At 39.0% G+C, this 115,343-nt stretch carries 92 protein-coding genes and 6 tRNA genes; 54 read left to right on the forward strand and 44 right to left on the reverse strand.

What is annotated here, in order from left to right; all coding sequences use genetic code 11:
- Positions 1-181 precede the first annotated feature (181 nt).
- Positions 182-583: a lactoylglutathione lyase gene (gene gloA, locus I6E82_RS07165; protein ID WP_197117337.1), complete on the reverse strand. Its 402-nt coding sequence runs from the start codon at positions 581-583 to the stop codon at positions 182-184.
- 647 nt (positions 584-1,230) lie between these two features.
- On the opposite strand from gloA, the gene I6E82_RS07170 reads away from it, so the two are divergent.
- The 12 genes from I6E82_RS07170 (at position 1,231) to I6E82_RS07225 (ending at position 22,351) form a co-directional block, all read left to right on the forward strand.
- Entirely contained in the window at positions 1,231-2,109 is an 879-nt protein-coding gene (locus I6E82_RS07170) for an NAD(P)-dependent oxidoreductase (RefSeq protein ID WP_007585320.1), read from the forward strand.
- A gap of 148 nt (positions 2,110-2,257) precedes the next feature.
- Entirely contained in the window at positions 2,258-4,516 is a 2,259-nt protein-coding gene (locus I6E82_RS07175) for a polysaccharide lyase 6 family protein (protein WP_101217453.1), read from the forward strand.
- A gap of 5 nt (positions 4,517-4,521) precedes the next feature.
- Entirely contained in the window at positions 4,522-6,738 is a 2,217-nt protein-coding gene (locus tag I6E82_RS07180; RefSeq protein WP_197117339.1) for a heparinase II/III domain-containing protein, read from the forward strand.
- Positions 6,739-6,743: 5 nt separating this feature from the next.
- Positions 6,744-7,088, forward strand: coding sequence for a cupin domain-containing protein (locus I6E82_RS07185; RefSeq protein ID WP_002962963.1), 345 nt, complete (start codon positions 6,744-6,746; stop codon positions 7,086-7,088).
- 2 nt (positions 7,089-7,090) lie between these two features.
- On the forward strand, positions 7,091-8,398 hold the full coding sequence (locus I6E82_RS07190; protein ID WP_007585328.1) for an MFS transporter: 1,308 nt from the start codon (positions 7,091-7,093) through the stop codon (positions 8,396-8,398).
- Positions 8,399-8,472: 74 nt separating this feature from the next.
- Entirely contained in the window at positions 8,473-9,405 is a 933-nt protein-coding gene (locus tag I6E82_RS07195) for a sugar kinase (RefSeq protein ID WP_101163380.1), read from the forward strand.
- Positions 9,406-9,634: 229 nt separating this feature from the next.
- Positions 9,635-10,252 carry a bifunctional 4-hydroxy-2-oxoglutarate aldolase/2-dehydro-3-deoxy-phosphogluconate aldolase gene (gene eda / locus I6E82_RS07200; protein WP_007585331.1) on the forward strand — a complete coding sequence of 206 codons (618 nt, stop codon included), beginning with the start codon at positions 9,635-9,637 and terminating at the stop codon, positions 10,250-10,252.
- Between the two features lie 14 nt (positions 10,253-10,266).
- Positions 10,267-11,349 carry a class II fructose-bisphosphate aldolase gene (fbaA, locus tag I6E82_RS07205; RefSeq protein ID WP_007585332.1) on the forward strand — a complete coding sequence of 361 codons (1,083 nt, stop codon included), beginning with the start codon at positions 10,267-10,269 and terminating at the stop codon, positions 11,347-11,349.
- Positions 11,346-12,308, forward strand: coding sequence for a class 1 fructose-bisphosphatase (locus I6E82_RS07210; RefSeq protein ID WP_010555334.1), 963 nt, complete (start codon positions 11,346-11,348; stop codon positions 12,306-12,308). Before fbaA ends, I6E82_RS07210 begins: the two co-directional genes overlap by 4 nt.
- Before the next feature lie 462 nt (positions 12,309-12,770).
- Positions 12,771-15,503: a poly(beta-D-mannuronate) lyase gene (locus I6E82_RS07215; RefSeq protein ID WP_197117341.1), complete on the forward strand. Its 2,733-nt coding sequence runs from the start codon at positions 12,771-12,773 to the stop codon at positions 15,501-15,503.
- Between the two features lie 325 nt (positions 15,504-15,828).
- Positions 15,829-18,861 (forward strand): TonB-dependent receptor, encoded by a 3,033-nt coding sequence (locus I6E82_RS07220; RefSeq protein WP_101217448.1) that lies wholly within the window; start codon positions 15,829-15,831, stop codon positions 18,859-18,861.
- A gap of 526 nt (positions 18,862-19,387) precedes the next feature.
- Positions 19,388-22,351, forward strand: a complete 2,964-nt coding sequence (locus I6E82_RS07225) for a TonB-dependent receptor (RefSeq protein WP_076924853.1) — start codon at positions 19,388-19,390, stop codon at positions 22,349-22,351.
- A 196-nt stretch (positions 22,352-22,547) separates the two neighbouring features.
- Here the strand turns inward: I6E82_RS07225 and I6E82_RS07230 are convergent, their stop codons facing one another.
- From I6E82_RS07230 to I6E82_RS07295, 14 genes are all read right to left on the reverse strand, one after another.
- Positions 22,548-24,458, reverse strand: coding sequence for an aminotransferase class I/II-fold pyridoxal phosphate-dependent enzyme (locus tag I6E82_RS07230; protein ID WP_197117343.1), 1,911 nt, complete (start codon positions 24,456-24,458; stop codon positions 22,548-22,550).
- Positions 24,459-25,068: 610 nt separating this feature from the next.
- Positions 25,069-25,701 (reverse strand): endonuclease III, encoded by a 633-nt coding sequence (gene nth / locus I6E82_RS07235; RefSeq protein WP_024591503.1) that lies wholly within the window; start codon positions 25,699-25,701, stop codon positions 25,069-25,071.
- 49 nt (positions 25,702-25,750) lie between these two features.
- Positions 25,751-26,449, reverse strand: coding sequence for an electron transport complex subunit E (locus I6E82_RS07240; RefSeq protein WP_002962263.1), 699 nt, complete (start codon positions 26,447-26,449; stop codon positions 25,751-25,753).
- Positions 26,446-27,087 carry an electron transport complex subunit RsxG gene (rsxG, locus tag I6E82_RS07245; RefSeq protein WP_002962266.1) on the reverse strand — a complete coding sequence of 214 codons (642 nt, stop codon included), beginning with the start codon at positions 27,085-27,087 and terminating at the stop codon, positions 26,446-26,448. Before rsxG ends, I6E82_RS07240 begins: the two co-directional genes overlap by 4 nt.
- Positions 27,084-28,142, reverse strand: a complete 1,059-nt coding sequence (gene rsxD / locus I6E82_RS07250) for an electron transport complex subunit RsxD (protein ID WP_197117345.1) — start codon at positions 28,140-28,142, stop codon at positions 27,084-27,086. Before rsxD ends, rsxG begins: the two co-directional genes overlap by 4 nt.
- The gene (gene rsxC, locus I6E82_RS07255; RefSeq protein WP_197117347.1) at positions 28,139-30,721 is read right to left on the reverse strand and encodes an electron transport complex subunit RsxC; all 2,583 of its coding nucleotides are present in this window, start codon (positions 30,719-30,721) and stop codon (positions 28,139-28,141) included. The genes rsxD and rsxC overlap by 4 nt, the downstream gene beginning before the upstream one ends.
- A gap of 8 nt (positions 30,722-30,729) precedes the next feature.
- Positions 30,730-31,284 (reverse strand): electron transport complex subunit RsxB, encoded by a 555-nt coding sequence (rsxB, locus tag I6E82_RS07260; protein ID WP_007585357.1) that lies wholly within the window; start codon positions 31,282-31,284, stop codon positions 30,730-30,732.
- 1 nt (position 31,285) lies between these two features.
- Positions 31,286-31,867 carry an electron transport complex subunit RsxA gene (rsxA, locus tag I6E82_RS07265; RefSeq protein ID WP_008172491.1) on the reverse strand — a complete coding sequence of 194 codons (582 nt, stop codon included), beginning with the start codon at positions 31,865-31,867 and terminating at the stop codon, positions 31,286-31,288.
- An 81-nt stretch (positions 31,868-31,948) separates the two neighbouring features.
- Complete coding sequence (locus I6E82_RS07270) at positions 31,949-32,767, reverse strand: substrate-binding periplasmic protein (RefSeq protein WP_165721426.1); 819 nt, start codon at positions 32,765-32,767, stop codon at positions 31,949-31,951.
- A gap of 15 nt (positions 32,768-32,782) precedes the next feature.
- The gene (locus tag I6E82_RS07275; protein WP_007585367.1) at positions 32,783-34,726 is read right to left on the reverse strand and encodes an EAL domain-containing protein; all 1,944 of its coding nucleotides are present in this window, start codon (positions 34,724-34,726) and stop codon (positions 32,783-32,785) included.
- Between the two features lie 148 nt (positions 34,727-34,874).
- Positions 34,875-34,951: transfer RNA gene (locus I6E82_RS07280), tRNA-Asn, on the reverse strand.
- Positions 34,952-34,980: 29 nt separating this feature from the next.
- Positions 34,981-35,057, reverse strand: a tRNA-Asn gene (locus tag I6E82_RS07285).
- A gap of 21 nt (positions 35,058-35,078) precedes the next feature.
- A tRNA-Asn gene (locus I6E82_RS07290) sits at positions 35,079-35,155 on the reverse strand.
- A gap of 21 nt (positions 35,156-35,176) precedes the next feature.
- Positions 35,177-35,253, reverse strand: a tRNA-Asn gene (locus I6E82_RS07295).
- A gap of 1,052 nt (positions 35,254-36,305) precedes the next feature.
- Here I6E82_RS07295 and I6E82_RS07300 point away from each other — a divergent pair.
- From I6E82_RS07300 to I6E82_RS07320, 5 genes are all read left to right on the forward strand, one after another.
- The gene (locus I6E82_RS07300; protein ID WP_169045010.1) at positions 36,306-37,685 is read left to right on the forward strand and encodes an MATE family efflux transporter; all 1,380 of its coding nucleotides are present in this window, start codon (positions 36,306-36,308) and stop codon (positions 37,683-37,685) included.
- Complete coding sequence (gene uvrB, locus I6E82_RS07305) at positions 37,682-39,676, forward strand: excinuclease ABC subunit UvrB (protein ID WP_007583893.1); 1,995 nt, start codon at positions 37,682-37,684, stop codon at positions 39,674-39,676. Before I6E82_RS07300 ends, uvrB begins: the two co-directional genes overlap by 4 nt.
- Before the next feature lie 2 nt (positions 39,677-39,678).
- Entirely contained in the window at positions 39,679-40,617 is a 939-nt protein-coding gene (locus I6E82_RS07310; RefSeq protein WP_197117349.1) for a class I SAM-dependent methyltransferase, read from the forward strand.
- Entirely contained in the window at positions 40,618-41,298 is a 681-nt protein-coding gene (locus tag I6E82_RS07315) for a tRNA (adenine(22)-N(1))-methyltransferase (RefSeq protein ID WP_197117351.1), read from the forward strand.
- A gap of 101 nt (positions 41,299-41,399) precedes the next feature.
- A complete protein-coding gene (locus I6E82_RS07320) occupies positions 41,400-42,422 on the forward strand; it encodes a hypothetical protein (RefSeq protein ID WP_197117353.1) in 1,023 nt (340 codons plus the stop codon).
- A 4-nt stretch (positions 42,423-42,426) separates the two neighbouring features.
- Here I6E82_RS07320 and I6E82_RS07325 read toward each other — a convergent pair whose 3' ends face one another.
- The gene (locus I6E82_RS07325) at positions 42,427-42,669 is read right to left on the reverse strand and encodes a hypothetical protein (protein ID WP_007583900.1); all 243 of its coding nucleotides are present in this window, start codon (positions 42,667-42,669) and stop codon (positions 42,427-42,429) included.
- Between the two features lie 208 nt (positions 42,670-42,877).
- Between I6E82_RS07325 and I6E82_RS07330 the strand changes: the two genes are divergently transcribed.
- Entirely contained in the window at positions 42,878-43,327 is a 450-nt protein-coding gene (locus I6E82_RS07330; protein WP_024592359.1) for a methyltransferase family protein, read from the forward strand.
- Positions 43,328-43,415: 88 nt separating this feature from the next.
- On the opposite strand, the gene queC is transcribed toward I6E82_RS07330, so the two are convergent.
- Positions 43,416-44,072, reverse strand: a complete 657-nt coding sequence (gene queC / locus I6E82_RS07335; protein WP_007583902.1) for a 7-cyano-7-deazaguanine synthase QueC — start codon at positions 44,070-44,072, stop codon at positions 43,416-43,418.
- A 145-nt stretch (positions 44,073-44,217) separates the two neighbouring features.
- Between queC and queE the strand changes: the two genes are divergently transcribed.
- The 5 genes from queE (at position 44,218) to I6E82_RS07360 (ending at position 50,416) form a co-directional block, all read left to right on the forward strand.
- On the forward strand, positions 44,218-44,883 hold the full coding sequence (queE, locus tag I6E82_RS07340) for a 7-carboxy-7-deazaguanine synthase QueE (RefSeq protein ID WP_002960417.1): 666 nt from the start codon (positions 44,218-44,220) through the stop codon (positions 44,881-44,883).
- A gap of 285 nt (positions 44,884-45,168) precedes the next feature.
- The gene (locus I6E82_RS07345) at positions 45,169-45,912 is read left to right on the forward strand and encodes a class I SAM-dependent DNA methyltransferase (RefSeq protein WP_197117355.1); all 744 of its coding nucleotides are present in this window, start codon (positions 45,169-45,171) and stop codon (positions 45,910-45,912) included.
- Between the two features lie 445 nt (positions 45,913-46,357).
- Positions 46,358-46,594 (forward strand): hypothetical protein, encoded by a 237-nt coding sequence (locus tag I6E82_RS07350; RefSeq protein WP_197117357.1) that lies wholly within the window; start codon positions 46,358-46,360, stop codon positions 46,592-46,594.
- A 26-nt stretch (positions 46,595-46,620) separates the two neighbouring features.
- The gene (locus I6E82_RS07355; RefSeq protein WP_197117359.1) at positions 46,621-47,430 is read left to right on the forward strand and encodes a glycosyltransferase family A protein; all 810 of its coding nucleotides are present in this window, start codon (positions 46,621-46,623) and stop codon (positions 47,428-47,430) included.
- A complete protein-coding gene (locus I6E82_RS07360; protein ID WP_197117361.1) occupies positions 47,408-50,416 on the forward strand; it encodes a glycosyltransferase family 2 protein in 3,009 nt (1,002 codons plus the stop codon). Before I6E82_RS07355 ends, I6E82_RS07360 begins: the two co-directional genes overlap by 23 nt.
- Here I6E82_RS07360 and I6E82_RS07365 read toward each other — a convergent pair.
- The 4 genes from I6E82_RS07365 to I6E82_RS07380 all read right to left on the reverse strand — a co-directional run bounded on the left by I6E82_RS07365 (position 50,369) and on the right by I6E82_RS07380 (position 53,461).
- Positions 50,369-51,148, reverse strand: a complete 780-nt coding sequence (locus I6E82_RS07365; RefSeq protein WP_197117363.1) for a hypothetical protein — start codon at positions 51,146-51,148, stop codon at positions 50,369-50,371. The genes I6E82_RS07360 and I6E82_RS07365 overlap by 48 nt on opposite strands.
- Complete coding sequence (locus I6E82_RS07370; protein ID WP_197117365.1) at positions 51,145-51,876, reverse strand: class I SAM-dependent methyltransferase; 732 nt, start codon at positions 51,874-51,876, stop codon at positions 51,145-51,147. The genes I6E82_RS07365 and I6E82_RS07370 overlap by 4 nt, the downstream gene beginning before the upstream one ends.
- Positions 51,877-52,436: 560 nt before the next feature.
- Positions 52,437-52,916, reverse strand: coding sequence for a thioredoxin-dependent thiol peroxidase (gene bcp / locus I6E82_RS07375; RefSeq protein WP_197117367.1), 480 nt, complete (start codon positions 52,914-52,916; stop codon positions 52,437-52,439).
- 11 nt (positions 52,917-52,927) lie between these two features.
- On the reverse strand, positions 52,928-53,461 hold the full coding sequence (locus I6E82_RS07380; protein WP_170072963.1) for a glycine cleavage system protein R: 534 nt from the start codon (positions 53,459-53,461) through the stop codon (positions 52,928-52,930).
- Between the two features lie 359 nt (positions 53,462-53,820).
- Between I6E82_RS07380 and bamC the strand changes: the two genes are divergently transcribed.
- Positions 53,821-54,882 carry an outer membrane protein assembly factor BamC gene (gene bamC / locus I6E82_RS07385; RefSeq protein WP_197117369.1) on the forward strand — a complete coding sequence of 354 codons (1,062 nt, stop codon included), beginning with the start codon at positions 53,821-53,823 and terminating at the stop codon, positions 54,880-54,882.
- A 66-nt stretch (positions 54,883-54,948) separates the two neighbouring features.
- Positions 54,949-56,319, forward strand: a complete 1,371-nt coding sequence (locus I6E82_RS07390) for a YjiH family protein (protein WP_007583911.1) — start codon at positions 54,949-54,951, stop codon at positions 56,317-56,319.
- 53 nt (positions 56,320-56,372) lie between these two features.
- On the opposite strand, the gene I6E82_RS07395 is transcribed toward I6E82_RS07390, so the two are convergent.
- Positions 56,373-56,519 carry a DUF2897 family protein gene (locus I6E82_RS07395; RefSeq protein ID WP_007583912.1) on the reverse strand — a complete coding sequence of 49 codons (147 nt, stop codon included), beginning with the start codon at positions 56,517-56,519 and terminating at the stop codon, positions 56,373-56,375.
- A gap of 126 nt (positions 56,520-56,645) precedes the next feature.
- Positions 56,646-57,182, reverse strand: a complete 537-nt coding sequence (locus I6E82_RS07400) for an acyloxyacyl hydrolase (RefSeq protein WP_002963116.1) — start codon at positions 57,180-57,182, stop codon at positions 56,646-56,648.
- A 245-nt stretch (positions 57,183-57,427) separates the two neighbouring features.
- On the opposite strand from I6E82_RS07400, the gene I6E82_RS07405 reads away from it, so the two are divergent.
- Positions 57,428-58,021 (forward strand): MlaC/ttg2D family ABC transporter substrate-binding protein, encoded by a 594-nt coding sequence (locus I6E82_RS07405; RefSeq protein WP_101163304.1) that lies wholly within the window; start codon positions 57,428-57,430, stop codon positions 58,019-58,021.
- 230 nt (positions 58,022-58,251) lie between these two features.
- Positions 58,252-59,589 (forward strand): ankyrin repeat domain-containing protein, encoded by a 1,338-nt coding sequence (locus I6E82_RS07410; protein ID WP_010555074.1) that lies wholly within the window; start codon positions 58,252-58,254, stop codon positions 59,587-59,589.
- A gap of 82 nt (positions 59,590-59,671) precedes the next feature.
- Here I6E82_RS07410 and I6E82_RS07415 read toward each other — a convergent pair whose 3' ends face one another.
- The 5 genes from I6E82_RS07415 to I6E82_RS07435 are packed head-to-tail and all read right to left on the reverse strand — an operon-like array spanning position 59,672 to position 63,191.
- The gene (locus I6E82_RS07415; protein WP_197103090.1) at positions 59,672-60,115 is read right to left on the reverse strand and encodes a DUF2069 domain-containing protein; all 444 of its coding nucleotides are present in this window, start codon (positions 60,113-60,115) and stop codon (positions 59,672-59,674) included.
- Positions 60,112-60,666, reverse strand: coding sequence for an NAD(P)H:quinone oxidoreductase (gene wrbA / locus I6E82_RS07420; RefSeq protein WP_010555076.1), 555 nt, complete (start codon positions 60,664-60,666; stop codon positions 60,112-60,114). Before wrbA ends, I6E82_RS07415 begins: the two co-directional genes overlap by 4 nt.
- A complete protein-coding gene (gene arsC, locus I6E82_RS07425; protein ID WP_165726302.1) occupies positions 60,666-61,013 on the reverse strand; it encodes an arsenate reductase (glutaredoxin) in 348 nt (115 codons plus the stop codon). Before arsC ends, wrbA begins: the two co-directional genes overlap by 1 nt.
- A 53-nt stretch (positions 61,014-61,066) precedes the next feature.
- Entirely contained in the window at positions 61,067-62,524 is a 1,458-nt protein-coding gene (locus I6E82_RS07430) for a M48 family metalloprotease (RefSeq protein WP_007581042.1), read from the reverse strand.
- Position 62,525: 1 nt separating this feature from the next.
- The gene (locus I6E82_RS07435; protein WP_197117371.1) at positions 62,526-63,191 is read right to left on the reverse strand and encodes a hypothetical protein; all 666 of its coding nucleotides are present in this window, start codon (positions 63,189-63,191) and stop codon (positions 62,526-62,528) included.
- Positions 63,192-63,336: 145 nt separating this feature from the next.
- On the opposite strand from I6E82_RS07435, the gene I6E82_RS07440 reads away from it, so the two are divergent.
- The 11 genes from I6E82_RS07440 to I6E82_RS07490 all read left to right on the forward strand — a co-directional run bounded on the left by I6E82_RS07440 (position 63,337) and on the right by I6E82_RS07490 (position 79,068).
- Positions 63,337-63,555, forward strand: coding sequence for a hypothetical protein (locus I6E82_RS07440; RefSeq protein WP_197117373.1), 219 nt, complete (start codon positions 63,337-63,339; stop codon positions 63,553-63,555).
- A complete protein-coding gene (locus I6E82_RS07445; protein WP_197117375.1) occupies positions 63,548-64,624 on the forward strand; it encodes an AI-2E family transporter in 1,077 nt (358 codons plus the stop codon). The genes I6E82_RS07440 and I6E82_RS07445 overlap by 8 nt, the downstream gene beginning before the upstream one ends.
- 135 nt (positions 64,625-64,759) lie before the next feature.
- Positions 64,760-67,015, forward strand: a complete 2,256-nt coding sequence (locus I6E82_RS07450) for an aminotransferase class V-fold PLP-dependent enzyme (protein WP_197117377.1) — start codon at positions 64,760-64,762, stop codon at positions 67,013-67,015.
- A gap of 667 nt (positions 67,016-67,682) precedes the next feature.
- Positions 67,683-69,329, forward strand: a complete 1,647-nt coding sequence (pgi, locus tag I6E82_RS07455) for a glucose-6-phosphate isomerase (protein ID WP_121954330.1) — start codon at positions 67,683-67,685, stop codon at positions 69,327-69,329.
- Between the two features lie 268 nt (positions 69,330-69,597).
- Entirely contained in the window at positions 69,598-71,070 is a 1,473-nt protein-coding gene (gene zwf / locus I6E82_RS07460; RefSeq protein ID WP_101163306.1) for a glucose-6-phosphate dehydrogenase, read from the forward strand.
- Positions 71,071-71,072: 2 nt separating this feature from the next.
- A complete protein-coding gene (pgl, locus tag I6E82_RS07465) occupies positions 71,073-71,783 on the forward strand; it encodes a 6-phosphogluconolactonase (RefSeq protein WP_007581060.1) in 711 nt (236 codons plus the stop codon).
- A 336-nt stretch (positions 71,784-72,119) separates the two neighbouring features.
- The gene (locus I6E82_RS07470) at positions 72,120-72,824 is read left to right on the forward strand and encodes a SapC family protein (RefSeq protein ID WP_002961447.1); all 705 of its coding nucleotides are present in this window, start codon (positions 72,120-72,122) and stop codon (positions 72,822-72,824) included.
- 290 nt (positions 72,825-73,114) lie between these two features.
- The gene (locus I6E82_RS07475) at positions 73,115-74,146 is read left to right on the forward strand and encodes an isoaspartyl peptidase/L-asparaginase family protein (protein WP_197117379.1); all 1,032 of its coding nucleotides are present in this window, start codon (positions 73,115-73,117) and stop codon (positions 74,144-74,146) included.
- 272 nt (positions 74,147-74,418) lie between these two features.
- On the forward strand, positions 74,419-78,306 hold the full coding sequence (hrpA, locus tag I6E82_RS07480) for an ATP-dependent RNA helicase HrpA (RefSeq protein WP_197117381.1): 3,888 nt from the start codon (positions 74,419-74,421) through the stop codon (positions 78,304-78,306).
- A 75-nt stretch (positions 78,307-78,381) separates the two neighbouring features.
- Positions 78,382-78,762, forward strand: a complete 381-nt coding sequence (locus tag I6E82_RS07485; protein ID WP_007581064.1) for a response regulator — start codon at positions 78,382-78,384, stop codon at positions 78,760-78,762.
- Between the two features lie 9 nt (positions 78,763-78,771).
- Positions 78,772-79,068 carry a PilZ domain-containing protein gene (locus I6E82_RS07490; RefSeq protein ID WP_007581065.1) on the forward strand — a complete coding sequence of 99 codons (297 nt, stop codon included), beginning with the start codon at positions 78,772-78,774 and terminating at the stop codon, positions 79,066-79,068.
- A 30-nt stretch (positions 79,069-79,098) separates the two neighbouring features.
- Here the strand turns inward: I6E82_RS07490 and I6E82_RS07495 are convergent, their stop codons facing one another.
- On the reverse strand, positions 79,099-80,289 hold the full coding sequence (locus I6E82_RS07495; protein ID WP_121954326.1) for a class I SAM-dependent methyltransferase: 1,191 nt from the start codon (positions 80,287-80,289) through the stop codon (positions 79,099-79,101).
- A 64-nt stretch (positions 80,290-80,353) separates the two neighbouring features.
- On the opposite strand from I6E82_RS07495, the gene I6E82_RS07500 reads away from it, so the two are divergent.
- Together I6E82_RS07500 and I6E82_RS07505 are read left to right on the forward strand one after the other, a co-directional pair.
- A complete protein-coding gene (locus tag I6E82_RS07500; protein ID WP_231616902.1) occupies positions 80,354-81,085 on the forward strand; it encodes an HD domain-containing protein in 732 nt (243 codons plus the stop codon).
- 1 nt (position 81,086) lies between these two features.
- Positions 81,087-81,527: a VOC family protein gene (locus I6E82_RS07505; protein WP_197117385.1), complete on the forward strand. Its 441-nt coding sequence runs from the start codon at positions 81,087-81,089 to the stop codon at positions 81,525-81,527.
- On the opposite strand, the gene I6E82_RS07510 is transcribed toward I6E82_RS07505, so the two are convergent.
- Together I6E82_RS07510 and I6E82_RS07515 are read right to left on the reverse strand one after the other, a co-directional pair.
- Entirely contained in the window at positions 81,524-82,516 is a 993-nt protein-coding gene (locus I6E82_RS07510; RefSeq protein ID WP_101163310.1) for a response regulator, read from the reverse strand. The two genes, I6E82_RS07505 and I6E82_RS07510, sit on opposite strands and share 4 nt — an antisense overlap.
- Before the next feature lie 3 nt (positions 82,517-82,519).
- Positions 82,520-85,852 carry an MHYT domain-containing protein gene (locus I6E82_RS07515; protein WP_197117388.1) on the reverse strand — a complete coding sequence of 1,111 codons (3,333 nt, stop codon included), beginning with the start codon at positions 85,850-85,852 and terminating at the stop codon, positions 82,520-82,522.
- Positions 85,853-86,195: 343 nt separating this feature from the next.
- On the opposite strand from I6E82_RS07515, the gene I6E82_RS07520 reads away from it, so the two are divergent.
- A complete protein-coding gene (locus tag I6E82_RS07520) occupies positions 86,196-86,828 on the forward strand; it encodes a M48 family metallopeptidase (RefSeq protein ID WP_442960252.1) in 633 nt (210 codons plus the stop codon).
- A gap of 125 nt (positions 86,829-86,953) precedes the next feature.
- Here I6E82_RS07520 and I6E82_RS07525 read toward each other — a convergent pair.
- Together I6E82_RS07525 and I6E82_RS07530 are read right to left on the reverse strand one after the other, a co-directional pair.
- A tRNA-Tyr gene (locus tag I6E82_RS07525) sits at positions 86,954-87,038 on the reverse strand.
- 49 nt (positions 87,039-87,087) lie between these two features.
- A tRNA-Tyr gene (locus I6E82_RS07530) sits at positions 87,088-87,172 on the reverse strand.
- A gap of 112 nt (positions 87,173-87,284) precedes the next feature.
- On the opposite strand from I6E82_RS07530, the gene I6E82_RS07535 reads away from it, so the two are divergent.
- The 3 genes from I6E82_RS07535 to I6E82_RS07545 all read left to right on the forward strand — a co-directional run bounded on the left by I6E82_RS07535 (position 87,285) and on the right by I6E82_RS07545 (position 89,405).
- A complete protein-coding gene (locus tag I6E82_RS07535) occupies positions 87,285-87,812 on the forward strand; it encodes a VC2046/SO_2500 family protein (protein ID WP_007583698.1) in 528 nt (175 codons plus the stop codon).
- A 179-nt stretch (positions 87,813-87,991) separates the two neighbouring features.
- Complete coding sequence (locus tag I6E82_RS07540) at positions 87,992-88,294, forward strand: DUF6172 family protein (RefSeq protein ID WP_002961433.1); 303 nt, start codon at positions 87,992-87,994, stop codon at positions 88,292-88,294.
- A 193-nt stretch (positions 88,295-88,487) separates the two neighbouring features.
- Positions 88,488-89,405, forward strand: coding sequence for a GGDEF domain-containing response regulator (locus I6E82_RS07545; RefSeq protein WP_024598317.1), 918 nt, complete (start codon positions 88,488-88,490; stop codon positions 89,403-89,405).
- 74 nt (positions 89,406-89,479) lie between these two features.
- Here I6E82_RS07545 and I6E82_RS07550 read toward each other — a convergent pair whose 3' ends face one another.
- The 3 genes from I6E82_RS07550 to I6E82_RS07560 form a co-directional block, all read right to left on the reverse strand.
- Complete coding sequence (locus I6E82_RS07550) at positions 89,480-89,959, reverse strand: YchJ family protein (protein WP_010555087.1); 480 nt, start codon at positions 89,957-89,959, stop codon at positions 89,480-89,482.
- A gap of 38 nt (positions 89,960-89,997) precedes the next feature.
- Positions 89,998-90,432 carry a SulA-like leucine-rich domain-containing protein gene (locus tag I6E82_RS07555; protein ID WP_007583705.1) on the reverse strand — a complete coding sequence of 145 codons (435 nt, stop codon included), beginning with the start codon at positions 90,430-90,432 and terminating at the stop codon, positions 89,998-90,000.
- 298 nt (positions 90,433-90,730) lie between these two features.
- Positions 90,731-91,195 (reverse strand): tetratricopeptide repeat protein, encoded by a 465-nt coding sequence (locus tag I6E82_RS07560; RefSeq protein WP_007583707.1) that lies wholly within the window; start codon positions 91,193-91,195, stop codon positions 90,731-90,733.
- 118 nt (positions 91,196-91,313) lie between these two features.
- Between I6E82_RS07560 and I6E82_RS07565 the strand changes: the two genes are divergently transcribed.
- Positions 91,314-92,606, forward strand: a complete 1,293-nt coding sequence (locus tag I6E82_RS07565) for an NCS2 family permease (protein ID WP_197117390.1) — start codon at positions 91,314-91,316, stop codon at positions 92,604-92,606.
- 75 nt (positions 92,607-92,681) lie between these two features.
- On the opposite strand, the gene I6E82_RS07570 is transcribed toward I6E82_RS07565, so the two are convergent.
- On the reverse strand, positions 92,682-93,440 hold the full coding sequence (locus I6E82_RS07570) for a hypothetical protein (protein WP_007583833.1): 759 nt from the start codon (positions 93,438-93,440) through the stop codon (positions 92,682-92,684).
- 324 nt (positions 93,441-93,764) lie between these two features.
- Between I6E82_RS07570 and cysB the strand changes: the two genes are divergently transcribed.
- Positions 93,765-94,742: an HTH-type transcriptional regulator CysB gene (gene cysB, locus I6E82_RS07575; protein ID WP_002961670.1), complete on the forward strand. Its 978-nt coding sequence runs from the start codon at positions 93,765-93,767 to the stop codon at positions 94,740-94,742.
- 77 nt (positions 94,743-94,819) lie between these two features.
- On the opposite strand, the gene I6E82_RS07580 is transcribed toward cysB, so the two are convergent.
- The 3 genes from I6E82_RS07580 to pabB form a co-directional block, all read right to left on the reverse strand.
- Positions 94,820-96,196 (reverse strand): L-serine ammonia-lyase, encoded by a 1,377-nt coding sequence (locus I6E82_RS07580; protein WP_010555091.1) that lies wholly within the window; start codon positions 96,194-96,196, stop codon positions 94,820-94,822.
- A 103-nt stretch (positions 96,197-96,299) separates the two neighbouring features.
- On the reverse strand, positions 96,300-96,875 hold the full coding sequence (locus I6E82_RS07585) for an NUDIX hydrolase (RefSeq protein WP_033026841.1): 576 nt from the start codon (positions 96,873-96,875) through the stop codon (positions 96,300-96,302).
- 6 nt (positions 96,876-96,881) lie between these two features.
- Positions 96,882-98,240, reverse strand: a complete 1,359-nt coding sequence (pabB, locus tag I6E82_RS07590; RefSeq protein ID WP_197117392.1) for an aminodeoxychorismate synthase component I — start codon at positions 98,238-98,240, stop codon at positions 96,882-96,884.
- A gap of 155 nt (positions 98,241-98,395) precedes the next feature.
- On the opposite strand from pabB, the gene I6E82_RS07595 reads away from it, so the two are divergent.
- The 5 genes from I6E82_RS07595 (at position 98,396) to I6E82_RS07615 (ending at position 106,443) form a co-directional block, all read left to right on the forward strand.
- The gene (locus I6E82_RS07595; protein ID WP_007583843.1) at positions 98,396-99,922 is read left to right on the forward strand and encodes a fumarate hydratase; all 1,527 of its coding nucleotides are present in this window, start codon (positions 98,396-98,398) and stop codon (positions 99,920-99,922) included.
- 427 nt (positions 99,923-100,349) lie between these two features.
- Positions 100,350-101,390: a Leu/Phe/Val dehydrogenase gene (locus tag I6E82_RS07600; protein ID WP_197117394.1), complete on the forward strand. Its 1,041-nt coding sequence runs from the start codon at positions 100,350-100,352 to the stop codon at positions 101,388-101,390.
- A gap of 129 nt (positions 101,391-101,519) precedes the next feature.
- The gene (locus tag I6E82_RS07605) at positions 101,520-102,158 is read left to right on the forward strand and encodes a chloramphenicol acetyltransferase (RefSeq protein WP_197117724.1); all 639 of its coding nucleotides are present in this window, start codon (positions 101,520-101,522) and stop codon (positions 102,156-102,158) included.
- A 175-nt stretch (positions 102,159-102,333) separates the two neighbouring features.
- Positions 102,334-103,158: a M90 family metallopeptidase gene (locus I6E82_RS07610; protein WP_197117396.1), complete on the forward strand. Its 825-nt coding sequence runs from the start codon at positions 102,334-102,336 to the stop codon at positions 103,156-103,158.
- A gap of 105 nt (positions 103,159-103,263) precedes the next feature.
- On the forward strand, positions 103,264-106,443 hold the full coding sequence (locus I6E82_RS07615; protein WP_197117398.1) for an amidohydrolase family protein: 3,180 nt from the start codon (positions 103,264-103,266) through the stop codon (positions 106,441-106,443).
- Between the two features lie 199 nt (positions 106,444-106,642).
- Here I6E82_RS07615 and I6E82_RS07620 read toward each other — a convergent pair whose 3' ends face one another.
- On the reverse strand, positions 106,643-106,984 hold the full coding sequence (locus tag I6E82_RS07620) for a hypothetical protein (RefSeq protein WP_002961684.1): 342 nt from the start codon (positions 106,982-106,984) through the stop codon (positions 106,643-106,645).
- 150 nt (positions 106,985-107,134) lie between these two features.
- Between I6E82_RS07620 and I6E82_RS07625 the strand changes: the two genes are divergently transcribed.
- Positions 107,135-107,887, forward strand: coding sequence for a Nif3-like dinuclear metal center hexameric protein (locus tag I6E82_RS07625; RefSeq protein WP_010555099.1), 753 nt, complete (start codon positions 107,135-107,137; stop codon positions 107,885-107,887).
- 81 nt (positions 107,888-107,968) lie between these two features.
- On the opposite strand, the gene I6E82_RS07630 is transcribed toward I6E82_RS07625, so the two are convergent.
- The 3 genes from I6E82_RS07630 to I6E82_RS07640 form a co-directional block, all read right to left on the reverse strand.
- Positions 107,969-108,733, reverse strand: a complete 765-nt coding sequence (locus tag I6E82_RS07630) for a YdcF family protein (RefSeq protein WP_197111518.1) — start codon at positions 108,731-108,733, stop codon at positions 107,969-107,971.
- A gap of 54 nt (positions 108,734-108,787) precedes the next feature.
- A complete protein-coding gene (locus I6E82_RS07635; RefSeq protein WP_002961689.1) occupies positions 108,788-109,675 on the reverse strand; it encodes a LysR family transcriptional regulator in 888 nt (295 codons plus the stop codon).
- Between the two features lie 411 nt (positions 109,676-110,086).
- Entirely contained in the window at positions 110,087-112,456 is a 2,370-nt protein-coding gene (locus I6E82_RS07640; RefSeq protein ID WP_024598327.1) for a GGDEF domain-containing protein, read from the reverse strand.
- Between the two features lie 290 nt (positions 112,457-112,746).
- Here I6E82_RS07640 and pyrC point away from each other — a divergent pair, with 290 nt between their 5' ends.
- Together pyrC and I6E82_RS07650 are read left to right on the forward strand one after the other, a co-directional pair.
- Entirely contained in the window at positions 112,747-113,799 is a 1,053-nt protein-coding gene (gene pyrC, locus I6E82_RS07645) for a dihydroorotase (RefSeq protein ID WP_197117401.1), read from the forward strand.
- Between the two features lie 440 nt (positions 113,800-114,239).
- Positions 114,240-114,443 (forward strand): cold-shock protein, encoded by a 204-nt coding sequence (locus I6E82_RS07650; RefSeq protein WP_002961702.1) that lies wholly within the window; start codon positions 114,240-114,242, stop codon positions 114,441-114,443.
- The last annotated feature ends 900 nt before the right edge of the window (positions 114,444-115,343 follow it).

The following is a 115,343-nucleotide window of genomic DNA, read 5'->3' on the forward strand; positions in this document are numbered from 1 at the left end:
TTTGATCAATTTAACGAATTAAATTGCACTATAACGTCGTTAAAAATTTTTTATTTAGAACAACTAGATACAAAAATTTTTGCCTAGTTCTAGCGTAATTTTCTTAACGTTAAATAGACCCCATATATAAGCAGATTGGCATTAAGCAAATTGTTATAACTTGAATTAGTTGGTAGGTAATTTAAAATTTACTCATGTCATCTTTTTTCTGAATTAGCTCAATTGCATAGCCATCAGGGTCTTTTACAAAAGCAATTTCAGTAGTACCACCTTTTACAGGCCCAGGTTCACGGCTTACATTGCCACCGGCAGCTTTAATATCAGCACATGTTTTGTAAATATCATCAAATTCAATGGCTATATGGCCATAAGCATTACCCAGGTCGTAGCTATCCTCGTCCCAGTTATAAGTTAACTCTAATACTGTATTATCTGCTTCCTCGCCATATCCAATAAAGGCAAGAGTGTATCTGTATTCACTGTTATCAGCTCTGCGTAATTCTTTCATACCTAATACTTCAGTATAAAAAGCAATTGATTTGTCTAAATCCGCAACACGCAGCATAGTATGTAATAAACGCATTATTCAGTTCCTTTAGTGATTTTTCAAAGTTCAGTATATTTTTAACTAAGCGCTATTATTAAGCGCACTTTGTGGTTTTTATATGTATTAGCCATATATGTAGGCGTTACGTACAAATCACAACCTCAATACCATTTAGAGTTGGAAGCTGTTGACGTATGATCCTTATAATTTTACCAATAACATCAATTGTAAATTACCAATTAATGAACCATTTTATTGAATTTTGCATATTTAAATAAAGAACACTCAATTATTGGTCAACCTATTAGTATAAAAAAAGTTACTGATTGTTCAACAAAAGTTAACCTATACCCTATTGGGTTTGTTGTGTCTAACTGTTTGTTTTTAATTTATATTAAATTTATTTATATGTAATTTGTAAAAATATGGGATTTACTTGGTTAACTTATTGGTTGACAAAAAAGGCGTATGGTAATACAGTTTTTGCATACCAATTGGTAAGTTGCTTGGTTTGAGTGAATACAATGTATTGGTAATTAATCAGAGTTACGTTTTGCACAGGTTAATTTATAAATAACTCAAGCTTAAAGTTACTCTACAAATTGAAACAAAGACACAGCGTATTTTAAAGTAGATTTTACTTGTTCTTATAAAAGTATGCGCCACATATTTAGGAGTTATTCATGTCAAAACCAGTCATCGGTTTCATCGGCTTAGGCTTAATGGGCGGCAACATGGCCGAAAATTTACAAAACAAAGGCTATGAGCTAATTGTTATGGACCTTAGCAAAGATGCGGTTGCAGCATGTGTCGCTAGAGGCGCAAAAACAGCAAGCACTGCTAAAGAGCTAGCTGAAGGTTCAGATATTGTTATGTTTTGTCTTACAACTTCTGCCGTTGTAGAAAAAATCATTTATGCAGAAGACGGTATCCTAGCGGGTATTAAAGAAGGTGCAGTACTAGTTGATTTTGGTACTTCTATTCCATCATCTACTAAAAAAATTGGTGCTGATTTAGCAGCTAAAGGCGCAGGCATGATTGATGCTCCTCTTGGTCGTACACCAGCACATGCTAAAGACGGCCTTTTAAACATCATGGCTGCAGGCGATATTGATACATTCAATAAAGTTAAACCAGTACTAGAAGATCAAGGTGAAAACGTTTTCCATCTTGGCGAGCTAGGTGCAGGTCATACAACTAAGCTTATCAACAACTTCATGGGCATGACTACAGTATGTGCTATGTCACAAGCATTTGCAGTTGCAGAGCTTGCTGGTGTTGACCGTCAACAACTTTTTGACATCATGTCGACTGGTCCATCTAACTCACCGTTTATGCAATTTTGTAAAAACTATGCAGTTGATAATGTTAGCGACCTTGGTTTCTCGATTGCTAATGCAAACAAAGATTTAGGCTACTTCCTACAAATGGTAGAAGACCTAGGTACTGAATCAAAAATCGCTGAAGGTTCATCAGCTAACCTACAAGCAGCGTTTGACGCTGGTATGGGTCAAGGTAATGTTCCTGAAATTTTTGATTACTTCAAAAAGCTAGAAAAGTAATACTTCTCGACCTTATTGAGCGCTTTAAGCTTTTGGCTTAAGGCGCTTTAACACACATGACACCAATTGACTAAAGTCTTTGTGCAATGTCAGCTTTTTTAAATTCTGATGAAGCACTACTTTCAGTCACAACGAAAAAGAGTTAACTATGCGTTTGATTAACACAATAAAGCTTAGTCTAGTTCTCATCGGTTGCATATCCACACAAATAGCGGCCAAAGATTATTTTGTAGAAAGTAAACAAGCTTTTAATGATATCGCAGCTAATCTAGTTGCTGGCGACAAAGTAGTACTTAAAAATGGTACTTGGTCTGACTTCGAAATCCTACTTGAAGGCCAAGGTACAAAAAACTCTCCTATTTTATTGACCGCTGAAACTAACGGTAAAGTAATTTTATCGGGTCAATCGAACCTAAGACTTGCAGGTAAATACCTTGAAGCCTCAGGTTTAGTATTTAAAGACGGCTACACACCGAGCTCAGCTGTAATAGAGTTTCGTAAAAATAAAAATGAATTAGCCTACAATTCACGAGTTACTCAAACAGTAATCGATAATTACAGTAATCCAGACAAACGAGAGTCTGATTATTGGGTTGCATTATATGGACAACATAACCGCTTTGATCATAGTCATTTAGTTGGCAAACGAAATAAAGGTGTGACAGTTGCTGTTCGTTTAAACACTCAAGCAAGTCAGGAAAACTATCACCGCATAGACAACAACTATTTTGGCTACCGTCCAACTTTTGGTTCGAACGGTGGTGAAACCCTACGTATTGGCACCAGCCATTACTCATTAACTGATTCGCATACATTGGTAGAAAATAACTATTTTGAACGCACCAATGGTGAAGTAGAAATTGTGTCGGTTAAGTCAGGTAAAAACATCCTTCGTAATAACGTATTTTATGAAGCGCGCGGTACATTAACGCTGCGCCATGGTAACGGTAACCTTATAGAAGAAAATATTTTTATTGGTAATGGTGTTGACCACACAGGTGGTATTCGCGTTATCAATAAAGACCAAATTGTAAGAAATAACTACCTACAAGGTCTAACAGGGTATCGTTTTGGCAGTGGTTTTACTGTGATGAACGGCGTACCAAATTCATCTATAAATCGTTATCACCAAGTTGAAAATGCGACAATTGAAAACAACACATTTATAAATGTGCGTCATATTCAACTTGCCGCTGGTAGCGATGCTGAGCGTAGCGCTGCACCTAAAGATAGCGTAATGAAAAACAACTTAATTATAAATCAAGATGGTGAACAGCCATTTACAACATTTGATGATGTAAGCGGGCTGGTACTAAGTAACAACATTGCTGATACAAAAGTACTTTCTGAGCTAACGTACGGTGTAAAAAAAGAAAAAATCACGCTTAAAAAAGCAAGTAATGGTCTACTTTACCCAACATCTAAAAGTTTAAATGTAGGTGCAAAGCGCGATTTAAAAGTACTTAAAAAAGAAGATACCGGTGTTAGCTGGTATGCAAAAGTACCTGCTTTAGTTGATTTTGATTCTGGTAAGACACATTCTGTTAAAGCTGATGTAAGTGCATTACTAGACGCTATTGATAATGCAGAGTCGGGTGATGTTCTAGAACTAGCGCCTGGCCAGTATGATGTTTCTAAACTGGTTAAAATTGATAAAACGTTGACAATTAAAGCAAAGCAGAACACAAAGTCTAAACTTACTTTTCAACGCTCTACCTTGTTTGAAATACATGATGGCGGCAGCTTAAAACTAGATGGTTTATCTATTTCAGGTGAAAACGCGCCAGATGCAATAGGTAACAGCATTGTTCGTACGCAAAAATGGGGTATGGTTGATAATTACCGCTTTGTAATGACCAACTCAGAGTTAAATGCTTTAGATATTAATCATTCATTCCATTTCTTTATCACTGGTAAAGGTGCAATGGCTGACGAAATTATTGTTACAGGTAATACCTTTAATACAGTAACAGGTGACATTTTACGTCTAAATACTGAAATTGAAGACTTAGGTGTTTATAACGCGGAATACGTTATTGTAAATAATAATACATTTAATGATGTGCAAGGTGGTGTACTTAAGCTTTACCGTGGTGGTACTGATGAAAGTACATTTGGCCCTCATTTTGAAATGACAAATAACACGCTTAATAACGTCGGCCTTGGTAAGCGTAACAAAGAGCAAGCGAGCATTTATGTTCACGGTGTTCAGGTTACTAATATCAAAGATAATAAATTTGTTAAATCTGCTCCTATTGTTGTAGAGCACACAGTAGGCGAGCCTAAAACTGAAATCTCAGATAATACATTTGATGTAACTAAAGCACCAAGTGTTAAAGAACTAAGAGTTAAAGGCCCACATACAGCAGTATTAAAAAATAACAACATTTTAAATAAGGCAGGGTAAATACTATGTACTTATTAAAATGCCAAACAGGTTTTAAAATAGCGGCTGTAGCAGCACTTACATTACTTACATCATTGGGTGCGCATGCAGCGCACCCAAACTTAGTAATTACTACTGATGATGTTAAGCAAATGCGCCAAGCAATTAGTAGCAACGGCAGCACAAAGTTTGCTACTGCGTTTGAATCGCTAAAAGCACAAGTTGATGAGCAAATTGCACAGCCTATAACTGTACCCGTTCCAAAAGACGGTGGTGGTGGTTATACACATGAGCGTCATAAGAAAAATTACCAACTTATGTACAACGCGGGCATTATTTATCAATTAAGCCAAGATGATAAATATGCAAATTACGTGCGTGATATGTTGCTTGAGTATGCAAAATTATATCCAACGCTTGGTCTGCATCCAAAACGTAAAATGGACTCGCAAAATCCAGGTAAGTTTTTTTGGCAAAGCCTGAATGAAGCAATGTGGCTTGTGTACACAATACAAGCTTATGATCTAATTCATGATTCGTTAAATGCCGATAACATTAAAAAAATTGAAAATGACTTACTACGTCCTGTTTCGTTGTTCACATCAGTAGGCCAACCCTCTACATTTAATAAAGTACATAATCATGGAACATGGGCAACAGCGGGTGTTGGCATGGCAGGGTATGTATTAGGTGAACCTGAGTGGGTAGAAAAATCATTATACGATTTAGAAAAGTCGGGTAAAGGTGGCTTTATTAAGCAGCTAGAAATGCTGTTTTCACCACAAGGTTACTATAACGAAGGTCCTTACTATCAACGCTTTGCACTATTACCCTTTGTAACGTTTGCTAAAGCGATTGAAAACAACGAACCACAACGAAAAATCTTTGAATATCGCGATGGCATATTATTAAAAGCGATTGATACGACGATTCAACTTAGCTACAACGGGTTGTTTTTCCCAATTAACGATGCAATAAAAAGTAAAGGTATCGATACCATTGAGTTAGTTAATGGTGTAACGGCAGCATATGGCTTAACCAACGATGCGGGTTATTTAGATATTGCTAAGCAACAAGACCAAATAGTTCTCTCTGGTGATGGACTAAAAGTAGCTCAAGCACTTGATAACAACATGGCAAAACCTTATTCGTTTAAATCTGTTGCCTTCGGCGATGGTAATGACGGTAAACAAGGTGCTCTAGTTGTAATGAGAACGCAGGTAGGTGGCGATCAAGCTCTACTATTTAAACCTGCTGCACAAGGCTTAGGTCACGGTCATTTTGATAAACTAACATGGCAGTTTTACGACCACGGTAATGAAATTGTATCTGATTATGGCGCAGCACGTTTTTTAAATGTAGAAGCTAAATACGGCGGTCGTTATTTACCTGAAAACGAAACTTACGCTAAACACACTGTTGCGCACAATACGGTAGTGGTTGACGAAACAACGCATTTTAATGCAAATGTTGAAGTAGGAAATAGTAATTACCCTACACTTAACTTTTTCGAAACGAATGAATACGGCACAGTTTCAAGCGGCGAAATAAGCACAGCTTATAAAGGCGTTGATCTTGAGCGTACGCTTGCACTTATTAACTTACCTGAACTACAAAGCACAGTTGCACTTGATATATTTGATGTTGCAGCAAATAAAGCACATCAGCTTGATTTGCCTTTGCATTATAAAGGTCAGCTTATAGATACCAGCTTTGAGCTAAAAGCGAATGCAACACAACTGTCTGCATTAGGTACTAAAAATGGCTACCAGCATCTATGGCTTAAAGCTCAAGCGCAACCTCAAAGTGGTTTAGCTAAAGTAACGTGGTTAAACGAAAATGGTCGCTTTTATACGCAAACGAGTTTGGTTAAAGGTGATGAGTCTTTCTTGTTTACTCAAATAGGCGCAAACGACCCTGATTTTAACTTACGCAACGAAAACGGTTTTATTCGTCGTGTTGAGGGTCAAAAGCAACATAAATTTATATCTGTATTAGAGCCTCACGGTGAATACAATCCAAGTAAAGAATATACGTTAGAAGCTGTTAGTAGAGTTACAAAGCTTGAATATAGTCAGCAGGGCGATTTAACACTTGTTGAACTTGATATTAAAGGCAAGTCATATTTAGTGGCTATTAATAAAGCACCAACCTCAGCTAAAAATACATTCAATTATCAAAATAAAGAGTTCACTTTAAATGGCCGATTAGGCGTTTATATGATGAACAATAATCAGGAGTAAATAGGATGCAAAAGCAAAGCGCAAACTTTTCATTTGGCAACGAGACCGAAATTGAAGATTTAGGAAATGGTCTAAAACGTCAAATGCTAGGTTATAACGAAGAGCTAATGGCTGTTAAAATTTGGTTTGAGAAAGGGGCTATTGGTTATAACCATGCTCACAGACATTCTCAAGTAACGTATGTTGTTGAAGGTGAGTTCCACTTTAACATTGATGGCGTCACTAAAATCTTAAAACCGGGTGATAGCTGCTTAATCCCACCATTTGCTGATCATGGAGCTACCTGCCCAACAGGCGGAATCCTGATTGATACTTTTAGCCCAGCGCGTGAAGACTTTCTTGAGGATTAATTATGCAACTTAAAGGCTTACGTTGGTGGGTTATAGCGCTAATTGCGCTAGCTACCATTATTAACTATATCGACCGTCAAGCACTTAGTGTGCTTTGGCCGGACATTGTTGAAGATTTATTTCCTGATGAATCAGCGCTAGAACGCAAACAAATATACGCTAATATTTCAATTGTGTTTGTATTTGCTTATGCATTTGGTCAAGCCATATTTGGTAAAATATTTGACTGGGTAGGCACACGCTTCGGTTTTGTTTTATCGATAGGTGTTTGGTCTATTGCAACCGTTGCACATGCATTTGCACAAGGTGTACTTAGCCTTAGTATTTTTCGCGCAATCTTAGGTGTAGCAGAAGCCGGTAACTGGCCGGGCGCAGCTAAAGGTAATGCTGAATGGTTTCCTACTAAAGAGCGCGCCTTAGCACAGGGTATTTTTAACTCTGGCGCTGCTATTGGCGGTATTATTGCTATTCCTTTAATTGCTTATTTAACTATCTACTTTAGCTGGCAAATGGTGTTTGTTTTTGTGGGCGTATTAGGTTTTCTTTGGTTAGTGCCTTGGTTAATTTTAGTTAAAGCGCCGCCTAGCTCTCATCCTTGGCTTACTGCCGAAGAGCGTGAATATATCTTAACAGGTCAAAGACGTGTTGATGATAATGGCGATGTAACAGGTGAAGACGAAGAAGAATATAACCCTTCAACTGCTGAGTTACTTTCTCGTAAGCAAAGCTGGGGTGTAATTATTGCCTCTGCTGCGATTGACCCTATTTGGTGGTTATTTGTTTTTTGGATACCTATTTACCTAAACGAAGTATACGGCATGGATGTTAAGTCTATTGGTATATATGGTTGGGTACCTTATGTTGGCGCTATGTTTGGTGCTTGGTTTGGTGGCTTATTAGCTCAAAACCGACTCAAAGCCGGTTGGAATACAGATAAAACACGTAAGCTAACTATAACGCTGGGCTGTTTAATTATGTTACCTGCGTTACTTGCAATGGCAAATCCAGGCGGACCAACGACAGCGGTACTAATTATGGCTGTTATATTATTTGGTTTTCAAACTGCAATTGGTAACGTGCAAACACTACCAAGTGATTTGTTAGGCAAAAAAGCTGTAGGTACATTATCAGGTTTCTCTGGTATGGCGGCAAAACTTGGTGCTGTAGGCCTTACATCGCTTGTGCCTATTCTTACTGCTGATGGTAATTATACGCCAGCATTTGTTATTGGTGCTTCTTTAGCCATTATAGCAATGGCAGCTGTTTGGATTTTAATTCCAAAAATAGAACCTCTTAAAAAGCCTCAATAATCTAGATAATAACTGCTATGCCAACATGTTTTGTATAAGCGCATAGCAGTTAACTACATAGGGTAACTTCCAAGATGAAAAATATTTACTTTATCGGTGAATGCATGGTCGAGCTTAGAGCTATGAGCGCAGCCACACTACACCAATCATTTGCAGGCGATGTTTATAATTCTGCAGTGTATTTAAAACGTTGCTTCCCGCAGGTTACTACTTCGGTTGTTACGGCTTTAGGTCAAGATAATTTAAGTAAAAAAATGCTAGAACGCTTTGAAAGTGAACAAATAAATACACAACTCGTATTTGCTCACGATACCAAAGTACCTGGCATGTATTACATAGAAACCGATGAGCATGGTGAGCGTAGCTTTATTTATTGGCGTAATGATTCTGCAGCTAAAAAGGTTGTTGATTTTTTAGATGCTGATGCACTCGAGCAGCTTAGCCAAGGTGATATGTTTTTCTTTTCAGGAATTTCATTAGCAATAATTGAAGAAAGTGCACGTGAGCATTTTTGGAAAGTTGTAGAGCAGCTCAAAGATGCTGGGGTTAAAATAGTTTTTGATCCTAACTACAGAGCGCGTTTGTGGAATAGTGTAGAGGAAACTAAAGAGCAATATCATTTAGCCTTTACGCTTGCAGATATTACCCTACCTGGCGTTGAAGATTTAACAACACTTTATGACGTTCATAGCGTAGAAGCGGTTGTTGAATATTTAAAACCTTACCAAATTGAAGAAATTGTTGTTAAAAATGGCCCTGAATCGGTAGTGACAAAAGAGGGCAATATTCTTCAAAGCCACACTATAATACCGGTAACAAATGTTGTAGATACGACATCCGCAGGCGATGCTTTTAACGGTGTTTACTTAGGTGCTCGTTTATCTGATAAACCAATTTCGAGTGCTGTACAACTTGCTGCAAAAGCCGCCGGTGCGGTTATACAACAGCCAGGCGCTATTGCTCCAAAAGATATATTTCAGCTAGCAATGGTTGAAGCTGGTACCTGATACCAATTTTATTAAAAACATGATCACCTTAGCGTATTAAATAACTCACTAACTACGTTAAAAATTATTTATATAGAACAACTATGTATCATAATTTTAGCCTTGTTATTGAGCTATTTTCTTGTCGCTATAATAGCTCATTAATTTAATGCAATTGGTATAACAAAATAATTAAACATTAAAGGCCGCCATACCTCGGCCGCATTACTTTTTATAAAGGAACAACGTTATGACTCGCTTTTCTGAACTTATGTCAGGACAAACACTGCTACCTATAATTCAAGCTGATACGCCAGAGCAAGGTGTTCAAATAGCGAAAGCTATGGCTAACGCTGGCCTTACTTTAGTTGAAGTAGTACTAAGAACAGAGGCTTCTTTAGAAGCATTAAAAGCTATTAAGGCACAAGTGCCAGAGCTAAAAGTCGGTGCGGGTACAGTCATAAATACTGACATTTTAGAGCAAGCACTTGAAGCGGGTTCTGACTTTATTGTAACGCCAGCGGTTTCTCCTGCGCTACTTACTGCTCTTGCTAAATGTAATGTGCCGGTACTTCCTGGTGTATCAAACACAGGTGATATTTTAATGGCACTTGAATATGGCTTTGAAGAGCAAAAATTATTCCCGGCTTCGCTTGCCGGAGGAGCACCTTTTGTATCAGCTGTGTCGTCAGTATTTAGAGCAGTCAGCTTTTGCCCTACAGGCGGCGTTAGCGAAAGTAACAAAATGGACTATCTTTCTTTAAATAATGTATTCGCCGTTGGCGGTACTTGGATAGCGAAAAAAGAGTGGGTTGAACAAGAAAATTGGCAAGCAATTACTGATTCTTGTATCCAGGCTTTAAAATAGAAAGGATTTCATAAATGAATTATTTAGCCCCAACAATACTGCCAGGCGTAATCGTTGGCGATGAAGTAAGTGCTGTGTATGAACATGCGCGTACTAATCAATATGCGTTGCCAGCGGTAAATGTTGTTAGTACAACATCTATAAATGCGACGCTAGAAGCTGCTAAAAAGAAAAACTCGCCCGTTATTATTCAGCTTTCTAATGGTGGAGCTCAATTTTTTTGTGGTAAAAGCTTATCTTTACCGGAGCAACAATCAGCAGTGCTTGGGGCGGTAAGTGCTGCAAGATATGTACATTCAGTGGCAGCACATTATGAAGTAGCAGTGATGCTTCATACTGATCACGCAGCTAAAAAGCTACTACCTTGGATTGATGGTTTGCTTGATGAAGGTGAAAGACACTTTGAACTGACTGGCAAACCACTGTTTAGCTCGCATATGATTGATTTGTCAGAAGAGCCTTTAGAAGAAAATATCGAAATTTGTGAACGTTACTTAACGCGTATGGCAAAAATAGGTATGACGCTTGAAATTGAGCTTGGCTGCACGGGCGGCGAAGAAGACGGTGTTGATAACTCACACCTAGACAGCTCTTCTTTATACACTCAGCCTGAAGATGTTGCATTTGCTTACGAACGTTTAAGTCGTATTAGCCCTAACTTTATAATTGCAGCGTCTTTTGGCAATGTTCACGGTGTATATAAGCCAGGAAACGTTGTTCTTACACCAACTATTTTAAAAGATTCACAAGCTTACGTATCAGAAAAATTTAATCTACCAAGCAACTCAATTAACTTTGTATTTCATGGTGGTAGTGGTTCTGAGTACGATAAAATTGCAGAGTCTTTAACCTATGGTGTAGTTAAAATGAATATTGATACCGATACGCAATGGGCGTGTTGGACAGGTATTTTAGACTACTACAAAGATAACCAAGCATACCTACAAGAGCAAATTGGTAACCCTGATGGGGATGATAAGCCAAACAAAAAATACTATGACCCTCGCGTATGGTTGCGTCATTCAGAGCAAAGTATGGTTGCAAGACTAGAGCAATGCTTTGACGATCTAAATTGTGTAAATAGGTATAGCGCATGAAAAGACTAAATACAGTATTAAAAGAAGACGGTGTAGATACCGATCTTATTTTACTTATTCGCACAATTTTAGCGACCAGTAAAGAAATTGCTTTTCGAGTAAGCCAAGGTGAATTAGCCGGTGTTTTAGGTTCAACATTGAATGAAAACATCCAAGGTGAAGTTCAAAAAAAGCTAGATGTAATTGCAAACCAACTACTTAAAGACATACTACTTGACGACAGCAGCGTTCGATCAGTTGCATCAGAGGAAGAAGATCATGCGGTAGGTGGCCATCCTGAAGGTAAGTTTATTGTTGCTTTTGACCCACTAGATGGCTCTTCTAATATTGATGTTAATGGGCAAATAGGCACTATATTTACTATTTACTTAGCCCGTGATGATGTTGCCTTCGACAGCGACGAGCAATTTAGTCAGCCTGGTGTAAATCAAGTATGTGCAGGCTATGTGTTATACGGCCCTTCATCATTACTTGTAATGAGTACTGGCGGTCCAACGCGTTGTTATACATTAGACTCAACGCATGGCGGTTATCTACTGACAAATAAGCAGTTAAGTGTGCCAGAGCAGAGTCGTGAATTTGCCGTTAATATGGCTAACTACCGTTATTGGGACGAACCGACACAAGTGTATTTTGATAAATTGCTTTACACCTGTGAAAGCTTTGAAAAAAGCTCAATGCGTTGGAATGCAGCGATGGTAGGCGACGTTCATCGTATATTATGCCGAGGCGGGTTATTTTTGTATCCGCAAGATAAACGCAGTGGTAACGATAACGGAAAAATAAGACTGCTTTATGAAGCAAACCCGTTAGCGCTTTTAGTTGAAAACGCAGGTGGTAAAGCAACCTCTAGAGGAACGCGTATTTTAGATATTGCGCCAACGAGCTTGCATCAACGTGTGCCTGTTGCTTTGGGCTCAAATGAGCCTGTAGAGTTTTATAATAACGCTATTTTATAAACCAGTACTTAATAAAAAAGGGGCAAGAAAATAGCCCCTTTTTTACCCTTATTTTTCATTCTCTCTGTAAATAATCCTTTTTATACAAACTCACTTCATTTCTTAATTTTCTTATAGTCTTCAAATAAGAATACTTCATATATATTAAATAAATCTGATTTACTTAACCCCATGTAAAACCAATTTTTTACTCTAAGGTTATGTATTTTCGCAGTAATTGTGCATGATTGAATTCAATTTTTGACCTGCGATAACAGTGCAGGGTTAACTTTATGTTTATTTGTTGTTATTTAATTGGGTGGATATAGTGGAAAAAGTTATTTTATTATGGTTATATTACCAAGTTGGTTAACAATTTATTTGCAATTTAAATGAATTTGGTAATAAACGCATGATTTATTTGGTAACACACACAATAGATAACCAAATAGTAAAACCATAAATTTGGAGAATAGAGCCACCATGAAATTAAAACATTTTGCGCTATGCGCTATTGCAGCTGCAATAGTTGGTTGTGACACAAACTCAAACAACAATGACAACAACTTGGGCTCTATTGCTCTTAGTGGAACTGTTACAAGCGGACAAACATTAACAGCTGAAGTTAGTGACCCTGATGGTATCTCAGGTGACGTGACTTACTATTGGTATGCAGATGGTGAGGCAATTACAGGTGCAAATAGCGCTTCGTTTACACTGACTGACGATCAGATAGGGTTACCAATTACAGTTCAAGGGCTTTATACCGATGATGGCGGTATCAATGAATCGCATATTACAGATCCAACCGCAGATGTTGCCGCAATCGCATTCCCTGCAAGTTTAACTATTACGGGCGACGCTCTAGTTGGTTCGCAACTAACAGCCAATGTAGCTGACGAAAATGGCTTTGATGGCGATACAGTAACTTATAAATGGTTTGCTGATGACATAGAGATTGCAGATGAAGCACTTTCAACGCTCACGTTAACAGACGCACAGTTTGGTACAGTTATAACAGTTAGTGCATCTTTTGAAGATAGCCGTGGGTTTAACGAGTCTGTGACTTCAACGGGTACAGAGGTTGTAGCACGAACAAACTCAGAAGGCGAAGTTACAATTAGTGGCACGCCAACCGTTGGTAATATATTAACAGCAGAAGTTGCTGATACCGACGGGGCAACAGGAGATATTACTTACCAATGGCTTGCTGACGCACAAGAGATAGATGGCGCAACACAAAGCACCTTTACAGTTGATGCATCACTTTTAGGTCAAAAGATAAGTGTTCAAGTTGCTTACACAGATGATAATGGATTTATCGAGGATAATACATCAGAGGAAACAATTGCTGTTTCTGCTGTTGCGGTTGACGAAGCCGGTAGCGTCGCCATTATGGGCGTAGCGCCTTATTTGACAAGTGGCGAGTTAACCGCTGAGATAACTGATAACAACGGTGTTGAAGAGGCAAACGTTACTTATACTTGGTCTGCTGATGGCGTTGAAGTAGCCGACAGTAATAGTAAAACATTTACACCTTCTGCTTACGCTGGCTCAATAATGTCGGTAAAAGCTACGTATACAGATAACGATGGTTTTGCGAGTGAGGTTACAAACTCACTTGATACATTGGTTTACACACAATTAGTTAGTAACCCTGAAGCACTCCTTGGTGCTATAAGTGGTGGTTTAGCTGATGGTGATGTTATTGGCTTAAACACCGGTGTTTATGCTGATATGGACGCAATTTTATTAACCAGTGCAGTAACGCTTCGCGCTGTAGAAGGTCAAACTCCTGTACTTAGCGGTGAAGTATGTGTGCATGTAGCTGCTGGAGTAGATGGCGCTGGATTAACAGGGCTTACCTTTAAGAATATAGATACTAAAACGGGTGCATTTTGTGAAGCCGAAGAAGGTGCTGTTATTTACTCAGAAGGCGATAACTTTACTTTTTCGCAAAACACGATGGATGGAGAAGAAGCTACACTCAATAACTCTGAATACCATTGGCTGATGATAAAAGGTCAAAGCGCGTTGGTTGAGCGAAATACATTCTCTAATCGAAATGTAGCAGAAAAAGGGTCTGTGATAAAAATATCATCATCAAGCTCTGATCACGTTATTCAATATAATTTATTTAGTGACAGTGATAATCCAAACTTTGATCAATCAAGTTTATACTTAATCAATGCAGGTAGTACAACGGGTAGCGGTGCAGCTGATAACGCAAACTTTACTATTCAGTATAACCGCGTAGAAAACTTTGTAACGGGTCGTCGTTTAATGCGTGTACAAACTTCTGGTGCAACCATCAAAGGCAATACAATCGTAAATCCTAATGGTGGTATTTCATTAGAAGATGGTGGATTTAATAGTGTTACAGACAACATTATTATTCGTACTACAGATATTGCAAGCTCAAGCGATAGACCTGCTGGCGTGATGATTACACCACTTGGTCACACCGTGAGTAACAACTATATTGCAGGTATTCGTTCTGGTAATAAAGAAGCAGGCGGTATTGTATTCACAGCTAACCCATTTTCGCAAGCTGACGGCGGTGTGCCAAATTCTGGTAACCAAGCTGTGCTTGATAGCGCTGGCGACTTTACACTAAATGTAACAAACAATACGGTTTTGAACTCACAGCAACCTATTGTATTTAGTACGGAAATTGGTTCTCGCGCTCCTGTTGGTGACTGTGATGAGTTAACCGCAGCGAATGCACCGGTACTATACGGCCTAACCAAAAATGCGTTTGTTATCAACTTTAATGGAAATTTAATTGCAAACGGTTTAGGCGATCAAACAGACGCAGATACAATAAACAGCAGTGCTACAACTCAAGGCCTATTTTACCCAAATACACTTGATAGTGACCATGCTTTTGAATATGACTGTGACTTAATTAATCATGATAGTTCGGTGCTAAGTAACAACTTTGGTTATATGGATAGTCGAGTATCAGGCGATGCAAGCGGTGACTGGGTTGAAATTAGAAAACTAAATGGTAATGGCGCATTCGATACTGATGGTGCAATTGACCAAGACCCAGCAACTAATGGCAAAGAAGTACTTGAGTATGTTACAGCAGCAAGTACGTTATTAGAAACTGATCCTGCAGGCCTTCAGGCAGAGGCGGGTGCTAAAGGTCTTCATTATATTCAATCATCTGAAGTCGGTGTTGGATCTATATGGAAAATACAAAACGATTAAATAACCAATTAATCAGTTAACTTTTAAAAGCCCCAAATTTGGGGCTTTTTTATTATTTATTAATAATCACCACACTTTTCTCAACCTACATTACCCATTTATAAACTAGTTTAGAGCGGTTTATATTCTAGTAAAGAACCTGCCTGACCTACTGGTAATGCCGCTAAGTTAAAATTGGTATACCTTATGGTAATATTAAAACGTCAAATTGGTTGATCATCGTGCTGCGTTTAAGTATATTAACGTCAAAGGTCACATAAAATATACATAAGCATAACAAGCTAACACACTAAAATCACACAACAACAACCAGCGGAGAATTCAAATGTCGTTGAAGTCACGAGATAACAATAATTCTACAACAGGGCAGTTTGCAATGCGCCCAGTTGCAAAATGGGTAAGAACAGCGGTCATCGCAGGTATGGCAAGTTCTTGCGTATTTACAGCAAGCGCACAGGAAGATCAGGGAAAAGCGACAGAAGTTGAAGAAGACGTTGAAATAATTAGTGTTACAGGTACACGTAGAACGATTCAAGACCAAATAGCAATTAAACGTGAAGCAACAACGGTAGTTGATGGCCTGTCATCTGAAGATATTGGTGATTTACCAGCACTGTCTATCGGTGAAGCACTGGAATCAATTACAGGTGCTGCATCTCACCGTGAAAACGGTGGTGCAACAGAAATCACTATTCGTGGTCTTGGTCCATTTTTAAGTGCAACGCATATCAATGGTCGTGAAGCGACTAATGGTAGTGGTGACCGCTCAGTTAACTTTTCGCAGTTTCCGTCTGAACTTGTAAAAAAAGTAGCAATTTATAAAACGCAAGATGCGTCAATGATTGAAGGTGGTGTTGCAGGTGTTATTGCACTTGAAACTATAACTCCACTTGATTTTGGCAAGCAACGTGTATCAGCTGAAGTTAAATTAAACTACAACCCTGATGAAGGTAATGTAGATAACTCACTTCAAAGTGACGCGGGTTACCGTGGCACGTTTAGTTATGTAGACCAGTTTGAATTTGATAACGGCCAAGCCGTTGGTGTGTCTTTTGGTGTACAGCGCCAAGATATCAGCCAACCAGAAGCTGAATACAGAAGCTCTAGCCCATCAGGTTCTTCATTATGGGCGTGTTTAAACGATCCTAATAATACCAATGAAGGTTTTTATCGTAGCAGCGCAGGCGACTGTGAAGACCAAGTTAGTGGCAGTAGCAACCAAGGTTACGATACAGAAATTGATCCTGAAACAGGTAAAGCAGTAAGTGATGGTACTCCTTACGCTTGGACTGGCAGCAGCCGAAGCTACCGTCAAAACGAGACATCAGATGAACGTGATGCAATGTTTTTTGCACTGCAATACCAACCGTCAGCTGATTGGGATGTTAACTTTGATGCACAGATTTCAGATAGAACACAAAAAGAAGCACGCCACGATTTAATCTTTTTACAAAAACGTGCAACACCTGGCGTAACAGGTCCAACACTTGTTACTAATGATGTAGGCGGTATTTTACATTGGGAAGGTGAAGAGCGTATTGAATCAGCGGGTGAGCAATTTTCTCGTGAAGAAAACTACCAAGGTTACGGTATAAATATAGAACATACAGTTACTGATAGACTAACTGTTGACTTAGATTTAGCGTATTCAAAAACTGAACGTGAAGAACTTCAAATATCTAACCGTGGTAGAACATCAGGTCGTAATTTCTTTTCTTGGGATATGGGCGATGAGATCCCTCATTTCACACTGACAGATTTTGACGTAACAGATATTTCAAACTTTACAGATAGCCTAAGAACACGACTTGACCGTGAAAATGTTCGTGAAAACGAAGTTATCTCAGCGCGACTAGATTTTGACTATACCTTAGATGGCAATGTTTTCACCAGTATTCAAGGTGGTATTAGAACATCTGAAATGACCTTCCTACAGTATGGTGGTAGCCAAGGTAACGGTTCAAGAAATGAATTTACACTAGACTCTGGTACTGAAGCGCTTGACGTATTACAAGGTTGTCAAATCGATTTCCCTGAATCAGGCTTTTTATCAAGTGTATCTGATGGCGATATCGTAACAAATGTTGATAGTGACGGTAACGTTGTAGATAGCGGTACAGGTTCATCATGGGCTACATACGACAACGTATGTTTCTCACAAGCTGTAGCTGGTTCTAACGCTGATGGTGTGTTTGCTTACCCAGAAGTTGAATATGAAAATGCAGGTACAATTGATGTAACAGAAAAAACAACATCAGTGTACTTAATGGCTAACTACGATACTGAAATGTTTGGTAAATTCATTCGCGGTAACTTTGGTCTTCGTATTGTAGACACAGAAGTAACTTCGATTGGTTTTAGAAATAGCTTTGACGTAGTAACAAGCGACACTGGTGTACTTTCTCTGGTTGAATCTGATAATGGTTCATTGGATAAAATAAAAAGCGGTGGTGATTACACTAAGTATTTACCAAGTTTTAACCTAGTTATTGACTACAGTGAAGATATTTTATTCCGTGCAGGTATATACCGTGGTATGTCACGCGCAGATCCATCTGATTTAGGTTACAGCCGTACATTCCAAGAAGATACAGAAGGTACAGCAACATCAATTAGCGATTTATTAGTGGGTGTAAATGGCTCTGGTAACCCGGACACTCAACCGCTTATGTCGTGGAACTACGATGCTGCGTTTGAATGGTACCCTAACGAAGATTCAATCTTAGCGTTAAGCTTATACTACAAACAGTTCAACGGTGGTTTTCAACAACAAACAGTAATTGAAGATTTTACTGTTGCCGGTGAAACTGTTTCATTACCAATTACTAACTCTGTTACATCAGATGAAGACAGTGAAATATTAGGTCTTGAAGCTTCATTTTCTTACCGCTGGGATAATGGCATCGGTATGAAATTTGGTTACAACTATGCAGACACTGATTTTGAGTTCCAAGATAGCTTATACGGCGATACGTTTGAGACTGACGTAGATGGTAATACTACACAATTAACTGACGGTATTATTGAGTCGGCTTCAGTACCTGGTTTCTCAAAGCATGTATTTAGCAGCCAGCTGTACTACCAAATTGGTGGATTTGATACTGCTGTTATTTACAAATATCGTAGTGAGTATTTCCAACCATATACTACAAATGGTACTCGACTTCGTTATGTTGATGGCGTAGGTGTATGGGAAATGCGCGCATCATACAAAATTGATGAGCACTTTAGAGTTAAAGCAGAAGCAATTAACTTGTTCAGTGCACCTAAATCACAAGACTTCTTTGTTGAAGGTAACTTAGGTGAAGTGAATGACTACGGCCCACGTTTATTCTTAGGTTTAAGTTACAAGCTGTAATAATAGTTAAACATTAGATCACATTAAAAAGGCGGTTTTACCGCCTTTTTTGATCCTCAAATTCTTCAATTTTATATTTTCGATAACATCAACAAACAGTACTTAAAAAAACTCACTCCTAAATTACGCTACTTAACTAAAAAACAATTAAATTGGTTAACCAATAATGCTGTTTATTAAGCACGCCCAACATCATCGGTTTCTCCTGCCTAAATTATTTCATTTTTAAAACGATAACTATTCTAACCTTTGTTATTGACAGCCCTATTTCTAATAGAATTTAAAAACCATAAATAACATCAACTTAAAATGTAAGTTTTGCTTTTAACTTGAAGTTTAGTTAGGTTTTTCTATTTTGGTAATAACATATTGCATAATATTTGATCTAAATTCATTACCAAAAGGTTGACCTTTGTAGGTGTGGGTGTAAATATAAAGTTAAGACTTTGTAATAAGAAAGGGCTTTTAATAAAAACAATAAAGTAGCTGGTTAAACATAGCATTTCACACACACAGGAAAAAAACTATGAGTCACAAGTTATCTAAAATTACACTGGCAGTTATATCGGCAACCGCACTTGGTATGTCTTTGTCTACACAGGCGCAAGAAGCTCCAAAAAAAGCTGCGGACGATCTTGAGGTTATCGAGGTTTCAGGTATTAGACAATCGCTTACAAATGCGCTTGCACAAAAGCGTTCAGCAGATAGCCTTGTTGAGATTATTGAGGCTGTCGATATTGGTAAGCTACCAGATCAAAACCTCGCAGAAGTACTTGAAAATGTAACGGGGATTCAAATTACTCGTGAAGCAGGGGTAGGTACGGGCGTTCAAATTCGTGGTACCAATGCTAATCGTACAGAAGTGAACGGCGTATCAACAGTTGGCTCAGGGTCTGGACGAAGTGGCATTAGTTTTGAAGATGTATCAGCTGCAATCATCTCTGGTGTAGAAGTAATTAAGTCACCAGAAGCAAAAACAATCGAAGGCTCTGTGGGCGCAACAATAAACCTTAAAACAATTCGCCCGTTACAGTTAAATGAAACTCTAGGCTCAATTAGAGTCCAAGGTGAAGATAGTAGCTTATCAACAGATGGCGTGACTCCTAGGGTATCGGGTGCTTGGGGTGATAACTGGGAGCTTGATTCGGGCGGTAAGTTTGGTGTTGTATTTAGTGGTAGTTACAGTGAGCAAGACGTAACCGCATTTCGTCCTCGCGCAGATAGAGATAATTCGGTAGCCGCTGATAGTGGTGCTGCAAGTGCACAATCGTTTGATTTTCTACCAGTACAATTTTTAATTCAAGATTACGATAATTACGAATACGAGACAAAAAACTTCGCAGGTACATTTGAATATGCGCCAAACGATAATATGAAATTCTTTTTTGATGCAGTTGTTAATGATCAAGAGCGCCGCCAAGAAAGCTCAAGAGTACAAGCATCTGGCCTAAGTGATCTTAGAAATGTATCAATACCGAGTGAGTTTGAAACAGTTAATTTTGGTTCACTGGACGGACAAAACCTAGGCAGCATACAAGCGGCTGTAAGAGGCGTTATTCCGGTTGAAGATGGTGGTGGCGATCCTAACTTGCGTTTTTCTAGCGATACTAATTCACGCATCACAAAGAGCAAAATATTCAGAATAGGGGGCGAATGGCAAGGCGATAGATTATTTGCAAGTGTTGAAGCCTCAACCTCTCGTTCTGATTCAACTACACCAAGCTTTAATACAACGCTTAATTTTATAAATCCAAATGTTGCTACTAATTCGTCAAATGAAAACGGGACTCCTTTTGAGTATGATCTTACAGGTGATGCACTTACGTTTGGGATTGCAACGGGGGAGGCAAACGCGCCAACAATGGCTCAATTACTCGACCCTGCAAATGTTGTTCTACGTGACGTAAACCAAGGGCAAGATGAGTCAGAAAATACAGAAGATGCGTTTCGTACAGATTTTACATATTACTTAGATGATGTAATAACGTCAGTCGATTTTGGTTACCGCTACAGTAAAACGAGTAGTGTGTCGGATCAAGTTCGCTCTAACGTTGGTTTAAGAAATATGGCTGATAGCCCAACGGGTGATTTATTTGCACAATTATTAACTGCGGGCCCAGATAACTTTAACGATGGTGATGGGCGAGCACTCTATATTCGTGATTTCTTACTTATAAACCCAGAGCTTGCATCCTCTGATCCACAAGCCGTATTAGCAGCGCTTAACCAAGCGATTGAAGCTAATAATGCAATAACGGGTTCTGATCGTGGTCCAATAAGCTCACCAACGTCTCAAGTAAATGCATTTTTTGATATTGAAGAAGAAACACATGCCTTATATGCACAAGCAAATTTTGAGTATGGCATGTTTCGCGGTAACTTTGGCCTACGTTATTTAGAGACTGAAGTTACATCGCTAGGTAACTCTGTTACTCAAGATGGAAGTGGCAACGAACTGGTTACTCAGCTAACGTCAAAAGGTGATTACGATTTCTTTTTACCACGATTCAATTTAGCCGCGAATGTAAGTGAAGATGTGATTGTTCGTCTAGGTTGGTCAAAAGATATCAGACGCCCAGATTTTGATGACCTATCTACATCTGTTACGTTTGGCACCAGCCCTAATAGTGCCGTTTCAATTGGTAATTCAGGCTTAGCACCAGAAGAAGTTACCTCTTTCGATATATCCACAGATTGGTATTTTGCACCCGCTGCTTTGTTAAGTGTGGGGTACTTTCATAAAACACGTAGCGATTTGCACGTTACACAGCAAGTTGACCCATTTGAAGACCCAAGCACAGGCTTTCGCGATACAAATGGTCCAGAGTGTGAAGGCGGCGGCATATTTAATCCAATTGCAGACATAAACGTATTTGGCCCAGATGCTGGCGTAGGGTTATGTGTACCAACACAAACTACTATTAATGATTCTGGTGAAACAACACAGCAAGGTATTGAGCTTGCAGCTCAATACGACTTATCAAATTTTGAAAAAGAGCTAGGCTGGGCATCAGGTTTTGGTGTGGTTGCTAACTACACCTATCAAGAATTTTCTGGTGGTGAATCATTTGACACCGCAACGAGTCGTGCAAATGCTGTTTTTGCATTAACAACCGGTAACCCGGATGCAGACATAAGTGCTAAGCAATCACTCATTGATCTGTCAGAAAACGCATATAACATCACATTCTACTATGAGAAATACGGTCTATCTGCTCGAGCGCGTTACACGTGGCGCGAAGGGTACCGTTCAACTGACTTTGGTAGCACTTCAAGCTTCCCATGGGGTTTCCCTGTTGTACAAGAAGACAGAGGGCAGCTTAATGCCAGCATAAGTTATGATGTGAACGATCAGCTAAATATCGGTATTGAAGCCGTTAACTTAACTGAGTCAGAAGTTAGCCAGTCTTGTGTGAACGAAGGTGCTTTACTTTGTTTCCAAGGTATTACAGACCGCCGTATTACATTTGGCGCAAGCTATAGATTTTAAAAGTTATAGTTAAATCGAGTCTATAAGTGTGTGTATTAAAAGACGCTAAAAGCAAGCCACCTGGCTTGCTTTTTTTTAACTAAAATTAGTTAACATTTACAAAATGATTTATTCCACTTTGTATTTTACTTCTCAATACTGTTACTGCGACACTGCCACCAGCAATTATTATCGAGATAGTATTAAACCAATACCTTTATTTTTTAACCTTACCCTTAAGAACATAAATTTCACCATCGAAACTGCCTTGAATAGTCAGTCCTTGGCTTGCCAACTCTTGCAAATATTCAACATGATCATCAGTAATATGCTGGCCTGGGACTAAAAGCGGAATGCCCGGTGGGTATGGAGTAACTAAACCTGCACAAATGCGGTTGTTACTTTTGCTAATAGGCACAGATTCGCGGTCGCCATAAAAAGCATCGCTTGGAATACACGCCAAGTCTATGGCTGGTAAATTTTCAGGTAAGCGAGCTCTACGCGTCGATTTCGATAGTTTTACTTTACCGCTGTCTAGCTTTTTCAATGCATTGTACAAACGAATTATTTTTGAGCGTGTGCCGCCAAGCGTCAGTAAAACCAAAATGGTGCTGTGTGTGTATTTTTCTATCTCTAGCCCAACTTCATCCAGTAGATATTTATGAATATCTTTTAATGAGTAAGGTAGCTCACTAATATCAATAAGGATTTTTAATGGGTCGTGGCCCATGTTATCACCACTAAAATGCGGGAATATTTCCATAAAGTCTTGCTTAGCTAATACTTTAATTTGCTTAAGCGAGGCCATCTGTTGTTTAAACTCTTCAACATGATTTAGCAGCGCATTGAGCAGCTTATAGCCTTCCATCTCTAATTGCTTCTGGCACACGTCAAGCGATGCAATAAGCTGGTATTTTGGCGATGTGCTGGCGTAGATGCTATAAATCTCTCGAAAGAAATCGGCATCAAAATCGGGGTCGTTAATATGAATATAAGACGCCTGAGAAAACGCCGATACTACTTTATGCGCCGAATGCGTAATGTAGTCAGCCCCAGCATGTATTGCAGAATAATGACGAAAGCTAGGATGAAACAAAGAGTATGCAAACCAGGCTTCATCTATAAACACCTTAATACCATATTGATGAGCATAATCGACGACTTGTTTCAGGTCGCTAAGTAGGCCGTCGTAAGTACAACCGGTAAGCACTAATAATTTAGCATCAGTATTGTTTTCAATTGCCAACTTGATGTCGGCCAACGACGGTGGCGCGAAAATGCCATATTTTGGATTTAAGATACTCGCCAAATAAATAGGGTAACTGGCTGATTGCAAGATGCCATAGTGTACTGACTTATGGCAATTACGGTCGACAATTACTTTATCGCCCTTGCGCAGGAGTGTCTGCAATATGATTTTATTTGAGGTAGATGAACCATTTGTAACAAAGTAGGTGTGCTTAACTTCAAACGTCGCCGCTGCTGATTCTTGAGCGCGACCAATAGTATTGGTGCTGTCTGACAATGAACCTAGCGAGTCTACCGAAACCGACAGGTCGCCAACAAATACATTGCGGCCGTAAAACTGATAAAAATCTTTAATGTAAGGTGAGTTTCTAAAGCTAGAACCCCCACTATGACCCGGTGTATGCCAAGAGTCGTTTGCTTCACCAACGTAACGACGATACGCCGTCCAAAATGGCGTTTCAGAGCGGTCGTCAAAATCGTTGATCATATAACCTAAAATCGCTTCTGGGTCAGAAATTACTTCATCTTTAAAAAAGAAGGATTCGATTTCTTCTGATTCGTTTACGATCTCCAGCCCTTTAGTGTCGTCGCCAATAACATAAACCGGTAACTCAAGACGAATTGCCTTTAAATCCTCGATAAAGCGACTATACATTCGCTCACCCACTTTATTGTGCATATCCCAGCTTAGAACTACGGCTTGAATATCACCATCTTCCTCTACATGTTCCAACGCGCGTTTAAGCTCGAGGCATTCAATAATATCGATATGAATATCGTCTCGCTCAAAGTTAGGAATGGTCTTTGACAGATTCGTTGAAAGCCCTTGTAAAGTGGCTGGGTCTTGCTCAATTATCAAGATACGAAGTAGAGGTAGCATAGAGGGTTTCACAATAAAATTTTATAATACTCACTAGCATAACCAAAGGAGTGAGACTTGTGAAATTAATACTTTGATAATATTCTAATAATTGTACAATTTCACTAACATGCCCTCACGTATAAAAATGTTTTATCTAGATGGATTGATAGGTGCGGTTTTATGTCGCACTTTTGGGGTTTTGGGGTTTGTGCTTTATTGCGCGAGGTAAACTCGCGACTACAGGGTTGGCGTTGTATTTGTAGGCGTGGCTTTCTACCGCGCTTTTTGGATTTTGGGGCTTGTGCTTTATTGCGCGAGGTAAACTCGCGACTACAGGGTTGGCGTTGTATTTGTAGGCGTGGCTTTCTACCGCGCTTTTGGGATTTTGGGATTTTGGGCTTGTGCTTTATTGCGCGAGGTAAACTCGCGACTACAGGGTTGGCGTTGTATTTGTAGGCGCGGCTTTATGCCGCGCTTTTGTGGTTTATGCTTTATTGCGCGAGGTAAACTCGCATCTACAGGGGGGTATTATATTTGTAGGCGTGGCTTTCTGCCGCGCTTTTGGGATTTTGAGGCTTGTGCTTCATTGCGCGAGGTAAACTCGCGACTACTTACCGCGCTTTTGGGGCTATTCCGTTTTTTCTTTAAACTCACACAGGTCTTCAATAATACAGCTGCCACATTTAGGTTTACGTGCTACGCAGGTGTAACGTCCGTGAAGAATCAACCAGTGATGCACGTCTACTTTAAATTCTTTTGGTACAACCTTTTCAAGCTTTTGTTCTACAGCGACAACATCTTTACCCATAGCGAGCTTGGTACGATTAGAAACACGAAATATGTGTGTATCTACGGCTATTACAGGCCAGCCAAAGGCTGTATTGAGTACAACATTAGCTGTTTTACGGCCAACGCCTGGTAGGGCTTCTAATGCTTCACGATTTTCTGGCACGATGCTGTTATGCTCATCCACCAAAATTTGGCACATTTTGTACACGTTGGCAGCTTTAGAATTAAATAAGCCGATGGTTTTTATATAATCACGCAGTGTATCGTGACCTATATCTAAAATGGCTTGTGGCGTATTAGCAACAGGGAACAACTTTCGAGTGGCTTTGTTAACGCCTACATCGGTTGCTTGCGCTGAGAGTGTTACTGCTACTAGTAACTCAAACGGGCTTGAATATTCAAGCTCAGTAACTGGGTGCGGATTATCGTCGCGCAGGCGCGACAGTATTTGGTGACGTTTTTCTTTATTCATGCAACTTAAAACGTATTAGTGCTAATTGTTGCTCTAATACGTTTTCCCCTTAAGTTAAGCTAGTAACACGTGCTCGAGGGCCTTTTTCAGCCTCTGGCGGTGCAACTTGTTTTGATTTTATTTGTGCGTCGATTACGTTTTTAGCGGCAATAAGTAGCCCAAGTCCTAAAAAGGCACCCGGTGGTAAAATTGCGAGTAAAAATTGGTTATCAAAGTTAAATACTTCTATGCGCAAGCTCTGTGCCCATGGGCCAAGTAATAAGTCGGCACCGTCAAACAGCGTACCTTGGCCGATTAGTTCGCGCATAGTACCTAATACTAACAGTACAGCCATAAAGCCTAAGCCCATCATTAAGCCGTCAAATGCTGATAAATGAACAGGGTTTTTAGAGGCGTATGCTTCAGCGCGGCCAATAATGGCGCAGTTAGTTACAATCAACGGAATAAAAATTCCTAATGATTGATATAAACCAAAGGTGTAAGCGTTCATAAGTAATTGAACTATTGTTACAAAGCCCGCGATGATCATTACAAATACAGGTATACGAATATCTTTTGGCACCCAGTTACGCACAATTGATACGGTAACATTGGAGCCTATTAGTACGAGTAAAGTTGCTAAGCCTAAACCTAAGGCATTTGTTACAGTTGAGGTAACGGCAAGCAGTGGACATAAACCTAAAAGCTGTACAAGGGCAGGGTTATTTACCCATACACCTTCTTTGTATAATGTTTTTAACTCACTCATTTAGCTACCTCCATACATTCGGCATTAGGTGCTGCAAAAATATCATCAAAATTAGTTTGTGCGAACAATACGGCATTTTTAACAGAGCCCACAACAGCACGTGGCGTTATGGTCGCGCCTGTAAATTGATCAAACTGGCCGCCATCTTTTTTTACAGCCCAGCGAGCGTCTTCTTCGCCTTCAACCGTTAAGCTTTTAAATGTTGTGATCCAAAGTGATTTTTTAACTTCTACTTTGTCGCCTAAACCAGGGGTTTCTTCGTGTTTAGTGGTACGAACGCCAGCAATAGTGCCATCGCTCAACACAGCTGTTAACAGGTTTATATCGCCACTGTAGCCGTTTGGCGTAACATGCCTAATAACAACAGCGACTGGTTTATTGTTTTTACGAGCACGGTAAATTACCTGGTTTGCGTGTGGGCCTAGCTTTTCGTCAGTAATAATTACGCAATCTTGCGATAATTGATTGTCGTACGATTTTGGGTCGAGCACTTCTTGTAGCTGCGCAGTAAGTTGCAGTTGTTCTTGCTCTGCAATTTTATCGGCAGTAAGCGCGTTGATAGAGGCAACTAAGCCCGTTGTTGCTAACGCAAACGCAGTTAAAATAGCACCATTTTTAGCCATTGACGAAATGATCATTTTACTGCTCCATGGCCATAAGTACGTGGCTGTGTGTAGTAGTCTATTAGCGGCACTGCAATATTAATCAATAATACGCTAAATGCGATGGCATCAGGAAAACCACCAAAGGTACGAATTAAATAAATTAGTAAGCCAATTAGCGCGCCATAAATTAAGCGCCCTTTGTTAGTTGTTGCTGCAGATACCGGATCGGTTGCTATAAAAAAGGCACCCATCATAGTGGCACCACTTAATAAGTGAAATAGGGTGCCCGGCTCTGTACCAGGTGATGCGATATAACCAATAGCACTACATACAGCTAAAGTTACGATAAAACTGACAGGGATATGCCAGTTAATTATTTTTTCTTTTAATAAGTATAAACCACCCACTAAAAAGCCTAAGTTAACCCACACCCAACCAAGGCCAGCCCATTCGTTAAATAATGGCTTTTGCATGCTTTCGGTAACGGTTAAACCGTGTGCTATGTCTGTTTTAACAGTATCCAGCGGTGTTGCCATTGTTAGGCCATCAACCCCTGCACGTACTTGATCTAGGCTAAACCCAGAGGCCGTAAAATCGGTGAATATTAGCCTTAGCTGATCAGCAAAGCCTATTGGCGTATTTATTAAATCGGTGACAGGCAACCATGCGGTCATTTGCACTGGGAACGAAACTAAAAGCAGTACATAAGCCGCCATTGCTGGATTGAATAAATTAAACCCAAGGCCGCCATAAAGCTGTTTAACTATAACAATAGAAAATAAACAGCCAATAACGATTATCCACCAAGGGGCAAGTGGAGGGATACTCAATGCCAATAACACGGCAGTAAGCCACGCACTGCCATCACTTAATGCAGGCCAAACAGGGCGCTTTCGTATTAGCATTATTGCAGCTTCAAATACGCTTACAGCAACAAGCGCTAGTACCAGTTGAATAAGCACACCTGTACCAAAAAAGAAAACTTGAGCAATTAGCCCAGGAATACACGCAGCAATAACGCTAAGCATTAATCGCGTTAACGATTTATGGCTGTGATTATGCGGCGAACTGGCCATGGTTAATTTCATGACTGATTATTTCCTTCTTTTTGTAACTTTTTAGCTTTTGCTCTCGCAATTGCAGCAGCCACGGCGGCTTTTTTCTTATCGTCGGCTGATTTAGATTTATCTGCGTTAATAAGAACTGATGAGTCATCGGTGTTACTTTCTGCACTCTTAGGTGCTGCGCTATCAACTTGTAGCTCTTGGGGCTGAGTTTGTTCGGTAACATCTAGTGCTTTAGCCGCTTTTTTAGCTTTAGCACGAGCTATGGCCGCAGCTACCGCTGCTTTTTTATCATCAACGGGTGCCGCGCTTTGTGGCTCTTCACTCACGGTTTGCTCAGCTTCTTCTAATGCTTTAGCTGCTTTTTTAGCTTTTGCACGAGCAATGGCCGCCGCTACGGCTGCTTTTTTATCATCAGCAGGCGTATCGCTTTGTGGCGCTTCACTCACGGTTTGCTCAGCGCCATCTAATGCTTTAGCCGCTTTTTTAGCTTTAGCACGAGCAATGGCCGCAGCTACCGCTGCTTTTTTATCATCAACAGGGGCATCGCTTTGTGGCTCTTCACTCACGGTTTGCTCAGCGCCATCTAATGCTTTAGCCGCTTTTTTAGCTTTTGCACGAGCAATGGCCGCCGCTACCGCTGCTTTTTTATCATCAACGGGGGCCGCGCTTTGTGGCTCTTCACTTACTGTTTGTTCAGCGTTATCTAATGCTTGTGCTGCCTTTTTGGCTTTAGCACGAGCAATGGCCGCAGCTACGGCTGCTTTTTTGTCATCAACAGGTGCATCAGTTTGTGGCTCTTCACTTGCTGCTTGTTCAGCGTTATCTAATGCTTGTGCTGCTTTTTTAGCTTTAGCTCGAGCAATGGCTGCAGCGACTGCTGATTTTTTATCATCAACGGGCGCAGTATCGGCCGATTCATCTGTTTGAGATTTTTGCTCTTTATATTTACGCGCTTGTTCTTTACGTAGTGCGCGCTCTTTTGCTACTTCGCTGTTGTCAGGTTCTAATTCAGCAGATTGATCGCCTAGCTTTTTAGCTTTAGCGCGTGCAATAGCGGCTGCAACAGCTGATTTTTCATCGCCGTTATCTGATTTATTTTTAACGCGGGCTAGTGCCTCTGCTACTTTTTGCTTTTCGTCAGCAGATTTAGCGGCAGGTTTACGTTTATGGCGGTTTTGACGTTCTTCTTGCTCGCGATCTAAACGCTCTTTTCGTGCATCAAAACGCTCTTTTGCTCTGTCGGCTTTAATTTTGTCAGCTTGTTGTTCTTTAATTTCAACTTTGGCTATACGGTAGTACTGTACAAGAGGGATTTCGCTTGGGCACACATATGCACAAGCACCACACTCAATACAGTCAAATAAATTATGCTCTTGTAGTTTGTCGTACTCTTTTGATTTAGCAAACCACTGCAATTGCTGTGGTAATAAAGAAGCAGGGCAGGCATCGGCACAAGCGCTACAACGTATACAGGCTTTTTCAGGGCCGGGCTCCGCAAGCTCTTTATGATCAGGCGCTAAAATACAGTTAGTTGTTTTAACTATGCCAATACGCACTGTGGGTAGCGTAAAGCCCATCATTGGGCCGCCCATTACAACACTTTGCTGCGGTACAGGTGAGAAACCTTGGCAATCAAGTAAATGCTTTATTTCAGTGCCAAGTAGTGCCCATACATTCCCAGGCTTATGAATAGTGTTACCTGTTACCGTAACTATACGTTCAATGAGTGGTTTACCTTCATAAACGGCTTGTTGTACGGCAAACAAAGTCCCGGTGTTATGCACTAAAATACCAATATCGGCAGGAATACCAATGCTAGGAACTTCACGGTTAGTAAGTAATTTAATTAATTGCTTTTCACCGCCAGATGGATAAATAGTGGGCACCGTTTGAATAATAATTTTTGAGTTATGCTCAGCTGCTTGCTTCATTGCTGCAATAGCTTCTGGCTTATTATCTTCTATACCCACAATGCACAGCGTTGGATTTAAAAGTTGCTGCATTATTTCAATGCCTTGGATAACTTCTTTAGCGTGTTCGCGCATTAAAACGTCATCGGCAGTAATATAAGGTTCGCACTCAACAGCATTTACAATTAAAAATTCGATAGGTTGCTTGGTATCTGCTTTTACATAAGTAGGAAAACCAGCACCACCCATACCGCTAATACCGGCTTGGTGAATAATATTTATCAGCTCGTCATGACTAAGCTCAGCAGGATTTTTATTTTTATTTAGAGCTACCCATTCGTCTTTGCCGTCTGGTTCAATAATAACACTTAGTTCAGGTAGGGCCGATGGGTGTGCTGATGGCATAGGTGCAATATCAGTAACCACGCCAGAGCTTGGCGCATGCACAGGTACCGACCAGTTAGCAGCAGGCGCTGTAAGTGGTTGACCTTTTAAGACGTGTTGGCCTTTTTCTACAAGTAACTTACCGTTTGCACCTATGTGCTGCTTAAGCGGAACAATGAGTTTGTCGGGCAAAGGTAGGCGAGTGATACTCGCACTATTAGAGAGTGATTTTTGTTGTGGTGGGTGTATGCCGCCAGGAAATGCCCACACGGTGCCTTTTTTTATTTGTTCAAGTAACTTGTCCACTCAAACCTCTAATCTATTTGTGTAACAGGAATAGCATCTAGCTGCCATTTCCAGTTTTGTTTAGTTTCGGCTACAGGTAGCATATCAATGCAATCTACAGGGCAAGGCTCAACACATAAATCACAGCCAGTACATTCATCAATTAACACAGTGTGCATTTGACGAGTAGCGCCTAAAATAGCGTCAACCGGGCAGGCTTGAATACATTTGGTACAGCCAATACATTCATCTTCGCGAATATAAGCCACTGTTTTTATAGGTTCTGCTTGCTCGCCACCGGCAAGTGGTTTTTCATCAACACCCATTAAGCCGGCAAGCTTTTTCATGGTTGATTCGCCGCCCGGTGGGCATTTATTTATTTCATCGCCATTGGCTATGGCTTCGGCGTAAGGGCGACAACCCGGGTAGCCACATTGTCCGCATTGAGTTTGCGGCAAAATAGTATCAATTTGCTCAACAATAGGGTTACCTTCAACGCGAAAGCGAATTGCTGCAAACCCTAAAATAAGTCCAAAAATGAGTGCTAGCGAACCAATCGCTATCAAGGCATAAAACAAGGTCATATTAAAACTTCACTAATCCAGTAAAACCCATAAACGCCATCGACATTAAGCCTGCAGTGATCATTGCAATAGAGGCGCCTTTAAAAGGCGTAGGAACGTCAGCAGCAGCTAAACGTTCTCGTAGTGCTGCAAACAATACAAGCACTAAAGAAAAACCAACCGCAGCACCAAAACCATATACTGCAGATTGTAAAAACGAATGATCTTCTTTGATATTTAATAAAGCCACACCTAATACCGCACAGTTAGTGGTGATCAGCGGTAAAAATATGCCTAATAAACGATATAGAGTAGGGCTTGTTTTACGCACAACCATTTCGGTAAATTGCACTACAACGGCAATTACTAAAATAAAGCTCATGGTGCGTAAAAAGGCGATATCCAGAGGGATTAAAATATATTGATTAACTAAATAGCTAGTTACAGAGGCAAGAGTAAGCACAAACGTGGTTGCCAAAGACATACCAATCGCCGTATCAAGCTTACCTGATACGCCCATAAACGGACATAAGCCTAAAAATTGTACTAATACAAAGTTATTAACCAGAACGGTTCCAATCAATAACAAGACATATTCTGTCATGTGTGCCTCACGCTATAATAAACGTGGGTATTATCCTTTTTTCTTTATCGATTAACAACACATGAGAAGCAAATAAACGACTCAATCAGTAATGATATTAAAGTGACTTAAGATTTCAGGTGTAATTAGAATAGGATCGATATTATACGGCTTTAAAATATCTTTAAATTGATCGTGTTCTTGGTATAAATCTAATAGTGCTTTATTAAATAGGGCAATTTGTTCAGGAGATAATTGAATTTTATTAAAACCAATAAAATAGGGGGATTCGCTTTGTAAAAAGGCCAAATTAACATGATGTAAGTTAAATTGTTTTAGCCTAGCGCGTGCTTGTAAAGTATTGGCAAAGTATCCATCTATACGGTTGTTTTCTATCATTTTCACACCCGTACCATTGGCATCGGTGAGTAAAACAATATCAAATTCCCTCAATCCGTCTTTAATCATTTGTTGCTGTATTTTGATTAGTTGAAAAGATGCATTTGAAGGGCCAAAAACAGCAATTTGCATTTTTTGTAGATCATTGAGGCTTTTGATGGTTTTTTTTGCACCCTCAGGTTGAAAAAATCCATATTGCATTTTCATAAGCGGGATCGAAAAATAAAGCCATTCGTTGCGGTCAAGATTCCAGCCCATAGGAAAGTTTCCTTGAGCTTGTAGGTTTTTTAGCATGAGCTTAGAGCGACGATTTGGTACGCTGACAAACTCACATTTATAATTGAGGCGTTTACACGCTAAGGTAAGTATATCAACAAAGGGGCCAGCGGCATTATCGTGTTCATCAACAAATGAAAATGGAGGATAGTTGTGAGTGCTAAAAACTAATTCTTTTTGCGGGGCGTTTGCGTACAAACTCAAAGGCATAATAAAAAGTATAATAAAGGTAATTACTCTTTTCATGATGCCTCCAATAGACTATATGTCTTTAGGTTTTTCTATGTAATAACCTTGAACGCCATCTAAACACAACGTTTCTATAATGTGCTTTTCTTCTTGGCTCTCAACGCCCTCAGCAAATACACTAACACCAATGCGGTGAGCTAAATCGACCATTAAGCGCATAAAGTACTGATTGTTTTTATCGTCTTCGAGGCCGCGAGTATAACTTGCGTCCATTTTAATAAAGTCAGGTTTTAAATCGCGGAAAAACTTAAATGAAGTTAAGCCAACACCAAAACGTTCAACTGTAACGCGTGCGCCAACACGGTGAACCATGTCGATAAAGCGCTTACTAGCCTTGATGTTTTGCTGTAAACCAAACTCACTTACTTCAAATACTAGTTTAGATGCAATATGCGTATCTTTCAATAATCGGCGCTCTAGCCAAATTACAAACTGATCGTTGTGTGCACTAGAGGCTGTTACGTTTAAACCAAAAAACTTTTCAGATAAATTACGGCTTTTAACCTTTTCAAGAGAAGAGTCTATTATCAGGCGATCAATTTCTATTGCCATATCAAGCTTTTCGGCCATCGCTAAAAAAGAAGCGGTAGGCAGTACTTGATTGTCTTCTGTTTTAAATCGAACTTGTACTTCAGCGTAGGCTTTTATGCTTTTACCAAGCGGCATAATGTTTTGCATTACCAAATGCACGCGCTTAGATTCAATAACTTCTTTAATAACCTTACGCCAGTTTTGATTACCAAAACCCGCACTTACGTTATTAACTAAATCGGTTTCGCGTTGTACGTGCCATGCGTTTACTTGTTTTGATTGCGCCATACTCATCGCGTTATCAACAACAGAAAGCAATTCGCCTAACGGCTTACCTTTTTCGTAACCTACAATACCTGTATTTGCTACCGAGCTTAACTCTTGGTTTTGTTGGTACTGCGTGAAGCGCGATTGGAGGTTTTCACCAAAGCGCTCAGCTTCTTTTAAAGGAATGTGGGGTAGTACGACAGCAAAGTCAGAGCTGTTTAATCTAAATACTTGGCTGCCAGTGTAAGTGCCGCTTATGTGCTTAATAATATCGGCAACGCCTTTAACGTACTCATCACCTTTTTGATAACCACGGCTTTGGTTTATAGCTTGTAGTTCGCTACAACGAACCATAGCTAAAGAACCAAATGTACTTTGCTCAGTGTTTTCAATGTTTTTTTCGTAATACTCAACAAACATATTACGATTACCAAGCGAGGTAATTACATCTTTGTACGCTTCATGCTTAATAGTCATAGCAGCGCTTTGTATGTCTTCGTTTTTGTTTTTTAAGAAATGTGATAATCGATTAAAGCTAGGTACTAAATCTTTTCCCATTTTTTTCAATCGAGTGCCATCTAGTGCTGTTTCTAAATCATTATCAACTTGGTTTTGATTGATATAAATATCGATAATGTCAGCAACTGTTGTACTTATGTTTTTATTTAAATGGTAAAAAATAGATTTCATTAGAATTATTGGAATAATAACTAAAATGGCAGAAATCAAAATAACGATAAAGAGGGACGTTTGAAGTTGCGACGCTAAATGTTCAATGTTAAGTACAAACTCAACTTTTATATCTGAGGCATCATTTACAGCAAATTGAGGGCGCACTGAGTTAAAGTTAGAGAGTACAAAATCAGCAAACATTGGTAATTGAGTCGGGGGGTTAATGCTAAATATTTCAGCCCCTTGGTAATCTCTTAGAGTAAAGCTTGAAAACGTTTTACCATCTGCAATTGATTGTTTTAAATTTTGAGCAGAAATATCGTCTAAAGAAAGGTCATTAATATACTTAGTAACAGTAGTTTGCGCACTTTTTTGTGCATCACTTACCGCAGTATCAAAGCTTATAGATATGAAGTAGCTTCCTGCTGCAACACACAATAACCAAGAGATAATTTGTATAAAAATAAGTTTTTTAAATCCAGCCATGTTTTCAGTCTTTTAATAATTCAAAAGGGAAGGAATCAAGTCCTTGATTAATAAACTAAGTACAGCGCATTAAGGAATAAACTAATGCTTTAGTTATATAAGGAAGAGTAGTGGAATTAGCTTGAGATGTCTATGAAATTCTTAGAATTGGCTCCCCCTCCCCGACTCGAACGGGGGACCTGCGGATTAACAGTCCGTCGCTCTAACCAACTGAGCTAAGGGGGAACTAAAGTAGTGATATTATTATGATGATTTGGCTCCCCCTCCCCGACTCGAACGGGGGACCTGCGGATTAACAGTCCGTCGCTCTAACCAACTGAGCTAAGGGGGAACTACATCATAAACATAAACTTGGCTCCCCCTCCCCGACTCGAACGGGGGACCTGCGGATTAACAGTCCGTCGCTCTAACCAACTGAGCTAAGGGGGAATCGTTTATGGTTGAAAAACTTGGCTCCCCCTCCCCGACTCGAACGGGGGACCTGCGGATTAACAGTCCGTCGCTCTAACCAACTGAGCTAAGGGGGAAGCGTCTTGCCTTTCAACGGGGCGAAATATTAATGACCGCGCCGCAAAGTGTCAACATATAAAAGTCATAAATTGAAAAAAGAGGTTTATTCGTTGTTTTTGTGTTCGATCTGCGTGTTTTATAGCTCTATTAAAGTTACTTTTTTAAAAATTTAAGAATAACAATGTGACTTTTATTATTGCTGAGTCTTCAAATTGGTTAAATTAAACACGGTATTAAAGTGGCTTGTTATTAAAAAACAACTCAAAAACATAAAAACTCATTTTTTACTTAGCGATATTTTTCGTATTTAATTCGTTTTTTGTTTTAATTTTCTAAAAATATACCTATGCGTATATTCGCAGAAATATTTTTTGATCTAAATTGTGATCTAATCACTATGTATAAAATGAGTATTTGTTTTATCCGTTCAAAAATAGAGCAATCAATAACTTAACTTTGTATTAAACGTTTTTTTATACCTAACGTACAACTATGTTAAGAAGAAAAATTGGTGAGCTACAGTTTTTAGCGTGAGTTTATAAAAATGCCACAATTAACAAATGGTCAATTGGTTGGATATCACCGAAAATGGAGGCTCTCTCAAAGCCTTTATAAATGCGGGTTTGAATGAGTTATCCACGGTTTCTGTGGATAACTCTGTTTATGAAACTTTAAGAACATCATCGGCACCAATGGTTTAGGGTGCTACAACGATTTCAAGCTTTTAAATCACTATTTTTAATTCAATATAAAACAATGGGTTATGATTTGATGCTGAATGTATGCAACTCGATGAGGGAATTTTTTCGTAACGATAAACCAAGCAGTACCTTTGTGTAAAAAAGCATCATATATCACTGGGTGTTTGTAATAAAAGTTATAAAAATGTGTTTTAATTGGTTTTTGGTGTATTTAGGCTCTATTTTAACAAAAAGATGCAAAAACTAAGTTTTACTATTTTTTCGAATCTTTACTTCTTTAATTACTTCAATTGTAGTGATAAATCCGTGGCTTGAACTGCCTTGATGCTTTAAAATGATTCGTTCAGTAAAAGAGGCCTATTTATTTCATGCGCGCAATTTCAAAATCCCAGACTCGCCCAGATTTACTAAACGATCCCATCTTGCCCACATTAAAGACGATGACCATCCCGATGATATTCGGCATGATCACGCTAATGATGTTCAATATTGTCGATACATTCTTTATAAGCTTACTAGGCACTGAGCCGCTTGCAGCGGTGAGCTTTACATTTCCGGTTACCTTTACCGTTATTAGCTTAGCAATAGGGCTGGGGATCGGTACATCGGCGGTAATAGCAAAAGCGCTCGGTAGTAATAAAATAGATGAAGCGCGTTTTGACGCCAGTATTTCTTTAATGGTTGGTGTGGTTCTGGTTATTGTGTTGTCATCTGTTGGGTATTTACTGATTGACCCCATATTTACTTTGCTAGGAGCGGGCGCACAAGTATTGCCGTTAATACACGAATACATGAATATATGGTTTATTGGTAGTGTATTTTTAATAACTCCAATGATTGGTAACTCGGTACTGCGCGCCAGTGGCGATACAAAAACGCCAAGTTTAGTAATGGGTGGAGCTGGGCTGATAAACGCCGTACTCGACCCTATACTGATATTTGGTTTTGGGCCTGTACCAGCGTTAGGTATTCAAGGCGCTGCCATAGCAAGCGTTATTGCATGGTCGGTTGCTGTGGTTATTATTTTATACATATTAGCGGTTAAAAAGCGCTTGTTGAGCCTAAAAGCAGGCAAGCAAACAGTGACTGGCGCTATTCGTAAAATATTAAAAATTGGTTTGCCTGCTGCCGGCGCAAACATGCTTACACCGGTTGCAATGGCCGTAATGACCGCTATGGTTGCGCACCACGGGCCAGAAGCCGTAGCCGCATTTGGAGTGGGAAGCCGAATAGAATCTATTGCAAGTATATTAGTGCTTGCGCTATCGATGACATTACCGCCATTTGTTAGCCAAAACTTTGGCGCTGGCAAATTATGCCGCGTTAAAGAAGCGTATACCGGCACACTAAAATTTGTGATGGTATGGCAATTTGCCATTTACGTATTACTCATTGCATTTTCAGGTGTTATAAGCCAATTATTTGGTAAAGAACAAGCCGTAATAGATGTAATTAAACTCTTTATTTATACCATCCCGCTAAGCTATGGCTTACAAGGGGTGATCATATTATCAAATTCATCGTTTAATGCTTTACACAAACCAATGTACGCATTGGTATTAAGTGTCATTCGGTTATTCATATTTTATGTACCATTTGCTTATGTAGGCAACGAAATAGCCGGATTATTAGGGCTATTTATTGGCGCTGCTTTAGGTAACTTATTTACAGCAATAGTGGCATACAAATGGTTTATGAAAAAACTAGAAGCGCTGAGCGGCGAATCGTTACAGGAGTGCAATAATTGAGCGACCATTTTCAGTTAAAATCACATTTTAAACCAGCAGGCGATCAGCCCACAGCGATTAAGCAGCTATGTGAAGGATTAGAAGCAGGCCTTGCACACCAAACTTTATTAGGTGCCACCGGTACAGGTAAAACCTTTACCATGGCTAATATAATTAACGATTTAAACCGTCCGACAATAATAATGGCGCACAATAAAACGCTTGCCGCGCAGCTATACGGGGAAATGAAAGAGTTTTTCCCTAAAAATGCGGTTGAGTATTTTGTATCGTATTACGATTACTACCAGCCAGAAGCCTATGTTGTATCTAGCGACACATTTATTGAAAAAGATGCCTCGATAAACGAGCATATAGAACAAATGCGTTTAAGTGCGACCAAAGCACTGCTTGAGCGTCGCGACACCATTATTGTGGCGTCGGTATCGGCTATTTATGGTTTGGGCGACCCTAAATCGTACATGAAAATGATGCTACTTTTAAAAGTGGGCGAAAAAGTAGACCAACGCGACATGCTACGTCGCCTAGCTGAAATACAATACACCCGCAACGATATAGATTTTAGCCGTGGTACATATCGTGTACGTGGTGAAGTGGTTGATATATTTCCTGCAGAATCTAGCACCTTCGCAATTCGCGTAGAAATGTTTGATGACGAAATAGAGCGCTTGAGTATTTTTGATCCGCTTACAGGCGCCGTCGAAAAGCATATAATACGCACCACTATCTATCCAAAAACACATTATGTTACCCCGCGTGAAAAAATACTCGGTGCTATCGATAAAATACAAGAAGAACTAAAAGATCGAAGAGCCCAGTTACTCAGTGCTAATAAATTAGTAGAAGAGCAACGCGTAACGCAGCGTACGCAATACGATATAGAAATGATGCGGGAGCTAGGTTATTGCTCTGGTATAGAAAACTACAGCCGCTATTTATCGGGCCGTACGCCGGGCGATCCGCCACCCACATTACTTGATTACCTCCCAGACGACGCATTGATGATTATTGATGAGTCGCACGTAACCGTATCGCAAATTGGGGCAATGTATAAAGGCGACAGAAGCCGTAAAGAAAACTTAGTTGAGTATGGCTTCAGAATGCCCTCAGCAATGGACAACAGGCCGCTGCGCTTTGAAGAATTTGAAGCTATTTCACCACAAACAATTTATGTATCGGCAACGCCAGGCGACTTTGAGTTAGACCGTTGTGTGGGCGCAATCGCAGAGCAAGTAATTCGCCCAACTGGGCTGCTTGACCCACTTATTGAAGTGCGTCCGGTAGGCGATCAGGTTGATGATTTACTTTCAGAAATTTATAAAAGTGTAGAGAAGGGCGAACGCGTACTTGTAACCACTTTGACCAAACGTATGTCTGAGGATTTAACCGATTACTTAAGTGAGCACGACGTAAAAGTGCGTTACTTACATTCAGACATAGACACGGTTGAACGGGTTGAAATTATTCGTGATTTACGTGCGGGTGTGTTTGATGTGTTAGTGGGCATTAACTTACTTCGAGAAGGTCTGGATATGCCAGAAGTGGCGCTAGTAGCCATACTTGATGCCGATAAAGAAGGCTTTTTACGCTCAGCGCGTTCAATTATTCAAACCATTGGTCGTGCTGCACGTCACTTAGATGGCCGCGCTATTTTGTACGGTGATAAAATTACAAAATCTATGGCTAAGGCCATGGACGAAACAGCGCGCCGACGCGAAATTCAGCATGCTTATAATATAGAACACGGTATTGAACCGCATTCACTAGCCAAAAAGATTCTTGATGCGATGGATGTAGGCGAAGAAGCCGGCCCTAAAGATAACCTTAGACTTGTTCGTAAAGATTCTAAAAAGGTACTTAGTGCTAAAGAAATTACAGTGCAAATTAAGCAGCTTGAAACCAAAATGCATGCATACGCAAGCGACCTAGAATTTGAAAAAGCGGGCTCTGTTCGCGATGAAATACATGAACTACAACAACAGTTGATTAATTAAAAATGACAGCAAACTTTACTCCTCTTATTACTGCGCTTGAAGATGCGCCAATTTTAAAAAATGACCTGTGCCGTGTTTTTCATGGCCGTGGCCATAGTGTTGAGGCGTTAAGTCATATTAATTTAGACTTTTATCCGCCAAGTTTGTTTTTGGTTTCGTACGACGAAATTGACGAGCAAACACTAAGCGAGCTTACCGATGTTGTGTGGCAGTGGGCACAAAAAAACCAGCCAGAGCTTATTAGCTCACTTGTGTATCAGCAGCGCGCTGGCGTGCAAAGCCAAAACACCGTGGTTTATGGGCAATTACCTAACCCGCATGTTGTAACTGAAAACGGCATTCGTTTTTTGGTTGATTTACAGAGCCGTCAAAATACCGGAATATTTCCCGATATGCGCAGCGGCCGTGAGTTTGTAATGGCTAATAGTAAGCATGGCAAAGTGCTTAACTTATTTTCGTATACATGTGGGTTTTCGCTTGCAGCCATGCAAGGCGGAGCAGATCATGTAATGAATATGGATATGAGCAAAGGTGTACTTAAAGTCGGCAAGCAAAACCATCAACTAAATGGCTTTGAGCGCGGCGTAAGTTTTTTACCTCACGATATTTTAAAGTCGTTTGGAAAACTAAAAAAAGCAGCCCCGTTTGACTTAATAATAGTTGATCCGCCAAGCTTTCAAAAAGGCAGCTTTATATTAACTAAAGACTATCAAAAAGTGCTGCGCAGGTTGCCAGAGCTACTTTGCGATACCACACAATTGTTATTGTGCGCTAATAGCCCAGAGCTTAGCGAAGAGGCGTTTAAGGCGTTAATAAACGAGCACACCCAAGGCGCAATTGAATTTGTTGAGCGCCTAGCTCCTACCGAGCGTTTTATTGAAGTAGACAGCGACAGAAGCTTAAAAGCACTTATCTACAAAACGTCACAATCTGCTGATTAAATGAAGCTCAGCAAACGCCTAACTGCCATTGATACATTAATTTCGCAGCATCACGATATTATTTGGGATTGCTGCTGCGACCATGGTTATTTAGGCATGGCGCTATTAAAACGCGCAGCTGCAAACCAGGTTATTTTTGTAGATATAGTCGCCACTTTAATGAACGACCTAGAAACGCAATTATCATCTATTAATAAATTACAAAAAACCTGTAATAAAAATCCGCAGTGGCAGGTCTTATGTCAGGATGTAGGCAAAATTGAAATTGCTCAAAGTAAAAGCCAAGTAGTTGTAATCGCAGGTGTTGGCGGTGAGCTGTTGTTAAGTTTAATACAACAAATTATTGCTAATAATGCAGTGGAGCATTTGAATAATGTTCGTTTTATTTTGTGCCCAGTGCATCACACTTATAAGTTGCGAGTCGGTTTAAAGCAATTAGGTTTAGGGCTTGTAAGTGAGCAAATAGTTTACGACAACAAACGTTTTTATGAAGTGATTGAAGTGAGCTTTAGTAGCAATAATGAGATTAGTCACACCGGTAATAAAATGTGGGACTTTGCTAGTGCAGAACACGCTATGTACCAACGGCAACTCATAAATCATTATAATAAAATGCTCAATAAAGATAAGCCATACTATCAAAAAGTTATAACAGACTATCAAGAACTCACCGATAGTTAAAAAAGCCCGAAAGTAGGGCGTACATGTGATCTAATTACGACATTGACGACGTAATGTGTTCATAGTTTATATCGCACAACGCGAGTTTATTTGGTTTATTTATGTCAGATAACAAGAGTCACATTAATCATTTGCTTAGCAATGAGCAAAAATGGCAACACAGTTACGAGCAACCTATTTCTTATGCACCCCTTGTGCAATTGGCTAATAGTAGCTGGGTGGTGCCACAACATTTTTTACGTTACAAGCACACGCTTGAAAGCATAAACGAAGTGCTTGAGAGTATAGAGTTTTCGGCTCACTTTAGAGTGCTTGCTGCACAAAAAGGTGAAGAAATTTACCTGCAAGTAGCAGTGCTGAGCCCAGATAACTATCAAAAAAGTGCTTCTGCAAATGAAGGCAAAGCCAAAAAGCTATTATTTGGCAGACGCTGGATAGTAGAGGAAAACTTACCAACATCAGAGCTTATTCAAACTGCATTTTTAGCGTTAAAAGTAGCGCGTGAACATGAAGTAAGAGAGCTTTTTCAGTTAATGCAAAGCGGCGCAACAAGTACGCCATTTAATAACCATCACGACTTACCGGTAATGGCTCAAAACCCTGAGCTTGTTAAAAGTGAAAGTGCTGAAAGCCGTGTTGATGAAGTGCTTAAACGTATTGTATTTGCAGGAAAAAGTATTGAGCTTAAGAGCCAGCAGCAAATAGCCGAGCAACATTTATATACTGTTGAGCTGTTGTGTGAAGATTGCCAACTTAGCGAGTTTAATAAAAAAACAATCGCGTTTTTAACAGCAGATCCATCCGCTAATAGCTTTTTACACGCCTTAATTACAGCATTAGTAGCCACAAGCAATGATTACGTAAACGAGCAATTTAAGTACAAAGGTTTTGCCCGCTTTAGTAAACACGTTGTGGTTGAACAAATAGGTAACTTAAGTATCGCTATGCGCTCGCCAAGTACCGTAGGGCTTTGCTCTATGGGTAAGCAACATGCTAATCAGTTAAATTTTGAGATAGACAGCGGGCGAGCACCACAGGGCTGCGGGCAAGCTATTGGTGGGTTTTTAGCTGCTCACGGCATTGAGCAGCCAGAAAATGCACATTTATATCCAAATTACTTATAACAATTTAAAGCTTATTAATTTCATCTTTAACGCTAAAGCTTGAATCGGTAACAATAGCCTCAAGTGTTTGTACACGCTCTTTTAATGCAAGCACTTGTGCATTTGTTTCAGCTAATTGTTTATGGGCATCGCTGTTGTTGTTTTGCATTTTATGCTTAAACTCAAGATGCTTTTTATACATATCGTAAACCACTCCTGAGCCAACCGAAATTAGCACAATAAGTACAATCATCGTAGTTCCAGACATAATCTCATTCCTTATCATTTTATTATTCGTTTATGCTTAAAGTATAACCTTTAAGCGCTTTTGATAAAGCTGACAATTGTAACTTAATTTGTATACTTTACTTAAGCTCAGCTTTGAGTGTGTTCATCATTTATACACTTTAGATATTGTTTAATGGCTGCATAGCCACCATGTAATAAACATACTTTAGCCAATACAGTGAGTTGCCATGTTAAATAATAAAATACCTCCCGTTATTGTTGTGCTGTTTTTTGCAGGCATAATGGCGCTTATTGCGCATTACAGTGTTATTGATTTCACCGCATTTATTACCTACTTAGCAGCAAGTTTGGTCATTATAGGGTGTGTTTTTTGTATTGCAGGGGTGGTGAGTTTTAAAATAGCAAACACCACTGTAAACCCTAATAAACCTGAGCAAGCGACAAAACTTATTACGAGCGGTATTTATCGGATTTCGCGTAACCCAATGTACGTAGGTTTTGCATTTATTTTAGCAGGGTGGGGTATTTGGTTAAGTTCCTTGTGGGCACTTTTATGTATTATAGGGTTTATTGCGTATTTAACGTTTTTTCAAATAATACCCGAGGAGCGTGCGCTCACTAAATTATTTGGCGAAGAGTTTACCGCCTATAAAGCGCGCGTAAAACGCTGGTTGTAATCTTTACGTTAAAATTAAACAAACAAAAAAGGCTATCGATGATAGCCTTTTTTTGTTTACAGCAATTGTATTACTAATTAATTGGTGCTTATTCGTATTCTAACGGGTCTGTAATGTTATTTAGTGCAAATGCTTCAAGGCGTTCTTGGCACGCGCCACATTTACCACAGGCCTTTTCACGGCCGTTATAACAAGTCCACGTTTGGCTGTAATCTAAACCCATTTCAATACCGTCGGTTAAAATACCAATTTTAGTATTGTTTAAGTATGGGCTAAAAATTTCTACAGCGTCGTAATTTGCAATACGACATACATCATCCATTTTTTGCACAAATTCAGGACGGCAGTCAGGGTAAATAGCATGATCCCCAGAGTGAGCGCCGTAATAAACTTGGCCAGCTTTAAGTGATACCGCGTAACCAACAGCAAGCGAGAGCAAAATCATATTACGATTAGGTACAATCGTACTTTTCATGCTTTCTTCTTCGTAATGGCCTTCAGGCACATCAATGTCATCAGTAAGTGATGAGCCACCAATAAGTTGGTTAATCGCCGAAATATCAACAATTTTGTGTGGAACGTTTAATTTTTCACACACACTTGCCGCCACTTTAAGCTCTTTTACATGACGCTGACCATAGTCAAATGATAGGGCATATACATCATGGCCTTGTTGCAGGGCTTTATTTAATACGGTAAATGAGTCCATACCGCCGGAATAAATAACAACTACTTTTTGCGTCATATCTGTTTTGCTCTTAGTTTTAATAGAGGTTTATATCAGGGCGCGATATACTACACGGCCGCAGCTTAAATAACAATTTTTGCACAGCGCTTTTTGGTTTTTTAATAGTAGCAATTTGGCTGCTAGGTAGTAAGTGAGATCTCTTTTGTACAAAATTAATGAAGTGTTTGAAACCATTCAAGGTGAAGCTAGCTTTACTGGCACACCCTCAATATTTTTACGTCTGCAAGGCTGCCCAGTAGGCTGCTCTTGGTGCGACACTAAGCAAACGTGGGATGTTGATAATGTATATAAAGTATCGCTGGACGAAACCGTAGAAAAAAAAGCCGACTCAGATCATTGGGCTAACGCCAGTGCAGAGCAAATTTTAGCGTTGTTTCAATCACGTGGTTATACCGCAAAGCACGTAGTAATTACCGGCGGCGAGCCATGTATGTTCGACTTAAATCCAGTATGTAACTTATTACACGAACACGGCTTTAGTACACAAATAGAAACCAGCGGCACGTTTGAAATACTCGCCCCAGAGCAAACATGGGTAACGGTATCGCCAAAAATTAACATGCGCGGTGGTTATGAAGTACTTACCAGCACCATGAAGCGTGCAAACGAGATTAAACACCCCGTTGCTATGCAAAAGCACGTAGAAGAGTTAGAAGAATTATTTGCTAAAACAGGCGTTAATCCAAAGCTGGTTTACTTACAGCCAATTAGCCAAAAAGTATCAGCAACCAAATTAGCAATCGACACCTGCATTGCCAAAAACTGGCGCCTATCAATACAAGTACATAAGTATTTAGGAATTAGTTAAAGCCAGCTTAAAGTTATAGTACGTAGGTTGGGTAGAGCGTAGCGAAACCCAACGAATCTCCAATTCCACACCGTTTTATAACAACGCTCTATAATATTTAAATACACAGGCCGTATAAGCGAAGCGCCATCCGACAACCCTGTACTTTATAGCCTGAACTCTATAGCCTGTACTTTATAACCTAAGATTACATCTACCCTAAAGCTCATATCTTCTTCGTTAATTGTGCTAATTAGTTTACTATGCGCGACTTAAAAATATTCTACTACTTACCACTAGGCTTATATGTCCGCAAATGCACTCTACACCGACCTTTCTGATTACTACGACTTAATGTGCGCAGATATAGATTATCAAGCCCAAAGCAATTCTATTCACAGGCTGCACCAAATTTTTGGTAATGGCGCAAACACCCATCTCGATTTAGCATGTGGCACCGGCCCGCATGTACGCCACTTTATTGATTACGGCTATAAAAGTAGTGGGCTTGATTTAAACCAGCCAATGCTCGATAAAGCAAAAGTTCGTTGTCCAGAAGCGCAATTTTCGTTGCAAAACATGAGTGAATTTAAAGTAACCGAGCAATTGGATTTAATTACCTGCTTTTTGTATTCAATCCATTACTGCGACAGCATTAATAAGCTAAAAGAATGCCTTGCTAGCGTACACAGCGCATTAAATGTAGGTGGAATATTTTGTTTTAACACGGTTGATAAAAACAAAATCGACAGCGATTCATTTGTAGAGCACACAGCAAAAAGAGAAAATAGCTTCTTCACATTTCGCTCTGGTTGGCACTACAGTGGCACTGGCAGCAAACAGTTATTAAAACTCAATATAGAAAAAACCACCGCAGAAAAAACACTCGTATGGCACGACGAGCACCCAATGGTTGCTTTTAGTTATACCGAGCTTAAAGAAGCCTTAAAACCGTACTTCGAAATCCACATATTTGAACATGACTACGACAAAATAACCCCATGGGCACAGCGCTCAGGCAACGCCATTTTTGTCTGCGTAAAAATTTAAGACAAACGCGTAGGTTGGGTAGAGCGTAGCGAAGCCCAACGATAAAAGGCTCTATCAATTTGTTTCGGTACTTTGTATTTTTGCATTGTAAATGGTTAAAAATAACAAAATTAGGCGTTAATTAATCATGATGTGTGAAGTCAAAATTTGACCCTGAGGGAGCAAAACTATGGTATTCTAGTTGCTATTACTCGTTAGATTCGACATGAATGTAAAGCATCGAGGGAGTGGTGAGATTAGATATCGCAAACTTACAAATTATATAATTTTGTATTTCTAACACCTTCCAATTCTATTCTTCTCAATGTAGCTCTCATAATCGAGCGTGTTTTAGTCAATACTCCGAACATGACAAATATAGACCTATGATATAAAATTTACGAGAACTGAGCTTGGGATTTGTTGAACGTAAGTTTTTCTACAAAAAAGAATCGAAAAGAATAAAGTGACTTATCAATTAAAACCCCAGCATAGAGAGGTATTAGAAGGCTTAATGTTAGCTCTAAGTCTAGCTATTTTGTTCTATGATGTATTTTGTGATCAAAAGAGTGCATTTAAAGATGAGTCTTTTTTCTCAGTTCAAGCTCCAAGTAAATATCTGCAAGGTCTGGCAATCCTAGTAGAGCAACTTGGCACCACCTTAGATGAGCTAATTGAGTACCTGCGGCAGGTTGATTATTGATGGAAGTTGTTGCATTAATGGCTTCAATGCCGCGGTTTAATTCGCTTATAGATATATCGTTACCTTCAATAGCCTCTCAAACAAGGCCTCCGGAACGAATAGTATTGGTCACCGATAGAGTTGCTTTATCTGAGTCAGAGCAGTCGAGTATCACTACAACAGTCTCTCCTATACCGGTTACATTTTTAATTAATGAACGTTGCCAAGGAGCTGCGGGGGCTTGGAATACAGGCCTAGCCTATATTAATGAGTGTCACTCTAAGTGCTACGTGGCCATTCTTGATGATGATGATTATTGGCTTACAAATCATTTAGAACTGTGTTTAACACATTCACAGCGAGGAGCTGTAAGCTTGGTGTTATCGGGAATCTCGGTCATAAAAGAAGGGCATGCAGTAACTAGTAATATTCCTAACAAACTCAAACAAAGTGATTTTTTAGTCGGCAATCCTGGCTGGCAGGGCTCAAACACATTTGCACAGTGTCAGTTGTTAATAGATGCTGGCGGCTTTAGTGATGGCCTTGTGAGTAGTAACGATAAAGATTTGGCCATAAGGGTGTTAGCTATTACTAATATCAAGATTGAGTTTACACGAGCAGTAACTGTTTGTTGGAATTTAGGAATGCACTCAACAGCCTTATCAGCTAGAGGTTCCAAACAAAAATTATTGGGTTGTGCTCAGTTTATCTTACTGCATGGTCACAGAATGACTCGACCTCAAAAAGAACAATACTTTGAACGAATTTCTTCATTATTTGCTATTTCGGAGCAAGCAATAGTCAATGAGATGAACACTAATAAGGACATTAGAATTGCAGCAGGATCACTCTCATAAAGATAAACGGCCCTTAACTGTAGGGTTAGCATTACGTAAACTGACAATGATAAAAGAATGTGGATTACATTATAAAAATGCCCCAGTCATCATCGGTATTAATCTATGTAACCAAGCAGAATTTATTGCTCAAGCGTTACATAGCGCATTATCTCAATCGTTAGTCGACAATATCACTGCACAAATTGTCATTCTCGATGATCAATCGACCGATAATTGGCAAGCACACTGTAGTACCTTGCTCGAACATCCTAGCGTAACAATTTTAAGCGCATTTTGCGGCTCTCCAGCCAGAGCCCGCAACCAACTCTTAGATTATGCATCTACCACTACGGCTCACTGGGTAGCACGGCTGGATGCTGATGATATGCTGGATAACGCGAGAAGCGTTGAGTCTTTATGGTTAAGAGGTGAAGCTTCAAATGCTGACTTTGTTATTGGAAGTAATAGATTAAAACAAGATAACCAGCTTTTAAGCGTTACCAATATTGCTAAACCAGAAGTATTACTTAATCCAATCAGGCTTACCGGATTTATTGAGGCATTTTGCCATGGGCAGTCTGATAATGAACTACCATCATGCAATTTGTTACTTAACACTAGGGTTATTGGGCGATATCCAAATATTCGAAGTGGAGAAGACCATTGGTTAATTGCACGTTTATTATTGTTACCAGAATATAAAGGTGAAATTGTAAGTTTGCCTTACTACTCTGTTTACACTTTGAATGGCATAGATACGAGAAACAATAAGCAAAAAACGATTTGGACAGAGCAGAGACATCGCTTAGCCGTTGCAGCAAAACAATGGATGCAGGTACAAGAATTACCATTTCAATATCTAGGCTCAGGGCAAGAAGGGGTGGTCATTCAAAAAGGAAACAAAATTGAGAAGTCTTTTTATCCTTGGGCAATCGATGATGAACAAGTCAGCTGGTTAAAACAAGCCTTACCTAGTAACAACATTGTCCCTCAAGTGAGCTGGCACAAGCAAAACGGACAATGGAGTTACAGCACCCCTAATTTATATACCTCTGAGATGCAATTACCTGCGTCAGCCATTGTTGCTGCTCAATTTTTACAAGGAATGTATGCGGCAGGGATTTGTGGCTTAAATATAAAAAGGGATAATATTCGCCAAATGAAAGATGGCAGCCTGCATTACATTGACGTTGGAAGTGATATTCAACCTCTTACGGCGAGCAAGTTCTTAGATATGTCTGCAAGATTATATGCCATTGCTATATTACAGCTACCCGATGAAGAATTAGTTAGGCGAGCATCTTCAACCCCTCAAGAGCAATCTTTATCGAAATTAAAAGGCTTTGCAGACTTCTATTTAGCTTTAATCGAAGCGTTACATCCTAATGTGGCATTAAGTAAACCTGATACGCCAACTTGCACCAGTGTAGGAGTAGATCAGGATACAACATTACTGATTAAAGCGTGTGCCCAGGATGCCGATGTGCTGTTCGTACAAGTGAGCCATATCGTTACACAGTTAAATTACCCTAAAAAATTTAAACAGGTATTACTATTACTCGATAGCTACCAAGGACCATTTTTACGTCAATATAAGAAAGGTGATTTTAACCAGTTGCTCACATCTGCCAACGAGCTAGTAAACAATGGCATAGTCGATGAACTTCTTATCGCTCCCACTTCAAGTGATGCAATATCAACTAATTACAGCCAATGGTTTGGTGCATCAAAGGTTACACAATCACATACCACTTCACTGGCACCGCTTTTTTCACAGATATGGGCGTTTAATCAAGCCAATACACGGTATGTATTACAGTGTGACTGTGATGTGTTGGTGGGGCGTAAAAACTGGCAACATGATTATATTGCAGACATGAAAGCAGCATTACTCGACCCTAGAGTGATTAGCGTAGGATTTAATATACCCAAGTCTACAGATGCATTCTTACCCTATTTTGGACAAGAAGGGCAATTTGCTCCCGAAGTCAGAATGGGCTTGTTAGATCTCGTTAAAATTAAGCAAACACTGCCAATCAATAACCCTATAATTAATGATAAATACACATTAACTTGGCACCGTGCTTTACAGGCACATCAAAAGGCAACAGGGCTTAGTTCATTACGTGGGGGAGATCCTGCCACTTTCTACATTCATCCCCGCAATGAAGATAAACAAATAGCAACACTCGATCAGATAAGGGACTTGGTTAGCCAAGGTTGTTGCCCTGTTGATCAAGAAGAACAATTTGATTTAATTAGGCATGCCAATTGGCAATATCCTAGGCGCAAAGAAGCTTTGATTTTCTTATTAAAAGGACGCTTCACCATGATACATAAGCTTGAAAGATGCTTAGATAGTCTACGTATGCAATCCAATCAATCATTTGGGATTATCTTAATAGATGATGCCAGTGGGGCGAGTCATAATTGGTGCTATCCAATATTGCTCGATAAGCTATTTGATCGTACAACCTTGATACGTCACCAACACAACCAAGGGCGAGTACGTAATTTTATCCAAGCTATTTCAGATGTTTGTGTTAATGATGACAGTATCATTGTGATATTAGATCAAGATGACTGTTTAATGCGACATGACGTTGTTCAGCATATCGTGGATGCCGCTAATCAAGGTGCTGACTTAATCCACATGCCCATGTTCCGCCCTAATAAACCACTAAAACTGTACCACCCCAGCTACAACAATATTAGGCAAAAAGGGGGCGGAAATGTGTGGGCTCATCAGCGTGCATTTAAAAAGTCTTTATTTGATAGCGTTCCACACGCTTATTTTAAAAAAGATCATGATTGGATACCATCGGTGACTGATTATGCCACTATGTTACCAATGTCTGAGGCAGCTAAAGCCCCTGTGTTTATTGATATTGGCTATTCATACTTCCACCAGCGAGCAGAATACTCTTCAGATACAAAAGCAGAGCAAAGGCAATTATTAAAAGCTATCTTTGCAAAAGAGCCTTTGAGCACTGAACACCAATGATTGCTGGCACCATGCTAATTTTATGTGGGTATCTGCCAGATATTGGGATGCTTCATTATGATACAGCCACCAATTACTGGTTCGCTGTTGGCCGCGCTTTAGGTAAAAATAGCACTCTGCATGCTTCAAGCTTTCGATGGAACTGTTATTGAGCCAGCAGTCTGCCGAAATATTACCAATGAGCTTAGCCAAGGTAATATCATTAGGTGCTATAGCGAGTCCTTTTAATAGCGAGAAAGGATCTGATACATTGAGTTTACCTGAGCTCGGTTTGTGTAAGTGCAATGCCTCCCAATCGAAGCGCTGGTCAAATCTATGCATTAACGCATAGCATCTCTCTCCTAGCCAGTTATGGAAGTGGCATGGGGTAGGGATGTTGGCCGATAATGTCGCTGAGCGGGCTATAGAAGGGAGTAAGTTCATGCCAACAACTCTAGCTTTTATATTGCTAGCAGTTAATGTCGCCAGTAAAGCCGTGCCACTTGATGGAACATTGTTAAGCTCAGTCTGCAGTAAACTATGTAGTCTATTTAGCTGTGTTTTAAACCCATCAAAAGGCAGTCGCCCTTGAATAGTATATGATGAACTGAGCCCTGATATTTTTTGGTTCTGAATTCTGCAAACGCCAACAAGCTCATTAAAACCATGATTAAATACAATGATATTGGTGTTGTTAGATAATGAACATACATCAATATCTTTAGCACCATTGCCGAGCACTAACCAGTTCATCGTTTTTGTATTATCACAATTAAGCGTTCTTCGGTTTTCTTTATTTGATGTATCAATGCTTTATGACGCAGGGTGTTATTGACATTGATTTGTTCACCAAAACGATTGCTAATGATAAGGTCCTCATTAACAACATCAAAATTCCATTGATGTAACCCATAGTATTTAGCCGCTTTACCTTCATTACGATAATGGTTCAAATAAAAATAACACTTAGGCTTTAATACCGTAATAGCTTCTTCAATAACGTTAATAGGATTAAGGCAGTGATCTATGCTGTTACGTGCATGAATTAAATCAAATGAGTTTTCCTCAAACTGCTGACTAAGTCGTTCTCCCTCACCGTAACGAGTCCAATACTTAGGCTGTAAATCAAGTGCTGCCAGTATTTGACGGTATTTATCTGCCATAGGGTCGATAGGTACTAACTCGACTTCATGTCCATTATGTATTTTGCCGACTTTACTCACTGGCCCAGCACCAATATCTAACACTTTTAAATCCGTTGTTGTATCAAAGGGAAGTAACTCGGCTAGATCTGCTTGCAAAGGTGTATCGTGAGCAAAATGAGGGGCTAATTTATCACGGTTATTTAATAAGTTTTGTTGATGGAATTCATCACCCACTAACAGCAATGCCAACTTCCATTTTATAAATTGGCTAAAGCCTGTATTAGGCAAATAAGGCGATATAGCCACAAAGAAACATCTATATAGTGTTTTACGCAAAATTCAGTTACCTATAAAATCCGTTGCGCCATTATGATACACCAATATAAATTGGCTTTGTGGGTAACGCTATACATTAAAATCTCCAGTAATAACTCCGTCTATTTAATTACTTTTCTCATCAATCTTTTCCCCGCAATTATAACAATCGTCTGTGGGAAGCTTATAACTAGAAATAGAGCGCATTACTTGGTTTTTCTTACAGGCAGGGCAGGCGTAATTAATTACAGAGATTATAAGCGCAATGGCAAAAACGAAACTACCGATATAAAACGGGTTTGAGTAAAATTGCATACTTGGCTCTGAAAAATTAAAACCGATAATACAGATGATTAAGGCAGTTAAATAAAGTTTAAATTTTAGGCTTTTATTCAAGGTTTAAATATCCAATTGGCAAGGTGCTAATAATAAGTGCTTTGGCAGTTTTAACAAATTATTTACTCAATTACTATTTAAGTTTTATATAGCGCAAATGTATAGGCATAAAAAAAGCGTTGCCCTTGAGCAACGCTTTTTTGTATTTGTCTAATCGCTGGTAGCTAACTTACTCAGCCGCTAGCTTATTCTGCTGCAAGATAATCTAGCACTACTTGATGGTGATCTTTGGTTTTAAACTTATCAAATAGGTGTTTTATTTTACCGTCTTGGCCTACTAAAAATGTTAGGCGGTGAATACCATCGTATTCTTTTCCCATAAATTTTTTGTAACCCCATACCCCAAATGCTTCAGCAATGGCGTGGTCTTCATCGGCTAATAAATCGAAATTAAGCTCTTTTTTAGTTTCAAAGTTTTTAAGGCGCTTAATTGGATCTGGGCTAATACCTACAACGCGGGTGTTAAATTTAGCAAGCTGTGCTTGCTTATCACGTAGGTTTTCGGCTTGTACAGTACAACCCGGCGTTGACGCTTTAGGGTAAAAGTACACAAGCACTTGTTGCTCTTTTAACAGCTCGCTTAATGTTACTGTTCCGTCGTTTTGGTTTTGTAGGCTAAAAGCGGGTGCAGTATCGCCAGCTTGTAATGGACTAATTGTGTTCATGTTTAGCATCCTTAACGAATTCGTTTAAAAATATAATCTACGTTTAGTGTGTGAGAAAGGCTCTCAAAACTAATTTTAAATTGATCTATATCTACATCAACTGGAATATTAAATTCGATTTCACAACGCATTTTCATGTCGATTTTTTCATCGAATGTATCTGACTTTAATGAACAAATGCTGATGTTGTTATCGGCAAAAAAGCGAGTTACTTTGCTCAATGTGCCAGGGGTGTCTATGCCAGTGTATTCTAGGGTGTAACCTGCACAAAACTCACTAGGAGTATGACTCGCTGTACGCTTCATCATAGTTAGCAGGCCAAGTTCCATGGCTTTAGTAGGCAGTACGTGCTCTATGCGGCTTATTGCCGACATGTCGCCGCTGAGTAGCATTATGAAGGTAAATTCGCAGCCTAAAATAGCAATACGGCTGTCAATAATGTTGCAGTGGCAATCGCTAACCAGTTGGGTTAGTTCACTTACAATACCGGGTCTGTCTTCGCCAATCGCTGTTAAAACAATTTGATGATTTGAAAATGCAGTCATGAGTTCAAATACCTTGTTACTTGGATTATATCAACCGAGTTGGCAACACCAAAAATACACACGAGAAGTTGCACGGCGGCGAAGTTTAACACAAAAAGGGCTCTAAACTACAGCACACGCTAATTAAGCGCTTTTAAAGTGCGGTGTTTCTTGTTTTTACTGGCACGGGAAAGTACCATAGCTAAAATTTGCTTATTTGCGCTTAGTTTTATTGCTAAGTTGAAGTGCTGAACTTTATTGCATTTAGGCAGCCAAATAATAAATGTAAAGTTAATATTGATTTTACACTGAACCAAATCGGCATTACCCACTCATATATTTGTTAAAACAATTAAAGGGTATGCTAAGGAGAAATATCTGTGCAGTATTGGATCCCAAAAGCACTTGCAGTAAGTGTATTGGTAAGTTTATCAGGGTGTAGTGTATTTATTAATAAGGCACATGACGAACGTAACTATCGTACGCATGAGCCTGTAAAAGCACCAACGTCGTTATCTCAACCAGCTCAAGACCCAGTTTATAAAATGGATGTAGGTCAATACGACAACAATCCTGAAGCTACAAATTACCGCCCACCGGCACAAGTATTAACAATTGCTAAAGGCAGTTGGGTAGAAGAGACAGATAAACAAGCGCGTATTTATTTTGATAAAAACGATGGCATTGCTGATTTAGATGAATTTCTTTGGGACACGATTCAATCAGTCCTCGCTGATAACAATGCAGGAACCACTAAAGAAGACAAGCTACTAGGTACTATTGAAACTGATTGGTACTCAATCATTAAAACCGAAGAAGGTTTTTGGTGGTGGGGCGATGAAGTTAACGATGACTTAGAAAAATTTAGATTCACTATTGAAGAAAAGTCACATCAGCGTACTGCGTCTTTACGTGCAGAGCTGATTGATTTTAAAGGCGACCATACGCTAACTGATTTGTTAAAGCAGCAGTTAGAAGTACGTGCGCTTAACCAAGTAGTGAGCGAGTTTGATTACCGTTACCGTCAACTTGAAGTTGATATGCGTAAACGCCAAGGTATTATTTCTCTTGAAATGGGCTTTGATAACAAAGGTAATGCAGCACTTGTAACTGAGCAATCTTACGAAGCTGTGTTTGACCGTTTCTCTGGATTTTTAGAGCGCTTGTCGTTCACTATTGTTGAAATTAACCCAGATACGGGCTTAATTACTGCTGATTACACTAAACCAGAAACAAGTGTTTGGGATTCAATTTGGGGTGATGACGTAGCTCAACTACCTATTGATGAAGGCCAATACCAAATTTTAGTAAGTAAAACTAAAGAAGGCGGTACTAGCTTAACGTGGATGGATGACAAAGGCGAAACGCTTGAGCCAGGTACTATGAATGGTTTACAACAAGCATTAGAAGCAGCACTCATTCAGCGCGGCATTAAAATTTAAATAATAATAAGTTTTACCACAAAAAGAGCGATATGCTCTTTTTGTGGTTTTTATAGGTTAATAAATATGTCTCAGCTACCTCATCGTTCACACTACACGTGGCGCACTTGGTTTACTTTTTTAGTTCCTTCGTTAATTGGTGTGTTTTTATTTATGACACCCATTAGTACCTCGCAAGGGATGACCATTCCTATTGCCGTTATGGCAAAAGCGGTTCAAGCAATGATGCTTGGCTCTGCTCAAGCAATTATTACTCTCATTATTTGTATTACAGGGGTTATTTCTGTAATTACTAAAGTGTTTAAACCCGCCGCTATATGTAACTCACCTTTATTAAAGCATTTATTTGATGTGAGCTGGACATGGCTGGTGGTGCGCTTATTTGGTATGGCGTTTGGTTTAATGACGTACTTAAGCCTAGGCAGCGAGATGATTACCTCGGCCAATACTGGCGCGCTGGTATTAAATGACTTATTGCCTGTGTTGTTTTCGGTATTTATTTTAGCGGGCTTATTACTGCCGCTATTAATTAACTTTGGTCTATTAGAGCTTGCTGGTACGTTAATGACCAAAGTAATGCGCCCTGTATTTGGTGTACCAGGTAGAAGCGCGGTTGACTGTACTGCATCGTGGTTAGGTGATGGTAGTGTGGGTATTTTGATGACTGCAAGGCAGTACGATCAAAAGCATTATACACAACGCGAAGCGGCTATTATTGGTACTACGTTTTCAGCGGTTTCAATTACGTTTAGTTTAGTGGTGCTTGGGCAAGTTAAACTTGAATACCTATTTGCACCGTTTTACGCAACGGTATGTTTAGCCGGTATTGTTGCCGCTATTATTGTACCGCGATTACCACCACTGCGCTTTAAAAAAGACTTACTGATTGATGGCACCGAGCCAGATAGAGACGCTGAAACAATTCCGGGTCATAAAACCTTATTTGGTCATTCGTTAGATGTTGCATTAGCTAAAGCAGATAACTCAACGGGTGTTAAAGGTACTATAAAAGAGGGCTTACATAACGCGCTTGATATGGTGTTTGGTGTATTGCCTGTGGTTATGGCAGTAGGTACATTTGCACTGATTATTGCTGAGCATACGCCTATATTTCAGTATTTAGGTATGCCGTTTGTGCCATTTTTAGAGTTATTACAAGTACCCGAAGCGGCAGCAGCGTCGCAAACTATTATGGTTGGTTTTGCTGATATGTTTATTCCGTCAATATTAGCAGCAGGTACAATTGAAAGTGATGTAACGCGCTTTATTATTGCCGCAATGAGTGTAACTCAGCTTATTTATATGTCTGAGGTGGGCGCACTTTTACTTGGCAGTAAAATACCGGTAAATATTTTAGAGTTATTTATTATATTTATTTTGCGAACGCTAATTACTTTACCTGTTATTGCGCTAATGGCGCATTGGTTAGTAGGCTAAATTAACGAAAATATAATTAAGCGAATCGGTATTGTTAAAAAAGCCCTGATTAATCAGGGCTTTTTTGTGTCTGTTGTATTTTTAATATTGGCGTTGGGCTTTTTAAACTCCGTTTTTGCAGAGAGTCTAATCAGCGCAATATTACCAATGACAATAGCAAAAACAACGGCGACAATAATTACAATATGCCAAGTTTGCATCGCAGTATCACTTAATATTTAGTACGTTTAAGTGTGACCGTTTTACGCTATAACAGCAATTAAATTACTCAAAACATAATCAATAACTTTAAACACAATCAATAACTTTAAACACAATCAATAACGTTAAAAGCGTCTAGCTACCGAAAGTGTTAAAAAGTTAAGCCCTGGGTTTGGCTCTTTAAAGCCTGCGTTTGAGTAGTGAATAACTCTAAGGGCAACGTTAGTGTGGCCAAAGTCGGCAACGAGCCCTATACGGTCTTCAAACTGGTAGTGAGTGCTTATGTTTTTACCGGCAAACTGCGTCTCATCAATCAGTGATACACCAATTCCTGCTTCTACATAAAATGGGGTGTTGTTAAAACTAAAGGCAGGAAATTGCAGCACAGGTGACATAGCAAGTACTAGGTTTGATTGTGTTTCATCGCCGTGGCGGTATTCCCACATGTTTACGCTGGTTTCAAAGTAAAAGCGAGCATCGCCAATAAGGTTTTGCATACTAGGTGCATGATACTGATACGCAAGCTTAACGCCGTTTACGTTACCTTCGCCTTTGAGAAAATCAACAGCATAACCATGGTTCGATTGAGCAAAAGCAAGTTTGCCAAAAAGTGAAACTACTAATGCAAAAGAGATAATAAGTGTTTTAAGTGACGTTTTCATAGGTGCCAAATGTTTGTTTGATTTAAGTTGATAACTAAATGATAAGGGCGACCTATTAACAATTACAATGAGGACAAAATGCCGGTTGTATATGGCCTGTTAATGGAGGTTTCTAACTGCTTGAATTTATTTTAGTTATTTTATTGGTGCGATTTGGGCATTAATAAGTTGCTTATTTGTGCCTTTTTTATTGCGTATAGTTCGCGTAAATTACAGCCATCTTAATCACACAGACATATACAATTATGAAACTCTTTAAACTATTCGTTTTAGCCACTGCTTTTTTTAGTAGTTCGTTATTTGCACAAACTCAGCAATCGCCAGACCAGTTACTTGAATCAGTAGCCGATAAGCTATTTGCAGACATTGGCCAAGTAAATTCAAAAGGCACAGCAAGCAAAGACGCGATGGCTGCCATTGTTGAAAAACGTTTAATGCCACATATTGATGTTAAGTTTGTGTCGTTTAAATTATTAGGTAAACACATTAAAGGCATTGAGCGCGAGCAGGCAGTTCAATTTATAGATGCAGTAGAGCATTACTTAACAGGCACATACGCTGGTGCACTAATGAAGTACACAGGTCAAAAAGTAGTATTTGAGCGTAATAACGCAAAAAGTGACTCTGAGTACGCAACAGTTAATACACAAATTATTGAGCCAAATGCGCCTACAATCGACTTAAGTTTTAAGCTTCGTTTAGGTAAAAATGATGAGTGGAAAGTATACGATATTGTTGCCGAAGGCATTTCACTATTAAGTGCTAAGCAAAAAGAGATTATTCAACGTATTTCTGAAGTGGGTTTAGATCAAGTTATTAGCGAGTTAAAAAGTAAATAGACTATTTGTCTGGCTCTGATTAAGCCCAACTCCAACCTCAAAAACGGCCAATTACTTATGTACTTGGCCGTTTTTATATTTGTAAGTAAAGGATTGTTGTTATTGCGTAATTTTGCGCTAGCAGCAAAACAAAGGTGTGCTAGAATATCGACACTTTGATTAAGCGTGGTGTCAGCTAAAAACTGATATAACTTACCACCCCCAAGCCACACTGGAGTTGTGTTGTTTTAATGGAAAATGTACTGATTTGGCCAAAGGAATACCCATTACTTATTAAAGGACTGGTAGAACAAAACGGTGCCTTTATTTTAGATGCTTTGGAAGCTTGGCCTGCTTGTCGTTCTACAAATGAAGACGATGGTGTATGCACCACCGTGTTACCGCCTATTTATTATTTGGCATGGCTAACCCCGCTAGAACCATTTGAAGAATGTTACTTTCAACATATCTCTGAATATGACGAAGACGCACAAGCGTATATTAGTGCGGTTAAAAGCCATTACTACGATAATGAATACACCCCTGAAAGCTTAGTGCTTATGCTATGCCAGCGCCTTGAAAAATACGCAAGTGTGGCTGCACAAAATACCATAGATACGCCACTGTCTTTAGTCGATTTGTTTTTTAGTAAACGCTATTTCACGTTAATTGAGCATGCGCTAAATAATAAAAGTAAACTTTCGGCAAAAGATACATTAGCCCTTTGGAAAGAAGTTGATTTTAGAGAGCGCTTAAGTGCGTTTATTCCAGAGTCTATTGCTGATTTAGATACTCTTTCTGAACTTGCCAGCGAAAAAGTGGCAGCGGGTAAAGACTATTTTACGTTGCTTACACAGGTTTCTCCTGATGTTGACTCTGTTGTACTGCTAGAAAAAGCATTATTAACGCACCTGCGTAAAAAAACAGCCAAGCAAACAATGGCAATGCGTTTTATTGAGCAAGGGGCTACAGGTGTTCTTGCTGATGAAAACAATAAAACAGCTTTTATGTGGGCCGCCGAAAAAGGCTTTGTAAATGTGGTTGAAACGCTACTTGCAAAGCAAGACAAAAAAGCGGTTGATAATTTAGGTAACACAGCACTTCATTACGCTGTATTTGCTAAAAATGAATCGTTAATGGTGCTGCTTATTAAAGCGGGCTATAACTTTAGAGCGCGCAATAAAGAAGGTTTAAGTTGTTACCGTTTGGCGGTTAGTATTAAAGCTAATAACTTAGTTAAATGCTTAGAGCGTGACTTTGGTATTAAAGAGCTTTCGCCAGAAGGGCAGTTTGATCGCATTAAAAAAGTACATGTGCTGCACGCTATTGTCACTATATTGCTGCCTTTGCAGTTGTTCTTCTTTTTTGATGAAACACTCTCTATTAAAAGTGAGCTGACGCTGAGTTTAACTATGGCGGCAGTGATTTGTTTTTTCTTTGCGACCACTTTAAAACGCTGTGCGTTATATCCACATATTAAACACCCTTGGGGCTTATTTGTGCTTAGAGGCTTTTCGTTTATTAGCTTAATTGCTCAAATAGGGTTGGCGAGCATTGTGGTGCTAGCTGCCTTAAGTGATTTGGTTTAGTCACTTTTAAACAGCTAATAAAAAACGCGCTTAAAGCAATTTAAGCGCGTTTTTTGTATTTATAACCGTTTATGGTTAAGCCTTATTTACCGTTCTCATTTGCTGCTTTTTCTTCAGCTAGTTCTTCTTTAAGCTTTCGGATTTTTAAACCTTGTTCTTGTCCGCGGTGTCTTGCGTAGTAAGTACAGCCAATAAACATTGAAGAGGCAAACACAAGCTCTAGCAATACCCAAATTAATTCATCAGGAGCGGCCCACAGCATGGTAAGTCCGTGAATAAAATACAACATTACAACAAAGTTAGCCCACGCATAAGTGTATGTATTATCTTTAATTATGCCTCTTAGCGGCAGTAGTAACGGAATAATAGGCAAAAATAAAGACACTAAACTCGCATTACCATTTAGAGGTGGCACAAAATACATCCACAGTGGAATAAGAACAAGTAAACCTACATAGCCAAATAGTGCGGCACGCTGAAACTTTACTGTAATCGGCTTTTTAGCTGGGTTGTCAGCTGTATTCATTTAAGTTTTCTCGCAATGTGAGTAAGGCGTTTACCAACGCTTTGGCATATTTTAATTTCGTCTTTGCTTAGCTGTGCACTATTAGCGCTGCCAGCAACGTGTGTTGCACCGTATGGTGTTCCACCTGTTTGTGTTGCAAGTAGTTCGGGTACATCGTACGGCACGCCCAGTAGCATCATACCGTGGTGTAATAGTGGCAGAGATAAGTTAAGTAAGGTTGCTTCATTACCACCATGCATACTGCTTGATGACGAAAACACACACGCTGGCTTATCTATTAACTGACCTTTTAACCACAAGTCGCTGGTGGTTTCCCAAAAGCTTTTAGCTTGGGAGGCCATCATGCCAAATCGGGTTGGTGTACCAAATGCCAAACCATCACAATTTATTAAGTCATCTTTGGTGATCACAATGTCGTGTGCATTTTTAGCCACAAAAGTACGAAGTAGTGCACTAGCACCTTGTTGCTCTATCGACTCTGCTATTTCGTGAGCCATTGCTTCAACTGAGCCATGGCTTGAGTGATAAAGCACCACTATGGTTGCACTCATTATAAAACGCTTAGTACGTTTTCTGGTGGACGACCAATCGCTGCTTTATTGTTATTCACTACAATAGGGCGTTCAATTAGTTTTGGATTTTGTACCATGGCATCTATTAATGCTGATTCACTGCTTTCATCTTTTAAATTAAGTGCTTTGTAGTCATCTTCTTTTGTGCGCATTAATTCACGTACGGATGAAAAACCAAGTTGGATTACAAGCGTTGAAATTTGCTCGTGTGTAAGAGGCGTTTTTAAATACTCTACAATACTTGGCTCTATTGCTTTACTTTGCAGTAGTGCTAGCGTTTCGCGTGATTTAGAACAACGAGGGTTGTGGTAAATAGTAACAGACATAAAATGATTCCAAAGTGTGAATTGCGTCTATTTTAGGGTAAGCGCTTGCAGACTTAAAGTCTTGCAAGCTCTTTTTGTAAAAGTCGATACTGGGTAAGTAGTGCTTTTAAACGTTGTTGCTTTACAAGTTGAGTAGGCTCTACAAAGTTTAGTGCTTTTTGTACTTCGTCTGCGGCTTTTAAATAAGCACCATATTGCGCTAATACATCGGCGTTAGCTTCGTGATAAGAGGCTAATTTATCTTGTTTTTTATACGCGTCTGCAAGGAGTTGTTTGCCTAAGTTATGATCTGGCTTTTCGAGTAAAAAACTCTTTAAAATATTTTCAGCAAGCTCATATTGTTCAGCTTCAAGTGCTGAGTTGGCATAGTTAAGTGTAATTACCTGATTATTAGGGCGATACTGATTTAAGTCGGCTAAAAACTTAACGGCTTCATCTGCCTTTTTTTGTGCAATAAGTAAATCGGTATGGGTATCTATATAAAATAGGTTTTTAGGATCGTTTTTTAAAAGCTCGTCTAATATTGGTGCTGCTTCATCAAGCTTTTTTTGATCAAGCAAGCTTATGGCTAAGCCATACTTTAATGCAGTGTTGTTGTAGGTGTTTTCGCGCAGTAGTTTTCTAAATAGATCTTCTGCGTTTTCTGGTTTGTTGTCATAGCGGGCAAGCACTCGACTTTTTGCTAAATTAAACTCAAGGCTCGCATTCATAAGACGCACAGGAAATTGCTCTGCACGCAAACGTACATCAGATACTCGGCTCTCTGGTAATGGGTGAGTTAGCAAAAATGCCGGTGGCTTGTATTTATAGCGAATTTGCGCTGCAAGTTTAGTTAAAAACTCACTCGATGCACGGGGATCAAATCCTGCATTATTAAGTGTTTGCATGCCTATGCGGTCAGCTTCTTGCTCAGCTGAGCGGCTATGCGTTAACTGACTAAAAGCAGATTGTGTTTGGCTGGCAGATATAATGGCAATACCCGCGTCGGGTGCAACAACGGTTGCTAATATACCTGCAATCATACCGGCAATGGTCAGCGCGCTGTTATCTTGTTGCTGCTGTATTCTACGTGCTAAGTGGCGCTGTGTTACGTGAGCAATTTCGTGACCAAGTACCGAAGCAAACTGGCTCTCGTTATCGGCTTGAGCTATTAACCCTGTATGCACGCCTACATGGCCACCGTAAAAGGCGAAGGCATTTATTTCCGAGTTATTTATCCAAAAAAACGAAAACGGAAAACGTACATCGTTAGCATTAGCAACAAGTTTACGGCCAATAGTCGTGAGGTATTCATCTAGCACAGGATCGTTTATAACTGGCGATGAACCTCGTATTTGCATCATCATTACTTCGCCAATAGCTTGTTCTTTTTCAAGTGGCAGTGCTTGTAATGCAGATGTTCCTAAATCAGGAAGTGTGAAATTGGTTTGCGCTTTTAAAGGTTCGCTTACTAATAAGCTAAACGTAAGCGCGGCACTGCATAAAGTGATAAATGCTGATTTTAGCTGCATTTTATTCCTTGTTAATTTGTTCGCCAATTGCAATTTTGGCTATGTCTATTTCGTCACTGCTTGCACGGCTGTCTTTTTCGCACAATTGGTATAGTTCTTTTATTGTGACTCCATCAAGCTTTACAACGTTCAATTCTCGCTGCAAAAAAGTAATAATTTTATGTACTACTTTATGTGCATGTAAAATAATGGCTTTATCTGCTTTGTCGCCCTGTTCAAAATAAAAGCCAATAAACTTATGTAACTGACTTATTCTGATCAGGTTTTTCATTGAATGTGGATCCCACACTCTAAACTCCATAAAGCGATTATTTTTTATGTATTGGTCAACAATAACATCTTTAGCATAAGGCTGTGCCCATAGCTCAAAGCCTCTGTCGGTAAAAACTTGGTACAGCGCAATACGTGGCTTATGTTTAGTGTGTATTACACCAAGGCTGTCTTCATGGCCTTCTAATAAATCTAAGTTCCAATTGCGTTTATCTATAAGTTGTTTAACTGCATTATCGAATCCATGATCTAAAATCCCTTCAGATTCGCTTATTGATGAGGCAACAAGGTGATAAAAAGGAGGTAGTTCGCCCCAATTAATTTGCTTTTTAAACCAATTAATCTCTTTGAGTGTTGGATTACTGGGTAGTTGCGCTTTATTATGCGTGCCAGGCATTAACTTATCCTTACTGCTAGTTATGTTATAAGGATAAACTATTGCAGGTATTGTTTTAACAAAAAGTTACAACGGTTTGGGTATATAAGTATATTGACCGTAAATATGCGACTTATTATTCATTTACTATACGGATAAAATAGTTATGGTAGAGCGCGATTTAAAAGAGTTTAAATGCCCTCAGCAATTTGTGCAGTTTAAACTTGCGCTACGAAGTGCGCAATCTTCAAAACAACGTATCACTTTTAGTCTTAAAAAAGGTGAAAGTGCGAACGATATTGAACGTTTTTTGCAAAAAAATGCTTATAGTTACAATTTTGATAAACAACGTGGGTTGTTATTAGTGGAGCCATTACATGTTTGAATACGTAAAAACATGGTACGAAAGGAAGTTCTCGGATCCTCATTCGTCTACCTTATTATTTTTATTATTAGCCTCAGTGGCCTTACTTTACTTTTTTGGCTCGTTAATTGTTCCTGTGCTTGTAGCATTGGTTATTGCTTATTTACTTGATTGGCCGGTTGTTCATTTAGAGCGCGTTGGCTTAAAACGTTTTACTGCAACGATTATTGTAATGTTGATATTTATTAGCATTATGCTCACCCTTATTTTGGTTATTGGCCCAGTGCTTTGGAAGCAAACCAGTAACTTAGTGCAAGAAACCCCGCATATGTTAGAACAAGGGAAGTCTTATTTAATGGCTTTACCTGAACAATACCCAAGTTTAATTAACATAGATCAAGTACAAGCTATTGTTGCAACGGTAGAAGCTAAAATCATTGAATTTGGTCAAACTGTATTGTCGTTTTCACTTACGTCATTAAAAGATGTTGTTGCGTGGCTTATATATTTAGTACTTGTGCCGTTACTGGTGTTTTTTATGCTTAAAGATAAGCTGGAGCTAACGGGGAGCATTGCTAAACTGATCCCGCAGCAACGACGCTTAATTTTGCAAGTGTGGCACGAAATGAATCAACAAATTATGAATTACATTCGCGGTAAAGTGTTTGAAATTTTAATTGTTGGTGGTGTGTCTTTTATTGCATTTACTGTTTTAGATTTACGCTACGCCGCACTACTTGGTGTGCTTGTTGGCTTGTCGGTATTAATTCCATTTATTGGCGCGGCACTCGTCACTATTCCGGTAGCGGCAGTTGCGCTGTTTCAGTTTGGATTAGAAACACAGTTTTGGACCATTTTAATTATTTACGGAATTATTCAGGCGCTTGATGGCAACGTGCTTGTGCCACTGCTGTTTTCTGAGGCGGTTGATCTAAATCCGGTATTTATAATTGTCGCGGTATTATTTTTTGGTGGCTTGTGGGGATTTTGGGGCGTATTTTTTGCCATCCCGTTGGCTTCATTAGTAAAAGCGCTAATAACAGCTTGGTCGTCAACGCATGAAGAGATAAGTAAAGATCTCAGTGAATAATTAAGTAAACAGACTTTTAGTCTAAAAAAGCATAGTAAACGCACCTCTAGTGCTAATTGATTATTACTCATTACCTGTAAATTTATGTACTATTGGTAATAAGATATATTTTTTAGTAATAAGATGCGTTTTTTAATGTCTGAGTTTTTATTGCACGATGAGCCAGTAAAACAAGTTTACCTTGATGCAAACGCAACGACCCCTGTGTTGCCTTGTATTGCTGATGTTGTTTCTCATACCATGCAAATATGTTTTGGTAATCCTTCAAGTCCGCACATTACAGGTATACAAGCCAAGCATTTATTAGAACAAACACGTCAAAAAGCACACACAGTTATTGGCGCAAGTAATGGCGATATTTTATTTACCTCTGGCGCAACAGAAGGCATTCAAACTGCGGTGGTTTCTACGTTAATTGATGCTAAAAAACACCCGATTAAAAACCCCGTATTGTTATATGGCGCTACTGAGCACAAAGCGGTGCCAAATACACTTAAGCACTGGAATAGCGTACTTGACGTTAATGCTGAGGTGCTTGCTATTCCGGTTGATAGTAACGGTATTTTAGATTTAGATTTTATAGCTAAACATATAGATAACGCTTTGATGATTTGCACCATGGCCGTTAATAACGAAACCGGTGTATATCAAGATTTACCTGCTATTGAGCAGGTAATTCGTAGCCGTAATAAAAATGTATCGTGGATGGTGGATTGCGTGCAGGCGCTCGGTAAACAAGCGCTCGCGCTGAGTGATACAACAATAGACTACGCACCTTTTTCGGGGCATAAGCTTTATGCACCTAAAGGTATTGGTTTTTTATATATTCGTAGTGGCAGTGCGTACACACCTTTTATAGCGGGTGGCGGTCAAGAAAGTGGAATGCGCTCAGGCACCGAAAATCTACCCGGTATTGCAGGGTTAAATAAGCTATTTAGTATGTTGCTTGATAAATCAGACGAAACATTTAAATCAGTTAGTGTACTTAACTCTTATCGAAGCCAGTTACAAAACGCGATAAAAGACACCTTTGGCGATATTACATTCAACCATGATTTTGCTTATAGCGTACCTACCACACTTAACTTTGCTGTTAACGATTTAACGAGCAAAGAGGTGATTGATTTATTTGATGCTGCGGGCATTCGCGTAAGTGGAGGCTCGGCTTGCAGTACAGGTGCATCAACAAGTTTTGTTTTAGATGCAATGGGGGCAAGTAAGTGGCAAAGCGAAAACGCGATTAGGCTATCGTTTGGACCGGCTGCAACACAACATGATATTGATGATGCTTGTGTGCGTATTCGCGCTCTAAAAGCAATATTACAGGCAAACTGTTTAATCGTGTCAGACAGTACCACACCACAACAAGAAGTATGCGCACTGGGCCTTACTCAATTTAGACATCAAGGTGCATGTAGTTGGCTTTATGTGAGCGATGATAAACACGCAGTTATAATTGATCCGATTATTGAGCTTATTCCGCGCTTTGAAAAAATAGCTAATACACAAAACTTAACTATATCGGCGGTGCTTAATACTCATCTGCATCAAGAGAGAGAGTCAGCGGCTAATTTACTAACCAGCGTTCTTGCATCAAGAGTTATAAAAGGTGAGGTTGATTCGCTAGGTTGGCCGCTAAATACAGCAAGTATTAACTTGGCAAACGACGTACTTGAAAAAGTAGTTACACCTGGGCACAGCAAAGACAGTGTAAGTTATTTATTAAAAAACAGTAATGGCGAAACGCGTTACTGTTTTTGTGGTGATTTAATACTGCCTGCAGGGCTTGGCAATACATCGCTTATAGGTGGGGATGCAAAAGCAATGGCACGCTCTATTTTAGCAATGAGCGAGCAACTTAATAGCACCAGCATTATTTGCTCAGGGCACGACTACCAACAATGTTTTGCCATGAACTGGGCTGTACAGCAAAACCAAACGCCATTACTTGATGCGTTAGTGAGCGGCAGTATTTCAGTTGATGAATTTGCAATACAAAAACAGCAGTACGACGCTTCAAAACAAGTAGATAACACGCAATTGTGTGGTTATGTAAATGCGTTACCTGAGGTTGATACACAGCAATTAAATTTTGATGACGCTAAAGTAATGTTAAACACCAGCGATACATATTTAATAGATACTCGTGAGCCGTATGAGCATGGAGCAAATAATGTTGCTCAGTTATTTAATACGCTAGATGAAAAAACATTAAATATACCACTTAGCAGAATGGCAAATGCGGTATTTGAAGGGCAATTAAACAAAAATAACAAGTACATTTTATTATGCCGTAGTGGTAACCGCTCAAAAATTGCTGCAACTAATTTAATGCAACTAGGATACAAAACGGTTTATAACCTAAGTGGCGGGTTAGCGCTTAGTAATTAAACAAAGATTGTAATTTATACAAAATCGGCTTTAGGGCCGATTTTTTTGTTTTTAAGGTTTATTTGCTCGCAAGGTAAACAAACCCTAGGGCCTGTTGACCTTTCAGGATTAAAATTTGTTCAATCTAGGGGCTATTTAATCGCGGCGTGAGGTTTGTAACCTAGTGGGCTAAGTAAAAACCGAGTAACAAAGAGTAAATTGCCCCTAGGCAGAACCCTTCGGGCAGCGCATGTTTGGCATTTATTCCACGTTATCGCCTATTTATGGGGAATAACCACACTACATAGGCTCTGCCTTGCCTAAATGCCAAACACACTGCTGCAAATTTAACTTCGAAAGATAAACAGGCCCTAATAATTAGTGAATAACTATAAAAAGTAATTATTGTGCTGATAAAAATTCATTAATATTTCATTTTGATTGATTAAGCTATCCCGTTGCCTTTAAAATTGCGGGTAAATTAATTTATAAAATTTTTATGATACCGGTGTCAAAAGCTAAAAATTGCGTTATCATCGGCATCTAAAATTATAAAAACAGCACTTTTTTTGCATTTTTAGTTATACTATCGGCGCTTTATTTTAGTGTAAAGAAGCAGTGTTAAGAGTTTTGCTTTTATAAAAAACATTTTTAAATCAATTGATTGAAAAAACTAGAGGATATTTCCATGTCTAACCGAACGCAACTAGCAAGTTGGCAAGCACTAGAACAAAGTGCAGCTAAGATGAAACAAACACATCTGAAAACGTTATTTGCACAAGATGACACGCGCTTTTCTCAGTTTTCGACTCAAGTACCTGGCGTATTATTCGACTATTCTAAGCAACTTATTGATAACGATGTTTTTGCTAACTTAATGTCGCTTGCTAAAGAATGCGATATTGCATCGTGGCGCGATAAAATGTTTAGCGGTGAAAAAATAAATATCACCGAGGATCGCTCAGTACTACATACGGCACTTCGTAATCGTGCTCACACTCCATTAATCGTTGATGGCGAAAACGTGACACAAGCCGTAGACAACGAATTAGCTAAAATTAAAGTGTTTGTAGAAAAAGTCCGTAGCGGTAAATGGTTAGGCTATACCGGTAAAGCGGTAAAAGATGTTGTAAGTATTGGTGTAGGTGGTTCTAACCTTGGCCCACAAATGGCAACCGAGGCATTAAAAGCACTTGCTGATGATACGTTAAATGTTCATTACGTATCTAATGCTGACGGTGTACAAATTTCGTCTATATTGAAAGCCATTGACCCTGAAACAACATTATTTGTTATTTCGTCAAAAACATTTACTACGTCAGAAACTATGACAAACGCTAAAACAGCGGTTGATTGGTTTTTACAAACAACAAAAGATGAAAGTACAATTGCAAAGCACTTTGTTGCAGTAAGTACAAATTTAGAAAAAACGGCAGCTTTTGGTATCAGCGACGAAAACGTATTCACTATGTGGGATTGGGTTGGCGGTCGCTTTTCACTTTGGAGTGCGATAGGCTTACCAATTGCTTTATATTTAGGCTACGACGCCTTTGAAGCAATTTTAGAAGGTGCGTTTGAAATAGACGAGCACTTTAAATCTGCGCCGTTTGAGCAAAATATACCATTAATTATGGCATTGCTTAGTGTATGGAATACGAGCTTTTTAGGCTACACAGCGCAAGCTATATTACCGTACGACCAAGCACTGCATATGTTGCCTGCGTATTTACAGCAAGGCGAAATGGAAAGTAACGGTAAACACGTTAACTTTGCAGGCGAAACGGTACCTTATACTACAGTTCCAATTATTTGGGGCATGACGGGTATTAATGGTCAGCACGCGTTTTATCAGTGTTTACACCAAGGTAATGTAATTGTACCTGCAGATTTTATTGCATCAGTTAAGCCACAAGTGAATGTTGATAAGCATCACGATATTTTATTATCAAACTTCTTTGCACAAACAGAAGCGATGATGAGTGGTGTAGATGCAGCGCAAGTTACCGCTGACTTAACCGCTAAGGGTAAATCGCAAGCAGAGATTGATGAGTTATTAAATCATAAAATTCATCAAGGCAATCGTCCTACAACGTCTATGCTATTAGATACAGTAGATGCTAAAACAGTGGGCCGTTTAATTGCACTGTATGAGCATAAGATATTTTGCCAAGGCATTATTTTAGAAATATGTTCGTTTGACCAATGGGGTGTAGAGCTGGGTAAAGGTTTAGCATCTAAAATTGAGAGTGAACTCACTGATGAAAGCGTTAAACACGCTCATGATAGTTCGACAAACGGCTTAATGGCGTACTACAAACAAAACCGTACGCAGTAAAAAATTCGCTTACGCAAGTAAGTAAACCGAGTACCTTTGAACGGGTAGCGCTGGAGTGCTTAGGGTCTGTATTTTTGTGAGAGGAGATACAGGGCCCCTAAGGCTCATTTAATAAGCGCAATGATAAAAATAATAATAAATCATCGATACAGAACAATTCAGCAGGCTTTTATTTAAATACAGCTATAAAAGCCATCTAATCTAGCAATAAATAGGCATACCCGCGCATTTATAAAGTGTACTGGGTATCACAACGTAGAGAGTAACTATGCTTAATCCTTTTGATATTATAATTTTTGGGGGCGGTGGTGATCTTGCGTTACGCAAATTGCTACCTGCAATGTACAGAGCATATCAAGAAGGTAACTTACCTGAAGGCTCACGTATCCTACCAACAGTGCGCGAAGAATCGAAACGTGCTGAATACATAGAAACAGCGCATAAAGCATTACAAGAATTTTTAAGCAAAGGTGAGTTTAACGCTAAAGATTGGAAAGCATTTTCTACTTTTTTAGTGCCAGTGGTAAGTAATGTTACAGAAGCAGATGACAACTGGGATGTGCTAAAAGGCATTTTAGATGAGCACGAAAGCACTAAGTCTCGTGTGTTTTATTTATCGCTTCCGCCTGCTGTTTACGGCACATGTTGTGAAATATTATCGACTAAAGGTTTAATTACACCTACATCACGCGTTGTTGTTGAAAAGCCTATTGGTTATTGCGGTGATTCTGCTGAAGCAATTAATGGAAAAATTGCAGAATTTTTTAATGAAGAGCAAATTTTCCGTATTGACCATTACTTAGGTAAAGAAACAGTACAAAACTTGATGGCGCTGCGTTTTTCAAACTCATTGTTTGAAAATATGTGGGATGCTAAATCTATTGATAACATCCAAATTAGCTTATCAGAAACTGTTGGTCTTGAAAGCCGTGCTGGTTTTTACGATAAAGCCGGTGCACTTCGTGACATGGTTCAAAACCATTTATTACAACTACTTTGTTTAGTTGCAATGGAGTCGCCTAATAAACTCAACGCTAACAGTATTCGTAACGAAAAATTAAAAGTATTAGAAGCACTTCGCCCACTAGTAGGTGGTGATGTTGATGAAAATATTGTTCGTGGTCAATACGTACCAGGTGACTTAAACGGTAAAATTGTACCGGGTTACTTAGAAGAGCTAAATGAAGGTTCTAGTAAAACAGAAACGTTTGTAGCTATTCGTGCACATATTGATAACTGGCGCTGGGCGGGTGTTCCATTTTACCTTCGTACGGGTAAACGTATGGCTAAGCGCTGTGCAGAAATTGTGGTTGAATACAAAAAAGTATCTCACAATATCTACGAAGATAACGTGGGTAATATCGAGCCAAATCGTCTTGTTATTCGTTTGCAGCCAGAGGAAACAATTCAACTAACGCTTATGTCTAAGCGTCTTGATAACCTTCAAATGCAACTTGAACCAGTAACAATGAATATTGAGCTTTCACAAGCTTACAGCAATGGTTTTCACTCAGATGCGTACAAGCGTTTAATGCTTGATGCCGCTGCAAATAACCCATCATTATTTATTCACCGTGATGAAGTTCGTCAAGCGTGGAAATGGATTGATCCAATCATTGACCGTTGGCAAGACAAAGGCAAGCCTGCACTTTACCGTGCTGGTAGCTGGGGTCCTGAGGATGCTGATGAATTATTGGCAGAAAAAAGCCACGTGTGGTTTAACACAGGCGATAAGGTATAAGCATGGCAACACTAGTTGAAAAATTTTTTGACGATAAAGACGCGTTAACAGCTGAGCTTTCTGCAACGCTTGAGCAATCACTACGTGATGGTATTAAAAACGATGGCCGTGCTGTATTAATGGTGTCGGGTGGCTCGTCTCCTGCGCCCGCTTATAAGCATTTATCAACGCTTGATTTAGATTGGCAACATGTTGATGTTGCTATGGTTGATGAACGCTGGGTAGACCCAAGCCATGAAAAAAGTAACGAAGCATTTATTAAAAGCACGTTATTACAAAATTTTGGCAGTGCTGCAAACTTTATAACCATGAAAAACGATGCTGCAACCGCGCAGCAAGGCAGTGAAGTGTGTGAAGCCGCTTACAGTGCTTTAAAAGCGCCATACGATGTAACTATTCTAGGCATGGGCCCAGATGGCCATACTGCGTCGTTATTCCCAAATGCAGAAGGTTTAGAGCACGGTTTAACAACTGAGCAAACAGTATGTGCAATTAATGCGATACAAAGTGATGTGACGGGTAGTATTACTGAGCGAATGACGCTTACGTTAAATGCCATTGCGCAATCTAAAGTGGTTAAGCTTTTAATTAGCGGTGAAGAAAAACTCGCTGTTTATAAGCAAGCAAAAGCGGGCGGCGATGTTAATGACATGCCACTTCGCGCTGTGCTTAATCACCCAAGTATAAATATTGAAGTATATTGGGCGCCTTAATTTAGGTGCTAATTTAACTTTTAAAGGCCGCTTATATAAGCGGCCTTTTTTATTTGCTCAAATTTAAGCCTAAACACTGCAAAAAAACAGTCCTGAACTGTTAACCAATGTTAATGAATAACTTTGGTTTGTATTAAAATCAACCATGAAGTGTGTTGTTTTTGAACAAAATTTATGAGTTTGAGCTGTATGTTTTTTAGCAACGTTCAGATTTAGTTAAATTTTATTTTTTCATGGTCGTTGTCATAAAAGTTTCCCTTCCTTTTTTAGCTCAAAAGCATTAGCCTAAAGGTATTAACAATGAAACATATAAATTAAAATAAACGGAGCAGTAACATGGCGGAGCAACAAGTACAGCCTTTACACAACGAAAAACATGCCAACACTAAAATTCAAAACGGCATCAATGTAGAATTCATGAAAACTCAACATTTAGTGCCAGTAGTTGCACATGAGTTTGCACGCGTAGCAAACGAGTTTCCAATGTCATTCGTTAAAAACAACGAAAGCGGCACTTTTCAAGCTGTTGCTATGTTTGGCTTAGAGCCAGGCGAAAACCTTTTTGTAGAAGATGGTAAATGGACTGCAGCATTTGCACCTATGGCATCTACTCGTTACCCACTGGGCTTAGTTAAACACCCAGATCAAGATCAATACGGTATCGTAATTGACGAAGCAAGTGCGCTTGTTGGTGAAGACGAAGGTAATGCATTATTTGAAAACGGCGAAGAAACAGATTACCTAAAACGTCGTAAAGAAGCGCTTGTATCTTTTATTGAGTTTTCTCAAGTAACTGAAGCGTTCACTAAATTCCTTGCTGATAAAGAGCTACTAATTGCGCAAACGCTAACAGTAGACATTAAAGGCGAGAAAAAAGACATCAACGGTATTTACCTTATCGATGAGAAAAAGCTAAATGAGTTAAGCGATGCTGATTTCTTAGAGCTTCGTAAACGTGGTTACTTAGCACCAATTTATTCTTTCTTAACGTCTACTCATCAAGTAGCACGTTTAGCGCGTTTAAAAGCTAAACAAGCTTAATTATACCAATTGCATTAAATTAGTGATCTATTATAGCGATAAGAAAATGGCTCAATAACAAGGCTAAAATTATGATACATAGTTGTTCTATATAAATAATTTTCAACGTAGTTAGTGAGCTATTTAATACGCTAGAATGATCATGTTTTTAATAAAATTGGTATTACAAACACGTAAAATTTAAAAAAGCGCCTTAAGGCGCTTTTTTTATGCCATTAAACTCACTTTAGTTGAAATTAAGCCCGCAACCATTCACATTAGTTTATAACTTTTCCATAAAAGAACTCATTATGAAAACACCCTTATTAGCAATTTTTGCGAGCAGCCTTTTTGCTTTAAGTAATAGCGTATTCGCTGCAGAGACTCCTTTTGCCATTGCGATTCATGGTGGGGCAGGGACAATAGAAAAAGCACGGTTTACACCCGCTCAAGAAAAGCAGTACCGCGCTAAATTAACAGAGGCCGTAGAGACAGGCTATAAAGTATTACACCAAGGCGGTGAAAGTTTAGATGCGGTAACTGCGGCAATTACAGTATTAGAGCAATCGCCTTATTTTAATGCAGGGCGTGGAGCGGTATACACTTACGATGGCGGGCATGAGCTTGATGCATCCATAATGGATGGTCGAAACCGTGAAGCAGGCGCAGTTGCGGGTGTAAAGCATATTGAGAGCCCGATTAAATTAGCGCGTTTGGTCATGGATAACTCTGTACACGTAATGCTTAGTGGGCAAGGCGCTGAGGAGTTTGCTAAAGAGCAAGGTGTTGAACTTGCCGAAAATAACTTATTTGATACCGAGCCTCGTTACAAAGCGCTTTTAAAAGCAAAACAAAAATTAGATAAAGCCAAAGCAACCAGTAAAGAGTACCAAGCTGCGCACAAAGCATTGCCTAACTCTTACAAAATGGGCACGGTTGGCGCAGTGGCGCTTGATAAAAACGGTAATTTAGCGGCAGGTACATCTACAGGTGGTATGACGGCAAAACGTTATGGCCGTGTAGGTGACGCGCCGGTAATTGGTGCTGGGACATTTGCTGAAAACGAATCGTGCGCAGTATCGGCAACAGGGCACGGTGAATACTTTATTCGCTATAACGTAGCGAGCGATATATGTGCGCGCGTTAAGTATCAAGGTAAAACCATAGCTGAAGCTGGAGATGAAGTTATAAACGGTGTGCTTAAGCCAATTGGTGGCACTGGCGGCGTTATTATTATTGATACTAAGGGGAATATTAGCTTGCCGTTTAATACCTCTGGCATGTATCGGGCAAGTAAATCGAATACGCAAGCGACCTACGTGGGCATTTTTAACGACGAATAAGCCAAAGCAATTTAATTAACCCCAACTCTGGTTAAGGGATTTACTAAAGTATTGAACCACAATGATATTTTAATTCATTTATTGCTAGCCAGTTATTTTCAGTGCAGTTAGCGCTGAAAATAACTGCTTGAGATAGATTTATTATTCGCAGTTTAGGTGAATCGCAGCGTTTATATAACAAACAACCCCGTGTTATGCATTTTGTAGGATTAACCCCGGCCGTTTAATTTGATACAATTATGGCTCTTTAACTAATTTTATAAGGTATGCGGGTGGTAAACCTAGGTCAGTTGTTTGGCGAGCTAAAAACGTGCTTGAAAAAAGATCAATTCATTTTCAAAAAACGCTTACATGGCGTAAAAAAAATAACGGATGAAAACAAGCATGCCAACGCGCTTGAAAAAATAGCGGCTGATATAACCCGTAGCCAAGAATTACGTGATAAACGCTTAGCGGGCCTTCCTAAAGTGACTTACCCTGAGCAATTGCCAGTAAGTCAAAAAAAGGAAACAATTAAAGACGCCATTGCAAATAACCAAGTGGTTATTATTGCAGGTGAGACGGGCTCAGGTAAAACAACTCAAATACCTAAAATGTGTTTAGAGCTTGGCCGTGGTGTTGATGGCTTAATAGGCCATACTCAACCACGCCGATTAGCAGCGCGAACGGTGGCTAACCGTATTGCTGAAGAAATAAAGTGCGAACTTGGTCAGCAAGTCGGTTTTAAAATTCGTTTTAGCGATCAGGTTTCTAATAATACGTACGTTAAACTCATGACTGACGGTATTTTACTGGCAGAAATTCAGCAAGATCGATTTTTAAACCAATACGACACCATAATTATAGATGAAGCGCACGAGCGTAGCTTAAACATCGACTTTATTTTAGGTTACTTAAAAAACCTACTTCCAAAACGTCCCGATTTAAAAATAATAATTACGTCTGCAACCATCGATCCTGAGCGCTTTTCAAAGCATTTTGATGATGCGCCCATTATAGAAGTATCGGGTCGTACTTTCCCTGTTGATGTGCGTTACAACCCAACGGCCGATATTAATAAAGAAGATATGGAAGCCGAGGGCGATCAGCTACAAGGTATTTTTGATGCTGTTGACGAACTGTGCGCGGAAGGTCCTGGCGACATACTGATATTTTTAAACGGTGAGCGTGAAATACGCGATACCGCTGATGCACTTAGCAAGCGTAATTTAAAACACACTGATGTATTACCACTTTACTCGCGCTTATCTAACGCAGAGCAAAACCGTATATTTGCGCCACATTCTCGTCGTCATATTATTTTATCGACCAACGTAGCCGAAACGTCACTAACTGTGCCGGGTATTCGTTATGTCATAGATCCAGGTACTGCGCGTATAAGCCGCTACAGTTATCGTACAAAAGTTCAGCGCCTGCCAATAGAACCTATATCGCAAGCAAGTGCTAATCAGCGTATGGGTCGTTGTGGACGTGTTGAAGCGGGTATTTGTATACGCTTGTACTCTGAGGATGATTTTTTATCTCGCCCAGAGTTTACCGACCCTGAAATACTGCGTACTAATCTTGCCTCAGTTATTTTGCAAATGTTGGCACTCGGGCTTGGTGATATGGCGCAATTTCCGTTTGTGCAAGCACCAGATAGCCGTAATATAAGTGATGGTTTATCGTTATTAGAAGAACTACAAGCAGTAAAACCAGACAAACGGGATAGTAAAACGAGTTTAACCGCTTCAGGTAGAGAGCTCAGCCGATTACCGGTTGACCCTCGTTTAGCTAAAATGGTGCTCACAGCTCACAAACTTGGCGCATTGCGTGAAGTGATTGTTATTGTGGCGGCGTTGTCGATTCAAGATCCACGCGAACGCCCGCAAGAAAAACGTGCTGCAGCTAACGAAAAACACGGTCGCTTTGACGACCCAGATTCAGACTTTATCGCTTTTTTGAACTTATGGAATTACTTAGAAGAGCAGCAAAGCGAGCTGACTAACGGCCAGTTTAGAAAGCTGTGTCAAAAAGATTTCCTAGCCTATATGCGCCTGCGTGAGTGGCAAGATATTGTTTATCAAATAAGTACTGTGTGTAACGAAATGGGCATGAAAGCAACCAGCCAAGCGGCTGATGGCGAACTTGTTCATAAAGCGTTACTAAGCGGAATGCTGAGCCATATTGGCTTTAAAGATGAGAAGCAAATATACAAAGGCGCACGTAATAGTCAGTTTCATATTTTTCCGGGTTCAGGTTTATTTAAAAAGAGTCCTAAATGGATCATGTCAGCGGAGCTGGTAGAAACCAGTAAATTATATGCCCGCACAAATGCAAAAATAGACATTAACTGGGTAGAACCATTAGCGCAGCATTTAGTAAAACGTAGCTACACAGAGCCACACTGGGAGAAAAAACCAGGTGCGGTAATCGCGTTTGAGCAGCAAACTTTGTACGGCTTACTTGTTGTAAATAAACGCCGCTGTGTTTATAGCAATATTGACCCTAAAGTGAGCCGAGAGCTTTTTGTACGCACTGCATTAGTTGAGCAAGAGCTGGGCTTAAACGAGGGCTTTTTAGCGTTTAACAGTGAGCTTATTGAAGATATTCAAGTACTGGAAAATAAGTCTCGTCGTCGTGATATTTTAGTTGATGAGCAAACGTTATTTGAGTTTTACGATAAAAAAATACCCAAAGAAATTAATAACCGCGCTGCATTTTTAAAATGGTATAAAACACAAAAACAACAAAATAAACATTACTTACACATGACCCGTGAAGAGCTAATGCAGCATGGTGCAAGTAATATCACTGAGTTTGACTACCCTGACACATGGCAGCAAGACAATATTATATTACCGCTTGCTTATCATTTTGACCCAGGACAAGCGGTTGATGGTGTTGCGGTGCAAATACCGGTAGCACTTTTAAATCAAGTACAAGAGAGTGGTTTTGACTGGCATATACCTGCATTTAGACATGAGCTAATAAGTGGGCTTATAAAGTCATTGCCTAAATCGCTTCGCCGTAATTTTGTGCCAGCACCAAATTACGCAGATGCAGTACTTGCAGCTATTGAGCCAATGCAAGGTAGCTTAATTGATGCTTTAGCTACGCGCTTATTAAGAATGACAGGTGTGAGAGTTGATGCAGAAGCGTGGGATTTAACCGCGCTTGCACCGCATTTACGATTGCAGTTTGAAGTACGTGATGAACACGATAAGTTACTTGCTCGTGGACTTGATTTAGCCAAACTTAAAGCAGAGCTGCAAGGTGAAGTAACCGAAACACTGTCTAAAGTAGCCGATAAAGGCATTGAAAAATCAGACCTAACACAATGGGACTTTGGTGAGCTGCCAGCGTCATATGTTAAAAAACAAGGTCAATACGAAATAAAAGCATACCCTGCGCTGGTGGATAAAAAATCAGCCGCTGCAGTGGAGCTTTTTGATAGTGAAGCAAAAGCGCAGCAAGCGCATCAACAAGGTTTGCGCCGTTTAGTACTGTTAAATGTGCCGTCGCCAATTAAGTACTTACAACAAAACTTACCGAATAAGGCAAAGCTGGGTTTGTACTTTAATCCATTTGGTAAAATAGCTGATTTAATTGATGACTGTATCGCCGCAGGTGTTGATAGTTTATTAGTGAAACATGGCGATATACGCGATGAAAAAGCATTTGAAACAGTAAAAGAGCAAATACGAGGTGAGCTCGGTGATGCCGTTGTATCGATTGCAACGCAAGTTGAGCAAGTATTAAGTATTGCGCACGCACTGCATAAAAAAATGAAAGGGCGCGTTGATTTAACCATGATCACCGCGCATGGCGATATAAAATCACAGCTTGAGTCACTTATATTTAAAGGTTTTGTGAGCGCGCATGGCGCAGATAAAATAACGGATTTAATTCGTTATTTAAAAGCGATTCAAAAACGTTTAGAAAAGCTGCCTGTGGATCCAAATCGTGATAGGTTATGCGTATTAGAGCTCGATAAAGTTGCTCAAGAGTACAAAAAAGTAGTTAATAAAACGCCTAAAGGCTTGCCTATTCCACAAGAAGTAACCGCTATTTTTTGGATGCAACAAGAGCTTAGAGTGTCGCTATTTGCTCAAACGCTTGGAACTCCTTACCCAATTTCGGCTAAGCGAGTACTTAATGCGATAAAAGAGATAGAATAAAACTTGCATTTTCTATTAAGCTTAGTACCTTAATAGGAGGATTTATTTTTGTTTTGAAAAGGAAGTGACATAGTTATGTCCTCATCGATTGAACATAAAACAAAGCGACTTTTAGTGGTAGACGACGAGTATTTTAATTTTGAAATGCTCAAAGCAGCACTCGCGTCGAAATTTGATGTTAGTTATGCAGATTCAGGGCAAAGCTGTCTTGCATCGGCAATTGCGAGTCCGCCAGATATAATTTTGCTTGATGTTTGTATGCCTGGTCTTGATGGTTATGATACATGCCGAATGCTAAAACACACACCTGAAACAAAAAATATTCCTGTTGTTATGGTATCGGGCCTAGAGTCTCCATCTGAAAAACAAGCAGGGTTTGACGCTGGTTGTAACGCATATGTTGTAAAGCCATTTTCAGTGGGTGCTTTGTTGGAAGAAATTAACACGGTTTTTTAGAGGTAACGTATGTTTACTGATGATAAGCGAAATTTTAGACGCATGCAGATCAATACACCTGCAAATTTAACAACGATAGAACCAATAGCGGGTTTAAGTTTTGCCGCAGAGTGCGTGGATTTAAGTGCAACAGGTTTATCAATTCATTTAGATGAATTACTTGAACCTAATACATTACTGACGGTGAACATTGATTCGACTCACCCAAGTATTGCGCCTTTAAATGCAACAGCAAAAGTAATACGTGCCAGCAAAGAAGATGATGGCACGGTAACAGCAGGTCTTGAAATAATTCAGTTTAACTAACTTGAATCCAGTTAAACTCAATAGTAGATATTAAAAAACCTTACAGATTAAGCCTTTTAAATAAAAGCCTTCAGGGTAGCTGCCAGCAATTGGGTGATCAGCTGCCTGGTTTAATCGCTCCATTATAAGTAGGTCTTTACCTGCATCAAGTGCTGCATCGGCTACTACTTTTTGAAATAAGTTTTGTTCCATTAAACCAGAGCATGAGAACGTTAGTAATGTTCCACCTGGTTTTAGTATTTGCATGGCAATCATATTGATATCTTTATAACCACGACACGCACCGGTTAGCTGCGCTTTATTATCAGCAAACTTTGGTGGGTCCATTACGATGGTATCAAACTGTCTGCCTTCGTCGCGGTATTGGCGTAGTAACTTAAATACATCCTGCTTAACAAAACTTACTTTATTTAAATCTAAGTTATTATGCTCAACATTACGTTTTGCTGTATCTAAAGCGGGTTGAGATACGTCTACGTTAGTTACATGCTCACATCCACCACGCAGGGCGTACAACGAAAATGTACCTGTATAACTAAAACAGTTAAGTACCGTTTTATCCTTTGAAAAACGCTCAAGTGCGGCGCGGCTATCGCGTTGATCTAAATAAAAGCCCGTTTTATGTCCATCAATTATATCGACTTCAATTTTAAAACCGTTTTCCTCAATAAGTACCGGCTGTGTTGGTTCATTACCCCAAAGAGCGCCTTTTATTGGCTCTAAGCCTTCTTTAGTGCGTACTTCTACGTCTGAGCGCTCGTATATGCTAGAACCTGGGAAAATAGACATCAACGCGCCAACAATCTCGCCTTTATGACGCTCGGCACCCGCACTTAGTAACTGACACACTAATACATTATCAAACTTATCGATTGTAACGCCTGGTAAGTAATCAGACTCCGCAGCACATAATCGAAACCCTGTTAATCCGCCTTCTTCTATTACTTGGCTACGTGCTTCTAATGAGCGACGTAAACGGCGTTCAAAAAAGTTTTGATCGATTACTTCTTTTTCGTCAAAGCTCCAAACACGTGCGCGAATTTGTGAGTGAGGGCTGTAAGCAGCAGTTGCTAAAAACTTACCTTCGCTATCGTGAATCGTTACTGTGTCGCCTAATCCAGGTTTACCTTTAATTTTTTTGATGGCTTTTGAAAATAACCAAGGGTGTTTTCTTTTTAATGATTTATCGCGACCAGCTTGTAGGTAAACGGCAGATGACATAAGGCTTCTCAGTAGTAATAAATAAGCGCTGTATTTTAGTCAAGCAAGGAGCAACATACAATGAATGTTTTGCAAGGTGGGCATAAAGCACGGTAAAGTACGGATAATTTATCGATTCATTAGCTTTTGGAACCTAATAGTGCCTGACGCCGTTTTAAGCCCCGATTTAAAAATACTTAATTCACAATGTAGAGAGTTTATAGCCTCTTTAGTGCATGCCGATGTAGCTCACGATATTACCCATATAGAACGAGTGGTGCGCGTTGCAATACAGCTATGTAATGCGGAGCAGGCAAACATGTCAGTTGTATTACCTGCAGCGTGGATGCATGACTGTGTGGCGGTGGCTAAAAATCATCCTGATCGTGCAAAAGCCTCTACTATGGCAGCCGATAAGGCATTGGAATTTTTAAAATCTATTAATTATGACGAGTCACTTTTTGATGAGATTCATCATGCCATTGCCGCTCATAGTTTCAGCGCAAATATAAAAATTAAAACAGTTGAAGCGCAAATAGTACAAGATGCTGACAGAATGGATGCATTGGGCGCTATTGGAGTGAGTCGATGCATGAAAGTAGGCGGATCAATTTCTCGGTTATTGTATAACCCAGAAGACCCTTTTTGTATTGAACGCGAGGCTGATGATAAAACATACACGCTTGATCACTTTTTTATAAAGTTATTACATATTGCCGATAGTATGAATACGCTATCTGCTAAAGCAGAAGCGAATAGACGTACAAGGTATATGCATGACTTTTTAGAGCAATTAAAGTCAGAAATAGGTGAGTAACGTGAATAATACAAGCATACCTAAATTATCTGGGATTGATCATTGCCATTTAAATGTTGATAACTTGGTTGATGCCGTTAAGTGGTATGAGCGTGTTTTAGGTTTTAGTGTAGTACCCGAGCTTGCCTTTTGGGATGAGGACGGACGCGGCCCTTTAACACTTGAAGATACTAGTTCAACAACTCGTTTAGCACTTTTTGAAGGTGAGGGGCGTAGTAAAGGGATTGCATTTTTGGCCTCAGGGGATCAATTTATTCAATGGCGTAATCATCTTGAGGGTTTAAACATAAAAGTAGTTTTAGCAGATCATGGTGTAACGTTTTCTATGTACTTTAAAGATGAAAGCGGTAATAGCCATGAAATTACCTCACATGACTATGGTTATATAAAGTCTTACTATCCAAATGTTGAGCTTGGCTCTCACAGCGCTAAAAAGAATTAGCTTTCTTGATTTGAATTTTTTATAGCAAGAATATCGTCTAATTTTTTCACAAATAGTTCGATTAGAGCGGGATCAAAATGAGCTCCTGCTTGCTCTTGCATATGTAAAACTGTTTTCTCTACACTCCATGCCTCTTTATAAGGGCGTTTTGAAGTCAGAGCATCAAAAACGTCAGCAACGGCAACAATTCTACCTTCAATTGATATTTCTTCGCCTTTGATCCCGTTAGGATAGCCTGAACCATCCCATTTTTCGTGGTGTTCAATAGCAAGTTTATGAGCGAGTTGTAATAATGGCGATGAAGAATTTGCTAATATTTGTGCACCAATTATGGCGTGTTTCTTCATATGCTCAAACTCTTCAAAAGTTAACTTTCCTGGCTTGAGTAAGATAGCATCAGGGATACCTATTTTCCCAACATCGTGCATTGGGGCGGCTTGGCGTAAAAGCTCTGCACTTTGCTCATCCATACCTAGCGCTAATGCTAATACTTTGCTGTATTGGCTCATACGCACTATATGTTCGCCAGTGTCAGTATCTTTATATTCAGCAGCACGGCCTAGGCGTTGTACTAAATCTACATGTGCTTGTTTTAATTGCTCAGCTTGCACTAGCGATAAGTGAGTTTTAACTCTAGCTCTTACAATAGCAGGGCTTATTGGCTTAGTAATATAATCTACGGCACCAAGTTCAAAACCTTTAAATTCATCATTTTCGTCCCCCAAAGCTGTCACAAAAATAATGGGGATATGAGACGTTTTAGGATTGTTTTTTACCCGCTGGCAGACTTCAAACCCATTCATATCTGGCATCATTATGTCTAGCAAAATTAGCTTTGGTAGTTCTTTTTCAAGTAGTGCCAATGCGGCATCACCCGATTTAGCAAACGACATACGATATTGATTACCTAACACTTCGCGCATTACTTTTAGATTTGCAGGCTCATCGTCAACAATTAATACTCGTGGCCTATCTGTTGTAAAATCCATTAATTAATACTCATTGTTTGTTAGTTTTTCAAGTAAGGTTTCTAGTATTACGTGTGCTTTATCAAAATCAAATTCATCAAAGGCCTCGGCTATATCATCAACTTCATTTTTATAGATTGAAGGTATGCCGCGTTGCAGTTTTGCTAGTAGCTCATCATTTAATTCTGCATTTTGTGCATCTTGATTAAGCGTCTTACACAGTGACTTAATTTCATCAATTGATAGCATGTCAGAACTATTATCTTCAGGCTTACTACTTGGCTTATCGCAAGTATTAGATGACAGCAGTTGTGAGATGACAAGTAGCTCGTTTTTTATATCGTCTAAAGTACTAATAACTTTAGCGTCACTTTGTTTTTGCTCTAAATCGGTTAATAACTTCATTAATGTTATTAGGCCTAAGTTACCAGCAACACCTTTAAGTGTGTGAATGGTGCTATCGACATCTTTTATGTTTGATAATTTATCACTGAATAATGTTTCGAACCGTTTATTACTGTCACTAATAAATTTAGTAATCTCTGTAAGTTGCTTACATTTAGAACCCCAAAGGGCTAACCCTTTTTCAAAATCTATATGCTGCGCTTTAGGATCGCTTTGCGATATAACCATTTCTTTTGCAATACCAAGACCAAGCACTTGTGCTATTTCTTGGTTTAGCTGATTTATATCGACGGGTTTATTTGCAAAGCCATTCATGCCTGCTTTTTTAGCCGTAAGCTTATCTTGTTGTAATACACTGGCTGTGAGCGCGATAATTGGCGTGTATTTAATTTGTCTTTGATTTTCTATTGCTCTTATTTTTTGTGTTGCCTCTATGCCATCACACAATGGCATATGTATATCCATTAAAATGACATCAAAGTCTTGTTCTTCAAATACTTTAATCGCTTCAAGTCCGTTAGATGCCTTGGTAACTGCATGCTGATCGCGTGACAGGAGTAAAGAAAGTAGTTCTGTATTTTGCTCGATATCGTCAACTACTAACACCCTAAGTGCAGGCAGTTGTGTGTGTAGACCATCAAAATGATCTATTTTAGTTTCGTCACCTAAAGTAAGCGGCAATGAAAAGTAAAAGCAGGTGCCTTTACCTAGTTCACTTACTAAGTTTATTGTTCCGCCCATAAGCTCTACAAGTTGTTTGCTTATGGTAGTACCAAGACCTGTACCACCAAAACGGCGAGTAGTAGTACCATCGGCTTGTTCGAAAGGTTGAAACACTGCTTGAATACGATCTTTTGCAATACCAATACCGGTATCTTGCACTTCAAAAAACAGATGCTGATTTTGTGTTATAGCAACAGTTACGGTAACAGAGCCTTTTTCGGTAAACTTAATAGCATTACCAATTAAATTAGTAAGTACTTGCCTGAGTCGATCTGGGTCACCGTAATAAGTAGCACTTACTGATTCTTTAATATGAAGTTTAAGTTCTAAATCTTTCTTTTTAGCTTCTAACCAAAAAGTAGAAATAATACTGTCTATTACTGGCTTTAAACTAAAGTGTATTGGCTCAATAGTGAGCTTACCGCGCTCTAGTTTTGCGGAATCGAGAATTTCATTTAATAATCTAAGTAATGAACGCGCTGCATTATTTACGGTCACTAAATGTTTTTGTTGTTCTTGATCAAGTGGGGTGTCCATTAACAAGTCACTAAAACCTATTATAGAATTCATAGGTGTACGTATTTCATGGCTCATATTAGCCATAAAAGATTGCTTTGCATAAGCAGCTTCTTCAGCTTTAAATTTAGCTTGCTCTAGTTTTTCTTCATATTCTTTGCGTTCTGTAATATCAACTAAAACACCATCAATCCACTTTGCTTGGCCTTGGGTATCAAAGTCGATGCTGCCTTTATCTAAAAGCCATAAGATTTTACCGCTTCTGTGGCGAATTCTGTATTCGATTGAATACTGACGTTTTTCTTCTACGGCTTTTGTGACGGCGTCTACAATAGGTTGCTGGTCTGATTTTAAAACTAGATCGTTAAATTCAATGCAATGTTCAGTAAATTCATTAGGGTTATAACCCGTTAACTCGTTGATGCTCGGGCTGATAAAAAGCATGGTCCAGTTATCATCAAATTTACACCTAAAAGCCACACCTGGCATGTTATCCATTAAAGAGCGATACTTTTGCTCTTTTTCTTCAAGGCTTTTTTGTAAAGCTCGTTGCTCTGATAAGTCTGTTATGAAGCCTACGTATAGAGGATTTTGCCCTGGCTGATTAACTTCACCGACGCCTAATCGAATTGGAAATAAGTGGCCGTTTTTGTGTTTAGCAAAAATTTCACGGTTAACACCAATTACTTTACCTAAATCAACATTTTTAGCATGTAAAAGATAGCTGTCGTGATGCATCGCGATAGCATCATCCATTAGCATTTTAATATTATGATTTTGTACTTCATTTTCATGCCAACCAAAAATTTTGCTAGCTGACTCATTAAAGCTCAAAATAATGCCGGTGTGATCTATTGTCACGATTCCATCAATGGCTGTGCCTAAAATTGCGTTTAAGCGAGACTCGTCGGCTGACTTTTCTTCAAGTAACATTTTATATCTGACCATGCCATTAAGTACCGCTACTACGCTTGTAATGGCAATCGTTGCAGTTGCAACCGCGATGGCTACAAAAGTGAGCCCAGCAGAAGCATTTGCGTCGTCATATAAAAGAGGAGATGTTGCAACAAAGCGTGTAGATGCCATGCCCATATAATGCATAGCAGCAACAGCAAAGCCTAATATTATAGCGCTGATGGCTCTATTTTGTAGGTATGATAGTTTTGGAAAAAATTTTTCAAGATTAAAGCGGCTATATAACGCTATAAACGAAAGAGCGACGGCAACTAAAATTGAAAGACCAAAGGTCAGTGGGTCATAGCGCAACATTGGGGAAAGCTCCATTGCAGCCATACCGCTGTAATGCATTGTACCAATACCAGCCCCTAGTAAGATCGAGCAAATGCTGAGCACTCTAAAGTTTCCATCACTATTTACAAGTATTGATACCGCATACTGACATGCTAATAAAGCAGGAAGAAAAGAGAGTAGTGTGATTGTTGGATCGTAGCTTATATTAGTACATAGCGAAAAAGCTAACATACCTATAAAGTGCATACTCCAAATACCAGAAGAAAATACAGTTGCTGCGGTTATATTTGCTAAACGTTGATAACGAGGGAATTTAGTCTCTTTTGCTAAATCAATGAGCTTAGTAGTAAAAAAAGCAGCAAAAATGGCTATTAATACAGACATTGAGACTAGAAGAGGGTCGTAAACCCCATTAAGTATTAGGCTTGGATCTTGGTCTGTAATGAAGAAAGCTGATAGCATAACGGCTCGAAATATAATCTTTATTTTACAAGTTTAATCTAATTTACTAATAAATGAACCGTTATTTCTAATCGCGCTATAAAGTGACGAATTTTAACCAAGTTTATTTATTTTTTGTTATTGAAGTAAATAAAATATTTTAACTTTCAATTCAAATAAAACAGACGGATCAATCTATAGCTTATTATAATAAAGTGGATTAGGAGTTAGGTGCGACTGTATGCCTAAGAGTTTAAAATTGATGGTAATATGGATTATATAAACGGATGCTATATTTAGAGTTTAAGTCGTGTTTGAATATCAACTAAAAAAGAGTACTAGACGCAAAACAGTCGCAATAAAAGTGCATAGTCAAAAGGTAACTGTGTATGCGCCACATTTTGTCGCAAAAAAACACATTGATACTTGGTTATTTGACAAACAAGAGTGGGTTGCAGAACAATTAAAAAAACAATCGTCAATTGATGACACTAAGCAGTACCCCTTTGAATCTAAAAAAATCAGTGTTTTTTCAGAAACTATTTATTTGAAACTGGACTCAGGCCAAGATTCCAAAGTAACCCCGTATGATGACCACTTACTTATTACAATATCTCCTCGAGTTAAAAACACTTATCAAAAGTATCGACAGCTATTAGAGACTTATTTAAAAGAGCAGCTTATTGCATACATAGAGATGCGTTTAGCGTATTTCTGTACTCAAATGGGTGAAGAGTTGCCAAATGATTTAAAAATAGGTGTTTATAAACGAAAGTGGGGGAGTTGTAATAGCAAGCGAGAACTCACTTTTAATTTACATCTTATAGGTGCTCCTTACCACGCTATAGATTATGTGATTGTTCATGAGCTTGCCCACTTAAAGTATTTAAATCATAGCAAAGCTTTTTGGCAGCGAGTAGAGGCGTTTTTCCCCGATTACAAAACATCATCTAATTGGTTAAAACAAAATGGTATGAGTTTACAGTGGGTGTTTTGATGTTACTGAATATAGGAATATAGGAATATAGGAATATAGGAATATAGGAATATAGGAATATAGGAATATAGGAATATAGGAATATAGGAATATAGGAATATAGGAATATAGGAATAGTAGAGAAGTGGTGGAGGGAGCTGGATTCGAACCAGCGAAGGCTGAGCCGTCAGATTTACAGTCTGATCCCTTTGGCCGCTCGGGAACCCCTCCACACTAATTTTATTGCATTTGGCCCCACTTAACTTAGCGGTAAGAAAAGTGGTGGAGGGAGCTGGATTCGAACCAGCGAAGGCTGAGCCGTCAGATTTACAGTCTGATCCCTTTGGCCGCTCGGGAACCCCTCCAATGCAACGGCGCTGATAATAGCAAATTGCGTATTTAAGTAAAGAAAAAAGCTAAAGAAAATTGAAATAAAGCCGATAAATATCTATCAGTTACCACAATCGGCTAAAGACTATGCAAATAGATGATTTGTTAATCACAGAGAGTCAGTTAAACAGTAGACTCAATAATAGTGTGCATGAAAATCGCCGTGGCGAATTTGCACTATTATTAGCGATGCTGTCACATGACGCACTCGACTTTAGTCAATTTCATTTACCAAAAACTGAAATAGATAATTTAGTTATAGAAGAAGAGGCGTTAAGAAAGCAATTTGGCGCAGGTCCAAAGCAACTTTTAGCTCCTGATGAATATAATATGTTGGTTGGACAATTTAATGCATCATTAATATCTCAAGAAGGAGCGCGCTGTGGTATGACAAGTATTAAGTTAAGACAATGCTTAAGCCCTGAACCACTTGCGATTAGAAATGATGATAAGCATATTCCACTTAATATAATAGATAACTGTGAGCTTGCCGTCAGAAGAAGAATTAAAAGCGAACAAACCCAACTAGCCAATCCCCCTATAGATGCAGCTGCTTTTTACGACAGCCTTAATAATGATGCAATACATCAACCACTTCAGCTCATTGCGGTGTGATATATGATTGTAATAATCACCAGTTAATATATGCTTTATAACGGGTCTGCTTTATATATTTGCTAATAATTGATTTAATGAAAAAAAAGCATCCAAAAATTAAATGCAATTGCTATAATGGCGTCAAATGGTATGACATGAAATGCCATTATCATTAAACCAAGGTAATTAGGAACGTAATGAAGAAAACATTCACGCTAAATCACGAGAAAATCAAATACCCTCGTATGGTTGATGCTGCAAAGCACGAAGTGAAAAAATATTTGAAAAGAGAGCGTAATAAAACGCTACCTGAAGATGCTGACTATTGGGCATTTGACTGTAAGTTTGGTAACACAGCTGAAGATGCGCAAGTTGTGCATGTTGCTGAATTAAGTAACCAAATTGGCGAAATTGAAAAGCAAGGTTTGACCTCTTTCTATGTAGAGATTTTAGCTCGACCTGCTCAACGTCAACAGTTAGATTTAGATGATGACGAATAACACTTAATTTAATTAAGTGTTCGAAGTTTTAAAATGAGCCCAAGTGGCTCATTTTTTGTTTTTATGCATTAAAGATTCACCATAAATCATTTTTATTAGTAACTAATAAGTAGAATTTTAATTTATTAACATTTGCATAACAAAATATAGTGATATAGGGTGTGTTTAATTAAAAAAACAAAACAGTTGTACCATGCCTATAAATTACTCTGACCACCAATTGAAATTAAGCTTAAAGAGCTCTAAGGTACTTGTCGTTGACGATCAGCTATTAAGCTTAATTGTATTAAAAAAAATATTATCAGAGCATTTTAGTGTAACAACAACGAGCTGTGGTGAGGATGCGATTGAAATTTGTAAACATAATCCGCCAGATATAATACTACTCGATATTAATATGGAAGGAATGAGTGGTATTGAAACATGTCTAAAATTAAAAAATATATCTGAAACACAAGATATCCCCGTTATTTTTGTAACCTCATCTGAAAATCAAGAAGAAGAGTGCTGGGAAGCCGGAGCTGTAGATTTTATAAAGAAACCAACTAACTCGGAAACTTTATATAGAAGAGTGCGCGCCCATATTACGATGAAACTTCAACATGACTTACTCAATCAAAAAGTATTTCTAGATGATTTAACAAAGGTATTCAATCGTCGTTATTTTGATGCGCATTTTTCTAAAATGGAACGAAGCGCCTTACGAGAAAAAGTCGACTATGCACTATTACTCATCGATATAGACTACTTTAAGCAATACAACGATCTTTATGGTCATGTGCAAGGCGATACGGTTTTAAACCTTGTTGCACAAACTATTACTAATAGTTTGCAAAGGCCAACCGATTTTGTTGCGCGTTACGGCGGCGAAGAGTTTGTAGTTGTTCTACCGCATACAAGCACTGAAGGTGCAATTTGTGTTGCTGATAAAATTAAACAAAATGTGGTCGATTTAGGAATATTACACAGATATTCAGAATATGACTTTGTTACTATTAGTATTGGCGGTGCAACCCTACAACCGTATGTAAATAACAAAAACACCTTGCAGATCGCAGATGAAAAAATGTATGAGTCCAAAATGCAAGGTCGTAACCAAGTGTGTTTTTAAGTTTAGCTAGCTAATAAATCACTTTGCCACTTAAAAACACCTTGTAGGTGATAAATATTAAATAAGATTATTTATTACACGCTATGACATTTTTTGTACTTTTTATTGCTACCACATGGGCAGTCATCATTTCTGCCCACTTTAATATCTTCAACAGGATATATAGTGCCATCTAAATAACGCCATTGAGTGTTTTCTTTAATAAACTGCGATTTTTCGTGAAGCTCACAAAATAAGTTTTGATAAAAATATTGGGCTTTAAATTCTACAGTGCCGGTATCGCCATCATGGCTTGACCCAATTACATCAAGATTTATAAATCGACAGCTGTTAGCAAAATCATTGATTTCTTTAACCGGATTTTCAGCTTGTTTTTCTTTTGCGTAGGTTTGATAAACATATTCTGCATTTTTAATAACATAAGCACTGAATCGTGAGCGCATAAGTTGTTCAGGAGAGTCAGCTTGCTTAACAGATAAGTGAAGCGGCTCGCAGCAATCGGCATAATTGTGCCCACTGCTGCAAAAACATAATGTGGTATTGAGTGAAGTCATAATAATAATACAAAGTCTAAAACATTAGTTTAACAAGCTTATTGGGCGAGTGATATCTCTGTTGTTTGAGACTTTTTAGTAAAACAGTATAGTTTTGTATTCGTTTTACTTAAATCGAATGATAAATTCGTAAGTAGTTGGTTATTAACTATATCGGTCCAGGTAATTACCGCTGCAAAGTTCCCGTTATGTAATGCAGAATTTAATACATACTCTAAATTTACTAAGTGCTTTTGTCTAATAACAAGTAATTTACTTGTATCAATAGAGCATGAGTCAAGTAAAGCTTTGCTAGGTACATGATCTGGAGCAATTAGTAACGTCCATGCATTAGAGCTATTGTATTGGTGTAATACTTTTAAAAGCTCAAAGGTCGCTGAAATTTCATCTTCAATTTGAATCAAATTCACGCAATCGCTTTGCTCATCTTGTTGGTAACTTTTAACTGTTCTTACGGTAATAGGCTGTAACATAGGTTCACTCACTGGGTTTTTATACAGTATTCATATACAGTAGTTTATACAGTGCTTTCGTGCAAGCCTTTTATGCTATTTATTTGTACAGTTATTCAGCTTTTGATCATTATTTTTATTTTTTTAATTTATAATTCTTTATTAATCAGGTTGTTATAGGGTTGTTTTTGAGAAGGTATTCTAAAAATAAATTTTTGCGTAGTGTCTTCATTTTGGGGTTTTATACTGTATAGGATTATCTTTGTAACCATATACAGTATTTTTTAACACTGCATACAGTACTTCTGCCATAGTTAGCTTATGTGTTTTCACTCGTGCGAGGGATCATATGAGAAAACTGGAGTTGGTGAATTTGTTCGTACAAACTTGCCGCATAACATTGAGCATCTTTAAATCGCTTAGTTTCGATATGTTTGCGTATATCTGTAACCGCTGCAGTGGCAGGGGCGTACCCTTGGCTACTTGCTAAGCTTAACCAAGCTACAGCATGAAATACACTTTGTGGCACGCCTTCACCTTTCACAAAAAATAAACCTAAATAAAACTGTGCTCTATGGTTTCCCGCCATTGCAGCAAGTCGCATCCATTTTGCAGCCAATGGAGCTTGATTATTTTTTAAATAATATAGGGCTTTATTTAACGTACTTTGCTCATCTTTTTTATTATCAACGGGCACAGAGGTATTTTCGGGTTGAGTAACAAAACCTAAAATATTATCTAGCTGTTGCTCTAAGTCTTGCTCACAAGGTGTTGTTTTAAGCATATTGGTTCATTTATTATTTTAACCACTTTAACAGTTTAGTATATAGCAAGGTAAAATGTCCTGTAAAAGATAATTTTTATGTTAAAATCTCGCCACTTTTTACTATCACAAGTTTATTATGTTCGAAGCCTTATTTAAACTGAGCGAAAATAATTCAACAGTTAAACGCGAATGCGTTGCTGGCCTAACTACCTTTATAACTATGGTATACATTGTATTTGTAAACCCGGCTATGCTCGCAGAGGCTGGGATGGATCAAGGGGCTGCATTTGTAGCGACATGTATAGCAGCTGCGATAGGCTGTTTTATAATGGGTTTATGGGCTAATTATCCATTAGCATTAGCGCCTGGTATGGGGCTAAATGCCTTTTTTACGTATGGTGTCGTATTAGGAATGGGTTATACCTGGCAAGCCGCCTTAGGGGCTGTATTTATGTCGGGTTGTATATTTTTGTTTTTAAGCTTATTTAAAGTCAGAGAGTGGATTATTAATGCCATACCTCTGGTGCTCAAGCGAGCAATCGCAACGGGTATAGGTGCTTTTTTAGCATTAATTGCCCTTAAAAATGCAGGCATTATTGTCTCAAGCCCGGCAACATTAGTGCAGTTGGGCGACATTACTTCTCCAGGACCGTTATTGGCTATATTAAGCTTTTTTGTAATTGCAGCGCTTCTATACCGCGATTTTAAAAGTGGCGTGCTTATTAGTATTTTATTAGTGACTGGCATTGCTTTAAGTTTGGGGCTTGTTGAATATCACGGTGTTATGGCTACGCCACCATCAATAATGCCTACTTTTATGCAGCTAGATTTTGCAGCCGCTTTTGATATATCAATGATGAGTGTTATTTTTGCTTTCTTGTTTGTCGATCTTTTTGATACTTCGGGTACATTAGTTGCGGTAACTCAAAAAGCAGGTTTAGCTGATGAAAAAGGTAACATGCCTCGTTTAGGGCGCGCATTAAGTGCTGACAGCTCAGCAACAATTGCAGGTGCGATGCTAGGTACGTCTACGACTACATCGTATATAGAATCGGTTGCTGGTGTATCTGTTGGCGGACGTACTGGCTTAACAGCTGTAGTTGTAGGCATTTGCTTTTTACTAATGATGTTTTTTGCACCGCTTGCACAAATGGTACCGGCTTATGCTACGGCAGGCGCTATTTTATATGTCGCTGTTCTGATGCTGCAAAATTTAAAGTTTGTAAACTGGGATGATATGACCGATGCAATTCCTGTTACTGTGGTATTACTAATGACACCATTAACGTTTTCGATTGCGCACGGTATTGCACTTGGTTTTATATCTTATACGGCGGTTAAAGTCTTGTGCGGTAAGCAAGATCAAGTCAGTATTAGTGTTTGGATATTAACAGCCTTGTTTGTTTTCAAGTTTGCATTTTTGTCTTAATAGCTAATAAAAAACACAAAAAAGCCTGCACAAATTTTAATTTGTGCAGGCTTTTTTAATGCTTTTATAAAAGCACTACCATTTCTTTTTAGGAGCAAACAGTATATCTAAGTCGTCTTGCTCTTCTTCTGTTTTCTTTTTAAGTGCGCTTGCATTAGAAGCTCGCAGTTCAACACTAATTGCCTCTAAGTAACCCTCAACTTCTAGCCGTTTTGTTGTTACATATTCGTCAGAGTAGGTAACTGCGCTGAGTGTTGCCTGCGCTTTTTCAAAATACTGTCTTGCAGAACCAACCATACTGGCTGAGCGGGCAGATAGGCCCCGTTTTATTTGGCTTTCAATATTAATACGCAGTTGTAGTTTTTCGAGACGTTTATCTTCAAGAACAAAAACTTGGCTATCAATACGACCTTTGCTGTGTTCAGAGCGTAAAATTGAGCGTAATTTTTTAATGCCTTGAATTAGGCCTACAAGTTGTTTGTCATTACTCGGTAGCGTTAAAGCTTCACTGCTATTATCTTGAACTGGATTAGATAAGTGCGTTTTTGCTTCACTTAAGCGGCTTTTAAGTGCTTTAGATGTTTGCGAGTTAGTAACCATTGTATTTAAGGCTTCGTAAATACGGCGCTGTAATGTACGAATTAGATTTTCAGAAAGGGGGATGTTAGCACTATTCATTAGTGCCTCTTCTGTTTCTTCTATTATAGCTTTTTGTTTTGTAAGCTCTTTTCGGCGTTCTGCCTCTTGTTTTTCTTTGTGTTGCTGTACAGCACTTACCCAAAGTGCAATCACAATCAATGCAACTATAAGCACTATTATAATAGAAACGATCATGGTGTAATTCTCGGATATATAACCTAATTATTTAATCTTACATTAAATATACGTTAACAGGGTAGCTTTGCGCCGATTAACTTAAAAAATATACCAAAAAATTGATAGGTTGAGCTCTTTATAAACTGCAGTAAGCCTAAGGGCTTATAAACTAAAGCTGAATAATCATCGCTACCTGAAGCATATTTATTATGCTAGCCTTGAGCTCTAATCAGATAATTGCACACCTAAAGACCTAAAGTGCTATTTTACGTAAATAACACTTGGTTTTAAGCGGTATTGCCTTTATAAATAATATGAATAATAACGTTAAAATTTGCAGCCATGAAATTACAACAACTCAGATACATCGTAGAAGTACAAAATCATAAATTAAATGTTTCAGCGACTGCTGAGAGTTTATTTACCTCGCAGCCAGGAATTTCTAAACAAGTACGCATGTTAGAAGATGAGTTGGGTGTGCAAATTTTTGGTCGCAGTGGTAAACATTTAACGCATGTAACCGGTGCCGGCGAAGATATTATTAATATTTCTCGTGAAATACTCTCTAAGGTAGAAGGTATTAAAGCCGTTGCTAATGAGCATACGCTACCTGATCAAGGTAAGCTAAATATTGCTACAACACATACCCAAGCTCGTTATGCTTTGCCTAACGTAATTCAAGGGTTTATGAAAAAATACCCTGCGGTATCGCTTCATATGCACCAAGGTACTCCACAGCAAATATCGGATGCTGCAGCACGCGGTGATGCCGATTTTGCTATTGCAACAGAAGCACTGCATTTGTATTCAGATTTAGTTATGCTGCCTTGCTACCATTGGAATCGCAGTATTGTTGTCGCTAAAGACCATCCGTTGGCTAAAAAGGCAAATAGTTTAACCGTTGCTGATATTGCTCAATATCCACTCATTACATATGTATTTGGTTTTACGGGCCGCTCAGAGTTAGATAAAGCGTTTAGCGCACACGGGCTTGAACCACACATTGTATTTACCGCAACCGATGCTGATGTTATAAAAACATACGTACGACTGGGTTTAGGAGTTGGTGTTGTTGCTTCAATGGCGATAGATCAAGTAAGCGATACCGATTTAGTGTGTATTGATGCAAGCCACTTATTTGAAGCTAGTACGACCAAAATTGGTTTTAGAAAGGGCAGCTTTTTGCGTACTTATATGTATGATTTTATCGAACGTTTTGCACCGCACTTAACTAAAGAGCGAGTAGAGCGAGCAAGCTTATTACGTAACCAAGATGACGTAGATAAGTTATTTGCAGATATAGAGTTACCCGTTAAATAATGTCACTACATTAAACGAATAATAAAAAAGCCGCCTATTTTAAAAATAGGCGGCTTTTTCTTTTTATAGCGAGCTGATTAACATTCGATAATATTAACAGCCAATCCACCGCGAGCGGTTTCTTTATATTTAGTTTTCATATCGTTACCAGTTTCAAGCATGGTTTTAATCACTTTATCAAGCGATACCTTTTGCTCGCCACTGCCACGTATAGCTAAACGTGAAGCGTTAATTGCTTTAATAGCGCCCATTGCATTACGTTCGATACACGGTACTTGTACTAAGCCACCAACAGGGTCGCACGTTAGGCCTAAATTATGTTCCATACCAATTTCTGCTGCGTTTTCTACTTGCACAACATTGCCACCAACAATTTCTGTTAATGCGCCTGCAGCCATAGAGCACGCAACGCCGACTTCACCTTGGCAACCTACTTCGGCACCCGATATAGAGGCATTCTTTTTATATAAAATACCAATAGCAGCAGCGGTTAATAAATAACGCGTGGCTATATCGCGGTCTACTTCTTTCACAAATGTGTGATAGTACATAAGCACAGCCGGTAAAATACCCGCAGCACCATTAGTTGGTGCGGTAACTACACGGCCACCTGCAGCGTTTTCTTCGTTTACGGCAAGGGCAAATAAATCAACCCAGTCCATTGCACGAAGCGGGTCGTTACTGACCTCTATATTTAGTTTTAAGTATAAGCTGGGCGCACGGCGTTTTACTTTTAAGCCGCCAGGTAAAATACCTTCGGTGCGCATACCACGGTCAATACAAGCCATCATTACTTTCCAAATATGGAACAATGTGTCTTTTACTTCGTCTTCAGTGCGCAGTGTTTTTTCGTTTTTCATCATCAAGGTAGAAACACTAAACCCAGACTCTTTACACATCTCTAGTAGTTCTTTTGCGCTACCAAATGGGAAGGGGGCTGGATTTTCTTCTCTAATATCGAGGGCTGCCTGTTTTTCGTTTTCAAACTCTTCGTCGGTAACAATGAAGCCACCGCCAATAGAGTAATATACTTTGCTGTAAACTTTTTCGCCGTTGTTTGAGGCGATAATTTCCATTGCATTAGAATGCTTAGGCAGTGTTTTACGACGATGAAAAACAATAGCACCTTGTTTTGGAAACTTAGCTTTGTGTGTTTTGTTTAGATAAATAACCTGATCTTTTTCGATGGTTGCTAAAATGTCGTCGACTAAATCGGCATCAATTGTTTCAGGATCGTAACCGGCTAAACCAAGAATTACGGCTTTACCCGAGCCATGGCCAACACCTGTTTGACCAAGAGAGCCATAAAGCTCTACTTTAATATCGGTAACATTTGCTAATAATTGTTGTTCTTGTAGGTCATTAACAAATAAGCGTGATGCGCGCATTGGGCCAACGGTGTGTGATGACGAAGGGCCAATACCAATGCTAAACATATCAAATGCACTGATCATAATGTGTGTGTCTCTACTTTGTTTTATCAGCACGAAGCTGCTCTTTGAACGGTCGAGCATGATAACGTGGAATTGTGATTGTGTAACTACTAATAACGAAGATTTAAACTGGTAAGGCGAGTTGTTTTGTAAAGTTTTTTATAATGCTTGCAGTCGCACCCCAAAGTAAACCATGCGGCGTTTTAAAACCTTGCAAAATAACCGTTTTCCCAAATCGTTGAAAAGGTAAGGGTTGCCAGTTAGCTTCGTTATTTAACTCAGTGACAGAGAGCAAAAAGCTCGCTTGTACTTCATTATAGTCATTTTCCCAGGTGGTGTCTTTTTTGAGTAAACCTACATAGGGGCTAATACTAAAACCCGTTAAGGTTGAATACTCAGGTAAGTGACCTAATACATTAACGTTGCTTTGGGCAATATTTAGCTCTTCTTTTAGTTCGCGAAGGGCTGTGGTGCGAAGGGTAATGTCGCTTACTTCAAACTTACCTCCGGGCAAACAAATCTCCCCAGGGTGATGGTGTAAATAAGTAGGGCGTTTACACAGTAAAATATGTGCATGGTTATCTATATCAATAATTGGCAGCATAACCGCGCTAGCGCGTTTTTTACGTGTGTCTTTTAATTGATTTGGCGCAGCTGTAGGGCTTAACAGAAAACGCGCCATAATGTGCTCACTATTCAAAGCGACCTACTGTTTTAGTAAAGGAAGAATTTTATTTACTTTATCGTATGTTTCTTGATATTCCAATTCGACTTTAGAATCAGCTACGATTCCGCCACCTGCCCAACAGTAAATTTGTTGTTGGTGACATACCAAAGTGCGAATCGTAATACTCGTATCCATATTGCCACAGGCACTTAAATAACCAATTGAGCCACAATAAATGCTGCGGCGATGCGGCTCTAATTCTTCAATTATTTCCATCGCTCTAATTTTGGGCGCACCGGTGATTGAGCCACCCGGAAAAGCCGCTTTTAGCTGATCGACCGCTGTTTTACCTTCATCAAGTTCTGAGGTTACCGTGCTTACTAAATGATGCACTGCCGGAAAGCTTTCAATAGCAAAAAGGGAAGGGACGTGAACGCTGCCAGGTTTTGCCACTTTGCCTAAGTCGTTACGCAGTAAATCAACAATCATTACATTTTCAGCGCGATCTTTAGCTGATGCTGCGAGTATTTTCGCTTGGCGTTGATCCTCTAGTGCATCTGCTTTTCGCGGCAGTGTGCCTTTAATTGGCTTGGTTTCTACAACGTTATTGTTTACAGATATAAAGCGCTCAGGAGAAATTGATAAAATAGCCCCTTGAGGGTGATTTATAAAGCTTGAAAACGGCGCTTTATTTGCCTCACGCAGTTTAATATAAGCTGCCCAAGGGGAGCCTTCAAACTGAGCGTTAAAGCGCTGCGCTAAATTAATTTGGTAACAATCGCCACTTTTTAAATACTCCTCAATTTGGGCAAACTTTGCAGCGTATTCCGTTTCGCTCATATTTGATTGCCAGTCGCTATTTAGGGCAAAGGACTGTGTATTAACTTGGGAGTTAACGTGTGTATTTAAATATTGTTGATAAAGCGCTAATCGATCGGTGTTTGGCTGCGATACATAAAACCAGCTTTGTTGCTGCTTGTCGTAAATAAGGGCATCTAAGTAAAGGCCAATAGCCATTTGGGGAAGGTTAATGTCTTCGATAGCACGAGTGGGGATGTTTTCAATTGTACGGCCTAGGTCGTAGCCAAAGTAGCCAAGCCAGCCGCCGTTAAAGGGTAAATCGTAACCGGCTTTTGTTTTATCAAGATGCGAAAGCTCATTATTAATAATTTCAAAGCAGTTATCACTACTTTCTATATTATTTAAAAAGCTTTTATTATTTTTTACTTCAAGGGTACTTTGCGGCTCAATGGCAATAATATCAAAACGGCTGTTTATATGATTACTATTTGCAGAATCTAATAGAATTGCATAAGGCAAATGTGAAAAATGCGCAAAAACGTCAATGCAGTTTTGTGTTATGCCTAATTTAATACAATTTTTTTTATTGTTTAGCATTTACTGCCCCTTTAAGAACTGGCTCGAAACGGGCTGGGAGGGTATCATAAGTCAAATTTTTTGGCAGCACTAAGCTGTAAAAAACAGTGCAAACCACCGTCACCGGTTTGATTTAGATTACGCGACAACGCGTAACGGTAACTTAAGGAACCACTATGAGTACAATTTGTCAGCAAGACTTTATTGATAGCATTGAAGATGCATTGCAATATATTTCGTTCTATCACCCACTTGATTTTGTTCAAGCTCTCGAAAAAGCTTACAACAAAGAACAAAGTAAAGCGGCTAAAGACGCCATTGCACAAATTTTAATTAACTCACGCATGTCGGCTGAAGGCAAGCGTCCACTTTGCCAAGATACCGGTATTATTACCTGTTTTGTTAAAGTAGGTATGGATGTTAAGTGGGATAAAACAGATTTAACCGTTCAACAAATGGTTGATGAAGGTACTCGTCGTGCATATTTGAATCCAGATAACCCTTTACGTGCATCTATTGTTGCAGACCCTGCTGGCACGCGTAAAAACACGAAAGATAATACGCCTTCGGTTGTGCATATTGATTTAGTAGCGGGTGGTAAAGTAGAAGTAATGGTTGCGGCTAAAGGCGGCGGCTCTGAAAACAAAAGTAAAATGGTTATGTTAAACCCGTCAGATGATGTTGCTGAATGGGTAGAAAAAACACTACCAACAATGGGTGCTGGTTGGTGTCCGCCAGGCATGCTAGGAATAGGTATTGGTGGTACGGCTGAAAAAGCGGCAGTAATGGCTAAAGAGTCGTTAATGGACCCGGTTGATATCCATGAACTAATGGAGCGCGGCGCAGAAACGACTGAAGAAAAGCTACGTTTAGAAATTTTTGACCGTGCTAATAAATTAGGTATTGGCGCACAAGGCTTAGGCGGTTTAACAACGGTTGTTGATGTTAAAATTAAAACAGCACCAACGCATGCAGCTTCAAAACCTGTAGTAATGATCCCTAACTGTGCGGCAACTCGCCATGTACATTTTACACTTGACGGTTCTGGCCCTGCTAATTTAAAAGCACCTAAGCTAGAAGATTGGCCACAAGTAACATTTGAAGTGGGCGAAGGCACACGTCGCGTTGACTTAAATACACTGACTAAAAAAGATGTTCAAGAATGGAAAATGGGTGAAACTGTTTTACTTTCGGGCACTATTTTAACAGGTCGTGATGCAGCGCATAAACGTCTGCAAGATATGATCAATTCAGGTGAAGGTTTACCAAAAGGCGTAGACTTTGATAATAAATTTATTTATTACGTAGGCCCTGTGGATGCGGTACGTGATGAAGCAGTAGGTCCTGCAGGCCCTACAACGGCAACTCGCATGGATAAATTTACCGATATGATGCTAGAAAAAACAGGCATTGTAGGCATGATTGGTAAAGCTGAACGTGGACCTGCAACTGTTGAGTCTATTAAAGAGCATAAATCTGTTTATTTAATGGCTGTAGGCGGCGCAGCTTACTTAGTATCTAAAGCGATTAAAAAAGCACGCGTAGTTGCTTTTGAAGATTTAGGTATGGAAGCTATTTATGAATTTGAAGTAGAAGATATGCCAGTGACCGTTGCAGTAGACAGTGAAGGCGCTAATGCGCATACACAAGGTCCTGCGATCTGGAAAGCTAAAATAGAAGAGCTTGATAGTAAACTAAAATAACGTAAGTTATGCTTTTAAAAGCGAGCCTAGTGCTCGCTTTTTTGTTTTTTTAAATAGAGTCATTACCAAGTTTACAGCTCTGACCAGTTTGCGAAAAAGCTCACTTTTTACTGAAAACCTATAGGCAGCAGTACGTGGCGGGCAAGCAGCACTTGTATATTAAACTTTACACACAATAGTTGTGTTACGTTCACGTAAACGTAAGTTGGTGTGGTTGTTCTATTTATAGTTTTTAAAACTTACAAACAACGATTTTGTGAATTTTTTATCTATATAAAAGTTTTAATCCGGTTATTTAATTTAAGCTTGATGTTTTCATTGGTTTTATCTTCTGTGAGTATAGCGAACTCGAATATGAAGTGATAAAGTCTCGGCAATTTCCAGCGCGCATACCCTCTCACGGGTTAACTATTTCGGAGTATTTTAAGTGGCTGTGTTTAATCGAGTTGAATTTGATAACCATGAACAAGTGGTTTTTTGTTCTGATGAAGAGTCGGGTTTAAAAGCAATTATTGCTGTACATAATACCAACCTAGGTCCTGCAGTTGGCGGATGTAGAATGTGGGATTATGCGAACGACGAAGATGCTGTTTACGACGTGCTACGTTTATCAAAGGGCATGACTTATAAAAATGCAGTTGCGCGCTTACCATTTGGTGGTGGTAAATCTGTAATTATAGGTAACGCGAAAGAAATTAAATCTGAGCAATTATTCCGTGCATTTGGCCGCCAGTTAGAGCGATTAAATGGCAGCTATTACTCAGCAGAAGATGTAAACATCACATGTGCTGATGTAGCTATTATGAATAAAGAAACTAATTACGTACTGGGTCTTGAAGGTAAAAGTGGTAACCCATCGCCATTTACAGCATACGGTACGTTTTTAGGAATTAAAGCAGCGCTACAGCATCAACGTGGTCATCAAAATTTTGCAGGTGTGAAAGTGGCTGTTCAAGGTTTAGGTGCTGTTGCATATGGTTTATGTAAGCATTTAGCCGATGCGGGCGCTGAGTTGTTTGTAACTGACATTAACCAAGCTGCAATTGATCGCGTAGTTAATGATTTTGGCGCGACTGCGGTTGGCATTGATGAAATTTACGACTTAGATGTTGATGTTTATGCACCGTGTGCATTAGGTGCAACTATTAACGATTTAACGATACCGCGTTTAAAAGCGACTATTATTGCAGGCTGTGCTAATAATCAGCTGGCAGAGTCTCGCCACGGTGAAGTTATTCGTGAAAAAGGCATTTTATATGCACCAGATTACGTAATTAACGCTGGTGGTATTATTAATGTTTATTACGAAACAGCGCCAGAAGGTTACAGTGCAGCAGCGTCTAATAAACATGTTAAAGGTATTTTTAATACGTTAACGGAAATCTTTGCCCGAAGCGAAAAAGAGCAAAAATCAACGCATTTAATTGCTGACGAATTAGCACAAGAGATCATTAAAAACGGTCTGTAAATTAAGGGGTGTTGATCTTTGTGGATTTAACCTTGAAAGATCAACAGACCCTAATGCAATTATTACTGAACAGCGGTACACTTTATTTTTAATTTTGTGCGGCAAATTATGACTCCCTCAACTTCTCTCATGCAGCCTATCGATTTAGATAATTGGCCTAGAAAGCAACACTTTGAATTATTTAAACACTTTTCTCAGCCTTATTTTAATGTGTGTGTGCGTTTAGATGCTCAAGCACTTTACGACTATTGCAAAACCAATCAATTTTCTTTTTTTCAAGCATATGTATATTGCACCTTAAAAGCGTGCCATGAGTACGATTCAATAATGCTACGTATAATAGATAATCAACCATGGTTACTTAATAGTGTTCGCGCAAGTGTGGTTGAGTTGTCTGAAAACGATACGTTTGTTTTTAGTTATTTTAACAGCACAGGCGAGTTTAAAGAGTTTGCAAATCATGCAAGTGACGTAAGCAAAAAAGCGAAATTACAGCCGTTATTTTCTGATGCATTTGCTCAAACAGAAGGGCAGGCCGACTTAATTCATATATCTGTCTTGCCGTGGCTGAATTTTAGTGCGTTTTCGCATGCATTTAGTGAAGGGGAGAGTTTAGGCATTCCTAAATTTGTATTTGGTCAGTTTGATAAACACACAGGTACAATGCCTTTAGCTATCGATGTACACCACTCATTAATGGATGGTTTGCACGTAGCGAAATTTATAAACACATTGCAGGGTACATTTGACTCCTTTTGCAAAGGTTAACTATAAACACGTCATTTACCAGCAGTGCAAAGTAGTAATTAACCTGAACTCTGGATAATAAATCTATAAGCAATGCGATGTGAGTTACTTTATATTCAAATACATAACCTTATATGCTTGAAAAGCACGTGTGCTGGACATATTTATACACCATACCTTAGCTCAGGAAATCCCCATGATAAATGGACTGTTAATTGTTGTTTTAATTCTTTTTGTGGTGATTTTCTGGCGTTGGCCATCAATTCAAAACCGATTATGGCGCAGTAAATATAAAGACTTTGCTTTAAATTCGCAGCAAAAAGATATTTTACTGCGTTGCATGCCCATCTATAAAAAAATGACCGACGCTGACAGAGAAAAATTAGAGCGACATATTACGTGGTTTTTAAACGAAAAACGCTTTGTCGGTTGTGATGGCTTAAAGCTAACGTCTGCAATGAAGTTAATTGTTGCCGCCGATGCGTGTGTATTAGTGCTTAATAAACCGTGGCCGTTATATAGAAATGTAAAAGAAATTTTATTATACCCAAGTGCTTATTACGCTGCGCAATCAACTCGCGATAGTGCAGGGCTTGTGAGTTACCATAATACGGTAAGACTAGGCGAGTCATGGCCTGGCGGCACACTCGTTTTAAGCTGGCATGATGTGCTTGAGGGTAATCGTTTACCAAGCGATGGACATAACCTGGTATTTCATGAGTTTGCGCATCAACTCGATCAAGAAACAGGTAAAACAACGGGTACGCCCATTTTAAAAAGCTCAGCAGATTACAAAGAGTGGGGCCGAGTATTTAGCCGCGCCTTCACCCAGTTAAAAAGCCATGTTGCCTATAGCATGCCGCATGTTATTCACAGCTATGGTGCGACTAACGAAGCTGAGTTTTTTGCTGTACTCACCGAAACCTTCCTCGAAAAACCCGCAGAGCTTCGCCGATACGATCCTGAAATTTATAGTATGCTAGTTAATTACTATCAATTTGACCCTATTGTTTGGCATTAAACCTACATAAACCGCGCTTTATCATATAACGCTGGCAAGTTGCGTTTGTTTTTGTTGCAATCATGTGAAATAGTTTTTACTGCAACAATAACAAGCGAGAAACGCATGAAAAAAATGCTTCATACAGTATTGGCGCTGTCGGTGTCATTAGCGATAGGGCAGGTAAATGCCGCTGAAAAAGACGAACAAAAATGGCAAGTAGATTCACCTAAGGGGAAATTTGTTGACGCTGCAATTAGCGTTGAGCAGGGCACATGGATGAATATAGATATTAGCCCTGATGGTAAAACCGTGGTGTTTGACTTACTTGGCGATATTTACACTATGCCAATGAGTGGTGGTACAGCTACAAAGCTCACCTCTGATATTGCATGGCAAATGCAACCACGCTTTAGTCCTAACGGCAAAAGTATTGCGTTTACCTCCGACCAAGGTGGTGGCGATAACATTTGGATAATGGACTTAAATGGCGAAAACCAACACGCTGTTACCGATGAAACCTTTAGATTACTAAATAGTCCTGCATGGAGTCCTGATGGCGACTACTTAGTTGCGCGTAAACACTTTACAGCTAGCCGCTCATTGGGAGCAGGTGAAGTGTGGTTGTATCACAAAGCGGGTGGCAAGGGCGTACAGCTTACAAAACGCGAGAACGATCAAAAAGATTTAGGTGAGCCAATGTTTTCACCTGATGGTCGTTATGTATACTTTTCGCATGATGCAACACCCGGTAAAACCTTTCATTATTCAAAAGATTCTGTAGCGGGTATTTATAAAATTAAGCGCTACGACCGCGAAACGGGTGAAATTGAAACTGTAATCGATACGATGGGCGGTGCTATTAGGCCTACACCATCACCAGATGGTAAAAAGCTTGCTTATATAAAGCGTGATGATTTTCAAACTAGCTTGTATTTATATGACTTAACTAGCGGTGAGCACACTAAGCTTTACGATAAGCTTGAGCGAGATATGCAAGAAACATGGGCTATTCATGGTGTATACCCAACTATTGCATGGACACCCGATAACGAAGAGTTAGTATTTTGGGCTGGTGGTACAATTCACAAGCTAGATGTTGCAGACAAATCCGTTAAAACCATTCCTTTTAAAGTGCAAACTACTAAAAAAATTCAAAAAGCAGTGCGCTTTGCACAAAACTTAGATACTGATGAATTTGATGTAAAAATGCTGCGTAATGTGCAAGTAAGCCCAGATGGCGAAACGGCAATTTTTGAAGCGCTTGGGCATATTTATAAACGTGATTTAGAGTCGGGTAAAATTAAGCGTTTAACAAAGCAAACTGATCATTACGAATTATTTCCACAGTACTCTCGCGATGGTAAAAAAATAGTTTACACCACATGGGATGATAACAAACAAGGGTCTGTAAGAGTGGTTTCTGCGCGCAGTGGTCGTGGCGATACAATTACTAAAGAGCCTGGGAAATATGTAGAGCCTACGTTTAGTCCAGATGGGAAAACGGTTGTTTATCGAAAAGCCACGGGGGGCAGTATTTTAAACCCTAAATGGTCACTTAACCCTGGTATATATGGCGTAAGCGCAAAAGGGGGTAAAAGTGAGTTTATTTCAAAAAGTGGTTATCAACCACAATTTGGAGATGCAAACGATCGCGTTTTTATAATGAGTCCTTGGCCAAAACCAACGCTAAGTGTAGTTGAGCTTGAAAGTAAAAAAGTTCGTAAACTGTACGAGTCAGAACATGCGACAGAATTTAGAGTATCACCAGATGGGCAATATCTCGCTTTTGCTGAGCGATTTAAAGTATTTGTAACACCGTTTGTTCAAAGTGGTAAAACAATTAATATTGGGCCTAAAGATAGTCAATTCCCAATAGAGCAGTTATCGGTACGTGCTGGTGAAAACATTAGTTGGAGCGCTAAGAGCAACACGCTTTATTGGACATTAGGGCCTGAGCTTTATCATGCAAGCCTTGAGGGGATGTTTGCTATTAACAAAGCCGAAGATGCCGACTTTAAAGTGAAAAGTGGCGATAATATCGGTTTCAGTAAAAAAATGGCAGAGCCTAAAGGTATGATTGCGCTTACTGGTGCAAAAATTATAACTATGGACGGCGAAAAGGTTATTGAAAATGGTGTAATTATCACTGATGGTAAGCATATTAAAGCAATTGGTACAGCCAGCGATATAAGCATTCCTAAAGGTGCTGAGGTTATTGATGTAACAGGTAAAACTATTATGCCTGGTATTGTTGATGCTCATGCACATGGCTCGCAAGCAAGTGACGAAATTATACCTGAGCAAAACTGGAAAAACTTTGCAGGTTTAGCGCTAGGTGTTACTACAATTCACGATCCATCAAACGATACCTCAGAAATATTTACCGCAAGCGAAATGCAAAAGGCAGGCATGATTGTTGGCCCGCGTATTTTCTCAACCGGTACTATTTTATATGGCGCAAATATGCCAGGTTATACGTCGCATATTGACTCGTTAGACGATGCTAAATTTCATTTAGAGCGCCTTAAAAAAGTAGGGGCGTTTAGTGTTAAATCGTATAACCAGCCACGCCGAGAGCAGCGCCAACAAGTTATTGAAGCAGGCCGGATGCTTGAAATGATGGTTGTCCCTGAAGGTGGCTCATTATTACAACATAACTTAAGTATGATTGTAGATGGACACACAGGTATCGAGCATTCAATCCCTGTAGAGCACATATACGACGATATAAAGCAGTTATGGTCGCAAAGTGATGTTGGCTATACACCAACACTTGTAGTGGCTTATGGTGGCATTTGGGGTGAGAACTACTGGTACGATAAAACTGATGTATGGAATCATCCGCGTTTAAGTAAATTTGTGCCAAAAAATCAATTATTACCACGCTCTATGCGCCGCATTAAAGCGCCCGATCATCACTATAATCACTTTAATAACGCACGCGTTGCTGCTGAACTGCAAGACCTAGGTGTATTAGTTAACTTAGGTGCACACGGTCAGCGTGAAGGCTTAGGTGCACACTGGGAGATGTGGATGTTTGCACAAGGCGGAATGACACCGCTTGAGGCTATACGTGCATCAACACTCGATCCGGCTAAGTATTTAGGGCTTGATAAAAACGTAGGCTCCCTTGAAGTGGGCAAACTGGCAGATTTAATGGTTATAGATGGCGATCCGCTTAAAAACATTCGAGATTCGGATAAAGTAGATTACACCATGATCAATGGTCGCTTATTCAATGCCGAAACAATGAATGAAGTAGGTAAAAAAGAACGCGAACCACTTTACTTCGAAAAGTTATAATTTATTTTGATCTTTTGAAAGCGGCTACATAGCCGCTTTTTTTAGTCTTACTCAACTTATAAGGCTCTATTTTTTTGATTAAATGGTGCAATTAAGGTTGGAAGACGATAATTAATATAATTTTTAGATATTTTTTAGCAAATCGCGCACATAAAAAAACCGCTTAAACGCGGTTTCTTTTAAAAATCATAAATGTTGATTAAACAACACCGCGCGGTAAGCGACAGTCATGATCTTTACGAGCTAAAATTACAATCCAAAGTTCTTCCGCTGTGTAACCTTCTTCGTTTTCGGTAACGACAGTGAATGGCGCTTTTTTCTGTGCTTTAACAGGCGCAGCTGCTTTTGGTTTTTTCGTTTTAGTTGTTTTACCAGAGTTTAACTTTTTAGTAAGCTCTGCTACGTCAGCTAGGCGTAAATTTTTACCGCCATCAATGCTGTACCAACCAGGTTTAGTTGTGATTTCAGGTTTTTTACCATTGGCAGTTTCGTACGCTGCTTCAAAGGCAGATAACACTTCTGTTTTGTCTAGTTTGCTCATCAGAGACCCTATACGTTGTGAACACAGATAAAGAAGAGGTATTTATACCTATTTTAAAACAGTTTTTCAATTTTTTGCGATTTTCCTTCCATTTTAGGGCTATAAACGCCAAAATTTGCACAAAATTCAGTGCTAAGTAAGGTAAGTTATATGCAACGTAGAGAATTTAACCAACTCCTAAATGACATTTTAAAACCTCAATTAATTAAAGATTTTTGCCCAAATGGCTTACAAGTTGAAGGTAAAAACGAAATTAAAAAAATTGTGACGGGTGTAACCGCAAGTCAAGCATTAATAGATGCTGCCATTGAGCAACAAGCAGATGCTATTTTAGTTCACCATGGATTTTTTTGGAAAGGGGAATCCCAACCAATAACGGGAATGAAAAAGCGTCGTATAGGTGCGTTATTAGCACACGATATTAATTTATTTGGCTATCACTTACCACTCGATATTCATCCAGCAGTTGGCAATAACGCGCAACTTGCAAAGTTATTGGATATTGAAATTGAAACAGGGCTAGAGCCAACTTCAAATAGCGTAGCAATGAAAGGGCGTTTAAAAACACCATTAAGTGGTGAAGATTTTGCAGATAAAATTGCAAAAGTGCTAAATCGAACCCCACTCACAAGTTTAGTACGTTCAACAAAAATTGAAACCATTGCACTGTGCACCGGTGGTGGGCAAGGGTATATTGATTTAGCTGCAGAGCAAGGCATTGATGCTTATTTAACGGGTGAGGCATCGGAGCAAACAATTCATAGTTCTCGTGAGCAAAACATTGATTTTTTTGCTGCAGGGCATCATGCAACAGAGCGCTATGGTGTAAAAGCTCTGGGTGAGTTACTTGCTCAAGAGCATGGTTTTGATGTGACATTTATAGATATAGATAACCCAGTTTAACTAGGCTATCTATTAGTTAACCTGAACGCTACTTGAGATAGATTTTATTATCCAGAGTTCAGGTTAGTTAGACGAAATGAGTTACAGCGCCTCTGGATCTATCCAGCGGCGCAAACTTATCCATGTGTTTCCTACTACTTCGTGACTGTATTGCGTAACCACAAGTAAGGCATGAGCATTGGGAATAAACTGTTTGCTCCATGGAAGTGCAGCAAAATTATGATAATCAGTGGCTGCGGTTATGACTTCAATACCTTGAGCATTAAATAAGTCTTTTGCGCGTGGCATGTGCAGTACAGATGTTACTAGTGCAACTTTAAAGTCGACTAATTTTGATGCCAGTAACTTAGCTTCTTCACCTGTATCCATTGCTTTTGGGTTTTGGGATATACGACTCTTATTAACGCCTAAACTAATTGCCGTTTGATACATAAGCCCGCTATTAGTGATATTTTGATAACCCCCGCCTGACACTATAAGCTCTGCATTAGGGTAGTGCTTTGCTAGCTTTACACCTTCTACTAAGCGCGTTAGTGCACAATTACCTAGTTGATTATTAGCACTGAGTGCAGGATTTGGGTTTATATCGCAACCTAGTACAACTATTTTGTCTATTTTTGGATGCTTTAGGGTATTAAATGCAAGCGACGCAGGTTCATTATTTTGGATAATTAAATTGGCGATAAAGGGTGTGCTCAATGCAAGTAATACAATTAAGCTTAAAGTAGATAAGAAGAGAGCTGATTTGCGGCCTTTAAATGCGAGTAGGAGCATCAGGCACGCAAATAAACCAAATAGAGGCAGTGGCATAAGTAAGCCACCAATCATTTTTTTAATAACAAACATAAGAGTTAAACGCTGTAGGGTTAATTACAGCGATATTACTCATTATATTGATGATTATCGACCGTTATTTAGCTTACACGTATTTAAAAAGTGACGATAAACAGGGTTATCTTTCATGTCTTTTTTCATCGCTAAATACATAGGACGAGTAAGGCCAAGAGCGCCCAAAGGAATTGATTTAATTAAGCCTTGGCTTTCATAAGGTGTAACTAGCCAATCAGGTAAAGCGGCAACGCCCATGCCGGCACTTACTAGTTGAAAAATAAGTAATCCTTGGTCAACCGTTTTTAACGTACCGTCAAAACGTGCATTTTGAATGAAATGCTTAAATATATCTTGGCGTTCACGCGGGATAGGGTATGAAATAATAGTTTCGTTTTTTAAATCAAGCGCTGTTACATACGCTTTTTTAGCAAGTTCATGATCCGGTGCCACAATAAGCTTCAATTTAAAATCAAATAAGTGCGCGTACTCTAATGTGTCGGGTTCACGTATGTCAGATGTTAAAACTAAATCGAGCTCATCGCTTAGTAAGTCAGGAATAGCGTCGTAACTAAAGCCGCGCTCGTAATCAATTTTTATATCAGGCCAAAAGTTATTAAATTCTTTAATAGTAGGCAACAACCAATGAAAACATGCATGGCATTCCACACTTAAACGCAGTTGAGAAATAGGCTGATTTAAGCTTTCTTTCAAACGGCATTTTGTCGCTTCCATTTTTGGTAATATTTCGTGAGCTAACTCAAGTAATAGCATTCCCTGAGGGGTAAAGCGGACTGGTTGAGTTTTACGCTCAAATAATTGGCAATCTAATTTATTCTCTAAATCTTTGATTTGATGAGATAAAGCAGACTGTGTTAAAAATAACTCTCGTGCTGTATTAACCAAAGATCCTGTTTCTTTTAGGGTTGCTATGGTTTTTAAATGTTTAATACCAATCATCTTTAAAAATTCTCATGGGAAAAGTGAGTTCAGCTCAGATTAACCACATACTACGCCTATACAAAAAACGTTTCAACGTCTAGATGGCTAAAAGTTTGCGATTTATTGTGGTTTATTGCAGTTTGTTGCTATGAATCGCGAAAATATTAGAATTAGTAACGATAAAAGTCATTCAAAAACTGGTTTGATGAGTTTTAGATGAGTTTGCTTCATGTTGTATTTTAAGTATATCGATTGCGGTGTGCTTCACCTCAGTGTGAATTTTGACTATATAAATAACTGTGTGGGGGGGAATGGTTACTTTAGGTTGTGGTTTAAAAACTAAAGTCATTTTGCTTTTTAGCTTTAGTTTAGGTCAATGGATGAGTATATACGTAATACTTAAGCCAGCGACCTACTCGCTGGCTCTTTTTATAAGGGCTTATTAATAAGTAATATGGCTTCTTTGGCTGTGACCGGTTTTGACTTTAGAAAACCTTGGCCATAGTCGCACGCGGTCGATTGTAAAATGGCTAATTGTTCAAGTGTTTCTATCCCTTCAGCAACAACTTCAAGTTTTAATGATTGCGCAAGTGATAAAATGGCTTCAACAAGTGGGTTGGTGGAATCTTGTAGGTGGTCAATAAAGCTTTTATCTATTTTTAAAATATGAATAGGCAGTTGGTGCAAGTAGCCCAGTGCTGAATAACCCGTTCCAAAATCGTCAAGGCACAATTTTACTTTTAAAGGTGAAAGACCTTCTATTATTTGAGTGGCGAGTTCTAGATTTTCTATTAAGCCTGATTCGGTAATTTCTAAACATAAAGAACCCAGAGGTAATTGGTATTTATTATAAATAGAATGTATTTGCGCTACAAAATCGAGGCTTGCAAAATGTCGTGACGATACATTAACCGTTACTTTCAAAAAGCGATGACCTTGCTGGTGCCAATTAGAAATCTGCTGAGCGGCTAAATCAAGTAAATGTAAATCAAGATTTATAATTTGCCCTGTAGTTTCAGCTATCGGTATAAAGTCATTAGGTGGTACAAATCCTTTTTTAGGATGATGCCAGCGCACAAGTGCTTCAAATCCGATAACTTCACTTGTGGTAATTGTAAAAATTGGCTGAAAATAGAGTTCAAATTCGTTGTGTTCTATACCGTGTTGCAAGTCGTTTTCGATATCGGCATGGGTTTTAAGTTTTTTACGCATCGTGTTATTAAAAAACTTAACTTGTCCACGCCCGGTGGATTTTGCTTCATACATAGCAGCATCAGCTTGTTGCAGTAATATATAAGCTTTATCGTTTATGTTGTCGGTATAGGCAATACCAATACTAGTAGAAGCTTGAAGTAAGTGGCTATCTACATTTAGAGGTTTTGATAATGCGCTTTTAATTCTGTTTAAAGCTTCATTAACTTGGTTTTTATGTGTGATATTTTCCATAAATATAGCAAATTCATCACCGCCTAAACGAGCAAATGTATCGGTGCTTCGTACTGTACTTTTAATTAAGTCGCATATTTTTATAAGAAAATGGTCTCCGACTTCATGCCCTAGCGAATCATTTATACTTTTAAAACGATCAAAATCTAGATACAGCAGGGCATGGCTAGTACTTTTTTTAGCGCGCGTTAAACGTAAAATAGCATGCTTTATTCTCTCAATGAGTAATGAGCGGTTAGCAAGGCCGGTAAGCTCGTCATGCAATGCTTTATGCTCGAGCTCTTGTCGGGCTAGTTGTCTATCAATTGCCATACTTATTTGACGACTTACGTAAGTTAGAAGAGCGCTGTCGTGTTCGTTGTATTGCAGTGTTTTATCGTAGCTTTGTACAACAATAACACCGCTTATACGATCACTTGTTTTAAATGGAACACCCAACCAAGACTCTGATTGTCTACCTACCATTTTAAAATCACCGTTATCAATATGACTTTGAAAGGCATCTTTATTGAGTAATAAGGTTTGCTCTGTTTGCAGTAGGTAATATGAAGCAGTGTCTTTTAGCTGTTCTTTAGATATTTTTTGATGTGTTTTAGTGTTTATGCCTTCTTCGACTATATAAACAAGGTCAAGTATATCTACTTTTTTGTCATATAAAGCGATAAAAAAGTTATCAGCACGAAGTAAGTTATTGATAATTGAATGCAAGGCTTCAAAGAAGGTATCTAAGTCGTTAGCTTTGTAGGTTAGGTTAGCTATTTGTAATAAGCTATTTTCTAATTTTTGTGCGTTGTTAAGTTGCTCAACTGTTTTTTGTAAGTTATTTACCGTATTTACCTGGTTAATTTTAGCACTGAGTAAGTGGGCAACTGTTGTAAGAATTTCAAGGTGTGCGTTTGTAAAGTAGCCTTTAATAGGGTGCTCACAATCAATAACACCTAAAACTTGTTCTTTATATATAAGAGGGACGCATAGTTCTGATTGAGCAGGGCGCTCATCTGCGATATAACGGCTATCTTTTGTTACATCATCGATAACTACGGCTTTACCAGTTGTGGCTACAGCCCCAGTAATTCCTTCACTAAAACGTATTACTTTACGTTCGGCTTGATATTTATCACGGGCGTGAGCAATACCCATCGATGCAACTTGATTTAATGTATAAGCATTGTTATCGGCAAGGTAAATAACGCAATCAACAAATCCTAAACGGTTAACAACGTGCGTTGTAACATACTCAAATAGCTCGTCTAGTGTGTCTAGTTGCAATAAGCTTGATGAAAATTGATTAATTATACTCAGTTGATCAGTTTTTATCTCAAGTGCTCTTGAGGCATTATTTTTGTAAGACATAGGCAATTTATATTATTCTTTTTATTTTTAAATACGTAGCTAAGTTAACCTAATCTTGGATTTTGTACAAAATAAAGCGATGAGTGGTTTTAATTGGCTGTAAATTATTATGACGAATGACTTTAATTAATTGTAAGTAATAACAATAGCTAATCCCAATTGAATTGGAGTATTAAGCTTTAATTACACAACTCGGTAATGTCATCAACATATGCATTATTTTTAATAAAATCTTTACTCGAAAACATCATATGCCTATGATCGGATAAATTCAGCCTTGGAACAAAGTAATGACAAGCAATAATACAAACTCTGTAACAACCCTTACTATCACTCGCCCAGATGACTGGCATGTACATTTACGTGATGGCGACCAGCTAAAGGATACTGTACGAGACATTAGCAGATACATGGGTCGCGCTATTATTATGCCAAACCTTGTTCCGCCGGCAACATGTACTGATACCGCTCTTTCTTATCGAGAACGTATTATGGCAGCAGGCCCACAAGGTGCCTTTGAGCCTTTAATGGTACTTTACCTTACTGATAAAACGACACCAGATGAAATAAAGAAAGCAAAAGCAACGGGCAAAATAGTAGCTGCAAAGCTGTATCCTGCGGGCGCTACAACCAATTCTGATTCGGGTGTTACATCAGTCAAAAATATTTACCCGGTTTTAAAAGCAATGCAAGAAGTAGGTATGTTGCTGTTAGTACACGGAGAAGTTACTGATTCATCAATTGATATTTTTGACCGTGAAAAAGTATTTTTAGATACGATTTTAGGGGATGTGGTAAATGGCTTTCCTGAACTTAAAATTGTACTAGAGCATATTACAACTAAAGATGCAGTAGAGTTTGTAGTTAATGCACCTAGCAATGTAGCAGCAACAATTACAGCTCATCATTTGCTTTATAATCGTAATCATATGTTAGCGGGTGGAATTCGCCCACATTATTACTGTTTGCCAATCCTCAAACGTAACATTCACCAGCAAGCATTAATGGCCGCAGCTATAAGTGGAAATAAAAAGTTTTTCTTAGGAACTGATTCTGCACCACATTATAAAGATAAAAAAGAAGCTGCTTGTGGTTGTGCTGGTGCATATACGGCTCATGCCGCTATTGAGTTATACGCTGAAGCATTCGAAGACGCAGGAGCTTTGGACATGCTTGAAGGATTTGCAAGCCACTTTGGTCCTGACTTTTATGAGTTGCCGCGTAATGCCGATACAATAAGATTACAAAGAAAACCATGGGACGTACCTGCAAGTTATACCCTAGGCGACTCTGAAGTTGTGCCTATAAAAGCAGAAGATACTATTGATTGGTCTGTTAAATAGTTAATATTTTATATTTAAACCAAAAGCCGCTTAATTTTTAAAGCGGCTTTTTTGTTTGTATTTTTGATGTTATTGAAGCGTTATTTGACAGTATTGCTGTTGTAGACGGCTTTTATACGCGTTTATAGCAATATATATTACAATAATACTTTATAGTTTTTGCTTAGAAATTAGTCAGTTAAAGGCGATTTAAAACAAATTTATATTTTTAATAAATAATTCCCAATTAATAGAGCGAAAAAAAATATAATGTGTTAATCTTACCTTGCTTTGAGTTTTTATGTATTGAATTTACGGATATTGTGCTGCGTTTAAGGTTACCGGTTAGGTTATTACTTGTTCCTGTACTGTACCTCCATATTTTTGAGCATTGACTCAGGGAGGATATTGCCATAATAATATGGCTGAATTTTAATTATTGACTTACAGGAAAATTTAGTATGTCGGTTACTGGTAAAGTAAAGTTTTTCAACGAAGCTAAAGGCTTTGGTTTCATTGAACAAGAAAATGGTCCTGACGTGTTTGTACATTTCAGCGCAATCACTGGTTCTGGTTTTCGCACTCTTAGCGAAGGTCAAGCAGTGACATTCAGCATCAAACAAGGTCAAAAAGGCCCTGAAGCTGAGAACGTAGAAGCAGCATAATTTATTATGTGAACTCTAGTTCATCTTGGTGAAGCAGGTCTCTGTTTCACCATAATTCCTCTCTATGTACATAATTAATAAAATCCTTCTTTTTAAATCCTTGAACACAAATTTCATATATTCTTAAATCTTCTATTTTAATACAAACCCAAAATTCAATTATCTGAATAACTTATACAATCGAACCACTTTCTATCGCATTTAAAACATCCCTTACAATTTATCCAACTGATCCGATACTTATATACATAAAAATGATGCCAAATAACAATCTGTGTAAATTTTAGTGTAAGTCTTGCTAGTGCAATCAGGTTGAAGTTTTGTACTTTAACTACAAATGGGCAAGGGAGCCTCTATAGGCCTCTGATAGCTTATTATGGAAGCGTTAGGCATCATTTATAGTCCATTATTATTAAAGTTGAGCAACTTTTTGTGATTAACTTTGTTACTAAATAAATTTAACTGTTAAATAGTATTAATGAGCACTCTAAAGCGGTAAATGTAACTCGTCTAATTATCGAAAGCTATTTGGCTATTTCAGGCCTTGCTAAAAGAAACTTATTATTACTATTTATGGGAAACACGTTTTATAAATGGCTTTAGGTATTGCATGCATAAAGCAAGGTGGGCGGTATTAGAGATTATCCAGTGTTGTTTTTTTGTGCGACAAATGGTTTGTTTTTTCAGATGAAGTGTTATTGGGGAGATAAAATGTGCTGAAATCGTTTAAAAAATAACTTTTGTTATATCTATCTATATTTTTTTTTGTTTTTTTTCAGTGCGAATTCAGCTTTGGCTAAATGTTGCAATAATGTTGTTTTATGTCAGTACAATGCGAATAAATACACCCCTCAAAAGGCTTTAATCGAAATATTAAGCAAAAGCTTAGTTGCAATAATG

Source organism: Pseudoalteromonas sp. NZS11 (assembly GCF_015864765.1).
In the GTDB taxonomy this organism is placed as follows: Bacteria; Pseudomonadota; Gammaproteobacteria; order Enterobacterales; family Alteromonadaceae; genus Pseudoalteromonas; species Pseudoalteromonas arctica.

Excerpts from the sequence above, each read along its gene's own strand:
- rsxG (WP_002962266.1), bottom strand. The coding sequence starts at position 27,087 with ATGATCATTTCGTCAATGGCTAAAAATGGTGCTATTTTAACTGCGTTT.
- I6E82_RS07440 (WP_197117373.1), top strand. The coding sequence starts at position 63,337 with ATGGTAGAGCGCGATTTAAAAGAGTTTAAATGCCCTCAGCAATTTGTG.
- I6E82_RS07635 (WP_002961689.1), bottom strand. The coding sequence starts at position 109,675 with ATGATTGGTATTAAACATTTAAAAACCATAGCAACCCTAAAAGAAACA.
- I6E82_RS07380 (WP_170072963.1), bottom strand. The coding sequence starts at position 53,461 with ATGACTGCATTTTCAAATCATCAAATTGTTTTAACAGCGATTGGCGAA.
- I6E82_RS07195 (WP_101163380.1), top strand. The coding sequence starts at position 8,473 with ATGAAAAATATTTACTTTATCGGTGAATGCATGGTCGAGCTTAGAGCT.
- I6E82_RS07310 (WP_197117349.1), top strand. The coding sequence starts at position 39,679 with ATGACAGCAAACTTTACTCCTCTTATTACTGCGCTTGAAGATGCGCCA.
- I6E82_RS07225 (WP_076924853.1), top strand. The coding sequence starts at position 19,388 with ATGAGTCACAAGTTATCTAAAATTACACTGGCAGTTATATCGGCAACC.
- pabB (WP_197117392.1), bottom strand. The coding sequence starts at position 98,240 with ATGCTAAACAATAAAAAAAATTGTATTAAATTAGGCATAACACAAAAC.
- fbaA (WP_007585332.1), top strand. The coding sequence starts at position 10,267 with ATGAATTATTTAGCCCCAACAATACTGCCAGGCGTAATCGTTGGCGAT.
- I6E82_RS07550 (WP_010555087.1), bottom strand. The coding sequence starts at position 89,959 with ATGACTTCACTCAATACCACATTATGTTTTTGCAGCAGTGGGCACAAT.
- I6E82_RS07215 (WP_197117341.1), top strand. The coding sequence starts at position 12,771 with ATGAAATTAAAACATTTTGCGCTATGCGCTATTGCAGCTGCAATAGTT.
- I6E82_RS07355 (WP_197117359.1), top strand. The coding sequence starts at position 46,621 with ATGCCGCGGTTTAATTCGCTTATAGATATATCGTTACCTTCAATAGCC.
- I6E82_RS07325 (WP_007583900.1), bottom strand. The coding sequence starts at position 42,669 with ATGTCTGGAACTACGATGATTGTACTTATTGTGCTAATTTCGGTTGGC.
- I6E82_RS07625 (WP_010555099.1), top strand. The coding sequence starts at position 107,135 with ATGCAACGTAGAGAATTTAACCAACTCCTAAATGACATTTTAAAACCT.
- pgi (WP_121954330.1), top strand. The coding sequence starts at position 67,683 with ATGTCTAACCGAACGCAACTAGCAAGTTGGCAAGCACTAGAACAAAGT.
- rsxD (WP_197117345.1), bottom strand. The coding sequence starts at position 28,142 with ATGAAATTAACCATGGCCAGTTCGCCGCATAATCACAGCCATAAATCG.
- bcp (WP_197117367.1), bottom strand. The coding sequence starts at position 52,916 with ATGAACACAATTAGTCCATTACAAGCTGGCGATACTGCACCCGCTTTT.
- cysB (WP_002961670.1), top strand. The coding sequence starts at position 93,765 with ATGAAATTACAACAACTCAGATACATCGTAGAAGTACAAAATCATAAA.
- I6E82_RS07610 (WP_197117396.1), top strand. The coding sequence starts at position 102,334 with ATGATAAATGGACTGTTAATTGTTGTTTTAATTCTTTTTGTGGTGATT.
- I6E82_RS07640 (WP_024598327.1), bottom strand. The coding sequence starts at position 112,456 with ATGTCTTACAAAAATAATGCCTCAAGAGCACTTGAGATAAAAACTGAT.
- I6E82_RS07220 (WP_101217448.1), top strand. The coding sequence starts at position 15,829 with ATGTCGTTGAAGTCACGAGATAACAATAATTCTACAACAGGGCAGTTT.
- I6E82_RS07545 (WP_024598317.1), top strand. The coding sequence starts at position 88,488 with ATGCCTATAAATTACTCTGACCACCAATTGAAATTAAGCTTAAAGAGC.
- rsxA (WP_008172491.1), bottom strand. The coding sequence starts at position 31,867 with ATGACAGAATATGTCTTGTTATTGATTGGAACCGTTCTGGTTAATAAC.
- I6E82_RS07630 (WP_197111518.1), bottom strand. The coding sequence starts at position 108,733 with ATGTTTGTTATTAAAAAAATGATTGGTGGCTTACTTATGCCACTGCCT.
- I6E82_RS07410 (WP_010555074.1), top strand. The coding sequence starts at position 58,252 with ATGGAAAATGTACTGATTTGGCCAAAGGAATACCCATTACTTATTAAA.
- I6E82_RS07515 (WP_197117388.1), bottom strand. The coding sequence starts at position 85,852 with ATGCTATCAGCTTTCTTCATTACAGACCAAGATCCAAGCCTAATACTT.
- I6E82_RS07390 (WP_007583911.1), top strand. The coding sequence starts at position 54,949 with ATGTCTCAGCTACCTCATCGTTCACACTACACGTGGCGCACTTGGTTT.
- queC (WP_007583902.1), bottom strand. The coding sequence starts at position 44,072 with ATGACGCAAAAAGTAGTTGTTATTTATTCCGGCGGTATGGACTCATTT.
- I6E82_RS07320 (WP_197117353.1), top strand. The coding sequence starts at position 41,400 with ATGTCAGATAACAAGAGTCACATTAATCATTTGCTTAGCAATGAGCAA.
- gloA (WP_197117337.1), bottom strand. The coding sequence starts at position 583 with ATGCGTTTATTACATACTATGCTGCGTGTTGCGGATTTAGACAAATCA.
- I6E82_RS07190 (WP_007585328.1), top strand. The coding sequence starts at position 7,091 with ATGCAACTTAAAGGCTTACGTTGGTGGGTTATAGCGCTAATTGCGCTA.
- I6E82_RS07330 (WP_024592359.1), top strand. The coding sequence starts at position 42,878 with ATGTTAAATAATAAAATACCTCCCGTTATTGTTGTGCTGTTTTTTGCA.
- wrbA (WP_010555076.1), bottom strand. The coding sequence starts at position 60,666 with ATGAGTGCAACCATAGTGGTGCTTTATCACTCAAGCCATGGCTCAGTT.
- I6E82_RS07560 (WP_007583707.1), bottom strand. The coding sequence starts at position 91,195 with ATGCTTAAAACAACACCTTGTGAGCAAGACTTAGAGCAACAGCTAGAT.
- I6E82_RS07470 (WP_002961447.1), top strand. The coding sequence starts at position 72,120 with ATGGCGGAGCAACAAGTACAGCCTTTACACAACGAAAAACATGCCAAC.
- I6E82_RS07620 (WP_002961684.1), bottom strand. The coding sequence starts at position 106,984 with ATGAGCAAACTAGACAAAACAGAAGTGTTATCTGCCTTTGAAGCAGCG.
- I6E82_RS07555 (WP_007583705.1), bottom strand. The coding sequence starts at position 90,432 with ATGTTACAGCCTATTACCGTAAGAACAGTTAAAAGTTACCAACAAGAT.
- I6E82_RS07445 (WP_197117375.1), top strand. The coding sequence starts at position 63,548 with ATGTTTGAATACGTAAAAACATGGTACGAAAGGAAGTTCTCGGATCCT.
- I6E82_RS07450 (WP_197117377.1), top strand. The coding sequence starts at position 64,760 with ATGTCTGAGTTTTTATTGCACGATGAGCCAGTAAAACAAGTTTACCTT.
- eda (WP_007585331.1), top strand. The coding sequence starts at position 9,635 with ATGACTCGCTTTTCTGAACTTATGTCAGGACAAACACTGCTACCTATA.
- I6E82_RS07615 (WP_197117398.1), top strand. The coding sequence starts at position 103,264 with ATGAAAAAAATGCTTCATACAGTATTGGCGCTGTCGGTGTCATTAGCG.
- I6E82_RS07510 (WP_101163310.1), bottom strand. The coding sequence starts at position 82,516 with ATGGATTTTACAACAGATAGGCCACGAGTATTAATTGTTGACGATGAG.
- zwf (WP_101163306.1), top strand. The coding sequence starts at position 69,598 with ATGCTTAATCCTTTTGATATTATAATTTTTGGGGGCGGTGGTGATCTT.
- I6E82_RS07270 (WP_165721426.1), bottom strand. The coding sequence starts at position 32,767 with ATGAAAAGAGTAATTACCTTTATTATACTTTTTATTATGCCTTTGAGT.
- I6E82_RS07365 (WP_197117363.1), bottom strand. The coding sequence starts at position 51,148 with ATGAACTGGTTAGTGCTCGGCAATGGTGCTAAAGATATTGATGTATGT.
- I6E82_RS07275 (WP_007585367.1), bottom strand. The coding sequence starts at position 34,726 with ATGGCTGGATTTAAAAAACTTATTTTTATACAAATTATCTCTTGGTTA.
- I6E82_RS07540 (WP_002961433.1), top strand. The coding sequence starts at position 87,992 with ATGAAGAAAACATTCACGCTAAATCACGAGAAAATCAAATACCCTCGT.
- I6E82_RS07570 (WP_007583833.1), bottom strand. The coding sequence starts at position 93,440 with ATGATCGTTTCTATTATAATAGTGCTTATAGTTGCATTGATTGTGATT.
- I6E82_RS07415 (WP_197103090.1), bottom strand. The coding sequence starts at position 60,115 with ATGAATACAGCTGACAACCCAGCTAAAAAGCCGATTACAGTAAAGTTT.
- I6E82_RS07595 (WP_007583843.1), top strand. The coding sequence starts at position 98,396 with ATGAGTACAATTTGTCAGCAAGACTTTATTGATAGCATTGAAGATGCA.
- I6E82_RS07435 (WP_197117371.1), bottom strand. The coding sequence starts at position 63,191 with ATGCCTGGCACGCATAATAAAGCGCAACTACCCAGTAATCCAACACTC.
- I6E82_RS07485 (WP_007581064.1), top strand. The coding sequence starts at position 78,382 with ATGTCCTCATCGATTGAACATAAAACAAAGCGACTTTTAGTGGTAGAC.
- pyrC (WP_197117401.1), top strand. The coding sequence starts at position 112,747 with ATGACAAGCAATAATACAAACTCTGTAACAACCCTTACTATCACTCGC.
- I6E82_RS07500 (WP_231616902.1), top strand. The coding sequence starts at position 80,354 with ATGTTTTGCAAGGTGGGCATAAAGCACGGTAAAGTACGGATAATTTAT.
- I6E82_RS07490 (WP_007581065.1), top strand. The coding sequence starts at position 78,772 with ATGTTTACTGATGATAAGCGAAATTTTAGACGCATGCAGATCAATACA.
- I6E82_RS07315 (WP_197117351.1), top strand. The coding sequence starts at position 40,618 with ATGAAGCTCAGCAAACGCCTAACTGCCATTGATACATTAATTTCGCAG.
- arsC (WP_165726302.1), bottom strand. The coding sequence starts at position 61,013 with ATGTCTGTTACTATTTACCACAACCCTCGTTGTTCTAAATCACGCGAA.
- pgl (WP_007581060.1), top strand. The coding sequence starts at position 71,073 with ATGGCAACACTAGTTGAAAAATTTTTTGACGATAAAGACGCGTTAACA.
- I6E82_RS07230 (WP_197117343.1), bottom strand. The coding sequence starts at position 24,458 with ATGCTACCTCTACTTCGTATCTTGATAATTGAGCAAGACCCAGCCACT.
- I6E82_RS07475 (WP_197117379.1), top strand. The coding sequence starts at position 73,115 with ATGAAAACACCCTTATTAGCAATTTTTGCGAGCAGCCTTTTTGCTTTA.
- I6E82_RS07175 (WP_101217453.1), top strand. The coding sequence starts at position 2,258 with ATGCGTTTGATTAACACAATAAAGCTTAGTCTAGTTCTCATCGGTTGC.
- nth (WP_024591503.1), bottom strand. The coding sequence starts at position 25,701 with ATGAATAAAGAAAAACGTCACCAAATACTGTCGCGCCTGCGCGACGAT.
- I6E82_RS07605 (WP_197117724.1), top strand. The coding sequence starts at position 101,520 with ATGCAGCCTATCGATTTAGATAATTGGCCTAGAAAGCAACACTTTGAA.
- I6E82_RS07180 (WP_197117339.1), top strand. The coding sequence starts at position 4,522 with ATGTACTTATTAAAATGCCAAACAGGTTTTAAAATAGCGGCTGTAGCA.
- I6E82_RS07300 (WP_169045010.1), top strand. The coding sequence starts at position 36,306 with ATGCGCGCAATTTCAAAATCCCAGACTCGCCCAGATTTACTAAACGAT.
- I6E82_RS07395 (WP_007583912.1), bottom strand. The coding sequence starts at position 56,519 with ATGCAAACTTGGCATATTGTAATTATTGTCGCCGTTGTTTTTGCTATT.
- I6E82_RS07430 (WP_007581042.1), bottom strand. The coding sequence starts at position 62,524 with ATGCAGCTAAAATCAGCATTTATCACTTTATGCAGTGCCGCGCTTACG.
- I6E82_RS07650 (WP_002961702.1), top strand. The coding sequence starts at position 114,240 with ATGTCGGTTACTGGTAAAGTAAAGTTTTTCAACGAAGCTAAAGGCTTT.
- I6E82_RS07185 (WP_002962963.1), top strand. The coding sequence starts at position 6,744 with ATGCAAAAGCAAAGCGCAAACTTTTCATTTGGCAACGAGACCGAAATT.
- I6E82_RS07345 (WP_197117355.1), top strand. The coding sequence starts at position 45,169 with ATGTCCGCAAATGCACTCTACACCGACCTTTCTGATTACTACGACTTA.
- I6E82_RS07240 (WP_002962263.1), bottom strand. The coding sequence starts at position 26,449 with ATGAGTGAGTTAAAAACATTATACAAAGAAGGTGTATGGGTAAATAAC.
- I6E82_RS07400 (WP_002963116.1), bottom strand. The coding sequence starts at position 57,182 with ATGAAAACGTCACTTAAAACACTTATTATCTCTTTTGCATTAGTAGTT.
- I6E82_RS07580 (WP_010555091.1), bottom strand. The coding sequence starts at position 96,196 with ATGATCAGTGCATTTGATATGTTTAGCATTGGTATTGGCCCTTCGTCA.
- I6E82_RS07210 (WP_010555334.1), top strand. The coding sequence starts at position 11,346 with ATGAAAAGACTAAATACAGTATTAAAAGAAGACGGTGTAGATACCGAT.
- I6E82_RS07405 (WP_101163304.1), top strand. The coding sequence starts at position 57,428 with ATGAAACTCTTTAAACTATTCGTTTTAGCCACTGCTTTTTTTAGTAGT.
- rsxB (WP_007585357.1), bottom strand. The coding sequence starts at position 31,284 with ATGACCTTGTTTTATGCCTTGATAGCGATTGGTTCGCTAGCACTCATT.
- I6E82_RS07535 (WP_007583698.1), top strand. The coding sequence starts at position 87,285 with ATGCAAATAGATGATTTGTTAATCACAGAGAGTCAGTTAAACAGTAGA.
- I6E82_RS07170 (WP_007585320.1), top strand. The coding sequence starts at position 1,231 with ATGTCAAAACCAGTCATCGGTTTCATCGGCTTAGGCTTAATGGGCGGC.
- I6E82_RS07495 (WP_121954326.1), bottom strand. The coding sequence starts at position 80,289 with ATGTCATCTGCCGTTTACCTACAAGCTGGTCGCGATAAATCATTAAAA.
- I6E82_RS07565 (WP_197117390.1), top strand. The coding sequence starts at position 91,314 with ATGTTCGAAGCCTTATTTAAACTGAGCGAAAATAATTCAACAGTTAAA.